The organism is Thalassospira profundimaris, from assembly GCF_003326675.1.
Lineage (GTDB): Bacteria > Pseudomonadota > Alphaproteobacteria > Rhodospirillales > Thalassospiraceae > Thalassospira > Thalassospira aquimaris.
This window is the reverse complement of the sequence record NZ_JPWF01000009.1, coordinates 115,344-223,906: the sequence shown is the minus strand read 5'-3', so window position 1 is coordinate 223,906 and position 108,563 is coordinate 115,344. Positions and strand designations below refer to the sequence as shown.

Below are 108,563 nucleotides of genomic sequence, written 5' to 3'. Positions count from 1 at the left end.
CCAGCAGCATCAGTCACATCAAGCGTCGGCGCATCCGCCACACCCTCGACATCGACTTTAATTTCTTCCATCACGACGGCGGTATCATCGCCGTCGGTGGTCGATACCATTACCGTGAGGTCGATTTCGCCGCTGAAATCTGCGGCTGGGGTAATCGTCAGGCCTTCGAGTTGTTCCGGATTGAGGGTCCAGGTGCCGTCGCCATTATCGGTACCAGCAGAAAGCGTCGCACCGTCCGGCACGCCAGTGATAGTAACCGAGATGCTTTCGCTGCCATCAAGAAGTTCGGTATCGATATCAAGCGCAATTGCACTGTCCTCACGCCCCGAAGCATCGGCAACGTCAAGGGTTGCACCATCGGTCACCCCGGTCACCTCGACCGTGAAGCTGGATGATGTCGTGCTGGTACTGCCATTGGCTTCGCGACTGGTCGCCGTTACCGAAAGGCTGAACGAACCGCTATAATTTTCCGGCGGGGTAACAGTTAATCCCGCCAACTGACCGGGCGATACGGTCCAGGTTCCGTTGCCATTATTGATCCCGGCAGATAGAACCGCCCCTTCGGGCACACCTGAAATCACGACCGAGAGAGTTTCATTGCCTCCATCAAGGTCATTGAGTGCTGCCGAAACATTCAGAGAAATCGCCCCGTCTTCGGCACCAGTCACATTGCCGACACGTAGGTCCGGAGCATCGGCAACCTTGGCAACTTCCTCAATTTCTGGAATTTCGTCAACATCATCGGTGACGTCATCAGTGGGTGCTTCTTCTTCCACTGCCCCCAGTTCAAGAGCATCCTGAACGGCATCGGAAGTTTGGTCCTGATCGGGGACAAAGTCGGGCGCACGGTCGTTGCGATTATTCCCGCCAATGTCTTCGCGATCGCCGCGCAGATCATTGGTATCACTGGTCGATATCGGGATTTCAGGCAGATCCGCCGTGTTGGCATCCGATTGCAGCGAAACATCATCTGCGCCACTGCTGCCGATATTGCTGTCGGTGATATTCGCACCGGTATCAAGATTATTGCTGATCTCGTTATTTTCAGTCTGGGCAATAGTTTGTTTTTCGGTGGCCTCTTCGGCTTCTACCCGTTCCTGACGCTGGGCAGATGCATTCTGGCGGCGGAAGGCCTGTTGAGCTTCGGTCTGCGGATTGTTGATCTGGTTGCCGTAATGAACAGAACCGATTTCCTGTTCCGGCGGCGTGCCGGTTTCATTCTGGCCGCCCTGGGTTTCAACCAGCTCGTTACCTTCGCCGTCCTGTTCGTCCACGCGCATCATTTCATCGGGCACAGCTTCCTGATTGAAGCCATCACCGGTGCCATTGCCGCCTGAATTTTCGATGTCGCGAGGATCGTCCGCCATTAAAACCCGTTCTCCGTGATCGGTGAGACGGGCGTATCCCGGCTCACACGTCTATACAATAGTATAGATTCTCTGTTTGGTTCCAGAGAATTGTGCGGCCAGGCAGTAGAAATGATCACATCATTTCCAGCGGGACCAAAATTCAACCTATCTTTCCTTAAACGCCTGATCGAGCGAGACATAAACAGGTTTCAGCAGATACTGAAGCAATGTCCGCTCCCCGGTTTGAATGTCGGCCTGAACCGTCATGCCCGGAATGATCTTTTGCGCTGCTGCGCCTTCGCCAACTGTATCGGCATCCAGTGCAACCTTGCCTTTATAATACGGTTGGCCATCTTCATCAACAAAAGTAGAGGCCGAAATCGATACCAATTCGCCGGTGATCCCCCCATATCGTATAAAGTCGAATGCGCTAACTTTAACAGTCACCGGCTGTCCCAAATGGACATGGCCGATATCCTCGGTCGATATCCGCGTTTCGGCGATCAGGACATCATCAACCGGCACCAGTTCCATCACGATCTGCGCCGGGGCAATTACCCCGCCGATTGTTGTGAATTGCAGGCCCTTGATATAGCCACGCGTCGGCGCAACGATTTCCAGACGGGCAACACGATCACGCAATTTGCGCAAGGCTTCGCGAGTCTGGGCAATTTCGCCGCCAAGCCGGCCAAGCTCGGTAATTGCTTCTTCGCGCTGGCTTTTTTCAAGTTCATTCAGCCGCAAATTGGCTTCGGCGATGGTTTCACGAGCGCGCGCCTGTTCGGCGACAACACCGGAAAGATTGCCCTGCGCCTCGTTCAGTTCGCGCTGGATGTTCAGGAACAGAACCTTGGAATTGAGCCCCTGCTCATAGAGCGAGCGGCGCATGGTGACTTCCTGACTTAGAAGATCAACCGATTTGCGCAGGGTTGCTTCCTGCTCACTGAGCTGTGCCAGTTCGGCATTGCGTTCCTTGATCTGAACCTGAAGGATTTCCGACTGGTTGTTATCAAGTTCGGTCTGAATGTTATAGATTTCCTGCTGGTTGCGGGCCAGTTCAGGATATTGCGCAATCAGGCTTGCGAAATCCGGCGCACGTCCTTCGCCCAGCGCACGATAACGTTCGGCTTCGAGCTGCAAATTGCCAAGCTTGGTTTCGGTTTGCGAAAGTTCGGCCTGCGCGCCATCCGCCTTAAGACGGATCAGAACCTGTCCCTTTTCGACAAGATCCCCGTCACGCACCATGATCTGTTCGATGATCCCGCCTTCAAGATGCTGGATTTTGTTCACAGCACTGGTCGGCATCACCTGACCAAAGGTAATTGCGGTTTCCTTGATCTGGGTGGTGGCGGCCCAGGCTACCAGCGCCAGAAAACCAACTGAAAGCAACACCATCGCCGAGCGGACAAAGATCGAAATACCGCCTTCTTCAAGCAAGACCGCATGCGAAAGATACCGCGCCATGCGCCGGGACCGGCGGAACCGTTCAATCGCCGTGTTCTGCGTTACTGCATTGCTCATAGGTAGCCTCCGTCTATCACCTGTTGCTTGATCCGGGCGGGCGGTGCATCGCCGCGCAACTGGCCGGCCTCAAGCACAAGTATGCGGTCGGCCAGATCAAGGTGACTGGGCCGATGGGTAATCAAAAAGATGGTCGAACCACCGCGCAGGCGGTTGATGGTATGCTGGAACGCACGATCCGCGCGCTGATCCAGGCCGTTGGTCGGTTCGTCAAACAGAATAATCGGCGCTTCGCGAACAAAGGCACGTGCAAGTGCAAGCCGCTGCAGGAAACTTGCCGAGAAACGCGATGAATGCTGATCCCCGACACGGGTATCAAACCCGTCCGGCAAGGCTTCGACTTCCTGCAAGATACCCGCCGACATACAGGCCATGCGAAGATCATCTGCCGATGCCACCGGATTGGCCAGACGCAGGTTCTGCGCAATTGAACCCCGGAAGAATTCAATATCCTGGGGCACATAGGAAATTGCCTGGCGCAGGGTTTGGGGATCCATCTGGCGGATATCAGCACCATCAATCAGAACTGCCCCCGCCTGGGGTTGATACATCCCGGCGACCAGCTTGATCAGGGATGATTTCCCTGCCCCATTCGCCCCAACCACGGCAACAACCTGCCCCGGCTTGATATCAAAATTCACCCCGACCAGTGCAGGATCAGAATCCGATGTATAGCGGAAGCTGACACGCGAGAAGCTGATCGCCCCTTCAAATCGGCGCTGTTCAACCGAACGCGGCACAAGATCACCTTCGGGCTGCAAATTCATCAAACGGTTGATCTGGCGTACACTACCGCGCAACTGCGCAAGGCGCGGCAAACCAAGAAACGCCTGATTGATCGGACCAAGAATACGCCAGGCCAGCATCATGGATGCGACAAGTGCACCAACACTCATTTGCGCATTCATCACCCGATCCGCCCCGAACGCCAAAACCAGCGCCCCGGCGCTGATCATCAAGATCTGGGCCGATGTATTGATCACGTTATTGATCATCGACACCCGGAAACCGGCATGGGCCGTATCGGCCGAAATTTCGCGGAACCGTGACAACCAGCGCTTTTCCGACGCGGTATATTTCAGAACCGACATCTTGCCGACGGTTTCAACCAGAAACTCCTGACGGTTTGCGCCATGACGGCCCAGTTCGGCGACACGACGCGTCACCACAGGAAACGTCACAAGCCCGATCAGCAAAAAGACCCCGATCAATGCCACCGGAATGATTGCCAGCCAGCCGCCAAGATAGAACATCACCATCAGGAAGATCGGCACAAAAGGCATTTCCAGCATCACAAGCGCCATCGGCCCGGTAAAGAATTCGCGGACACTTTCGAAATCGCGGATACGCGAAATCTGCACACCAACCGGCGCGCGCTCGGTAAAGGCAGGCGGCAGGGATAATAACCGCTCGAAGATCGCACCGCTGACCAGCGTATCAAGGCGGGCGCCAAAGTGACTGACGATCTGACTGCGCAAGGCACGTAAAATCCAGCTCAGGATCAGAATAATGCCAATCCCGATTGAAAACTGGATCAGCATCGGGATTGATCGCGTTCCAATCACCCGGTCATAGATACCCATCACAAAGATCGGGGTCGCAAGCGCCATGACGTTCAACATCAAAGTCATCAGCAACAACTGATAGCCAAGCGACGAGAAACGTTCGGCAATACCGCCAAACCAGCCACGCTTGTCATCTTCGAAATAACGGGCGCGGCGATCGGCCATTGTAAACTGATAAAGCTTGCCGGTTATGCCCGATGACCGCAGGACCATTTCGCGGTCGGTCCCGCCATCAAAGACACGAATGCCTTTGTCTTCCGGACGGATCACAATCAAAGCCGTACCGTGATCGGGCACAAACAGACAAGGCATCATGCGATCATCGATCTGATCAAAGGTCGTATCGATTTCGCGAGACTGATAATTCAGATGCGCCATCACGTTCCGGAAATCGGTCAGATCAAGGGCCTTATCCATATGTGGCAAGGCCTCGGCCACCTGACGCGGAAGCCCACGCCAGCCAAGTGCCTGAAGCAGCGGCCACAAACATGCATCAAAATCCGACTGGGCTTCGGTGCTGGCCAAGCCCATCCGATACCCAAGTGCATAATTCATGTTTTCAAGGTGCTGCATCATTCCGCCCCCGTTTCAACAGGTACGCTGAAGGCGGACGCGGCACGGGTAACACGCGTATTGCTGCGCTTTAACACCGGGACAAGATGATGATCGACAATCCGGTATTGCTTGTTGGCCAGCGCAATCAGGGACGGACGATGCGATACCATGACAAGGGTGCAGTGTTTTTTCAGTTCCAGCATCAGACTGGCCATGATGTTGTCCCCCGCCATATCAAGCGAGCTGTTGGCTTCGTCAAACAGGACAATCCGGGGATAGTCGATCAGGGCACGTGCAACAGCAATACGTTGCTTAACCCCGCGCGGCAACGTTTCGGACGCCTGCCCACCCACTTCGGTGTCATAACCCTCGGGCATGCGCATGACGATATCATCAAGCCCCAGACGACGGGAAATCTCGACCACCCGTTCGATCCCGATTTCCTTGCGAAAACCGGTAATATTTTCAAGGATTGATCCCTTGAACATCACACCATGTTGCGGCAGATAGGCGATCTGTCGACGGGTGGATTCTGCGCTGTAATCCCGAGGATTTTTCCCATCAAGCAAGATTTGCCCGTGATCAGGGCGCAACGCCCCCATCAGCAACCAAAGCAGCGTGGTTTTGCCCGTACCGTTATCCCCGGTGATCGCAACGGACTCACCGGGTTCAATCACCAGATCAAGACGATCAAAAATCTTTTTGCCATCGGCATGGGAAAAACCAAGATCGCGCAACTCGATCTTGCCATCCAGCAATGGCATATCTGCCGCGCCCGGTTTGTCCTCGGGCTGAATTTCAAACAATTCATTCACGCGTTGACGGGCCACGCGGATGTTCTGGAACTGTGTCCACAGGCTCATGGCGCGCTGCAATGGCTGGATCGAACGGCCCGACAACATGGTGCAGGCCGCAAGCCCACCCACGGTCAGGTTCCCCTGGATCACCAGCACACTGCCAACCGCCGCCACCAGGATCATGGTCAGCATCGAAAAGGTTGCACTGGCATTGACCGCCGCATGGGCAGAACGCGCGGCAATCTGGTCATCGCCGGAACATTGTTCCTGAAGCTGCTCATGACGCCGCACCATCAGGTTTTCCATCGCCATTGATTTGATGGTGTGGATACCGGTCAGGGTTTCGATGATGAAATTGTAACGGCGTTCATCGGACTGGCTGCGTTTGTCCAGTGCCTTGCGCAACTGCCCGCCCAGGACCATTGCCGTGACTAAAAAGGCGACAAGGATGCCAACCGGCACCACGACCAGAACACCGCCAATAATCCCAATCAGCGCCAAGAACAGTACGATAAACGGCAGATCGACAATCGCACCGATTGCCTGCCCGGAATAGAAATCACGAAGCAGGTTCAGACTGTTAAGACGCTGCAGATGCAGCCCCGGCGCGGTTTTGTCATAATCGATCAAACTTGCCGACAGCAAATGCCCAACGGCCTTTTGCGAACTTTCATGTTCGAATTTGGCCGCAGAAAGCGACGACACATAGGCGCGCCCAAGACGCAAAACCGCTTCGATCAACAATGCGCAAAGAACGCCAAGGATCAAAAGCGTCAAGGTCGGGATGGAGCTGTGCGGCAATACCCGGTCATAGACCTGAAGAAGGGTAATAGGCAACGCAAGCGACAGCAGGTTGATCACAAGTGCTGCAATCAACAGGGCAAAGCGGCCTGTGCGCAAATGCGACAATGTCCCGATATTCAAGCCCGGCCGACGTGTCATTAAACGGAGATGCTCCAGATTATACAGAAAACACCATCCCAAAGGAGGTGTATTATACCATCAGATAGGATCAATAACGGATCATTAATCCCGGCGCAAGAAATTCGTGCGCTATTTACAACCTGATGATTGTTGTTTTCTGCCATCCTGGCTTTTGGTCTTGCTGATCAGGAAATATCAGAAGGACCTTAACAAACCCTATCCCAGTTCCCCGTCGCCACGCAAACGGTCAAGTGCTCTGCGCTCGGCCTTGGTCGGACGTCCGGCACCGGCATCGCGTTCGGCAACCGGTGCCGTTCGGATATCGGATGCAACTTCCTTTTTCGGAATCCTCGGCGGTGAATGGTCAACATAAAGGGCCTGGGCTTCCGGTGCCGGGCCGCGACGCTCACCCAGGGCGACAACTTCGACAACGCGCAGATGCGACCCCAGAAAGAACTGAAGCCGATCACCGGCCACAACCGTCACACTGGCCTTGGAAACCGACTGACCATTCAGAACAATATGCCCGGACTGGCAGGCCTTGCTGGCAAGCGATCTGGTCTTATAGAACCGCGCATGCCACAGCCATTTATCAATCCTGAGCTTTTCCGATTGTTCCTTCACCAGAGTCCGATCCTGTAATGAATTGATTTATATACAGATGGAACGCAGAACGGCGACCCGCAAGGATCGCCGTTCATTTGCAGATATTCGAAACAATCAGCCCTTGGCTGCAAGCATTTCCTTAAGCTTGGCAAACGGCGAATCTTCGTTGATCTGGTTGTTCTTTTCAGGTGCATTGCCGCGACCGCCCGGCTTGCCGCCACGGCCACCCTTGCCACCATTGTTCGGCCGGTTACCGCCCTTGCCTTTGGGGCCACCTTTGCCACGGGCTTCCTGACGCGGACCGCCCGGCTTGCCACGACCAGCACCACCGCGCTTGCGACGATCAACACGGACGAAGAATTTGACTTCGACCAGTTCATCACCATCGGCATCGGTTTCGGTTGCTTCGCCTTCGGCCTGTGCGGCAACAGCTTCGGCTTCGACAGCCGGCGCTTCTGCTGCGGCATCGGTGCTTTCGGCAACCGATGCTTCCTCGGACGCGACTGCTGCATCAGCAGCCTCACCCTTGGCGGGTTCTTCAACCTTTTTCTCGGCTTCCTTGGCAAGAAGTTCGGACTTCTTGACCTTGGTTACCTCGGCACGCCAGCCAAGTGCGGTAAACACGCCTTCGGCCTGCTCGACCGTGCAGCCAAGAAGCGACAGCAGATCGGGATCAGGACGCACCTTGCCATCGTTTTCACGGGCCTTCTGACGCAGAAGGGCTGCAAAACGTTCAAGCATATCCACACGTGCGGCAAGCGGACCAACCGGCATGTAACCGGCCGCAAGGTAGAAGCCCTTGGAATTTGCACGATCATTCGGAACCGACGTACGGCCTGCCGGCGGCAATTCCGGAAGCGCATCAAGTTCGCGGGCAACCGCCCACAGAATGCCGCGCAGCTCAACCGGATCGGGTTTCAGCGCATCAAGCACGTGGACAGTTTCAACACCAAGACGCACACCAAGTTTGGCAAGTGCCTTGCGATCTTCGTCAGACAGGTCTTTGACCAGGCTTTCAAGTTCCGAACGCGGAACACAGCCCAGACCTTCGTTCAACTGGAACAGAAGACCGCGAATCGGACCGGACAACTGACAATCGCGCAGGCGGGTCAGCATCTTGAGGCGCGCTTCGATATGGGCGTTGACGAAATTCTGAAGGCGGGTACGAACGCGTTCACGCGTCGGTCCGTCAAAGAACTCGCTGTCGATCACCTGAACTTCAGGGGACAACACCGTGTCACCTTTTTTCAGCACGCCAACCTGCGCACCGTTCCAAAGGACATCAAGCTGCCCGTTCACCGCGAATTTATCGTCTTCGTCGGTTTCAAGTTGTTTGACGCGCTGGGCGATTTCGCCGGTCAACGCACGACGTGCGGCACTGGCAATTGCCTTGCCTTCGAAAGCAGCATCGGTTTCATCAGGGATGAAACGGAATCCATCAAGACGGCCGACAAATTCACCTTCGACCTGTACTTCACCATTCGCAGTGATGGTAGACATGAGTTCAGACTTGTCCTTGAGACTTTTCAATAAAACCGAGGTCCGTCTGTCAACGAACCTTTGGGTCAGGCGTTCATGTAGCACATCTGAGAGCTTATCCTCAATGACCCGCGTACGTTCCTGCCAATGATTAGCATCATCTAGCCAATGATGCTTGTGCGATACATATGTCCAGACGCGAATACCCGCCAAACGTGATGACAACTGGTCGATATCACCATCATAACGATCCAGACGCAAGACTTGTTCGCCTAACCAGTCGACGGGCAGTTTGCTTCCGGGTTTCGCAAGATAGCGATAGATAGATGTTAGCAGCCTTGGATGGGCATCGGTATGGATATTTCTGAAGTCGGGAATCTGGCAGATTTCCCACAATAACTGCACCCGATCCGGGGCTGATGCGATCCGTGCGACATCTTCGTTATGTGACAGATGGTCAAGCATGATTTCATCAACCGGCTCGCGCGCCAGCATAAGCGTCGGATCATCAGATCGACGACGCAAGGATTTCTGCAACGCATCCACCGACCGGAAGTCCAGCCGCGCATTGCGCCAGAATACTTTGGCAAGCGGTTCGAACTCGTGTGCTTCGATCTGTTCGATGATATCGGGATCAATCCCCGACAGGTTGCCTGTAACCCCGAATGTCCCGTCATTCATGTGACGACCGGCACGACCGGCGATCTGCGCGGTTTCAGCCGCCGTCAAACCACGATTGAACTTGCCGTCAAACTTGGTCATCGCGGCAAAGGCCACATGGTTAAGATCAAGGTTAAGCCCCATGCCGATGGCATCGGTCGCAATCAGATGTTCGACCTCGCCATTCTGGAACATTTCGACCTGGGCATTACGGGTGCGCGGGCTTAGCGCGCCAAGAACCACCGCAGCCCCGCCTTTTTGACGGCGCACCAGTTCGGCCACCGCATAGACTTCCTGCGCGGAAAACGTCACCACCGCCGACTGGGCCGGAAGACGCTGGATTTTCTTTGATCCGTTATAGGTCAGGGTCGAAAACCGTTCGCGCCGGTCAAATTCAACATTATCGACCAGCTTGCAGATCACCGGACGGATGGTTTCCGCCCCCATGAACATGGTTTCGGACCGTCCGCGCGCATGCAGCAGCCGGTCAGTAAAGACATGACCACGTTCCGGGTCCGCACACATCTGGATTTCGTCAATCGCCAGAAAATCAACCTGTTTGGCAACAGGCATGGCTTCGACCGTACACAGGAAATAGCGCGCCGTTTTCGGAAGAATACGTTCTTCGCCGGTGATCAGTGCCACCGCCCCCTTGCCGACCTTGGCAACCGCACGGTCATAGTTTTCACGTGCGAGCAAACGCAACGGGAACCCGATCATTCCGGTCGTATGTGCCAACATCCGTTCCATCGCCAGATGGGTCTTGCCGGTGTTGGTGGGCCCCAATATGGCAAGGATACGGGGACCGGTTCGGGTTGAAATCTGCATCAAACTTTTCCAATCGACAGCCCAATGATCCGGGCCATCGCAATCTGTGGGCCTTTCAACACGCGAACCGGCGGAATGTCAAGCATTCTGCCATATCGAAGCACGCCTCGAGTTCACAAACATCATCCTCATCCGTCATTACAGACAAGATGCTGTCACAATAGCAGGCATTCCAATGACCGATAATGACGATACGCAATCCGGGGATGGTTATGTCGGAGCCTGGCCCTCGGCTGAACCGAAGATCATTTCACGCATGCCTCCCGGGGATTGGGAGCCGACCAAAACAGTTGAGGAGATTGACCCGGAGAACCCCGACATACCGCCGGAACTGCCGGAACCCTCACCTGAATGGGAGTTTGAATGGCAAAGAACCCTCAAGCCTCCATCACAGCAGCACAAACCCGGCCTTCCAAACATTGGTTTGGGTCCATTTGATAAACCCTTGGAACATTGGCGTCTCTATCGTCGCCCATTCCAATAATGCTCATCCGGAGGCCGCTAAGTGATTATTTTTTCGAAAAGCAGTGAAAAGATACAACCTGTACTCCCGGCGCCTGAAACGGCTGCATGGTTTAACAAGTGGCGTTTTGGCATTGATATTGAAGACGATCGAAATTTTGGCTTCAAAGATGAAAACGTATTCACTTGCCCGACATGTAAACGCGTTGTTCCAACCGCCTTTGCCCAAGCCGATCACATTTTCCCTCAGAAGGCACTCAACATCGTTTTGGGGGATGTGACCTATGCCGGATTCAAAAAGTTCTCTGATCTGGCATTTGATGCAAATCTCAACACCGAGATTTACGATCAACAAGCAAAAAAGAAGCGGATGCTGAATTTCACATCGCTTCGCCTGCCGATCTATTCTTCAGTTACAGTTCTCGACTGCAACAACTGGAACGGCGGCTATGCAGAGATAAAAGCCATTGCCAAGGACTCCAATATCGTCAAAAACGCCCTTACCCTCGACATCAAAGACATACGGTATCAGGACGAAGATGACGATGCTGTCGATGCCTATGGAAACGGCAACTACTTATACTATCTTGAACTTGCAAAATATGATGCCACGAACCTTGTTTTCCTTTGCTCCCTCTGTAATGAAGCAAAATCAGAACGGTTATTCCCTGCTCACAAGAACTTTGTAAAAACCATTAATCAGCAACGCATCATCGGACGTATACCGAGGTACAAATTTCTGGATGACAATATAGGTCCCACCTATTGCGAACAACGTGACATGACGTAGTGCGTACAGCGCACCCTCAATTGCTCAATTGGGTGTTTTTGCCAGGTTCCTATTCGTGTTCCAGCTCCAGCAAGCGCGCTCCGGGTCCATCACCGGAAAGTTCATCGGCCGGGTTACGAAGTGGACAGTCGGAAATCGACAGACATCCACAACCAATACATTGCCCCAGTTGATCACGGAGCCGCGTCAGTTGCTCGATGCGTTCATTAAGATCATCACGCCAGCGCGATGACAGTTTTTCCCAATCCCCGGCGGTCGGAATTGTGTTGGGCGGCAGCTTGTCAAACGCATCACCGATCTCGGACAGGGGAATGCCGGTTTTCTGTGCGACCTTGATGATGGCAAGTTTGCGCAACACTCCGCGATGGAATCGGCGTTGATTGCCATCCGTACGGATCGAACTGATCAGTCCCTTGCGTTCATAAAAATGAACGGCCGAAACGGTAATTCCACTGCGGCTGGCGACTTCGCCGACACTCAGATAACGCTGCAAGACGCCGCATCCGGCCATTTCCCACTCCCTGATCGACCCATCCAAAGGCGATGAAATTCATCCTTGACCTTAACATTGGTTAAGGTTTTAGAACCTTACGCATTGAAGCGAAATTATCAAGGGGTCAAATCCATGAAAGAGACATTCAATGTCGCCATCATCTATGGCAGCGCCCGCCAGGGCCGGTTCTGTGACACCGTCACCAGCTGGGTCGTTGAAACCCTGAAAACCGATCGGGACATTTCACTTGATACGATTGATCCGGCAGCTCTGAACTTGCCCGCTTACAATGTCGGAGCAGAACATCCCGGCGTAAAGGAACTGCATACGGCCCTGTCCGACGCCGATGCGTTTATCGTCGTCACCCCCGAATATAATCACAGCTTTACCGGCGAGCTCAAACTGTTGATTGATGCCGCAAAACAGCAATGGCGTCGCAAGCCGGTTGCCTTTGTATCCTATGGCGGCATGTCGGGTGGCCTGCGCGCAGTTGAACAATTGCGACTGGTCTTTGCCGAGCTACAAGCCGTCAGCATGCGCGACGTCGTAAGTTTTGCCAACGCATGGGATCGTTTTGACGACACCGGCAAGCCGGTCGACCTTGAAGGCACGAACGGCGCACTGCACCGCATGACTGCGGATTTGAAATGGTGGGCAAGTGCCCTGCGCGAAGCCCGCTATCCACAAAGCAAACATCAGTTGCTGGAAGCCATCGCATCATGACCGGAACCTTTGCATCCGATGATGAAATCATCACCCTAAGCCATGTAACGCCCAAAACCGGGCAAAAAGACCGCTTCGTTGAAATCCAGACACAATTTCAGCAAAGCGTCGCACCTGAAATCGAAGGCCTGACTGGCGGGCGGTTTTACGCCGCCGAGAACGGCAAATCTTTTGTCATCATGTCGCGCTTCCGGTCCCGCAAGGATCTTGAAAACTGGACCGGCTCCGAACGCTTTGCCGCGCATATGGCGCGCGTTCGCCCCCTTCTTGAAGCGGCCAAACCGGACCGCTTCACCGTGTTGTATCAGTCCGGAATTGTTTGAGCTCCCTACCCCGCCCCCGATGACGATCCGGGCTGATACTTCCCTTGGATGCGCATTTGCGCCACCGATGCAAAAGTGCGTTCCAAACGCAAAACGGGGCGACCATCCAGTCGCCCCGCCTGCCCTTTAAGACCTGGCTGCAATCCTAGTGATTGCGCATCTTGTCGGCATAGTCCTTAAGCTGCCGACGCGCGGCCTGGAAACTGTTTTTAAGCGCGATATAGACGTCTTCATGTGCATGGTCTGCACTGTCCCGCTTCACCATGATTTCCTTGCCCGGCACATTAATCCCGAAATGAACGGCAAAGCGGTTTCCATGGTTATGAGAAGCATGGGGTCGTTCCACAACGACATGACAACTGGTCATGCGATCGAAGGTTTCTTCAAGTTTTTGCACCTTGAAACGAATACGCTCGTCAAGCGCATCAGACTGGTCAACATCACGGTAGGTGATTTGAACGGGAACCTTCATGATACGGCCTCCTGTTTAAAGCCTTGGACGCAAAGCAGGGCGTTGCACCCTGCCGTTTAAGCCCGTCGCACTTGCGGCTTCGGGACAATCAGGAACGCTTTTTGTCTGGTTTACGCGCCCCTGTAATAAAACCGTCTATAACTATACTTAGGATACAAGACTTGCGCTGCAAGGTGCGTTGACGCATATCAAGCACGGTTTTTATCATAAACCGTTGAGATGTCCGTGCTTCTGCCGCATTCGGGGAAGCCCGGCAGTGTTTTGAAATACAGGAGAAAAAGAGGTCATGACGGAAGAAAAAATGCGGTTCGAGGCCGAGGTTAGCCGACTGCTCGATATCGTTGTCCATTCGCTTTATTCCAACAAGGACATCTTCCTGCGCGAGCTGATCTCCAATGCTTCTGATGCGTGCGACAAGCTGCGCTATGAAGCCATTGCCAAACCGGAACTGCTCGCAGGCGACGCTGAATTCAAGGTCCGCCTTCTGACAGATAATGTCCGCAATGTTTTGACGATTGCCGATAACGGGATCGGGATGAACAAGGCCGACCTGATTGACAACCTTGGCACCATTGCCAATTCCGGCACTGCCAAGTTCCTTGATGCTGTTTCCAAATCCGACAATGCCAAGGATGTCGACCTGATTGGTCAGTTTGGCGTCGGTTTCTATTCCGCCTTCATGGTGGCAAGCCAGGTTGATGTTCTGAGTAAAAAGGCCGGCGAAGATCAGGCCTGGAAATGGTCATCGGACGGCAAGGGCGAATACACCGTCGCCGAAGCCGAGATGGAAGGCCACGGCACGCAGATCACCCTGCATCTGACCGACGAGTTCAAGGAATTCACCGAAGAATACCGTCTGCGCCACATCGTCAAAACCTATTCCGATCACATCGGTATTCCGGTCGTTCTGATGAAGGCCGATGGCGATGAAACGCTGAACGAGGCATCCGCCCTTTGGACCCGTCCGAAATCGGAAGTCACCGACGAGCAATACAAGGAATTCTATAAACACAATTCCCATGCCTTCGATGATCCCTGGAAAACCATCCACTATCAGGCCGAAGGCGCGATTGAATATACCGGCCTTCTGTACCTTCCGACCATGCGTCCGTTCGATCTTTATGACCCGCAGCGCAAAGGTCATCTGAAACTTTATGTCCGCAAGGTCTTTATTACCGAGGGCGCGGATGAACTGCTTCCGCCATGGTTGCGCTTTGTTTCAGGTGTCGTCGACAGCCAGGACCTGCCGCTGAACGTCTCGCGCGAGATGTTGCAGCACAATCCGGTCCTGACCAAAATCAAGAACGGCCTGACCAAAAAGGTCCTGTCCGAACTTGAAACTGCGGCCAAAAAGGACGGCGAAGGGTTCGACAAATTCTGGGAAACCTTCGGCTCTGTGGTCAAGGAAGGTCTTTATGAAGACCAGTCAAATCGTGACCGTATCCTCAAGATCGCCAAGTTCCGTTCGACCAAGGGCGATGGCTGGACCACGCTTGCGGAATATGTCGAACGCATGAAAGAAGGCCAGAAGGCCATCTATTACATCAGCGGCGAAGATATCGACGCCCTTAAACGCAGCCCGCAGCTTGAAGGCTTTGCCGCCAAGGGCATCGAAGTTCTGCTTCTGACCGATCCGGTTGATGAATTCTGGATGCCATCGGTTGGCCAGTTCGAAGAAAAAGACTTCAAATCGGTCACCCGTGGCGGTGCCGACCTCAATGACGTCAAATCCGACGACAACGAAGACAGCAAGGACGAGAAAAAGGACGATACGGCAAGTGATGCATCGCTTGATGCATTGATTGCGTCGATCAAGATCGCCCTTGGAACCGGCGTTAAGGACGTTCGGGAATCTGATCGTCTGACCAGTTCGGCCTGCTGTCTGATTGCCGATGAAATGGGCATGGATCTGCGAATGGAACGCCTGATGAAACAGCACAATCGTGTTGATGAAATCAGCCCGCGTATTCTTGAAATCAACCCGAAACACAGCCTGATCAAAAAGCTGTCCGATGTTGCAATCAAGGATGCCAAGGCCCCGATCCTTCATGATGCCGCCCTGCTGCTGCTTGATCAGGCCCGCATTCTCGAAGGTGAAGCCCTTCCCGATCCGGTCAGCTTTGCACGCCGCCTTGATCTGATCATGGAAAAGGGTCTGGGTGCATAAGCCCGATACACCAACCGATATTGAGAACGGCGCGTCACAAGATGCGCCGTTTTCTTTTGGAAATCTGCGAAATTTAAAATGCTTATTTACCAACAACGGGCATAAAGGCCCCACATGTGAAAGAAGCTCGGAACCGACGGGAAGGCCCAAAACACCATGACTGCGATGATGAACTGGCAAAAACTGCTATCACCCGCACGGCTTGGCACCCGTCATTCAAGCGTCGGCGCCTTTGGTCGATCCGATTTTCACAAGGACTATGACCGGATCATTTTTTCCGCGGCGTTCCGACGTCTGCAACGGAAAACCCAGGTTCATCCGCTGCCGGAAAATGACAATGTCCATACCCGCCTGACCCACAGCCTTGAAGTATCCTGTATCGGTCGATCACTTGGTTTGATGGTCGGGCATAAATTGCATGAAAAGGGCAGTTTGCCCGACGCCATCGAACCCGATCATATGGCGGCCATCGTGCAGGCCGCAGCCCTTTGTCATGACATTGGCAATCCGCCCTTTGGCCATGCCGGGGAATATGCCGTCCGCCAATGGTTCATCGATGCCGATCCGATATTCACCGAAAAACTGGGCAAGGAACAGTTTGCAGACCTGACCACCTATGAAGGCAATGCGCAGGGTTTCCGTCTTTTGACCAACAAGCGCACCGGCCTTTATGACGGCGGGATGCGGTTGACCTATGCCACCTTGGCAAGCTTCCTGAAATATCCATGGTCGGCGGCCGGAAGTCCGTTTCCACAGAAAAAGAAGTTCGGTGCATTCCAAAAGGAATTCGCCCTGCTCGAAGAGGTTGCCGATGCCACCGGCCTGATCCGAACCGGGGATCAGGCATTTTGCCGTCATCCGCTGGTCTATCTGGTCGAGGCGGCCGATGATGTGTGCTACGCCCTGATTGATATCGAGGACGGGGTCGAACTTGAACTGGTGGAATTTGAAACCCTGGAGAACATGCTCCGCCCCTGTATCGAAGGCGACCTGCCCGCCGAATATCACCGCGAACAAAATATCAGCCGCAAGATATCCTTCCTGCGTGGCAAGATCATGTCGGGCCTTCTTGATGCACTTGTAGATGCCTTTGTCCGTAACGAGGAAGAACTTCTGGCAGGCGTCTGGAAGGGTGATCTTCTGGCCTGTGCCGACGGCCCCTATAACGAGCTGATCGCCAACGCAAAGTCATTCTCCGAAAAGCAGATCATCCTGAACCGCCGCAAGGTACAGATCGAAGTCGGGGCATTTGCCCATCTTGAAACCCTGCTTGATACCTTCTGTAAAACCGCGCTTGAAGTTCATCAGGCAACGACAGAGGCCGATGTCTCGTACCGTGCAGGGCGCGTTCGTGAACTGATCGGCAATGATGCCATGCCAATTGGCGCGCCGCTTTATGACCTGTATCTGGTCATCCTCGATTACGTTTCGGGCATGACCGATGACTTCGCCGCCCGCCTTGCGCGTGACATTGGCGGCGGACAGCACTGATCAATGTGGATGCTTGGCCCCTTTATCGCCCGCTATCGACGTCGTACGGCGTTCTTTGCCGCAACCGCGATGGCCGCCATTGTTTATGGTCTGGTGGAACAAAGCACACGCCCGGAGGTCGAGGCATGGTATTGGCCTGCGGTTCTGGGGGCTGTGACCTTTACGCTGACGCGGTTTGTGGTTTCCCGCCTGATCGGACGGTTTGTCGGCGGCGTGCGCCGTCATTTGCGCTAACGCATATTGGCTTAACACAGCCAAAACGAACAAGGGCAGGTCCAAAGACCCGCCCTTGATATCCGGATATAGCATCTGGCTGCAAACAGCACAGATACGATCAGTTAGTCCTGACCACCACCCATGGCGTTGCTGATTTTCTTGTCAGTATTGTACTGACTAAGCGAATAGACAGCCCAGATCGCAGCCGGAACCCAACCAACCAGAGTAATCTGCAAGATCAGGCAGATGACACCTGCAATCGGACGACCGATGGTAAAGAACAACAACCACGGAAGAAGAAGTGCGATCAAAAGACGCATGGATGAAATCCCCTTGTTAGTGTGACGCGCTTACATGCTGTCTTTGAAGGTGACAACAACGACACGGTTGCCCTGTTCGGCAACACCGTCATCGGTTGCAACCGGAACATTGGCTTCACCGCTGATGCTGATGGCAAGCTTGCTTGCCGGTACACCGCCGGCACGAAGTGCCTTCACAACTTCATCAACACGCGATTTTGCGAGAATGTCGTTATACATCGCATCGCCAGCACGGTCGGCATAGGCAACCAGACTTACGCTTGCCGGGGAATATTTGCCGTATGCTTCGACGATACCGTTGATCACCGACATGCCTTTGCCGTCGATTGCGGCACTGTCAAAACCGAAATAGACATTCATCGGAACCGGCATCGGCATTGCAGCAGCCATCGGCGCAGCAGCAGGTTCGAGTTCAGCCTGAACGATTGCCAGTGCCTGATAGAATGCCGAGCGGCAATTATCGATATCTTCCTGCTGAATGTTTTCTTCGAGTTCCTGCAACCAGCAATCGAAGCTGGACTGTGCACGTGCGGCAGCCGAAGCAGCCTTGTCGCGGCCACCGGCATCAAGTGCAGCCATCAGGTCGCTACGAGCAACTTCAACCTCGGCAACGCTGCCTTCCGGAAGCGAACGCTCGGAAATCATCTGCGGGCCGGTATCCTGGCTCATCGCAGCCATTTTCGAACGGCTGGTGAAGTAACGTGCGTCGCTCCAATCGGCTTCATCATATTCAGCCTGGGCGAGATCGGCGTAATTCTGGTGGAGAGCTGCGTCAAATGCCGACCCTTCGTCAGCCATATCACGCACCCCAGGAATATTCATATTTGCGCACGCGCTCAGAAAGGCTGCGGCGGAAACAACGGCGAGCAGTTTAGCTTTCATCGGTGTTACTCCTTGTCTGACCGACATTCCTTGTCCCAATCCCAAAAGATACTTTGGTGCTGATGCCGACATCGTTGGCCGATGTCTTGCAACAACCACCTTGCAGGTCATTTTCGCCTGCTATTTTTCCATATCATTCTTGCAGTCGATCAGATCCCTCGGACCCGACCCCGAATTTTGAACCGTAAAATCATTTACGATCCAGTGGCCCCAAGACAACATGGACGGGGATATAATTACCCCTATCCAAGGATATATAGAAGTCAATTTCATGAAAAAAAGCAGTGGGATAGAGAAAATTCATATTCCTTCTGATTCAGTTCTCCGACCAGGTGCCCGATAGACAACCATTTTGTCACAAAGTGACAACGATGCAGGTGAACCGTTTTTTCCCGGCCGGATCAAAAAAAGGCCCGACCGGAAAGGTCATCCGGTCAGGCCATTAAATTTCGATATTTGCAGTGTTAAGGTTTAGGCTAATCAGTCAGAAGACCCGCCAAACAATCCCTTAACCGCGCCGCCAAGTGCATCGGCACCATCCTTGATGGTGGTTCCACCGGTGCTTGCCGCACCGCCAATGGCCCCGACAACACCCTTGCCAAGATCACCCACGCCCTGCAACAGGCCATCGACATTCAGGCTGGATACTGCCTGGAACACGGATGCGTTAATTGCGGTCAGAATTTCGCCAGCAACCTGTGCCGGGGTTGCGCCGTTTTCTTCCTTGCCAACATCTTTCAGATGAATTTCAGGCAGGCTTGCCGACAGCTTCTTGCCCTGAAGCAGGGCGGCAGAAACACCAACATTTCCGTTCCGGACATAAACGTTATCAATAATGATTTTTGTGCTTGAACCGGCATCGTCACCCGCAGCATCACCGTCAGCACCACCTGCCCCGGCCGGGCCGGAAACGCGCTGAACAAAGCTTTCAACGTTGCGCTGGATCGTTGCGATGTTCGAGCTGCCATTGCCAAGCTCATAGGTAACACTTGGCGCATCAACGACCACTTCGATGATCCGAATGGTGTCACTGGTCAATGTCGATCCATCAAGACGAACTGAAATATTGCCCAGCGAGAAGGCGTAATCGGTTTTGAAACCATCCGGGTTTCCAACAACCAGCCCATTGATCGCCGCGGTATTCTGCGTTGCCTCGATTGCCACACCTTCAACTGTGACTTCGGCCAAAGTGACGCGTGTACCGGCCTTTTCAATCGTCGTTTTAACGATATCGTCAAGGTTCACATAGACATACACAAGTCCACCGACGACTAAAAAGATGATCGCGGCCAAACCAATCAGTATCTTTTTCATTGCTCGTATCCTGCTTAATTTGCCACCGAAACAGTGCGACATTGAGCACATGGGCACCGGATCAGTTTCATTCAAGCAAAAGAGTCGCCCCGTTTGGCCTGACAATCAAGTTATTTCACATGACAAAACAGCGGACTAGGTTACCCCGGCCCGCTGTTTTCAGGTCATCAAACTTGATTGTCTTACAGATTGAATTCCACAACCACCGGTGCATGATCCGACGGTTTTTCCCAATCCCGAGCCAGATCATAGACCGAAGCAGTGCGGACCGTACCGGCCATATTTGGCGTCATCCACACATGATCCAGTCGGCGACCCTTGTTGCTGCCGCGCCAGTCGCGCGACCGGTAGCTCCACCAGCTGAACAGTTTTTCCGGCTCGGGCACAACTTCACGGACCGAGTCAATGAAATCGCCCGACTGACGGAATTTCTCAAGAATCTCGACTTCAATCGGGGTGTGACTGACAACCTTGAGAAGCTGTTTGTGTGACCAGACATCGTTTTCAGACGGTGCAATGTTAAAGTCACCAACCAGAACGGCCTTGCGGTTCGGGTCTGCAGCACGGCGTTCGCCCCACCAGCTGGTCATTTCATCAATGAAAGACAGCTTGTGGGCAAACTTCTCGTTAATCGCCGGATCGGGTTCATCCCCGCCTGCCGGAATATAGAAGTTATGAAGTTCCACACCGTTTTCGAATTTCGCCATGCAATGACGGCGATCTTCCTTGCCACAGAAATGCTTGATGTCGGTTTCGACAAACGGAAGACGCGAGATAATCGCAACCCCGTTATAGCTTTTCATACCGTGGTTATGACGGTGCACATATCCTGCCGCCTCAAATGCGTCATGCGGGAAATGCTCGTCCGGGCATTTGAGTTCCTGAAGACACAATGCATCGGGCTGCTGGTCTTCAAGAAACTTGATGACCTGTTCGATGCGCAGGCGAACGGAATTGATATTCCAGCTTACAATCTTCAAAACGGGCTCCGTTTTCATTTTATTCGGGATGGGCTCCTGACCCGCTATCCCGTGTTATTTCAACGTTACCGACAGTTCTGCGACATCAGCGATCACAAGATCCATACGATCACCGCGCACCACCTGACCAACGCCTTCGGGCGTACCTGTGAACAACAGATCGCCCGGTTTAAGTTCAATCAGGGTCGAAAGATGAACCAGCGCATCAACCACCGGCCAGATCATTTTGGCTGTGGTGTCGTTCTGGCGCACATCGCCATTGACCGAAAGTTTCAGGTTGGTGGCATGCGGGTTTCCGGCCTCGGCCTTTGGCTTGATGGCTGATATTGCGGCACAGCCATCAAATGACTTTGCCATGTCCCACGGCAAACGGCGTTCTTTAAGTCCCGCCTGCACGTCACGGCGCGTCATATCAAGACCGGCGGCATAGCCAAAAATTGCATCTTCAACAGCGGCACGATCAAGGTCCTTGCCGCCTTTGGAAAGTGCGACAACCAGCTCGCCCTCGTAATGCAGGTCTTCGGTCGCGGACGGATAAGGCAAATCGCCATCGCCAACGACCAGACATCCGGTCGGCTTCATAAAGACACAAGGCGGTGTATCAGACGGATCCGACCCCATTTCGCGGACGTGATCGGCATAGTTTTTACCGATGCAGAAAATGCGGTTAACCGGGAAAAGGCCGTCGGAATCCTGAACCGGAATGGTCGTCGGTTCAGCTGCGTCGAAGATCAAAGTCATCATGACCCCTTTAAAATCATCCATGCTGTAGAACAGTCATACCCAAGCATCGGAAGAATTGAAATCTCCAATACGTCGAAATACCGTTCTACTGTCAGGAATTGTCAGGAGCCATTTTGCGCTTCGACACCCTTTGGACAAGGCAACATGCCTTATTGTGTCGTCAGTTTTTTCAGGTGGGCCTTGGCGGCAGCAACCTTTTCAGCTTCCAGAAAGGCAGGAACCGTTGCTGTAACGATTTTGGCCGTTCCTGGCGAGGTGACATGCAAGTGATAACGTTGCCCTTGCAGGATCGACACAAAGTTGTCCTCGAACGCGACATGTTCGCCATCGACTTCAAAAATATCGACCGCCCCGGACATTACAAAAACCAGTTCCTCGGCATACAGGTTCTGAACACCCGATACGACGCACGGACCTTTAAGCGACATTTCACGGAGCGTCACCGATGATACCGAACCGCAACCAAGCAGTGTTTCATTTCCATATGCCGCGGCGGTTGCATTTTCCAGATGTGTCACTTTCGGTCTCCTCTACAGGTGCGTTGGTCGGGCTTGCAGGGCGAAAATGACGGGGAACAGTTTTCCGCACCATCCGCATATGAGGATGCACAACAAAAAATGGCGGCGCACCGGGCACCGCCATTTCCATTAGAAGTTCAACGACCCTTATAACAGGCCCTCGATCACGCGGTCCGGCGGGGTATGGCCATCAACGAACGTCTTGATATTGATCAGGACTTTTTCGCCCATATCAACGCGACCTTCGATGGTTGCCGAGCCCATATGCGGCAACAGGACCGCATTTTGCAGCTCAAGCAACTTGGGGTTCACTGCCGGTTCGTGTTCAAACACGTCCAGTCCGGCACCGGCAATTTCGCCATCGGCCAGCATCCGGGTCAGGGCCGGTTCATCAACAATCTCGCCACGTGCGGTGTTGACCAGAATGGCATGCGGCTGCATCAGTTTCAGGCGACGGGCAGACAGCAAATGATAGGTTGCAGGTGTGTGCGGGCAATTGACCGATACCACATCAACATGAGCCAGCATCTGATCAAGGCTTTCCCAATAGGTGGCATCAAGTTCTTCTTCGATATCAGGATGGACGCGACGCCGGTTGTGGTAATGCACAGACAATCCGAACCCCTTGGCACGGCGGGCCAGAGCACGGCCAATGCGGCCCATGCCGACAATGCCCAGACGCTTGCCCCAAATGCGATGGCCCAACATCAAGGTCGGCCCCCAGCCTGCCCATTCGCCTTTGCGAATAAGACGCTCGCCCTCGGCAAGGCGACGCGAAACAGACAGGATCAGCGCCATGGTCATATCGGCGGTGTCTTCGGTCAGAACATCCGGGGTGTTGGTGACCGTAATCCCGCGTGATCGTGCAGTCTGCAGATCAACATGGTCCACACCGGTCCCGAAATTGGCAATCAGCCTAAGGTTCGGGCCCGCATGGGCCAATACGGCAGCGTCAATCTTATCCGTCACTGTCGGGACAAGAACATCGGCAACTTTGACAGCTTCGATAAGTTCCTGCTTGCTCATTGCGGCGTCATCAATATTGAGACGCGCATCGAACAGTTCCATCATACGGGTTTCGATCGCTTCCGGCAGTTTCCGGGTCACGACGACAAGCGGTTTTTTCTTGGTCATCTGCCGATCCTATGCAGTCTTTTAACTCTTTTTCTGACAAAATCTGGCATCACGCACTTTTGTGCTCTGCCGCATTGCAGTGATGCCATGCACAAAGGTACAAAAGCAAGGATTTTGACGCTGTTTTTGTAATTTTATTACGCAACGGCAATAGCTGGCAACCCGCTGCCAGAGAGAATAAACAAAGGAATACCAACACGATGCCGCGTATTTTGCGCAGTTTTCTGTCTCGCATGATGGCTTTGGCAATTCTGGGCAGCCTTGCCGCTCCGATTGTTGCCAGCGCGCAAGAATCCGGTTTGCCCATTCCGCGGTTTGTCGCATTGCGGTCAGACAAGGTGTTCCTGCGGTCCGGTCCCGGCCTGCGTTATCCCAAGGTCTGGATTTATCAGCGCCGCAACATGCCGATGGAAGTCGTGTCCGAATTTGATACCTGGCGCAAGGTCCGCGATTGGGAAGGCAGCGAAGGCTGGGTTCACCAAAGCCTTCTGGTCGGATCACGCCACGTCATCGTCACCGATGACACCATCACGCTTTATTCCGCAGCGGACGAGAATGCCCGCAAAATCGCACTGGTGTCGGCCAGCGTGATCGGTCGGATCGAAGACTGCCCGTCAAATATCAACTGGTGCCAGATAAAGTTTGGTGATTTTGAAGGATGGACGCCCCGTCACGGTTTCTGGGGTGTTTATGACGACGAAAACGTCGAAGGATAGGATCGCACCAGATCAATCTTGCGCACCCGGACGGTTCCGGCGTCCCTTCTGATCAACACGTCCAAAGCATCAATCAGGCGTCAACGGAAACGCGGGTTGTTTGGCGTTCGGCCCCGCTGTTGTTGTTTGACGCGATATTGCCGCCCTGATCATACCCGCCAAATCCTGTGGTCCTGAATGGCTGCGGCCGTGGCGCGCTGTCCGTCGACTGACCAGGGAACTCCGTCCCGTATGGCGTTCCATCTTCGGCATTCGGATCAAAGACCGGACGATCATTCTGTTCAAGGAACGGATCAGGTTGCGGTTCAGGCAGGCTAAACCCGCCAACGGTAACCGTCTGATTGGCAAGCTGGGTTGCAATATTCCCCAGATAGGCCTGCAAATTTTCTGATATCCGTGCCTTTACGTCATCGATTTCGGAGCCATCCGACGCGGCCAGTTGGGCCTGAAGAATGTTGTCTCCCGCCACCTGTGCAACACGGTTCTGATCCTGCGCCGTTGCAATACTGCCGCGGTCTGCCGCCAATGATATTTCGCGATCCCGCAATGACTGCTGGGCTTCGTCAATCAGGACGCGGGCATCCGAAACACCGGTATTGCTCGAAAGATCAATAGAAGACAGCCCCGTCGCCAGATCTTCGGACGCGGATGCATAAAGCTCGACATCAATCTGATTATCCGACGACGTACCTGAACCCGTCCGCACCGAAATCGTCTGATCCTGATCAAGAAGATTACGCCCGTCATACGAACTGCTGGCCGCGATATCATCGATCCGGGTCAGGTAATCTTCGATCTGCGCATTGAGCTGTGCACGTTGCTGCGCTGAAAGGTTCGGATTTTCCTCGGCAACTTCGATCAGGGATTCGATTTCATCAAGCGCATCACCAATGCGCGACAAATCATCCGCTGCCTGCGTCAAAAGGTCGCCAGCACTGCCAAGCGATCCGCGAAGCTTTTCCGCGGTGTAGCTGCTGCCGCGAACAAAGCTGTTTTGACGCTCGGTAGTACCCGATGGTGTCGAAGGCTGGTTGTCATCAGACGCAGTCAACCTGTTCTGCGGTGCGATTGCACGCGCAGTACTGGTATAGATCGTCAATTGACTGGCCAGTGCTTCCATCGGTTTTCCGCGCAAACAAGCCGGCAATGCAACTACGTGCTGCACGGGCAAAGGAATTGAAATCATTCAAAACCATGCCCGCCTGACCATCCTGGCGTCCGGCGGAAATATCAGCCGATAGTATAGATTATTCGCGATGAAACATTAAGCCCAAATACGCAACCAAGGCGCAACTTGGGAAAAAGTCACCCTATCTGGGCGCAACATGATGGACGCAATCATCCCTGCCCCTTCAAGGTCAGCAACGAATCGCAAAGGAATCAGGCCTGCTTGCGCCGTAAAACGGCAAACATTTCCAGATGCGATGACCACAGGAACTGGTCGACCGGGACGACTTTCTCGATCTCGTATCCACCGTTACGCAGGACGCGCATATCACGCGTAAAGGTTGCCGGGTTACAGGACACCGCCAATACCCATTCCGGTCCACCAACAGCAAGCTCTTCGCACTGTGCCAAGGCCCCGGCACGCGGCGGGTCGAAAACGACAAGATCGAACGCAGCCAATTCTGTCGCCGTCAACGGCTGACGGAACAGATCACGTTTAACAACCTTGATCGGACTTCCCGATTGTCCGACTGCATATTGCAAAAGCTCAACCGCCCGCGGATCGCTTTCCACCGCGGTTACCGAACGACGTTTACCAGAAAGGGCCAAGGCAAAGGTAAAGCTGCCCACCCCGCAAAACAGGTCGGCAACCTGTTTTGGCGCGATTTCATCAAGTGCCGATTTAACCGCGGAAACAAGGGCATGTTCCCCTTCACGGGTGGCTTGCAGGAACCCGCCCGGTGCAATCGGCACTTCGACATTTTCAAAGGCAACAAGCGGCGTATGGCGGGCGGCAACCGGCTCGTCCGGGCGCTCACCAACCTTCCAGCTCAGGCGTGCGATATTCTGGGTATCGGCAAAGGCCGCAAGATCCTGACGCATATCAAGATTGGGATCGGCACTGGCATGAACCAGAACATCCAGCCCGTTATCGGCCAGTGTGACAAAGACTTCCTTGATGTCTCGCGCATGATCGGGCGGACAGGATTTCAGGAAATCAACAAAGGCACTGCGAAACGCCATCAATTCCGGACGCAGCACGGCACAATCAGGAACATTCAGGACTGTGTGGCTGAACCGGCCATGGAAACCGACAAACACACCGGTTGCACCAACATGCACAGAAAACCCTGCACGACGGCGGCTTGCCGGCGGTGAAATTTCAACATCGGCAATCAGGTCATCGGCGTCTTCGGCATCAATCCCGGCGCGCAGCAACGCGGTGCGGGCCTTGTCATGTTTCCACCCGCGATAATCCTCGTCATTCATGTGCTGCAAGGCACAGCCACCGCATTCCTTGAAATGCGAACAGCGCGGCGGGTTGAAGGACGGACTTCTGGTGATTTCCTCGACAATCTCGGCACCGTAACCGTCGCCGCGTTTCTGACGCAAAGCAACACGGACTTCGTCCCCCGGCAGGACACAATCAACATACACCAGAACGGCTTTGCCATCGGGTGCCGCGACATGTGCGATGCCATCACCACGCGCACCAACCTGTTCGATGGTGACCGGCGCTTCAAAACCAATCAGCGGATCACGACGGGATGGTTGACGCTTTCGCCCCCCACGGGCACGGGGATTGCGGTGATGATGTTTCATAAACTCTCTCTCGGGGGTGACTTTTGCCACATATTTTCTGGCAATTTATCGCAGGTGCCAAATGCCCGCCTCAGATACACCAGTTGGCCCGCCACGAACAGGGGCGAACACAGATTTAATTTTCCAACCAGTGCTGTATCAGGTCAAACCCGACCCGGCATCCGGGGAAAGGCTGGAAAATTAATCCGCAAATGAGCGCGACCAACCCCTTAAAATCGTGTAAGAATAACACCATAAAACATACAAGAAACTGTTTATGTCCACGTGACAGATTGCCATTTGTCAGACATCATGGATTGATGCCAGATGCGATTGGCGCGATGACGACGTTATGTGCGCCTAAATACGGGTTGGGGAACCTGTATGGCGGGTCACGGATGGGGGAGTTATGGAAGAAGAAGAACACAAGCAACCGGACGAGAATTCAACCACACAAACGTCTCGTCTGAAAAAGCGGGCGCTTGCGGCTGGATTCCTGACCGCGGTCTTCTTTGCATCTGTGACGTTCTTTTTCTGGCAATCGTTTGAAAACAATCGCCGCACCATCCTTCTGTCGGCGGCCCAGATCACGGCAACTTCCATCGCCCAGCAGGTCAGTCAGATTGTCACAAGCAATTTGGCCGTTCTTGAAAACTTTGCCGACAACTGGCAGGAAGGCCCGCCCAAGGATGAACGCGCCTATCTGTCAATCGCCACCCCCTTGCAAAGCCGCTTCCCCGCGCTTCAGGCAATCAACTGGATTTCGCCGAACTACATCATTTTGTATGTCGCCCCGATCAAGGGAAATGTCCCGGCGATTGGTGCTGACCTGAAACGGCATCCGGTTGCAGGACCGGTTCTTGATATCGCCCTTGATCAGCGCCGCACCCAGATTACCCCGACCCTGGAACTGCTTCAGGGCGGACGCGGATTTGCCGCCTATAGCCCGGTTTTGGGCCGCGACGGCGAAATCCTTGGCGTCATTAACGGGGCGTTCCGCATCCGGTCCATGCTGGCATCGGTCATCAATTCCGAACAGGTCGAAGATTATACCGTGCGCGTGCGCGAAGGTGACACTGTCCTGTTTGAAGTCCGCGGCGAAGGCGATAACGAACAATTGCAGCGCACTGTCCCGGTCGAAATCGTCGGCCGTCAGTGGCTGGTCGATGTGATCGCCGATCCCAAGCTGGCAACACAGCACACCGCCAATCCCGAACTTGTCTTGCTGTTCGGGACGATTGGCACAGCCTTGTTTACCATCCTGATTTTCATGCTGACCAATCGGCAGAAAACCTCTTCACGGCGCACGATGCATCACATCAATGCCGGGGATGATATCAACGATCTGGCCCTGTCGATCACCAAGCTTGATGGTCATCTGAAATCAATGTCGGCCGAAACTGCCGAATTTTTCGATCTGCGCGAAGAAGATTACGGCTTCATCCGTTTTTACAATCTGGCGCCAGAATTCCAGTCCGATGGTTCTGCGTCCCGCCGGTCGCAGGAGAAAATGTTGCTTGCAATCAATCGCGGCGAGGAAGAACTCCGCCGCGAATGGATTGTTCGCAGTGCCGAAGGCGTTCACGTCGTTTGCAATCTGGCGATGAAGCCGTCGCTAAGCAATCCTGACTGTGTCGATATTACCCTGCATCACAATCCGGCCGCGAATGCATCGGTCAATCGCCTGCGCTATCTGGCGACCCATGATCCCCTGACCGGGCTTCCAAACCATGCCCTGTTTGAAGATCGCCTGAACCAGGCGGTTGCCCATGCCAAACGCTATGAAAAGCTGCTGTCGGTTCTGGTGGTGGATATCGATAACTTCCGCGCCATCAATGACCGGTTCGGTGCGGATGTCGGCGATGAAACGCTTCGCACCATTTCCGGGCGTCTGCGGGCAACTGTGCGGGAAAAAGATACCTGCGCACGGTTCTCGGGCGACATGTTTGCAATCATCGCGACCGACCTGTCCGAAGCCGAAGGTGCGGCACTTGTGGCCGAACGCGTGGTCGAAGCCATGTCGCAACCGATCCAGACGACAACCGGCGAAGAAATCCGCCTGCATGTCAGTGTCGGCGTTGCCCTGTATCCCAACGATGCGCGTGCGCCGTCACAATTGCTGGCCAATGCCGATGCCGCAATGTATCGCGCCCAGAAGTCGGCAGAATCGTCATATTGCTTCTTTGTCGAGACAATGAACAACGTGATGCATGCCCGTTTGTCGATGGAAACGCAGTTGCGTCGTGCTGTGGATGAAAAACGGTTCGTTCTCGAATATCAGCCGCGCTATCGCACATCGGATCGCAGCCTGACCGGGTTCGAAGCCCTGTTGCGCTGGATTGATGACAGCGGCAAACGCCGCCTGCCGCCCGATTTCATCGCCGTTGCCGATCGCACCGGGCTGTTATCGCCGCTGGGACAATGGATCATTGAAACCGTCTGCAAACAGCTTTCTGCATGGCGCGCAGAGGGTTATGTGCCGGTGCCAATTGCCCTTAACGTTTCAAGCCGCCAGTTCATCCAGGCCGATTTGATCAAGAACATCATTGATCTGACCGCCGAACATGAAATTGACGCCGCCATGATCGAGATCGAGGTTTCCGAGGATATCGCCATGCGCGAACCCGAACGCGCCCTTGGTCAGTTCTATCGCTTTGCCGAGGCAGGCATTGGCCTGACGCTCGATCACTTCGGAGCTGGCAACACGTCGCTTCGCTATCTGAAACGGTTCCCGGTTCAGCGCATCAAACTGTCGAAGTCGCTTTTCAGCCTTGCTCTTGATGAACAACCTGAAAACAGCATCCTGCAACCGGCAATCCGCCTGTGCAAAAGCCTGAACCGCAAAGTGGTTGCAGTTGGTGTCGAAACCGAAGAACAGCTTGCCGTCTTGCAGGCCGCGGACTGTGACGAGATGCAGGGCTTCCTGCTTTCAGCACCACTTGATGCCCGCGATACTGCCGAACTTCTGACACTGCAAAAGGGCCCTGCACGCAAAAAGGCCGCAGCCAAGCCCGCGCCGGATGAACCATCCCAGTAACGTGCGCAGCCCCGACTAGGTAGATCGACAATAAAAAAGCCCCGCGCATCTTTGCTGCGGGGCTTTTCTTTGCCGGTTTATCGGACCGACAACATAACTGTTAAAGCAGGAAGGCCGCGGCCAGTCCAAGGAATGCAAAGAAGCCGACAACGTCGGTAATCGTCGTCAGGAACACCGAGGATGATACTGCCGGGTCAATACCGGCCCGCTCCAGTCCAAGCGGAATAAGTGCGCCAAACAGCCCGGCAAACAGCAAATTGATGATCATTGCCGCACCAATCACAGCACCAAGCAACATGTCATCAAACCAAAGCCATGTGACAGCCCCCGACAAGATCGCAAATGCCAATCCGTTAAGGCCGCAGACGGCAACTTCCTTGCGAATAACACGCCACGCGTTGGTGCTGGTCAGTTCGCGCGTCGCAATTGCGCGCACGGCAACGGTCAGGGTCTGCGTGCCCGCATTCCCCCCCATCGAGGCCACAATCGGCATCAGAACCGCAAGGGCAACCAGTTGCTGGATCGTCCCTTCGAACATGCCGATCACAAGCGACGCCATGATCGCCGTGCCAAGATTGACCAGAAGCCAGGTAAAACGCGACCGCGTGGTATCAAGGATGGCACTTGAAAGGTCATCCTCCTCGCCAACACCGGCAAGACGCATCATGTCTTCTTCATATTCCTCGTCAATAACGTCAACGACGTCATCGACCGTGATCACACCGACAAGACGGCCATTGTCATCGACAACCGGCGCGGAAATCAGGTCGCGCTGACGGAACAGATGGGCGACGTTTTCCTGCTCCTCGGTCACAAGGACCGTTCGCATTTCATCATATTCCATCACATCACGCACCAGAACCGGACGGTTGGTACGGATCACCCGCGACAGCGGCACGATACCGACCGGGCTGTAACGCGGATCAACAACAATGATGTCATAGAAATCATCGGGCAGGCTTTTGGCCGAACGCAGGAAGTCAATCGTCTGGCCAACCGACCAGTAATCCGGGATCGCCACCAGCTCGCGCTGCATGATACGACCGGCGGTATATTCGGGATAAGACAGCGCCTCTTCAACGCGCGCACGTTCGATATCGGAAAGCGCACCCAGAAGTTCGCGTTGTTCTTCTTCGTCAAAATCCTCGATGACCTCGACGACGTCATCGGAATCAAGTTCGGTGATGGCCTCGGCCACCACATCGGTGCCAAGCAGATTGATGACTTCTTCGCGAAGTTCGTCATCAAGCTCGGTCAGGAATTCCGGGTCAAAATCGGGGCGGATCAGGTCGACAAGCTGTACACGCTGGTTCGAGCTTGCCCAGCCCAAAAGGTCGGCGATATCGGCAAAGTGCAATTCGCCAAGCAGTTCGGACGCGGTGTTACTGTCTTCGTCGCCAAGCGCGCCAAAGATTTCGCGTGCATATTCAGGTGTCAGATCGACATATTCGTCGCCGGTGGATGTTTCCGCCGGACGGTCGAGTTCATCAACTTGACCTGTCATCTGCCCCTCCCTGAATTATGTGCTGCTGTTTGCGTCCCGCACCAGATTGCAACTGTCTTATGAAAACGCCGTGCCGGGACATTGATGAACAAAATCCCGACACGGCTGTTTCTGCGCTATCACATGGCCCCGGTCAAGGGCCGCAATAGCAGATTATTTTCCAAACCCCGTCCCGACTTCCAGACAGGGTTCAGCAACCAGGTTACTGGCCTTCCTGACTGCGCGTGACGGCATCAACAACGGCAATTGCCGTCATATTGACGATACCGCGCACAGTGATGGACGGGCTGACCACGTGGGCCGATTTCGCCGCACCAACCAGAATCGGACCAACCGGCAAACCATCGCCGAGCATCTTCACAAGGTTGTAGGAGATGTTGGCTGCATCAAGGGTCGGCATGACCAGAAGGTTTGCCGCACCGTTCAGCATGGAATGCGGGAAGATACGATCACGGATCGGCTGCGAAATAGCTGCATCCGCATGCATTTCGCCTTCGACTTCAAGATCGGGCGCCTGCGTGCGGATCAGTTGCAACGCATCACGCATTTTGCAGGCAGACTTGTTTTCGTGGCTGCCAAAGTTGGAATGCGAAATCAACGCGGCCTTTGGCGTGATGCCAAACCGTTTGACCACATCCGCCGCCATGATGGTGGTTTCGGCCACATGTTCCGGGGTCGGATCGACCGAGACATATGTATCGGTCAGGAAGAACGTCCCCTGCTTCATGATCATCATATTGACGGTCGAGAAATCGGTTACGCCTTTGCGCAGGCCCACAAGGTTGCGGACATAGCGCAGATGACGCAGGAAACCGCCCTGACAGCCACACAACATCGCATCGACCTCGCCACGACGCAACATAAGGGCCGCGATCACGGTCGGACGGGTACGCACGATAGAACGGGCATATTCCGGGTTGATCCCGCGACGGCCCATGATGTTGTGGAAGTCCTGCCAATCCTGTTCGAAATGCGGATTGTCGTCCGGGTCATGGATTTCAATATGCTCATCCGGGATCAGACGCAGGCCAAGCTCCGCAATCCGTTCAAGGATCACTTCACGACGGCCAATCACCACCGGATGGCAGACACCGTCATCAACCAGAACCTGACAGGCCTGAAGCACACGGCGCGATTCGCCTTCGGGATAGACAACGCGTTTTTTGTGCGCGCGCGCCATATCAAAGACCGGCTTCATCACCAGACCGGACCGGAAGACAAAGCCTTCAAGCTGCTGACGGTAATGATCGAAATCCTCAATCGGGCGTTTGGCAACACCGCTATCCATCGCGGCCTTGGCAACACGCGGCGGAATTTCAAGCATCAGGCGCGGGTCAAACGGCTTGGGAATAAGGTATTCCGGGCCGAATTTAAGTTCCTCGCCGCCATAGGCGGTTGCCACCACATCCGATACTTCGGCAGTCGCAAGGTCTGCGATCGCCTCGACCGCGGCAATCTTCATTTCCTCGTTGATCTCGGTCGCACCGACATCAAGGGCACCGCGGAACAGGAACGGGAAACAAAGAACGTTGTTCACCTGGTTCGGATAATCGGTACGGCCGGTTGCCATCACGGCGTCCGGGCGGATTTCCTTGACCAGTTCGGGGGATACTTCCGGGGTCGGGTTGGCCAGCGCCATGATGATCGGGCGTTCACCCATCTTGCGCAGCTCGTCCTCGCCCATGACATTCGGTGCAGACAGACCAAGGAAGATATCGGCACCCTCGACCACGTCACTCAGGGTGCGGGCGTTGGTTTCAATGGCATATTCCGCTTTCCACGGATCCATTTCTTCCTGACGGCCCTTATAGACCACACCAAACCTGTCGGTGACCGTGATGTTTTCCTTGGGCAGGCCCATGGATACCAGAAGGTTCAAACACGCCAGTGCCGCAGCACCGGCACCCGATGCAACCAGACGGACCTTGTTGATGTCCTTGCCGGTAACACGCAGACCGTTCAGAACCGCCGCAGCAACACAGATCGCCGTGCCATGCTGATCATCATGGAAAATCGGAATATTGCAGCGTTCGCGCAACGCCTTCTCGATGATGAAGCATTCCGGTGCCTTAATGTCTTCAAGGTTAACGCCGCCGAAGGTCGGCTCGAGTGCGGCGACGATATCAATGAATTTCTGCGGGTCGGTTTCGGCAACCTCAAGGTCAAAGACATCGATATTGGCGAATTTCTTGAACAGAACCGCCTTGCCTTCCATCACCGGCTTGGATGCCAGCGGGCCAATCGGACCAAGGCCCAAAACCGCCGTACCGTTGGAAATCACCCCGACAAGGTTGGCGCGTGCGGTATATTCCGCCGCGGTATCGGGATTTTTGACGATTTCCTCGCAGGCGAACGCAACGCCCGGCGAATATGCCAGCGCAAGGTCACGCTGGTTGGCAAGGGTCGTCGTTGCCGTTACGGACAATTTCCCCGGGGTGGGATACCGGTGATAGTCCAAAGCTGCTTCACGCAGCTTGTCATTTCTATTTGCCATCATAATACCTTTTAATTTCAGGTATTTACATTAATTAACCACGAAATGGTTAAATCCTGATAATTCACTTTAGTGGGAAACACAGACTAAATGAGTTTCCCCGGCGTTTGAAGCACTCAGTGTATCGTCCTGCCAAAAGGCTGCATTGCATAATTTTCAACGCCGCACCGCACAACAAATCAACTGGTTATCTCGCAACTGCGTCCATCTATCGGATGCCCGTCAGTGCCCTCTGACTGGAACATTGTAGGGCATATATGGGGAAGGTCCAGAAACGAAAAAACCCGCCGTTTCTGGCGGGCTTATTTTCTCGGGAAACTACACTTGCCTGAACGGCAACCAGAACCCTGAAAACAAAAAAGCCCCCTCTTGAAAAGAGGAGGCGTTTTTGGTGCGGTCGAGAAGACTCGAACTTCCACGGGGGTTAGCCCACAGCGACCTCAACGCTGCGCGTCTACCAATTCCGCCACGACCGCATATTGTCTGCAGCAAAGCCCGTGAGGTTTCGAAGTGGGCTTGCCTTGGCGCGGAAAGGGAGATAGCAAATTGATTACCCCTGATCAAGGGCTCATTTCACTTAATTTCATTTATTTGTCAGGAAAAATGCAAAGTCACGCCCCAACCGCGCAAATCATCGAGTGGCGCACCACCTCCGAGTTGGTTTCCTACCCCGAAGCCCTTGCCGAAATGGAAGCCCGCGCCGAAGCGATCCATACCGGCGAAGCCAATGAACTCGTTTGGTTTCTTGAACATCCGCCACTTTATACGGCCGGCACCAGCGCCCATCAGGAAGATTTGGTCGATCCTGATCGATTTCCTGTCTATGACGCGGGCCGCGGCGGGCAATATACCTATCACGGGCCGGGTCAGCGGACGGTTTACCTGATGCTGGACCTTAAGAATCGGGGCAGAGACGTTCGAAAATACGTCCATAACCTCGAAGAATGGGTGATTCGCACGCTGGCTTTGCTTGGCATCACGGGGGAACGACGCGACGGCCGTGTCGGAATCTGGGTGGTGCGCGATGATGGCCGTGAAGACAAGATTTCCGCCATTGGCGTGCGGGTTCGCCGCTGGGTGACCTTCCATGGAATCGCCATCAATGTTGCACCGGACCTGTCGCATTTTGGCGGAATCGTGCCGTGTGGCATTTCCGACCATGGTGTTACAAGCCTTGCCGACCTCGGGGTCGATATTTCTATGGAAGAACTCGATCGCCTGTTAAAACAGACGTTTAGTGAAGTCTTTCCCGAGCCGACGGAATGAACGAGAAGTCGCAGACATCATCATCATCCCCCGCCAAATCCAAGGGCAGCAGTCAGGGTCATAAAATGCCTGAAAGTGTTGCTGATGGGGGGATGGCCGATGCTGAACGCGACATTCTGGCCGAACTTGAAAAGGCACTGGGCGAACATATCGCCCTGCTTTTGCGCTGGAATCGCAAACTTGTTCTTCCCGATTCTCCGAATCCGTCCGAGATCGATGATGACGAACATGATTGCGATTTTGGCGCCTGGTACACGCTTAATCGTCACAATCGCCTGATTGATCAACCCGCCATGCATGCCTTGGCCGCCACCCATCAGCAATTACACGATTCGGCAAAGCGGCTTTTGACCGCGCGCGAGATTGATGGCGAAGTCGATTCGGCCGAATTCGACATGATGGCCCTTCGCGCCGAATCGTTTTTTGCCCAGTTGCGTCGTCTTGAACGGGCATTCCGCACCGCACGATCCGATGTTGACCCGTTGACCGGCACCTATAACCGTCAAACCATGATGGGGGATTTGAATGCGGAACGCGAACGTGCGATTCGCACCGAAATCCCGACTGCAATTGCCCTTGTCGATCTTGATCACTTTAAATCGGTTAACGACACCTATGGCCATCAGGCTGGCGACCTCGTTCTGCAATCGGTTGCCGGTATCCTGCAATCGCATGTCAGACCGTTCGACAAGGTATACCGTTATGGCGGGGAAGAATTCCTGATCTGCCTGCCCAATGCCGATATGAAACAGTGCGCACGCGTCCTTGAACGTCTGCGCCGCGTGATCGAGGCATCCCCGGTCGCAATCAGCGATGATAAAATCCTGCCCGTCACGGCCTCCATCGGGGCCGCCCCGATGACCAAGGGCCGAACCGTCGAACAGATCATCGAAAAGGCCGACAAGGCACTTTACGCTGCCAAGGAAGGCGGTCGTAACCGCGTGCGGGTCTGGCGAAGCCCCGACACAAAAGCAGCCCCCAAATCCTCTTAGAACGCGTCAGCAACCCTCTGAAGGATGCACAGCACCTTCTGACCACCTCTTTACGATAGGGTGCTGTCGATCAGGCGATCACGCAATTGTGCGATTTTCTTCCTTAGCCGCGTCCGGGTGGAAAATTCCCATTCTGATCGGAAATTCAAATCCCTAGGCGATGAATGCGATCCAGTTCACGCAGAGGAACAAAAAATTCCACCCAGGCGCAATCTTGTCTTCACAAGTTCGAAACATATCTGCAAACTATAATAATAAGAAAGGCAGCAGGGCCTCGCCCGCAAAGCAAGCCCGACGACAGAGAAAAGCTGCCCGCTTGGGAGGGAATTCGGTTCTATTTGAACGGAGGCCCATCTATGTCCAGTTCTATGGATTTCGCGCCTGGCGATCCCGCCTTGATGCTGACAGTGCTACGCAGCGCCGAAGCAAATCTTGACCGCAGCATGTTGCTGCGTCGTGTCCTTTCCCTTTTCTGCACAGATGATGACGGCAATCAGGTTGCCATCGAAGACGGCCCGGATTTGCAGCGTCGCATTGATGCGGCGATTGCCAATTTGCAATTGGCCGGATTGATCCGCATGACTGCCGGTGACGAGCTTTCCATCACATCCCTCGGCAGCGCCATGATGATGGCCTACCCGCTGGGGATTGATGACGGTGTTCTTTGCTCCCTGCCTGCCTTCCGCAACCAGATTTATGAAACCTATGCCCCGGTGGTTCATGAACGCCACCTGCCCAATCCGGCCTATGGTTCCGGCTTTTCCGCCGGTCTGGATGCGCACCGTCTGACAGAAAATCCCTATCCGTCGGATTCCCGTGATCACGAGGATTGGCTGATGGGATGGGACGAGGCCCTTGATCAAAGCAAGCGCGAAGCAGAAACACTTTTGAACTGATTTCCGGTTTCGCCCGGCCCTCGGTTCCCGATTTGCGACCGGCACCAGTGTGATGATTGTCCGTTGGTGTTGTGATTTGAATCCCCGACAACACGTCGGCCCCTGCCGTGCATGTCCAATGTAACGGACCAAACCTGCCCGCGTGATCGCAGTGTTGGCATCAAGCCTTTGCCACTGCGTTTCCGACACGGGTGGCGCTAGACTGCCCCCTCCCCCAGCAAGCCAGCACACAGCATCGCCAGAAGGCGTTTTGCGCGCCGTTCCGGTATCGACATTTCAAAGCATGTTGCCCTAGATCTGATCCTCTTTGCCGGAGGCATCATTGTGTCTGGCGAGGAAAGGTTTGCAGAGCTTAGCGGGGCTACGGTCAAGAACCTTGACGCTGCGGGGCAAAACGATGTCCCGGCCCGAAGGGTCTGATTTTAGCGGCCTCTGACCGCGTTACGCCGCTTGAACGATGCACAGCATCGTCCTGTGCGCTGTGCCTTGCCAAATGACACGCCAAAAACAAGTAAAGTGAACCAAGTTTAAGGCAACATGCTTTAGGAACGGGAAGTGTTTGCCAAGCAGCAGTCAGGCCGGGTCATTACCGGGCTTTTTGTTGCCGAAGATCGATACAACATTCTCCGGCTCATCAGGGTGTGAAACCTCGGATTCCACCGCACCGGTTGATGCCGTATCCGCGCCGTTATTGTCGCCCGCTTCTTCCGATGATCGTTGATGACCATCAAGATGCTTTTCCGCTGCACGATTGCGCGCATCGGATAAATCGCGTTCATGACGGCTGCGACCATGCTGAATGCGGTTTTCGTCGGCCTTCTTGGCCTTTTGATCGCGTTGCTTGCGCTTGCGCGCCTGACGCAGATTGACGAGATCACCCATCATATTCTTCTTGGGTTGAGACGGCGTCAAACCGTCAAGATACTGCCGGACATTCCCGACCTTGAAAAAACAAACGGGTGCTTCGATTTCCCGAAGCACCCGTCATAGCCGTTCTTAAAATCCGTAAAATGTCCGACCGGACTTAGCGCACGAAGACATGCACCTCGTTGGCGGAAACAGATGCGCTGGTGGCATCCGATGCACGCACGCGCGAGCTCGGCATTCCCATATCGGTCAGGGAACGCAAAACCGACTGCGCATTACGCTTGGATTTGTTGGAATTCAGGGCAACCTGCGCCGGCGTACCGCGATTCGGGGTCACAGCAACCACGTCAAAGCTTGCCTGCGGGCGACGCTCGAGAACGCGGTTCACCGCGTTATAAAGCGCCTGCTCGTATTTCACGTTGGCACTGTCAAACCGAATGACCACCAGCGGGCGGTCACTGGTTGCGGCCATACGCTGGCTACCCGATGCCGGTGCTGCCTGTGACTGGAAAACACGCTTGGAAAGCGAATCCCCAAAGATTTCACCGTTCTTAACAGCAAGCGCCAGGGCATTCAGGTTCGCACGTTCGGTGCTGACATAGGATGTCTGACGCGACAGGCTTTCACTGATTTCATTAAGAAGACGGTCAATCAGCACCGTGGTGCGGTTGGTTTCGTCTTCAAGCAGGGCAAGCTGACGGTGATCTTCGTCCACCGCACCCGATACCTGATAGGCAGAACGAACGGATTCAAGCAGGAAGGTCGAAAGGGTGCTGTCCGCAGCAACCTTGTTCGCCAGCGAGTTCAGCGCGGCGATATCGTCATTCACGCGATCCAGTTCGGACTGGGCCGTGTTCCACTGCTGTACCAGAACCGGGTTGCCCGGCGTGGTACCAACCTGCAAACGGGCACTGATCGCAGCCACAGTACCATGATAGGCCTGCGAATGTGCGACAGTCTGTGCGCGAAGCTGTTGCAGTTCATTATTGTGTTGGTTCAGAGCACCCTTAAGACGGTTAAGCTCCTGCTGCATGTTCTCGACCTTGGAACCAACAAAGGTTCCGGTCTGAGACACACCGGTCAACGGCTGCGTGCTTGCCGCAACATCGTAACTGGTGGTGGCATTTGCACCAACCGGCTCGGATGCGACCATGTTTTCCTGGGTCGTATCTTCTTCGCCAGCAAGCGTCGGCCACAGGGCCTCAGAAGAAAAAGAACATCCCCCCAGCATAAGGGCGGTGCCGATTACGGCAAGGTAGGTTTTACGAACGGCCATTTCGATCTATTACCTAAGTAGAAATATGCGAATCTCCCTGGGCTTGCTTTTTTATGTGATGAAACAAGCCCCTGTTCCCCCGGGATTGAAAGCATCTTAGTCCACGACCACTTATGGAACAAGACGCATTTGCCCCTTTTTTGCCGAGTCTTGTCCATAAGTCCGACAAACCGGACAAAGCCGGGCAAAACAAGTGCGTAACAGTCCCGAAAACTGTGCCAGATGAAAAAATACCTTTTTTTGAAATTTACTGCTTGCAATGCCCTGCTCGTTTGCATAAGTTCCGCTCCGCCGACGGGGAGCACACCCAAGCAAACCGCCGGAAACTAAGGCAAAGCGCCCGTAGCTCAGCTGGATAGAGCATCTGACTACGAATCAGAAGGCCGGAGGTTCGAATCCTTCCGGGCGCGCCATTGAAAGGCTCGACGTCACCGCGTCGAGCCTTTACCATTTACGTAAGCTTTAAAAAGCGCCCGTAGCTCAGCTGGATAGAGCATCTGACTACGAATCAGAAGGCCGGAGGTTCGAATCCTTCCGGGCGCGCCAGTCAAAGGCCCGACGTTATCGCGTCGGGCCTTTGTTCTTTTCTGCTTTCCCTGCCAACCACACCTCAAGAATCCCGGTGCTGTGAACTGGGCCACAACACCCGCAATATCAAAGGCATAATTGCCATTCCTGCCGCCCCTGCCACTTGCGATCCAAATCCGTCAGGTCATATCCAGTGGACTGGAAAAGGAGAATTCGATGGATATTGGCAAACTTCTTGGCGGCGTTCTGGGTTCAGGTAGCAGCACAGGATCAGGTAGCAATGGCGATGTGCTCGGTAATATCGCCAGAAGTGCCGGACTTTCATCGCAAACCGCCTCCAAGGCCAAGGAAGGCATTGGCAATGCGATGGGGAATGGCGTTGGCGGCGGGCTGATTGGCGGTGCGATATCGGGTGGATTGATGTCCGCCCTGTTGGGTTCCAAGAAGGGCCGCAAGGTCGGCGGCAAGGTTTTGGCATATGGCGGAACCGCCTTGGTGGCCGGGCTTGCCTATAAGGCTTGGCGCGATTATCGCAACAACCAGCCGCCAACCGATCACAGCCAGGACCGGGACATCACACAGGTCCCCACTGACAGCGGCTTTGCCCCGGAACAGGAACGCGGCGCTGATAACAGTGATTTTCGCCTGTCTTTAATCCGCGCAATGATTGCGGCGGCCAAATCCGATGGTCACATTGATCAAAGTGAACATGCCCGGATTTCTGATCAGATCACCCGGTTTGACCTTGGTCCGGATGAAAAGGCCTTTTTGTTTGATGCCTTTTCCGCGCCGGCCAATCCGATTGAAATTGCGAAACTGGCAAAGACCGAAGAACAGTCCGCCGAAATTTATCTGGCATCATGTCTGGCGATTGATCCCGATGACCCGGCCGAGCAACACTATCTTGATCGTCTGAGTGACGGGTTGCGCATCTCTGATGATCTCAGAACCCATCTGGATTTTCAGGCCCGGAATGCGCGCAATGTCGACATCACTGCCAATTAAAGAACGTGTTTTCAATATATTGAAACCCGTCTGGCGACGATGGCACCAACTGTCATGATCAAAAGAAATGGGCAGCCTTGCCAACCGGTGATATCCTAGACCAAACAAAAGCCCCGCGGATTTTTGCCAGGAGTGCCAAGATGAAAGCCAACACCCGTATCACCATTTCATGCACCGACCGGGTCGGTCTTGTTTCCGATATTTCCGGGTTTCTTTTTGATATTGGCGCCAATCTTGGCCCGACATCCTTCGCCCTTGATGGCGACAGTGCGCGGTTTGAAACCAGTTGCGAGCTTCCCGAAGATTGCCCGCAATCGGAATGTGCTGCGGGCCTTAAGGAACTTGCACTGGAAAAGGCCGATATTCAGGTCGAAAGCATCGCCGCAGCACCGGAACTGACCACCGCACCGGGTGCAACCCATATGATTGAATGTTCCGGCATTGATCAGCCGGGCCTGATTGCCCGTCTTTCGGAAATTTTCATCGAATATAACGCCAATATCGTGCGCATGGCGGCATCGGCAACCGATGAAAAGGATGCGCGGATTTATACGACCCGCTTTGCCGTCGCCATTCCGGCCGAACGTGCGGCCAACTGCCTTGCGACACTTGCCAATACGGCGGGTTCGATGCGGTTGCTGTTCAAGTTTGACGAACTGTAAGCAACAAAAACAGGTGTAAGCTTACAGGACCACCCGGTTTCGACCGGCCTGTTTTGCTTCGTACAGTTTCTGGTCAGCACGTTTCAAAACACCCCACGGGTCGCTGGTATCGTCATCGCGTTCGGATATCCCGACCGAGATGGTGACCGACACGGCCTTGTTCTTTTCGGGCGGGGTGATCTTGTTATCGGCAATCCGCTTGCGCAATGCCTCAAGCGGTTCGCTGGCTTTTTCCGCACTGCGCCCGGCAAAGACAACGGTGAATTCTTCGCCGCCATACCGGAATGCCTTGCCGCCACCGCCAACACGGGCCAGTTCGCGGGCGACCTTTTTCAAAACAATGTCCCCAACATCATGACCATAGGTGTCGTTGAACTTTTTGAAGTGATCAACGTCCAGCATGGCAACCGCATATTGATTGCCAAGCTCCGCCATGGCATGGCCAAGCGCGCGCCGCCCCGGAAGGCCAGTCAAATCATCCACAAATGCCATCCGCCAGGCTTCCTGCGCCAACCCGGCAAGAACCACGCCGGTCGCGGCAAGATAGCCATACTGAATGATGCCGGTTCCCATCACGGTCGCAACATCAATGGCAATGATCGCCGCGGCAAAGCTGGTTTCAAGCGGCTTGTGGCGGATCAACAGCAACACGACCGCGACAAAGGACAGGATCATCGCCGGATGGGGCATCGCCCCCATGATCCCGTCACTGGCAAAGAAACGGGTATCAAGCAGATGATAAAGGGCGGACCCGACATCAGGCTGCCCCGCCAGCATCAGCATCACGAATATCTGCAATCCCAGTACCAGCATCCGGGCAATTCCGCGCGGGTTCAAAACCCCGCGTTCGGCAGTAAAGCCAAGGATAAGAAGGTTCACCGGGATCAGATAAAGCGTCGCGATGCGCAAAAAGGCCAATCCGTCCGGCGAAAAGCCCGCCCCGTTGCCAACCAGAAGCCAATAGCAAATCAGCAGCAACAGCATGACGAAAACCGCCCGCCCGCGGTTGAACCACCATCCGATTGCCCCGCCCAGCATCGCCAACAGGAACGGCCCGTAACGGACCAGCCCGGCAAGCTCGCCCGGCACCAGTCCCGGTGACACTGCCAGAACAAGGCAGGCCCCCATGATCAAAACTGGCGCCATACCGGCAGAAACAATGATGGAATAAGCGCGACGCATGGGTCGTAGTTACTACCTGCTGATGGGACGATCGGGGTCAAATGCTGCAAACCGACCCTGAATATCGGCGGTAATCTAACGGCACAGCCGTTAAGGGGCTATTGCTTTATCGGGCTTATCTCCAATTTTTCTTATTTAAGCCTGCAACTTTTCGCGCATCCGTCGAAAGCACAACAGGCGGCACGCTTTTTAAGCTTGCCAGCATTCGCATATGCACCATAAATTGAGGTCAGGCTTACCGCGACGCACAATGATCGCGGACCACATAACTGTCACGGCGGCCACGGTACGATCCCGAAAACGGGACGCAAAACACGCCAACAGCACTGACCGGCAAATCGTCGGCGATGCCTATTTGAAATGACAGGTTCTGGAGAGACGTTATCATGAGCTTCACCACACCGACCCCGGCCCCTGCGCGCCTGAACAGATCGGAACTTGCTGTGCCCGGCAGCCGGATCGAGCTGTTTGAAAAGGCTGCCAAATCCAAGGCCGATGCCATTTTCCTTGATCTGGAAGACGCGGTTGCGCCCAGCGACAAGGAACAGGCCCGCAAAAACATTATCCAGGCAATCAACGACATTGACTGGGGCGACAAGGTCCTGTCGGTCCGCATCAACGGCCTTGATACTCATTATATGTATCGTGATGTTGTCGATGTTCTCGAACAGGCCGGTGACCGGCTTGATCTGATCATGATCCCCAAGGTCGGCACGGCGGCCGATGTCTATGCGCTTGATATGCTGACGACCCAGATCGAAGCCGCCAAGGGCCGCAAGAAACGCATCGGTTTCGAACTGATTATTGAAACCGCCCTTGGTATGCAAAACATCCACGAAATTGCCGCCGCCTCCCCGCGCAATGAAAGCCTGCATTTTGGCGTGGCGGATTATGCGGCCTCTACCAAGGCGATGACGACCGGCATTGGCGGCCCGAACCCGCATTATGGTGTTCTGACCGATAAGGATGGCGATAATCCGCGTGACTATCACTGGGGTGATATGTGGCATTACGCCATTGCCCGCATGGTGGTGGCCGCACGCGCCAATGGTCTGCGCCCGATTGATGGTCCGTTTGGCGACTTTTCCGATCCCGACGGCTACCGCGCGCAAGGATCGCGCGCCATGGTCCTGGGCTGCGAAGGCAAATGGGCGATCCATCCAAGCCAGATCGGCCTTGCCAATGATGTTTATTCCCCGTCCGAGGCCGAAGTTACCAAGGCCAAACGTATTCTTGAAGCCATGGCAAAGGCACAGGCCGAAGGTGCCGGTGCCGTCGCCCTTGATGGACGCTTGATTGATATCGCATCGATCAAACAGGCCGAAGTCATGGTCAAACAGGCCGAGGCCATCGCCGCCCGCGACGCCGGTTAATTCCCGCCTGATCGAATGCAAAGGGGCGCAGATCATTGCGCCCCTTGTCTTTTAGACGATCACGACTGACTAGATCAGGCAATCCCGTCAAAGGTGATCTTGCCAATCGCCTTGCCGCTTTCCAAAAGCGCATGCGCCTTTTGCAGGTTTGCCGGGGTTAGCGGGCCGAAGCTTTCAGTGGCGGTATTGGCAATAACACCCTCGTCAACCAGTTGCGCCACCGTTGCCAGCAACTTGTGCTGTTCGATCATATCAGCCGTCTGGAACATCGAACGGGTGAACATGAACTCATAGGAGAAGCTGGCCGATTTGGCTTTCAGCAGATCGACATTGTGATTTTCCTTGGCCTCGGTGATCGTCACGATCCGGCCTTGCGGGGCAATCAGCTTTGCCATCACATCAAAATACTGATCGGTTTCAGATGTGCAGAAAATGTAATCGACATTGGCGACACCTTGGGCTGCAAGCTCCTCATCAAGCGGGTTACGATGGTTGATCACGCTATCCGCACCCAGCTTTTTGACCCATTCGATGGTTTCCGGGCGTGATGCCGTCGTGATGACCTTAAGCCCCGCAAGCTTTGCCAACTGAATGGCAATGGAACCCACGCCACCGGCACCGCCAATGATCAAAATGGTTTTCGATGCGTTGGCATCCACCGCCGCACGATCAATCAGCAAACGGTCAAACATCGCCTCCCACGCAGTAATCGTGGTCAATGGCAAGGCGGCGGCCGCCGCGAAATCAAGGGATTTGGGTTTCGGTGCAGCAATACGTTCATCCACCAGCTGCAACTCGGTGTTTGAGCCCGACCGGGTTACATCACCGGCATACCAGACCTCGTCACCCGGACGAAACAGGGTGACATCTTCGCCAACCGCCTCGACCACACCGGCGGCGTCCCAACCAAGAATCTTGAAGGCACCGTCATCCTGCTTGCCCTTGCGCACTTTGAAATCAACCGGGTTCACGGCAATGCCTTTTACCCGAACAAGAATATCGCGACCGGTCGCGACCGGGGCTTCGGTTTCGATTTGCTCAAACAGTCCCTCGGTTTCAACCGGGGCAGATTTGTAAACACCAATGGCTTTCATCTTGGGCATTCCTTCTGTTCAAAGGTTTGATTTGTGAATGCCCCAGAAGTAGAGCATAATCACAAATGTGATAAGTACGCACAATTTCTGCATATAGTGACATTTTGTATACTATTGCTGTTTTCTGCGGGATACCGCACCTTCGCCCCCATCGTCACACCAGTTTGGAGACATCAGATGAATGTTTGCCCGCCCAATCGCAGCCCCGGCTGCCCGGTCGAAGGGGCGCTTGATGTCATTGGCGGCAAGTGGAAAGGGGTTGTGATGTTCCATCTTTTGCATGGAACCAAGCGCTTCAACGAGTTGCGCCGCATGATGCCCGGCGTCACCCAGCGAATGTTGACCCGCCAATTGCGCGAACTGGAGGCAGATGGCCTTGTGCATCGTGAAGTGTATGCCGAAGTCCCGCCACGGGTGGAATATAGCCTGACGGCCAAGGGCGAAACGCTGCGCGATATTATCCTGGCCCTTAAGGCATGGGGTGAAACCCATGTGCCATATTACGCCCTTTCCAAACTCGGTGTTCCCGAAACAGAAACGGCTTAGGACACGGTAAGGTCGCGGGCCATTTTCCAGAACGTGGTGCGGTCATAGCCGTCATGAACACCTTCACCGGCAATTTCAAACCCGCGGGATCGGAAAAAGGCGATATTATCGACAAGCTCGACCCGGACATGCAGCCGGACCTTTTCCTTATCGCGTTTCCTTGCAAAATCGCATGCCGCCTCAACAAGGGATTTGCCAATCCCTGCCCCCTTGATCGCGGGGTCGACCGACAATTTATATAGATAGGCGTCCTTGCCGACATCTTCGATCCAGACCTGCCCGACCACCATGCCGTGATCATCTGTTGCCAGAAACAGGGTATCGCGGGCAAATCGCCACTGCAGTTCCGAAACTGTAACCGACTTTGCCGAACTTGGCGGATCGACAATGTCATCCTGAAAGGCAAACGCGGCCAACAGAATTTCAACAAGACGCTCAAACGGAACGTTTTCAGGTACTTGCGGGACTGTGATCTGGATACTGGACGTCATCGTAACCCATGTGCAAAATGTCACTGCTTATAGAGTGAACTTTACGCCATAATTCTTACGTAAACGGAAAATATGGATAGCTTATCGGTCAACTCTTGACGTAGCGGGTTGATCAACTATGTTCCGCCCCATTGTTTCCCAGTCGGATATGATGCCCTGATGCATAACTTCCTCGATTTTGAAAAACCGATCGCCGAACTTGAAGGCAAGATCGAAGAGCTCCGTCACCTGACGGGCAATGACGAAGTCAACATCGCAGACGAGGTTGCGCGCCTGCAGGACAAGCTGACCAAGTTGCTGCAAAGCACCTATGGCAAGCTGTCTCCGTGGCAGAAGACGCAGGTCGCCCGCCATCCGGATCGCCCGCACTTCACCGACTATATCGCCAACCTGTTTGACGGTTTCACCCCGCTTGCCGGCGACCGCCAGTTTGGCGAAGACGCGGCAATCATCGGTGGCCTCGCGCGTCTTCAGGGCCGTTCTGTAATGGTGATCGGTCATGAAAAGGGTCGCGATACCGAAACCCGCGTTAAGCACAATTTCGGTTCGGCACGTCCGGAAGGCTATCGCAAGGCAATCCGCCTGATGCGCATGGCTGAACGTTTCAACATTCCGGTTGTCACCCTTGTTGATACGGCTGGTGCCTTCCCGGGTGCCGACGCCGAAGCCCGCGGCCAGTCCGAAGCCATCGCCCGTTCGATCGAAGCCTGCCTTGATATCAAGGTTCCGTCGGTATCAGTCATTATCGGCGAAGGCGGTTCGGGTGGTGCGATTGCGCTTGCGGTTGCGAACACGGTTCTGATGCTTGAAAACTCGATCTACTCGGTGATTTCGCCAGAAGGTTGCGCATCGATTCTATGGCGTTCCGGCGACGAAGCCAAAACCGCGGCCGAGGCCCTTCGCCTCACCGCACAGGATCTTCATCAGCTTGGCGTGATCGATGACATCGTTCCCGAGCCGCTTGGTGGCGCACAGCGTAACGCCAAGGAAGCCTGCAAACGTGTTGGCGATGCCATCATCAAGGCACTCGAAGGCATGGATGATGTCGAAGGTGGCGTTCTCAAAGCACGCCGTCGTGACAAGTTCCTGGAAATGGGCCGCAAAGGCCTGAACTGATTTTCCATTCAGGGCGTGACACTTCCGTAACGTGATGTGTCGCGCCCTGTTGTTTTATCTCCGGCGCATTGTGACCGTCGGTGTCATCCGGCAAGCCCGCGCCCTTTTCCGACCCGGTCGGGAGGCATCATGGACATTCTTCGCCGGATCGTAGAATCCAGCCGTTTCAAAAATTTCATCACCGCCGTTATCGCGTTCAACGCGATATTGCTGGGTTTTGAAACCTCGCCCACAATCATGGCAAAGGCGGGAACCATCCTGCATGCCCTTGATCAGATTGCGGTTGCGATCTTTGTGGTCGAATTGCTGATGAAACTTGCCGTCTATCGGCTGTCCTTCTTCAAGCGGGCCTGGAACATCTTTGACTTCACAATTGTGGCAATCACCCTGCTTCCGGCCGGTCAGGGCATTTCGGTGCTGCGTGCGCTGCGAATCCTGCGTGCATTCCGTCTGATTTCAAGTGTCCCGTCCATGCGCAAGGTGGTCGAAGCCCTGATGCGGGCCATTCCGGGCATGGTTTCGGTTCTGACCTTGTTGTCGCTGGTGTTTTACGTCTCCGCCGTCATGGCCACCAAGCTGTTTGGCCAAGGTTTCCCGGACTGGTTTGGCACTATTGGCGCGTCGCTTTATTCCCTGTTCCAGATCATGACCCTTGAAAGCTGGTCAATGGGGATCGTCCGCCCGGTGATGGAGTCTTATCCGCTTGCCTGGTTGTTCTTTGTCCCGTTCATTCTGGTCACGACCTTTGCCGTCCTGAACCTTTTCATCGCAATCGTGGTTGATGCAATGTCGAGCCATGTCGATGTCGAGGAAAACAAAACCCGCGACGAGATCGAATATGACCATCAGGAAATCATGCAGGAACTCCGCGCCTTGCGTCAGGAAATGAGCAAACTTTCCGCCGCCCGGACACCGGAAAACGATCCGTCTGAATCCGAAAAAACCAGCGCCTGATTCCCAAAAAGACAGACGGTCAGAGACAACCTGAATGTAAAAATTCAAGTGATGCTCATAAAAGGGGGTGGTTAAACGCCCCGTACCTCGTCTAATCTTTCGACCAAATGTCGGGAGAATGGGGAATGAAGCTTACGTTTGCGGGGACAGGCTCGGCTTTTTGCATGGCCGCCGATAATTTTCAGAGCAACATGGTTCTGGAAACAACCCCGTCAGGTGATGAACAGTCGCAGCGTCTGTTGATTGACTGTGGTTCAGATGCGCGCCATTCGCTGCGCAATCTGGGCTATATGCCAAATGACTTTGATGCGGTTTATGTCAGCCATTTGCACTCGGACCATATTGGTGGTCTCGAATGGATGGCGCTTGCCAATTATTTCGTATTTGACGGCCATCGCACCAAGCTGTTTGCCGCCCACGAGTTGCTTGACCCACTTTGGGAACATTGCCTGCGCGGCGGTCTTGAAACCAGTGACCATGGCAACAGTCAGCTGTCATCTTATTTCGATGTGGTGCCACTGTTTGCCGAAAACGGTTTTGACTGGAAGGGACTGCATATGGATGTCGTCCCGGTTGCCCATATCGTGACCGATGAAAACACGATGTTTTCCTATGGTCTGTTCGGGCATGGAAAAAAGCAGTCCTTTTTCCTGACAACAGATGCGATTTTCAATCCTGACGCCCATATGCCCCTGTATCGTAAAGCAGATGTCATTTTTCAGGATTGTGAATTGGGTCCACGACATTCCGGCGTTCATGCCCATTATAACGAGCTGGTCACACTGCCTGACGAGATAAAGGCCAAGATGTGGCTTTATCATTATCAGGCATATGACAAACCCGATGCCGTGGCCGATGGATTTTGCGGATTTATTCAGCCTGGACAAAGTTTCGATCTTGGTTGATCGGCACACCTGCGCGTAATCTGCACCAGACCCAATAAAAACGAGCGACAGGAACGAAAAGTTCCAATGCAACAGACGGGACGTGCGAATGCCAAAATCGGTCTTTGCCTATATCTGGCGTCATAGTCGCCTTCAGCAAATCATCCTTACGATGGTGACGTTGCTGTCTTTTCCATTCCTGTATTATTCGCTCGACCTGCCCAAGCAGATTGTCAACGAAGCTATCGGCGGGGCCGGTGCGCCTTATGACATTCTGGGCGTGCCCCTTGATCAGATCGAATATCTGTTTGCCCTGTCGGGGATTTTCCTGTCGCTGGTTTTCGTCAATGGCGGGTTCAAATATTTCATCAACGTCTATCAGGGCGTCATGGCCGAGCGGATGTTGCGCCGCTTGCGTTATCAGCTGTTTGACCGCGTTCTGCGTTTTCCCCTGCCGCATTTCCGCAAAACCAGCCAGGGTGAAATCGTATCCATGATCACCGCCGAAGCCGAACCGCTGGGCGGCTTCTTTGGCGAGGCATTTTCATTACCGCTGTATCAGGGTGGCATTCTGATCACGATTTCGGCCTTTATCTTTATTCAGGATCCGTTGATGGGGATCGCGGCCGTCGCGTTCTATCCGTTGCAGGGTTACCTGATCCCGAAATTGCAGCGCCGGGTCAATATGCTGGGCAAGCAGCGCGTACAAAACGTGCGCCGCATGTCCGAACATATTGGCGAAACCGTTGGCGGCGCGACCGATATTCGCGCCAACGAAACCCAGGGCTTTGAACTGACGCATTTCACCCAGCGTCTGGGCCGGATTTTTGAAATCCGCAAGGAAATCTATTACCGCAAATTCTTTATCAAGTTTCTCAATAACTTCATCGCCCAGATCACGCCTTTCTTCTTCTATTCGATTGGTGGTTATCTGGTGATCATGGGTGATCTGAGCTTCGGGGCGCTGGTCGCAGCCCTTGCCGCCTATAAGGATATGTCGGCACCGTGGAAAGAACTTCTGGCCTATTATCAGCGCCTTGCCGATGCCAACATCAAATACGAACAGCTTCATGAACAGTTCGAACTGCCTGACCTTGGCCCGGAACATCAACTCAGCGCACCACTGTCGCCGGCACTTGCTGGCCCGCTTGATGTCAGCGCTCTGTCCTGGATCGATGATGACGGCACCCGTGTCGTCGAAAATGTGTCGTTTAACATGGCGCTTCCGGGCAACGCGCTTTTGACCGGCGCATCCGATAGCGGCAAGTCACAACTCGCCCGTTTGCTGGCACGTATTCTTGATCCGACAACTGGCCGCATTCAGTTCAATGACCTTGATGCAACCACCCTGCCCTCGGCGGTGATCGGTCAACGACTGGCCTATGTCGGGGCCGATGCGTATCTGTTTAATGGCTCGATTGCCGATAACCTGTTTTACGGTCTGAAGCACCGCCCGGTGATCATTGATCAAAAGGACGACAAGCAATCCGCGACCAAAACAGCGCAAGATAGCGAGATCAAACACCCGCTTCCCAAATTGTACGAGGCTGTCGAACTGTCAGACCCGGCTGAACTGCCCTGGAAACTGACACGCGAGATGTATGACGAGATCAAGATGTCGGGCAACATCCCGTATGATCCGTCGGCCGAGTGGATTGATTATGTCGGGCCGGGATACCAGTCGATTGACGAATTGCATCGTGAATTGCTGCGTCTTCTCGAAGTGGTTGGCCTTGATCGCGACATCTATCGCATCGGCCTGCTGCGCCGGATCAATGCCGAAGAACGCCCGGAGCTGGTGGAGGCGATCCTTGAAGTGCGCCCGCGCCTTAAGGAAATTCTGGCCGAACGGCAATTGTCCGATCTTGTCGAACCCTATGACATTGAAAAATACAACGACAACGCGCCGGTTGGCGTGAACCTGATGTTCGGTTCGGCATCGCGGACCGACTTTGAACGGTTCGAATTCCTGTCCCACCCCTTCATTCAAAACAGCCTTCGCGAAAACGGCCTCTATGACAAGATGGTCGGTATGGGGCGCGAAACACTTGATCTGATGATCGAACTGTTTACCGGTCTTCCCCCGGGACATGAATTCTTTGATCGATACAGCTTTGTCTCGGCTGATGAAATTGCGGATGTGAAAAACATCCTTAAGCGGACCGATGGTGTTGCCATCGACAAAATCCGCGACGAAGACCGTTTGCGGTTGCTTGACGTTGCCATGCAACTGACACCCGCACGTCACCGTTTGCGGGTCATTGATGATGATTTCCGCGATCTGGTCCTTAAGGCACGCCCGAAAATCCGCGCCAACCTGCCCGAAGAACTGGCAAAGCATATCGACTTCTTCGAAGCCGACGGCTATGCCCCCGCGGCACCGATCATTGATAACCTTCTGTTTGGTCGCTTTGCCTATGGCCGTGCCCATTCCGAAGAACGCGTTGGCGAAGTTCTGTTTGAAATTGCCCATGACGGACAACTTTATGAAGGTCTGGTCGCACTGGGTCTTGAAAGCCAGGTCGGGGTTGGCGGCAGTCGCATGTCCCAAACCCTGCGCCAGAAAATCGCCCTTGTCCGTGCCCTGATCAAAAACCCTGATCTTCTGGTCGTGGACGAAGGCCTGTCGGCACTTGATCGCGAAACCCGCGAAAGCGTCATCAATTACCTGACCGGCGAAGATGAAAATACCAGTCTGGTCTGGGTTGACGGTGACGATCAGGACAATGAAAAGTTCGACACATTCCTGCATATGTCGAATGGCAAACTCGTCAAACGCCGCAGCCACAGCGATGATGGCACCAGTGAAAGCACCGAGGCCGAAGAAGAAAGCCAGGCACTTGTCGATGGCAATATCGATCAGGAAGTCCGGCTGCTGCGCACCATTCCGCTATTTGCCGGTCTTGATCCGAGCGTCGTCAAGCTGCTGGCCTTTACCAGCCCGCGCCTGACCTTCAAACATGGCGAGGTCCTGGTCAAACAGGGTGATCCGGGCGATGCCGCCTTTATCGTGATTTCCGGTCGCGGTGAAATCTGGCTGACCACCGAAGAACTGCAAACCCTTAAACTGCGTGACGTTCATCCCAAGGAAGTCATTGGTGAAATCGCCCTTCTGGTCGATGCACCACGTTCGGCAACCATCCGTGCGGTCGAAGACATGACGGTTCTGAAACTTGATAAGACCGAATTCCTTGGCCTTGTCCGACAGGACCAGGCGGTTGCCGTGCAGTTGATCCGTGTTCTGGCTGAACGACTTGATCAAACCACCAAACAACTCAGCAGCCGCAACAACGATTGATCCTTATTGAACGCCCCACTGACTTGAACTGCACTGCCCTGATATGAATAAAATCGCGTCCATTCTGCTTGCTGCCATCCTGGCCATTGTCCTGCTTGGCGGGTTCATTGCCATCCTTGGCGGCAGTATTGTGGGCGCGATTTTGTTTCTGGTCGGCATTCCGTTTGCCTTTCCGATGTCGACCAGCATCGTGGTCCTGTTCTTTGCGGTTATCATTGTTCGGACCATTGCCGAAAAGCGCCGTCAGCAACGTGAAATGCAGAAATATCTGACACCGTCAAAGGACTGATTTCCTGCGATATTTTTATCAACGCAGAAAAAACATTCCGATTTTCCCCTTCCGGGCCGAAAAAAACGCATCAATTGGGATCGAGTTCGGAAACCTCCTCTGAGAAACTGCTGATAGCTTCCTTGCAGTTCAATCAACAGGCCAGCCCATAGCGCGGCCCGTTTTCAGGGAGGTCAAAATGACGGCACAATCAAAGGAACAGCGTTGCGTGTCGTTAAGCCAGCTTGCCGATCTGCGGCTGCTGCGCGAACACGCCTATATTGATGGTCGCTGGTGTTCCGCCGACAATCTTCAGGTCATCGAGGTAACCAACCCCTTTGACGGAAGTTTCATCGGAACTGTGCCGAACCTGGGCATCTTTGAAACCCGCAAGGCAATTGCCGCCGCACGGTCTGCCTTTCCGGCCTGGGCCGGATTGCTGCCCCACGAACGGGCAAATGCATTGCGCCGCTGGCATGATCTTCTGATTGAAAACAAGGAAGATCTGGCTTTGTTGATGACCCTTGAACAAGGCAAACCGATCAACGAAGCCCGCGGCGAGATCGACTATGCCGCAAGCTTTATCGAATTTTACGCCGAAGAAGCCAAACGGGTGAATGTTGAAAATGTCACCTCTCACCTTCCCGGACGGAACATGACCGTCAAGCGTGAACCGATTGGCGTGACAGCCGCCGTCACACCGTGGAACTTCCCCTGTGCGATGATCACGCGCAAGGCCGCGGCCGCACTGGCGGCGGGCTGCACCATGATTGTCCGTCCGGCAACCGAAACCCCGTTTTCGGCCACCGCCCTTGCCGAACTGGCCGAACGCGCAGGCATCCCGGCAGGTGTGTTTAACGTCATCACCGGCGATCCCAACCCCGTGGTCGGCGAGCTGTGCGGCAATCCGCTGGTGCGCGCATTGTCCTTTACCGGCTCGACCGAGGTTGGTCGTCTCCTGCTGTCGCAAGGGGCACAAACCATCAAGAAAATGTCGATGGAACTGGGGGGACATGCGCCGTTCATCGTCTTTGATGATGTCGATATTGACGAAGCCGTCGCCCATGCAATCAATGCGAAATTTGCCACCAGTGGGCAAGACTGCCTTGCGGCGAACCGCATCTTTGTTCAACGCGGCATTTATGATGCGTTTCTTGATAAATATGCCAAGGCAATCGCCGAATTGCGGGTTGGCAACGGTATCGACGAACATGTCGAAATCGGGCCGCTGATGCATGACCGTGCTGTGGCAAAATGCGACGAACATGTTGCCGATGCCCGGGCCAAAGGCGCACGCATTCTGACCGGTGGTAAAAAAATGGGCGGGCTGTTTTATGCACCAACCCTTCTTGCCGATGTCACCAGTGATATGCAAATCTATCGCGAAGAAACATTTGGCCCGGTTGCCCCGGTCATGGCGTTTGACCATGAAGATGATGTGATCGCAAAAGCCAATGACAGCGAATACGGGTTGGCCGCCTATCTGCTGACCAACGATTATGACCGTGCCGCCCGCGTTTCCAATGCCCTTGAATACGGCATGGTCGCGCTGAATTGCGTAAAGATCACTGGCGCACCGATCCCGTTTGGCGGCGTCAAACAATCCGGCCTTGGACGCGAAGGGTCGCGTCACGGTCTCGAAGAATTTACCGAACTCAAATATGTCTGTGCGGCTTACAAAGCGTAATGCGCGCATCCATGACAACCGCATTCACATGGGAGAAGCAAAATGAATGTGATTAAAAACACCACGGCCGACCTGCAGGAAATGGATCGGGCACATTTCATGCATCCATCCACCCATATGCGCCAGCACGCCGCCGGTGAAACCCCGAACCGCATCATCAATGGCGGCAAGGGCATCTATATTCACGACACCGAAGGCCGCGAAACCCTTGATGCCTTTGCCGGTCTGTATTGCGTCAATATCGGCTATGGCCGTACCGAAGTCGCCGATGCGATCTATGCCCAGGCCAAGGAACTTGCCTATTACCATACCTATGTCGGGCACAGTAACGAGCCGATCATTCGTCTGTCGGACCGCATTATCAAAAGCGCGCCCGAAGGCATGCAGCGCGTCTATTACGGCATGTCGGGTTCGGATGCGAACGAAACCAACATCAAGCTGATCTGGTACTACAACAACATCCGTGGCCTGCCACAGAAGAAAAAAATCATCTCGCGCTGGCGCGGCTATCATGGTTCCGGGATCATGACCGGCAGCCTGACCGGCCTTGCCGCATTCCACAATGCATTTGATCTTCCGCGCGCCCCTGTTCTGCACACCACCTGCCCGCACCATTACTGGAACGCAGAGGCCGGTGAATCAGAGGCCGAATTTGCCAAACGCTGTGCCGATGATCTTGAAAAAATGATCCTGCGCGAAGGTCCGGAAACCGTTGCAGCCTTCATTGGCGAACCGGTCATGGGCACAGGCGGCATCATCACCCCGCCAGAAGGCTACTGGGCTGCTATCCAGGCGGTTCTGAACAAATATGACGTTCTTCTGGTTGCCGACGAAGTTGTCACCGCCTTTGGTCGTACCGGGTCCTATTTCGGGTCCCAGCATTACGGCATGAAACCCGACCTGATCACGATTGCCAAGGGTGTGTCATCGGGCTACCTGCCGCTTTCGGGTGTGATCATTGGCGAACGCGTCTGGAAGGTGCTTGAACAGGGCTCGGATCAGATGGGCCCGATTGGCCATGGCTGGACCTATTCCGCGCATCCGGTTTGTGCCGCTGCTGCCAATGCCAACCTTGATATTGTTGATGGTGAAAACCTGACCGGTAATGCCGCCGAGACCGGTGGCTATTTCCAGCATCTGCTGCGCGCAACCTTCAAGGATCATCCGCTGGTGGGCGAAGCCCGGGGCGTTGGTCTGATGGCGGCACTGGAATTTGTTGCCGACAAGACCAAAAAAGAACGCTTTGACCCGAATGCAAAAATCGGCCCGCGTGTGTCGGCTGCCTGCCTTGAACGCGGCATGATTGCACGCGCAATGCCGCACGGTGATATCCTTGGCTTTGCGCCGCCGCTTTGCATCACCAAAGCGGAAATCGACAAGGTCATCGACATTGCCAAACAGGCCGTTGACGCGGTTGCCGATGAAGTTGCCGCAGGCAAATAACATCACCTGAACAACACATCCATCGCGTCAGACCTTCTTCCCGATGCGGTGTATCAACAGGGGCCGGGCCCATGACCGGCCCCTGTTTTCATAAATATCGACCGCTGGAAACTAGCAATCGGTGTCGTAGGTCGTGCCGGTTTTGGTCGAAGTGACCTCGCAGTTGGCCTTCACGCTGCCATGCTGGCGAACTTCGATTTCAAGTTCGTTGCCACCTGCTGAATCCGACCAGAATGACATCACCGTAAGGGTATAGCCGTTCACCCCCTTCACACCGGAAACGATCATCGGGTTTGCCGAATTGGTCAGGGCGTCGCGCACCGTGACATTCTTGCCATCGGTTGATGTCTGCTTCCATTCCGCCGAACTCAGCAAAACACCATTCGGGGAATAGACATCGGCATTTGCCGAAAATGACGGAACACCCAGAAAAACCCCGGCCAGAACAAAGGCCGACGCAACCATCCCGAACATCCCGTTACGAAGATTAAAACACGTCACAGTCTTTTCCTTTCACGTCAGTTAAACCCATGATTGCATAAGACCGCACCTGCAATCCACAAATGCCGATTTACGATGCAATCGGGCCCTTCTTGACGGGGCAGGATGGCGTGATGTGACTATTGCGGATTGGTCGCGACACCCGCACACAAGGTCAATCGATGAAACCCAGTGCCGTAACCGCATGATCAATGCGCTGGTGCATGTCGTAATCGTCAAGAACAGCATCCCCCAGACAGAAATAGGAGAGCTGCAAACTGCTGGTCAGCATGTTCAGAAAACACTCGGCCAGATGTCGGGACGGTATGGCCTTAAGGTGGTCTGGCAATTCAAGTGACGATATCAGGCGCGACGCTGCGCCATATGTGCGCTTGGGCCCGGCTTCCCAGAAAATTTCGCCCAGTTCGGGGTGGGTGGATGCGCGCGCTACCACATAACGGTGCAAGTCCATCACATTGCGGTTCAAAACCCCGCTGGCAAAGGCCTGACCGATTGCCATCATGGTGACACGGGCATTGTCCCGGTCTGCAATGATATCTTCAAGCGGATCACGCGCACGTTCGCAAAGCCAGGCCACCATCGCCCGTTCCAGCCCGACCTTGTCCCCGAAATAACGATAGATCGTCGCCTTTGACGTTCCCGAACGCTGCGCAATACGGTCAACCGCCGTACTGTCATCACGCATATCAAGCAATTCTTGTGCGGCCGCATCCAGAATGCGGTTGAAGCGTTCCTGCTGTTTCGGGGTCGTCGGCGCGCGCACTATATTTAGACCTTCTTTAATTCTAATAAATGCCTTCCCACATGCACAGCCGGGAGAACTGGGCAATCCGCCTTGGCGGGAAAACACGAAACCGGGCGGTTTCGAAATTTGATTTTCTCTTTTAGGACCAAGGTCGGGTTTCCCACAACTTATCATTTGCCAAAAATGAAACTAAACGGTACAGTTTCATTTTTACAGCACAAAACTAACATTGTTGGGGACCATCGTCATGAATAATCTGCCGCGTATTTGCTGGACCAGTGCCGCCTTCATTGCCCTTGGGGGAATGCTTTGGGGACTGCATATGGCCATCAGTGGCGATCACAGTAACCTTGCCGCACATGCCCACCTGAACCTTCTGGGATGGGTCAGCCTTGCACTTTATGGCACCTACTATCAGCTTGCGGGCATTACCCGCCTGACGCTTGCCAGATTACAAGTCCTGTTCGCCATTCCCGGTTCAGTCATCATGGGCATCGGAATTGCCATCGCCCATCAAACCGGGGCCGAGGAAATGGCAAAGATCGGCTCGCTTCTGGTGATCATTTCCGCACTTTTGTTTGCTGTCATTACCGTGATGCGGCCCTTGCGCATCAATAATGCGGGTTGATATCTCCCGCCTTTCCCGCACGACAAAACCCCCGCAAGATACCTTGCGGGGGTTTTGCAATTAAGCCCGGAACAGGAAGATCTTCCTTACATTCCTGTGCCGAATTCCTTGCGAAGCGAGTCGAGAACTTCCTTGGTGTCACCACCAACTTCTTCGACCAGGCTTGCGCCAATGCCTTTGGATGCGTCTTTGAATGCGGCACGCTGAGCATCATCAAGACGGATAACTTCGATACCCGGCTTGGCTTTCTTGATGCGATCAAGGGCGGCGTCATTGGCTTCTTTCTGGGCTTCATAGATGAAGTCATCCAGTTCGGCCTTAACATCTGCCAGCATGGCTTTGCGCTCGTCCGAAAGACCGGCATAGAAGTCGGCATTCGATACCACGGTGGTGGTGTATTGCTGCTGACCGGCATAGATCAGATAGTCGGTCACTTCATAGAATTTCGCGCTTTCGATGAAGAAGATCGGGTTGACCTGCGCGTCGATCACGCTGGTCTGAAGGCCCGAATAAACTTCGCCCCACGGCAGCGCAACCGGATCGGAACCAAACGATTTATAGGTCTCGATCAGGATCGGCGAGGTCATCACACGGAATTTGACACCATCGAAATCAGCCGGTTTCTTGACTTCTTTCTTGGTGGTCCAGACCATTTCACCTTCCGGATACATGGTATAAAGCTTAAGCCCCTTGGACTCGAAATCCTTGGAAAGACCGTCATAAATGGTCGGGCTGCTCGACAGGACTTTCTTGTTCACGTCATTGTCCTGCGACAACAGATACGGAACACCAAAGACCTGAATTTCCGGAACAAACGTACCAAGGTGACCCGGCGACGCGTTCGAGAACTGCACAGCACCGGCCGCGGTCAGTTCGGTAATGTCGTTTTCGGTACCAAGCTGGCCATAGGTGTAGATCGTAACCGTCACATCGCCATTGGTTTTCTCTTCGACAAGGCGCTTGAACTCCTTGGCATATAGATCCTGAACATCACCCGGGCTTTCCTCGTGGGCGAATTTCCATTCCTCGGCATGGACAGCGGTCCCGGCTACTGCGAACAAGGCGGCAGCAGACAGGGTTGCTTTGAAGAGTTTGTTCAAACTCATATCGAAGTCTCCCTTATTGTTACGCGCAACGACCGAGTGGAAACCCGGAATCAGGGGCGTTTGATTGGCACATCAATGTCATGAACGCGCAAAGTGTTGAAATGTTCCTGCATCAGGTCAATGCTAGTTTTGTTTCATGACAAAATAACATTGACGTCTACACATTAACCCGCAGCTCATGTTAGGGTTCGCCAAACAACAAGGGTGGAAAACGAACCATGTGGTTGCCAGACATCAATATCAGCGGCGAAACAGGCCCCAAATACAAGGCACTGGTCGAAGCGATCATTACCGATATCGAATCGGGTCGGTTGCGACATGACGTCCGAATGCCAACTCATCGTGAACTGGCCTATCGTCTTAAAGTCAGTGTCCAGACTGTCAGCGCCGCCTATAAGGAAGTCGAAAGACAGGGATATTTAAGGTCCGAACGCCGTCGCGGCACCTTTGTGCAGGCCCGCCTGACCGACCGGGCATCGACCTTCATCCTTGATAGTCGCCAGCCTGATCTGATTGACCTTTCCATCGTGCGTGCGGCCTATACCGATTTCCATAATGATCTGTCACGCCAGATCCATACGCGCTTGGCCGAAGAACCCCACCATGGCTGGATGGAAAGCTGCCGCCCGGTTGCAGGCTTTGAATATCATCGCGAAATTGGCCGCACCTGGCTTGCCGGTTACGGGGTAGATGTGGCCATTCCCAACCTTCTGGTCACCAATGGCGCCGCACAGGGCGTTTTCACAGCCCTTGCCACCGTGGTTCAACCCGATGACGTTGTTCTGACCGAAAGTCTGACCGATCATGGCGTCATTGGAACTGCCAGTATCCTGCGCTTCAAGCTGGGTGCCCTTCCCACCGATGACGAGGGCATCCTGCCCGATGCCTTTGAACGCGAATGCCGCCAACGACAGGTCCGCGCCCTTGTCATCACGCCGGTTTACACCAACCCGACCAACTGTCTGATGGGGCTGGAACGGCGTAAAAAGATTGCCGAAATCGCCGAACATTACGGCGTTTATGTCATTGAAGATGATGTTTATCGCCCGCTTCTCGAACAGAATTTGCCACCCGTGACAAGCTTCCTGCCCAAGCTTGGCTTCCATGTTTCCAGCCTGACCAAGATCGTCATGCCGGGTCTGCGCACGGGCTTTTTGACCGTCCCGCAGCACCTGTCGATTCGCGCCAGCAGCGTCTTGCGGGTCACCGGATGGATGGGGACTCCGTTAATGGCAGAGATCGGCGCACGCTGGATTGCCGACGGAACGGTCGAACAGGCCGTCACCGTTCAACGTGCTCTGATGCGCGAACGACAGGCCCTTGTTGCCGAGGTTCTTGGCAGTGCGGTTGTTCGCCATCACCCGACATCGCTAAGTGCCTGGGTCCGCATTCCCGCCCATTGGCAAGAAGAATGGTTTGCCTCGGAACTGCGGAAAAACGGCATCGCAGTGACGATTTCCGATCCCTTTATGACCGTCAAGGTGCCGCGCCCCAATGCCATTCGCATCTGTCTTGGCGGCGCGCCCGACACCCCGACATTGCATCACGGATTGATGCAAATCCGCCATACCATGGAACAGATGCCCGGTGTTCATGCCTTCGACGTTATGTATTGATTTTTGTGTCATGACAAAAATCTGATTGAACCGTCACAAACCGTTTTTATTCTGACCAAACCGGCGCGAAGCGAACGACAATACGTGTGGGAGGGAACCATTCACCGCACATCACGTTCTGCAACAATGTCTCGCACGCGCATCAAGGAGGTCGTATGTCAGGTTCAAACGGGGAAACCCCCGCCCCTCGTGGTGGGGTGTTGGGCATTTTGAAACGTCTCGATGACGGGTTGTCCGTGATCGAGCGACAGCTTCTGGGATGGAGCATCGTGATCATGGCGGTCAACACCGTCGCCAACGTGATCATGCGCCTTGTGTTCAGTTCGAGCATCTTCTTTTCCGAAGAACTCAATCAGTTTTTGATTATTCTTGTGACTTTCGTCGGCATCAGCGAGGCCGCCCGCATGGGGCGCCATATCCGCATGTCGGCCTTTACCGATATGCTTGGCCCGACGGCCAGTAAAATCATGATGATCATTATCACCACCGGCACCGCCTGCCTGTTGTTCCTGCTGGCCTGGTATTCGGTTGATTACGTGATGTCGCTGATCAAATCGAACCGCCTGACCCCGGCCCTGCGCATTCCCTATTACTTCACCGTCCTCTGGGTCCCGTTTGGTCTGACCGTTACGGGCATTCAGTTCCTGTTCGCTGCTGCGACGAACATCTTCAAACCCGGTACGCATTTGTCCTATCGGGTCGAAGACACGTTCGAAGCCGAAGATCATCACCTGTAAGGAGGACGGAAAAATGGATTTAGGAACCTCGATCCTTCTGGTGATGCTGGTCCTTCTGGTCCTTGGCTTCCCCATGATGGTGCCACTGGCAACCGCCAGTGTTGTGGCATTCACCTTTTACATGCCGATCCCCGAACGCATCCTGATTCAGCAAATGGTCACCGGCATTTCCCCGGTCGCGCTGATTGCGGTGCCGATGTTTATCTTTGCCGCCGATATCGTCACCAAGGGCCATACAGCCAACCGGCTGATTGACCTTGCCATGACCTTTGTCGGTCATGTCCGTGGCGGACTGGCCGTTACCACCGCCCTTGGCTGCACCTTGTTTGGTGCGGTTTCGGGCTCGACGCAGGCAACCGTGGTTGCCATGGGTGGCCCGCTGCGTCCCAAGATGCTGAAAGCCGGTTACGAAGACAAATTTGCCATCGCGCTGATCATCAATGCCAGTGACATCGCCTTTTTGATCCCGCCATCAATTGGCATGATTGTCTTTGGCGTTGTCGGCAAGGTTTCGATTGGCGAGCTGTTCCTGGCGGGCATTGGTCCGGGCATTCTGATCCTGATCATGTTCTCGCTTTACTGCATGTATTACGCAAAAAAACACAATATCCCGACCATTCCGCGCATGAGCTGGGCGGAACGCGGACGGGCCGTGGTCAATGCCGGTCCGGCAATCATGTTCCCGGTTCTGATTGTGGGCGGTATCTATCTTGGCTGGGTCAGCCCGACCGAGGTCGCAGCCGTCGCCGTGGTTTACGCGATCATTCTCGAAGTTCTGATCTTCAAGTCGGTCAAATGGTCTGAACTGCTTGATATTGCGCGGTCTACCGGCCTGATTACAGCCGTTGTGTTCATTCTGGTTGGCGCGGGCACGACATTCTCGTTCGTGATTTCCTTTGCCCAGATTCCGCAACATGTGATCGGCGCCCTCGGCCTTGAAGGTGCTGACCCCTATGTCATTCTGGCTGCGATCTGCATCGCCTTCTTTGTCGGCTGCATGTTCGTTGACCCGATTGTCGTCATTCTGGTTCTGACTCCGATCTTCATGCCGCTGGTCAATCAGGCCGGTCTTGATCCGGTACTGGTCGGCACATTGGTCACCTTGCAGGTCGCCATCGGGTCGGCAACACCGCCCTTCGGGTGCGATATCTTTACAGCGATTGCGATCTTCAGGCGTCCCTATGCCGAGGTCATTCGCGGAACGCCACCGTTCATTTTCATGCTGCTGCTTGCCGCTGTGATTCTGATTTTCATTCCGCAAATCGCATTGTTCCTGCCTGAACTTGCTTTCCACTGATCACAAGCAAGTCGGCAGGACCGGGCCCGCCCGGAAACATGTTCGATAACATATGAAACCCCGGGGCGGTCCCGAACAACAATACCCGACCGCCCCATTCCTGGAGTTCAGGATGATGTCCGTATCCCCAGCGGTCACGCCAGAGCCGGTAGACCTGCCCTATTTTCCTGATCCGGTTGGACCGGCGGGCAAGATCGGGCTGATCACACTGGCGACTGACTTCAATAGCGAGGATGACCTGCGCGGCATTCTTCCGGCTGACGTGCGGCTGTTCACCACGCGCATTGAAAATGCCAATCCGATCACGGTTGAAAACCTGCGTGCCATGGCCGCGGACCTTCCGCGTGCGGCCAAAACCCTGATGCCGGGATTTGGTGTGGATGTGGTGATTTTCGGCTGCACATCGGGCACCGCTGTCACCGGATCGGACAAGATTGCAGACCTGATCAATCAGGGCATGCCCGGCGTGCGCGTCACCAACCCGCTGCTGGCAAGCGAACTTGCCCTTCGTGCGGTCGGGGCCCGGAAAATTGCCATCGTCACCCCCTATCTTGCCGAAGTAACCCGATCGGTTGCCGACGGGTTTATCGCCAAGGGCTTTGACGCCACACGCTTGATGGGGTTCGGCCTTGATAGCGATCTTGACATGACAGCCCTGCCGCCAAGCGCGCTGCTTGAAGCCGCCCTGAAGGTCGATACACCCGATGCCGATGCCGTGTTCATTTCCTGTACCGCCATCCGGTCTGCCGAAATTGCCGCCGAGGCAGAAAAAAAGTTGGGCAAACCTGTAATCACCAGCAATCAGGCCCTGATCTGGCATGCATTACATCTGCTTGGCTATGACAAACCGGTCAAGGGGTTCGGAACCCTGTTTGACCACGCCCCACAACCCAAAGAATAAGTCGAGGTCGCCATGAAAGACCCCATCACATTTGCTGATGTTCTTTCTGCCCGCAAGACCATTGCGGGTCATGTGATCCATACGCCATTGCGTCCTTCCACCGCCCTGTCCGAGCGGGTCGGAAGCCCCGTCTGGCTGAAATGCGAACACCAGCAATATACCGGAAGCTTCAAGCTGCGCGGTGCGGCCAATGCGGTTTTACGTCTAGACGATGCGCAAAAAGCCAAAGGCGTGGTTGGCGTATCGACCGGAAATTATGGCCGTGCCCTTGCCTATGCCGCACGCAATGCCGGGGTCCGGTCCGTAATCTGCATGTCCGAACTTGTGCCAAAAAACAAAGTCGACGGCATTCGCGCCCAAGGGGCCGAGGTCCGCATCACCGGACAATCCCAGGACGAAGCCCAGCTTGAAGTCGACCGTCTGGTCAAGGAAGAGGGCATGACCATGCTGCCGCCCTTTGACCATGCCGACATCATTGCCGGTCAGGGAACCTCGGCCCTTGAAGTCATCGAAGCCCTTCCCGATGTCGATACCCTTTTGGTGCCCTTGTCTGGCGGCGGTCTGTTGGCGGGCGTCGCACTTGTCGCAAAATCGGTCAATCCTTCTATCCGGGTGGTCGGCATTTCGATGGAACGCGGTTGCGCCATGATCACAAGCCTTCAGGAAGGCAAGCCAACCGCAGTCCGGGAATTGCCGACACTGGCTGATAGCCTCGGCGGCGGTATTGGCGAAAACAACCAGTACACCTTTGATATGTGCGGCGATCTCACCGATGACTTTGTGCTGGTGAACGAAGCCCAGATCGCAGACGGCATTCGGGCGGCCTACCACGATGATCAACAGGTGATCGAGGGATCGGGTGCCGTTGGCATCGCCGCCCTGCGTGCAGGTCTGGTCGACAATCCCGGACGGACGGTTGTTCTGACCACGGGCTGCAACATCGACATGAATTTGCATAAACGCGTTATTGGCGGCGAAGACGTCGACCTGATGGCGGAGTAACCGATATGCCCAAAATCAGAATTCTGACCGAAAGCGACCTTCGCAACGTCATCGATCTTGATAGGGATGCCATCACCTGCATCGAGGACGCCTTTCACGCGCTGGCCACCAAAGACGTGCGAATGCCGCCGATCCTGCGCCTTGATATCGACGACCATAATGGCGAGGTCGATGTCAAAACTGCCTATGTGCCGGGGCTTGATGGCTTTGCCATCAAAATAAGTCCGGGCTTCTTTGACAATCCCAAACTAGGTCTGCCATCGGTTAACGGCATGATGAACCTGTTTTCATCCCGAACCGGGATGCTCGAGGCTGTCCTTCTTGATAACGGTTATCTGACCGATGTGCGGACGGCAGCAGCAGGCGGCGTTGCGGCAAAACACCTTGCCCGAAACGATGCCAGACACGCCGCCATCTTCGGGGCGGGTGTTCAGGCCCGTTTGCAGCTTAAGGCGCTGACACTGGTGCGTGACATAACATCTGCCACCATCTGGGCGCGCGACATCGCCAAGGCCCAAGCCTGTGCCAAGCTGGCATCGTCCGAGCTGGGAATTCCGGTGACCGCCACAAGCGACGGCAAGGATGCCGCATCCGGTGCCGACATCATCGTCACCACCACCCCGGCCCGGCAGCCGGTCCTGATGGCCGACTGGGTTGCACCGGGCACCCATGTCACCGCCATGGGATCGGATGCCGAACACAAAAACGAAATCGACCCTGCCCTGATTTGCAAAGCAGGCCTTTATGTCTGCGACAGTCAGGCGCAAACCCGCATCCTTGGTGAACTTCACCATGCCATTGATGCCGGAATTGTCGACACAAACGACACATTCCCCGAACTTGGACAGGTCATTGCCAAATCGGCACCCGGCAGAACATCTGCCGCGCAAATTACGGTCTGTGACCTGACCGGAACCGGTGTCCAGGACACTGCAATCGCCACCCTCGCCCGTCAACGCTGCGATGCAGCCGGTGCCGGTGTAGAGATCACGTCGTAACAACAAAAGGAACATGGGTCAGGAAGCTGAAACCCCGCCTTTATCTGGAGGCCTGCGATGAGCCAGGTTGAATTGAATTTCACGCGCGAGGAATATGCCGAGCGTCTGGAGAAAACCAAAAACGCCATGGTGGAAAAGGGGCTCGATCTTCTGATCGTGACCGATCCGTCAAACATGGCCTGGCTGACCGGCTATGACGGCTGGTCCTTTTATGTCCATCAATGTGTGCTTGTTCCCATCGAAGATGATCCGATCTGGTTCGGTCGATCCCAGGATGCAAACGGGGCAAAGCGCACGGTCTATATGACCCATGATCGCATCATTCCCTATGCGGATTATTATGTTCAATCCACCACCCATCACCCGATGGATTACCTTGCCGAGGTAATTGAACATCGCGCGTGGGGAACCCGCAGAATTGGCGTAGAAATGGATAACTACTATTTCTCGGCCAAGGCTTTCCTTCAACTCCAGACGCATTTGCCCAATGCCCGGTTCAGTGACGCCACCGCACTGGTAAACTGGCAGCGTGCCGTAAAATCCGAGACCGAGATTTTCTATATGCGTCAGGCCGCCCGAATTGTCGAAAACATGCATGAACGCATTTTCGAAGTCGTTGAACCGGGTATGCGCAAAAACGAACTGGTTGCGGAAATCTTCCGCACCGGCATTGCCGGGATCGACGGCATTGGCGGCGACTATCCGGCAATTGTGCCGCTTCTGCCATCTGGCGCGGATGCAGGCGCCCCGCATCTGACCTGGGATGAAAAACCCATTCCGGGCAATGCCGGCACGTTCTTTGAAATTGCGGGCTGCTACAAACGCTATCACGCGCCGCTGTCGCGCACGATTTTTCTCGGCGATCCCGATCAGCGTTTCCTTGATGCGGAAAGCGCCCTGATCGAAGGCCTTCAGGCCGGCCTTGAAGCCGCCAAACCGGGCAATGTCTGCGAAGATATCGCACTTGCCTTCTTCGGGGTGCTTCAGAAATTCGGCATCGAAAAAGACAGTCGCTGCGGCTATCCGATCGGTCTTTCCTATCCGCCGGACTGGGGCGAACGCACCATGAGCCTGCGCCCCGGCGACCGCACGGTTCTTGAACCGGGCATGACATTCCACTTCATGCCCGGCCTCTGGTTTGATGACTGGGGCATCGAGATCACCGAAAGCATGATGATCACGGAAACCGGCAGCAAGACCCTGACCAGCTATCCGCGACAGTTGTTTGTAAAGAACTAAGCCCAAAGCCGCACCGGGCCTGTATCAATAAGGATGCCGGCCCGGTGCCCGATACCACAGCCCGCCGACGACGGTCGCGTATGCGGGCTTTTGCAAGGATACGGCCATGACAAAACCATCCCCCATCAGCCCGACCATCCCGCTTGACCAGGACGGCGTGCATCACGGTTTTCTGAAACTGCCCTATTCCCGCGATGATTCCGCGTGGGGGGCTGTGATGATCCCGATTACCGTTATCCAGAACGGCACCGGCCCCACCGCCCTTTTGACCGGCGGCAATCATGGTGACGAATACGAAGGGCTGGTTTCCCTGTTCAAACTGGCAGGGTCGCTTAAGGCATCCGACGTGACCGGTCGCGTGATCATTCTGCCCGCCATGAATTATCCGGCGTTTCGCAATGCATCGCGCACATCCCCGATTGACGCCGGAAATATGAACCGGTCCTATCCGGGCAAGCCCGATGGCACCGTGACCCAGAAAATCGCCGATTATGTTTTCCGCTATCTGGTGCCGATGGCCGATATCGTTCTTGATATTCATTCCGGCGGCAAGACGCTTGATTTCATCCCGTTCGCAGCCGCGCATGTCCTGCCCGACAAGGAACAGGAAGCCCGCTGTGTTGCCGCGATGCAGGCCTTTGGCGCGCCTTATGCCATGATGATGCTTGAACTTGATGCGGTTGGCATGTTTGACACCGTGGTCGAGGAAGCTGGCAAAACCTTTGTCACCACCGAACTTGGCGGCGGGGGTTCCACCACCGCAGAACGGGTTGCAATTGCTGATCGCGGGGTACGTAACGTTCTGATCCATGCGGGCATTCTGACGGGCGTTATCGAACCGGCCCCGGATGGCACCACCATGCTTGATATGCCCGATGATCGTTGCTTTGTCGCATCCGAGGCCACCGGCCTGTTTGAACCCTGTGTCGATCTTGGGGCCGTGGTCAAACAGGGTGATCTGATTGCGCGCATCTATGATGTTGAACGTACCGGCACGGCCCCGCGCGAATATCATGCCTCGCGGGACGGGATCGTTTCATGCCGTCACTTCCCCGGACTGATCAAGACAGGCGACTGTCTGGCCGTGATTGCCGAGGTACTCTGATCATGATCAGGCTTGATGAGCTGGATCTGAAAATCCTGAAAACCCTGCAACGCGAAGGGCGCATCACCAAGGTCAAACTGGCCGAGGCGGTAAACCTTTCACCAAGCCCGTGCTGGGAACGCCTGAAACGCCTCGAAGATCTTGGCGTTATTTCGGGATATCACGCCCATCTCAATCTTGAAAAGCTGGTCAAACCGACCTTGGTGATGACCGAAGTTACCCTGCGTCATCATCAGCACGCCGATTTCGAAACCTTTGAAAAGGCCGTGCACGACATCCCTGAAATCATCGAATGCTATGCGTTGGGTGGCGGGGTTGATTACATGCTCAAGGTTCTCTGTCATGACGTTGATGCCTATCAACGCCTGATCGACCGGTTGCTGGTGTCTGATATCGGCATTGATCGCTACTTCACCTATATCGTCACCAAAAAGGTCAAAATGACCGCCATCATTCCGGTCGAAAATCTCGTTGCTCCGCCGGAACGCAAATGATGTTTCCCGCAGGGTGATCAGGGACGTTTGAAACGTCTTAACACTCGCCTGTTATGATCCGGGCGGGCAATCGGTTGCAAGATTGTCCGCCCAGTTCCTTTTTTGGCGGGGATATCGTGATGAAAGACCTGATCGACAGTTGGCAACTCTGTGCCGGGCTTGCCGCCTGCTTTGCCGCCCTGACCGCGATCTTTGCCAAGGTCGGAGTGGCCAATATCAATTCCGATTTCGCGACCTTTATCCGCACCATCATTATCCTGATCATGGTCTGGGTCATCATGCTGACCAAAGGGGCGTGGGAAAATCCGGCAACCATTCCGGCAAAGACCTGGTATTTCCTGATCCTGTCAGGACTGGCAACCGGCGCATCCTGGCTATGTTATTTCCGCGCCCTTAAAATTGGCGAGGCCGCCAAAGTTGCGCCGATTGATAAACTCAGCGTCGTTCTTGTTGCCGTCTTCGGCACGCTTTTCCTTGGCGAAAAGCTGACCATGATCAGTTGGGTCGGCGTTGCCATGATCGGCAGTGGTGCCGCCCTGATTGCCTGGAAAGGCTGACAAGCCACATACAAAAAAGAGGCAGGAACGCATTCCTGCCTCGTCAGTCTGCTTGCATCTTTCGGGTTTCCCCGACAGATCAGTGCTTGTCTTCCTTGTGCCCCATCGCCACGTGCCAGATATCCCAGCCGGCCAAGGCAACACAAATCGCGACCATAATTCCCAAATCCCAGCGCGGCACATAGGCAACCAGAATGCCGACAAACCCGGCAAGAATGACAAACGCCAACAGCGCCATCACGCGGTTCATAAGAGTATTTTCCATCACGCGTCCCCCTGATCATTGAGGAATGTTTTCAACCAGTTTGCCGTGCGCATCAAACGCGCATCGTCACCAACCCGCCCGACAAGCTGAACCCCCATCGGCATGCCGTTTTGCGACCACAAAAGCGGTATGGTCACAGCAGGCGTCCCGCAAAAAGTCCAAAGCCCGTTAAAGATCGGGTTTCCGGTTGTCTTAAGATTATCCGGTGCCGGTCCGGTTGCGGCCGGTGTGATGATGGCATCACACCGCTTGAACACTTCTTCCAGTCCGGCATTCAGAACCTTGCGCCAGTCAAGGGCGGCAAGATAATCACGGGCCTTGATGTCGTTGCCTTTATCAATTGCCTCAAGAATTTCTGGCGACAACTGATCGCGACCGCGTTTTTCATAGCCATAATAGTCTTTGGCCATTTCGGCGAAATTGATCTGCGCCCGCAGGGCATTGGCATCATCAAAGGCCTTGGGCAATGGCGTTTCAAAGCACTGATCACCGAGCATCCCCGTAATTTCACCAAAGGCCATCACGGTTTCCTCGTCGGCCACCTCGTCAAACTCCGGCGGCCGAACAAAGGCAAACATCGGCGAAACCAAAGGACTGCTTTGCGCAATTTCCAGAAGCCTCGGTGTCGGAGACGGCGTTGTTGCAAGATCTTTGGCATCATAACCAAACAGGCTTTCTGCAACCATCGCCGCCCCATTGATCGAATTGGCAAAGACGCCAATTGTATCAAGGGTCGGACTTTGGCTAAGCACCCCGGTTCGGGCAATTGCGCCAAATGTCGGTTTAAAACCGACCACGCCGCAAAATGATGCCGGACGGATTACCGATCCGCCAGTTTGCGTCCCAACCGCCAACGGCACCATCGCCGCGGCCACCGCCGCCGCCGATCCGGCGGATGAACCGCCGGGCGTATGATCCGGGTTATGCGGGTTGCGGGTTTTTGACGGATGCATAAAGGCAAGTTCGGTCGAAACCGTTTTGCCCATAATGATCGCCCCGGCAGCCTTGAGACGCGACACCAAAACCGCATCGTCTTCGGGCACCCGTCCGTCATCAAGGACAGTACCATTTGACGTTGGGATTTTTGCCGTATCAATGACGTCTTTCAACCCAACCGGAAGACCATGCAACGGCCCGATAGGTGCCCCGGACTGACGACGCATATCAAGGGCACGCGCCTGTGCCAGCGCATGATCCCCGTCAAGCCAGGCCCAAGCCTGAACCTGGGGTTCGACCTCGGCAATCCGGGCCAGACATGCTTCGACATATTCGACTGCACGGACCGCCCCGCTGGCAAGACGGTCCCGCAATTCCACAACATCAAGCGTCAGTAACGGATTAATGTTACTCATCAAATCATCCCCTTACCGTGCACCATAGAACAGATCAGGCAGATGGAACACGATTTGCGGGAACGCATACATCAACACCATGCTGACAATAACCATGAACAGGAACGGCATGATCCCTTTAAAGATATCGGTCAGCAGCAACCCGCTTGGCGCCACACCTTTCAGGTAATAGGCCGACATGGCCATTGGCGGTGTCAGGAACGATGTCTGCAGGTTCAGGGCAACAAGAATACCAAAGAACAGCGGATCAATATCAAACAGCGGCAACAGCGGCAGGAAGATCGGCACGAAGATGATGATGATCTCTGACCATTCCAGCGGCCAGCCCAGCAGGAAGATGATCAGTTGGGCCAGCAACAGGAACTGAAGCGGTGTCAGATCAAGCCCGCCGACAAACTCGGCAATGACATGTTCCCCGCCAAGATAGGAGAATACCGACGAGAAAGTATAAGAACCGACAAACAGCCAGCACACCATAGCCGATGTCCGCACCGTCAGATAAACCGACTCACGCAGGCGATCAAATGTCAGCGCACGGTATGCAGCGGCAAGGATCATGCCGCCAAGTGCGCCGATGGATGCGGCTTCGGTCGGGGTCGCAAGACCAAACAGGATCGAGCCCAGAACCGCCAGAATAAGAAACGCCAGCGGGAAGAACGATGTTGCCAGCATCCACAAAACCTGTGGCAACGGAACTTCGGGGATTTCATCGCTGGTCGGACGCGGTGCGGCTTTGGGCTGCAACATTGCACGACCCATCACATACAGCAGATACAAACCAACAAGGGTAAGACCCGGCAACAACGCACCGGCATAAAGGCGGACAATCGAAACACCCGATGCCGCAGCATAAACGATCAGCATGATCGAAGGCGGGATCAGAATGCCAAGCGTCCCACCGGCACAGATAATGCCCGCAGCAAAGCTTTTGTCATAGCGCGCCTTAAGCATGGCAGGCAGCGCCAGCATCCCCATCAGGGTCACAACCGCACCGACGATCCCGGTTGCCGTTGCAAACAATGCACAGGTAACAAGTGCGGCAACACCAAGCGAACCAGGAATATTACGTGCGGCAATATTAAGGGTCGAGAACAACCGGTTGACGATATTGGCGCGTTCAACGATGTAGCCCATGAACAGGAACAGCGGTACCGCGGTCAGCACCTCGTTGGACATCACCGTGTATGTCTGGTTGATAAATAAATCGAATATTCGGTTGTTAAACGCCCCTTCAACCCACGTTATCGCGGATGTAAGGGTGTCACTGTCTTCGGCCAGCCGGTTAAAGGCCCGCCACATACGACCGGCATCAAAATAGGCGTAGTACCCGAACCCGATACCGAGTGCCATCAGGGTAAAGGCAACCGGGAAGCCCAGAAATACCAGGATAATAAAGATGCCCAACATCATAAGGGCGACATGTGCGTCAATCACTTTGGAAGCTCCGTTCGGGGGCGTATCGTGCGCGTGGAGGACAAAGACTGATCATCAGTCTTCTTGGGCCACGCGCTGTTTGATCAGCAGTTCTTCGGTTTCTTCAACGTCATCATCTGCATTGCGCCAGTACCCTTCACGGATACAAAGAATGCAGCGCATCACCTGTGCGATGCCCTGGATGAAAAGAAGAATACCGGCTGCGACCATCACCGCCTTGAATTGGAAAATCGGAACACCCGCCGGGCTGTTCACACTTACTTCGCCGTACCCCCACGACCGGATGGCATATTTGCTGCCAACCAGGATCAGGGCCGTTACACCCGGGAAGAAGAAAAAGATATAAAGGATCAGGTCGACCGTGGCCTGCGTCTTGGGTTTCCACAATCGATAAAGGAAATCGCCGCGAACATGTCCGCCGCGTGACAGGGTATAAGCCCCACCCATCATAAAGAGCGTACCATACATGATGAATGAAACATCAAGCGACCACGTTGTGGGGGCATTGAAGAGGTATCGCGCAGCTACCTCATAGCTCATGCCCAGTGTCATCAGAATGATCAGCCAGCCAAAAGCCTTGCCAAACCATCCCGAGAGCTTGTCCGCGAATTCAATAAAACCAATCATGAAACCCTGTCCATTAGCATATTAACCGCCCCGCCTGCCGCAAATGCACCAGACGGGGCAGTCAGATTCATCGCAACTTTGAACTACCCAAAAGGCAGATCAGAGTTTCAGCTTGCCCGGGAAATAGTGATCGTAAGCAAGCTGATAATCAGGCGAGTTCATGAGTTCGTAATAGGTCACGCGCTCAACCCAGGCACGCTGGCTATCAAGAACCTTTTTCATGAACGGGTCTTCTTCAAGCGTCGGGATCAGTTTGTCCCACGCATCAAGCTGCGCACCGAGGATTTCCTTGGAGGTACGATGTACTTCTACACCTTCTCCCTGCAATTTCTGCAAGTCGGCAGAATAGTTGTCCATCGCCAGTGCCGTGTTAGAGGTCGAAGCCGCTTCAACCGCATGGCGCAGGATCGCTTGCAGATCCGGCTCAAGGTCTTCCATCAACGATTTGTTGAACAGGAATTCAAAGCTTTCCGATGCCTGGTGGTACGAAGACAGATAGTAGTTCTTCGCAACATCCTGTGCGCCGAAACGCATATCCGAAGACGGGTTGTTGAATTCGAACGCATCAATAACGCCACGTTCCATCGCCGGGACGATCTCGCCGCCCGGAAGCTGGGCAACAGACATGCCCATCGACTGCAACAGGTCAGCAGCAAGACCAACCGTGCGGTACTTGAAGCCCTGAATATCGGCAACAGAATTTACCTGACCCTTGAACCAGCCGAACGGCTGTGCTGGCATCGGGAAGCCAAGAAGGCCGACAATATCAAGGCCCATCACGTCCTGAATAAGCTCGCGATAGAATTCTTCACCGCCACCGGCATAGAACCAGCTCAGCATGGTGGTTGCAGAACCACCAAAGACCGGACCGGTACCAAACAGCGAAGCAGCCTTGTTCTTGCCATACCAGTAAACCGGCACGGAATGGGCGATATCGATGACGCCATCATTCACGCCATCCAGAACCTGGAAGGCTGCAACAACCGCACCAGCCGGCAGAAGGTCGATCTTAAGACGACCACCGGACATGGCTTCTACGCGGTCAACATATTGCTGGGCGAATGTCATCCAGATATCGGACGACGGCCAGGAAGTCTGCATTTTCAGTACCAGCGGTGCGGGCTGTGCATGAACAGCCGGGGCTGCAAACAGCCCGGATGCTGCTGCACCACCTGCAACCACCCCGGTCGCACCTTTGGTAAGGAACGAACGGCGGGATACTTGTTTGGACTTCACGTCTTCAGACTTGGTCTTCATATCCATTATTTCCTCCCAGATTTACCGTCTTTTGCCGACAACCATTGCCGGGAAACGATCGATAAATGTCAGCCTTCAAAAGCCCCTGACTTCAGTATTGAAGATCGTAGATCATGCGCTTGCCCCGTCTCGGGACCATAAAAACGGCACGCATTTTGTTATTATTGGAATTACGAACTAACTGAATTCCGACGGTTTTCCCGCCTTGTTAAGCCACCCGGTCGCCCGGTTCCCGGCCTGAAAAATATGCGTCAAGATTATCAAGTGCGCGATATCCCATGGCATCGCGTGTTTCTTCGGTGGCTGATCCGATATGCGGCAACATGAACACGTTTCTCAACGCGCTGATCCGCTGATTGCCGCCGGGTTCATTGCGAAACACATCCAGCCCGGCTGCGAACAGCTTACCACTTTCAAGTGCATCTACCAACGCGTCCTCATCCACCAGATTTCCACGTGCGGTATTCACAAGTATCGCCCGGTCCGGCAACAACCCGATTGTCTTGGCATTGATAATGCCGATGGTTTCGGGCGTTGACGGACAGTGCAATGACAACACATCGGAATTGGCGAACAAACCTTCAATCGTGTCGTGGAAAATTGCCCCCTTGGCCAGATGATCTGCGACCGGCTTGCGGTTATGATAATGAACAGTCATTCCAAAACCGCGCGCACGTTCCGCTGCCACCTGCCCGACACGCCCCATCCCGAGCACGCCGAAACGCTTTCCGGTCACTTGCCGCCCGACCATAAAGGCCGGCGACCAGAAATCCCATTTCCCGGCCCGCACCATCGCATCGCCTTCGGCGCCGCGCCGTGCAGCACCCAGCATACACAGCATGGCAATCTCGGCCGTGGCATCCGACAGGACATCGGGCGTGTTGGTGACAACAATACCCGCACTCTTTGCCGCCGCCAGATCGACGTGATCAACACCGACCGAATGGTTGGCGATGATTTTCAAACGATCCGGAAGTGCAGCAATCACATCGGCAGAAAAATGTTCGGAATGGCATGGCAAAACAGCGTCGACCTGCTGACATTTTTCAATCAGCTCGTCACGCGTAAAGACACGGTCTTCGGCATTGATCAGCACCTGATAGTCGCGCGCCGCACGTGCCTGAACGGCATCGCGAAGACGACGGGTAATCAGAAGCCTTGGTTTCTCGGGCATGCGAACGCTCCCGGTTTTTCCCTGAAGGTAGATTTATTTATTATCTTTCAAGCAAACACCTATACGAAAAAACCATCAATAGGCGATCAACCAAACGGTAGCTCTTTTTCACTTCGTGGAAAACCAGAGGCTGAGTGAACAAGATAACATGCACGCCAAACGCTTATTAAGTGATTGATTTTAATTATAAAACAAGCGTTCCAATATGGTTATTCGGACCTGATCCACATCGGCTCAAAACCAGCACCCCGCACCATCCAGAAGTATAAAACTCATACCCTCACAAACGAGAATCGCTGTTTAATGAACAGTGGTCGCTTTTGATATCGCCAAATGATTCGCCGGAACTCAAAACTTTGCAATCAGGCGCAAATTCTCTTTTCCAGACACATTTTTTCTGCCCAAATACATGTAACAGGGGTCTGCATCAGGGGGTATTCATGCAGGGTCAACACATCTTCCGGACCATTTCCCGGCAAGTTACAGCACTTCCGATGATCGGGATTTTGATGCTGACCGGCTGTCAAACCACCGATCTCACCCAACTTGGATCGGACCTGTTTTCCGGGTCGGAGCCAAGTAGCAGCACCACCACCACAAAGACGACCCCACCGGCAAGCACAAGCACCAAAAAACCGACCGCAACACTCGCCGCATCGAAATTGCGCTGGGGTGTTGTGTCGTTCCGGGTTGATGCAAATGGCCCGACGCCGGACTACTGGCACATCTTTTTCACCGGATCGACGGATAACCGGAATTTCAAACCGTTCAGCGGCACGATGTTATCGCCCGGCCAGCGTCAAATCGCCCAATTGTGGCCTGGCACCTACACCATCCGCATCGAACATGATGGCGTTGTGATGTTTGATGGCCCGATTGTCGTCGAAGCCGGGACGATGGTGCTGATTGACGGCAAATACGGGTATTTCAAAAACACAATCGAACAAAGCAGTCAGACCATTTACACCGAAATGCTGCCACCTGCGAACAAGACGGCAACGCTTGGTACTCTGTATGCTCCCATCGTTTTGCAACGGGGTAACGGTTGGCAATTCGAATATCGCGGCGAACAATCGCGTGGCGAAATCCGCACCGATGGCAAAGGCATTGTCGGCATCCGCAAAGAGGGCGAGGAGATTGTCAAAATCACCAAGGCCGACATCCAGCCAACCGAAATTTCCGGCACTTTCATCCTGCCGGATGGCGGCGAAACCGAAGGCCGGATAAATCGCGAAACGGTCGAATTCACGCCAAACGGCAAAACCACATGGATCACCGGCAAAACCTTTGAAGGTGAATACGAAGCCGGTGTTCCAACCTCGGGCACATTGAACATGCCCAATGGCACGCAATGGCAAGGCTGGCTGGATAAAAGCGAACCGAACGGCAAAGGGCGCCTGACCCAGAAGGATGGCCGTTGGCAGGATATTGAGAACTATGACGAGCTGGCATCGCTGACCGGAACCATTCCCTGCGGCTCGGGTTCCGGTACGGCGACAACCTGCTCGTATTTTCATGGCAAGGAAGTCGCCTCGGCCAGCGAACTGAACAAGCTGATCACCGAGGAAAAGCGCCTTGCCGAAATTGAACGCCAGCGCCTTGAAGATAAAAGACTGGAAGAACGCGCCGCCAGGGCCGCACTGGAAGAAGCCCGCAACATTGCCGCGGCCGAGCAAGCCGCCCGCGAAGCAGCCGCCCCCAAGAAAGTCGATGACTGCACAACAGCGACCGGCAAATTCACCGCCGATGGTGATTTGACGACCTACACCATGAATGGACAAGGAAGCGGCAGCGGGCATTTCCGCCAATATACCTATGGCGGTTCAGCACAATATCAGTTCGACATTGATTTCCGGTTCTCCACCACCGCCAACAGCATCAGTTTCCAGTACGATCAGGGCATCTATCGGGATGCGTCAAGCGGTGCGGTTCTGCAACGCACCTCGATCCCCGGCGGCAGTGCCAATTGCCGCTTTGATGGCCGCATCCTGACCATTGATGGCAAGGACTTCCTGCGAAACTGACCGATAAAAAAGCCGCTGCCCTTAAAGAGCAGCGGCAACGACGCCGACGCGAAGTCGGTCGGGAAGAACTCGTATCTTTGATCAATCGCGCTATCGGCAATCCCCAGATTTACCGATACCGCAAAACGATCACATCTTGACCCACACGGCCCCGTCCCGCCCGGACCGCACAACGGCCTCGACAAATTTCATCCCCTTAAGACCTTCAACCACACCGGGCACAAGAAGCGCCCCGGCATCGGGCGTGGTGCCGCTGATATGGGCCGTCAGTTGATCGGCAAAGTCGGTGTAAAGGTTGGCAAAGCCCTCAAGATAGCCTTCCGGGTGTCCCGGCGGAACACGCACACCACGAAGCCCCTCCGCACCGATCCCCGCACCACCGCGCGTCATCAATTCCGGGCGCCCTTCAAGTGGCCGGAAATGAAGCTGGTTGGGATGTTCCTGTGCCCATTCGATCCCGCCCTTGTCCCCGTAAACACGAAGACGCAGGCCGTTTTCATGGCCGACCGCCACCTGACTGGCCCACAGCATCCCGCGCGCGCCATTGGCATAGCGCAAAAGAATTTGCACATTGTCATCAAGCTTGCGCCCCGGCACCAGCGCATCGACATCGGCGCAAAGCTCGCTGATCTCAAGCCCGGTCACGAACTCGGCAAGGTTATGGGCATGGGTTCCGATATCGCCGAGCGCACCGCCCATTCCGGCCTTGGCCGGATCGGCACGCCAATGGGCCTGTTTGTTGTCGGTATCTTCAACCCGGGTCGCCATCCAGCCTTGCGGATATTCGACCTGCACCAGACGGATATCGCCAATCTTGCCATCCGCCACGATCTTGCGCGCCTCGCGGACCATCGGATAGGCGGTGTAATTATGGGTCAGGGCAAACAAAAGCCCGGTTTCCTTAACCTTGGCCGCAATCTTTTCGGCCTCCTCGACGCTAAGGCATAACGGCTTGTCACAAATCACGTGAATTCCGGCATCAAGCATCGCCATGGTGGCCGGAAAATGCAGATGGTTGGGCGTAACAATGGCGCACACATCCATGCCGTCTTCGCGCGCGGCTTCGGCCTTTGCCATGGTTTCAAAGCTGTCATAGCTGCGATCAGGGGCGATGAACAATTCGGCCGCCGATGCCGCCGCAACATCTGGCTTCGATGACAGCGCACCGGCAACCAGTTCATAACGGTCGTCCAGACGGGCCGCGATCCGGTGTACGGCACCAATAAACGCCCCCTGACCACCGCCAACCATGCCAAGGCGAATGCGACGACCGGGGTTGGATGAATTGCTCATAACTGTCTCCAGATATCTTTTGACGATGTTCGAACCGCAAAGCCTGTTCTGACGATCCCGATCAAAGGCCGAGGATACGGCGATTTGCCGCTTCGTCGGTGCCGCCATCGGCAAAATCGTCAAACGCCTTTTCGGTTACGCGAATGATATGGTTTTTAATGAACTCGGCCCCCTCGCGGGCACCGTCTTCGGGATGTTTCAACGCACATTCCCATTCCAGCACGGCCCAGCCATCAAAATCAATGGCCGCAAGTTTCGAGAAAATCGCACCGAAATCGACCTGCCCGTCGCCAAGCGACCTGAACCGGCCTGCCCGCCCGACCCAGCTTTGATACCCGGAATAAACGCCCTGGCGTCCAGTCGGATTAAACTCGGCATCCTTGACGTGGAACATGCGGATACGATCCGCGTAAATATCGATAAAATCAAGATAATCAAGCTGCTGCAAAACAAAGTGGCTGGGATCATAAAGGATATTGGCACGCGGGTGGTTTTTCACCCGTTCAAGAAACATCTCGAACGTTGCACCATCAAACAGATCCTCGCCCGGATGGATTTCATAGCAAATATCAACACCCGCATCCTCGGCAGCATCAAGGATCGGGGTCCAGCGTTTGGCAAGTTCATCAAACGCGGTTTCGATCAATCCGGCAGGACGTTGCGGCCACGGATAAACATAGGGCCAGGCAAGCGCGCCCGAGAATGTCGCATGGGCATTGATGCCCATATGATGTGATGCCTTGATCGCGGCCTTGACCTGATTGACCGCCCATTCCTGCCGGGCCTTTGGATTGCCACGGACTTCGGGTGCGGCAAAACCGTCAAACATCTCGTCATAGGCCGGATGAACGGCAACAAGCTGTCCCTGCAAATGGGTCGAAAGTTCGGTTACCTGCACGCCATGCTGCGCAAGTGTTCCGGTGATTTCGTCGCAGTAATCCTTGCTGGATGCGGCCTTTTCAACATCAAAAAGGCGCTTGTCCCAACTGGGGATTTGAACCCCCTTATATCCAAGCGACGCAGCCCAGCGACCAATGGAATCAAGGTTGTCGAACGGGGCTTCATCGCCTGCAAACTGTGCAAGAAAGATTGCCGGTCCCTTAAGTGTTTTCATCGCGGGCCTCTTTAACTGCGTCCTGACGGGATATCGGGGAAAGATGGATGTGCCGGGCGGACAGCCGCCCGACACACAGGTTTGCTCGTCTCAACCAAACCCGGTTAGAACGGGCTGTCCGGGAAATAGAAGTTCTCGGCATTGTCCTGGGTGACAACCGTTGCACCAAGGATGTAACGACCTTCGACCGGCGCGTTCGAGGTAAACTTCATCACCGTGATATCAATCGCGGTTGCGATCATTGCCGGCGGATACAGCACATCAATCGGCGTCAGCTTGTCGCCATCCATCACACGTTTGATGATGTCTTTCATACCGGCACCACCAACGATGAACATTTCATCGGTGCGGTCGGCCTGCTTGACGGCTTCGATCACACCAAGGGCAATGTCATCATCCTGCGCCCAGACCGCATCGATTTTCGGGAAGCGCGACAGGAAGTCCTGCATCACTTCATAACCGTCATCGCGGTTCCAGTTGGCGTGCTTCATATCAAGGATTTCGATCTTGGAACCGTCAAGCGTATCAACAAATGCATCTACGCGTTCGGTATCAACCGTGGTCGGAATGCCACGCAGGACAACGATCTTGCCCTGATCGCTCAGACGTTCACGGATATACTCACCCGATACACGACCCAGTTCCGGGTTGTTACCCGCAACATAGACATCCTCGATCCCCGGAAGCGAAAGACCACGGTCAACCACCGTGACAAACTTGCCAGCCTGTTTGACCTGCTGGACCGGAACGGTCAGCGGATCGGATTCAAATGGCAGAACCACCAATGCGTCGATGTTCTGAACCGATACCAGATCTTCAAGATCGTTGGCCTGCTCGGATGCACCATTTGCACTGACCACAATGACATCGATATTCGGATAGGTTGCCTCGATCCGTTTTTCCGCCTGTGCGGCATGCCAGTTCAGACCACCGGCCCAGCCATGCGTCGCCGCAGGAATGGATACCCCGATCTTGATTTTATCAGCCGCGAATGCAGTCGTGGATGCAAGGCCAAGACCCAGCACGCAGGCTGCCCCCAGATATTTTGTAAACGTTTTCATTAACGTTTCCTCCTGATCAAAAAATGATGCGTTTTCACATTCTTCCCGGACGTTGATCGCCGGTTATTTGCTCTTTTTGCGTCGCCAGTCCCCGCGTTGCAGGAACACAGCCACGATAATGATCAGCCCCTGAACCGCTCCGTTCAGATAATTACTGATCGCATCCGTCAAATTCAGGATATTGCCAATAGTGGTCAGCATGATCGCGCCAACAACCGTGCCCCAGATGCGGCCATAGCCACCCTTAAGCATCGTGCCACCAATGATCACGGCGGCAATTGCTTCAAGTTCCCAAAGAACACCCGTTGAACTTGATGCCGATCCAAGGCGCGGCACATAGATGATGGTCGCAATCGACACACAAAGCCCCTGGATCACATAGGTAAGGGTTTTGACGCGGTCGACATGGATCGCGGAATAACGTGCCACCTGTTCATTTGATCCGATGGCAAAGCATTTCCGGCCAAACGGCGTCATGTTAAGCAACACATAACCGGCAACCGCGACCGCAAAGAACACAATCACCGGCACCGGAATGCCCAGAACATCACCGTAATAGACCGGGCGATAAACACCGCGCATTTCAAAATCAAGCGACAGGGTCCCCCCATCGGCCATATAGGTCACAAGCGACCGGTAAATGCCCATGGTGCCAAGGGTCACGATGAATGCCTCGATCTTGCCCCGCGTGCTAACCAACCCGTTGATCGCACCGGCCCCGACACCCAGAACAATACTCAGCAACACGCCAATCAGGACCGTTTCAATCCCCGCGCCAAGGGTCGCGACCAGTGTGTTCATCACAACGATCATCGCACCCGATATAAAGGCCGCCATCGACCCGACCGAAAGATCAATACCGCCTGCGGTAATCACAAAGGTCGCGCCAACCGCGATAATCCCGATAAAGGCAGCGCGGGTGAAAATGTTGGCAAGATTGCCACCACTCAGGAACGCCTCGTTGATTGCCGTTCCCAGAACGAACAAGGCAACAAGGGCCAGAAACGGTCCCAATGCCTTAAAATCAATGCTGAACCCGCCCGATGCGGTTCTTTCGGTTCGTTCAAGGCTATTCATGAACAGACACTCCCTGCTTGCCTGAAATTCCTGTCGCGTGCCGCATGATTTCGTGTTCATTGCGGTCGTTACCTTCAAGAATGCCGGTGATGCATCCGGCTGCCATCACCGCAATACGGTCAGACAGTCCAAGCATCTCGGGCATTTCAGACGACAGGAGGATGACGGATTTCCCACGATTGGTCAGATCGCCGATGAAATGATAAATCTGGCTTTTGGTGCCGATATCGATGCCGCGTGTCGGCTCGTCGATGATCACGATATCCGGGTCGGTTTCCATGACCTTGGCCAGCAACAGTTTTTGCTGATTACCGCCGGAAAAATCACCGACCTTCGATTTCCGATCCGCCGCCCGAATGTCAAAGGCCTCGATGGCGGCTTCAAGGGCGGCTTCCTCGGCCTTGCGATCAATGATCACACGTCCGAATTTTTCCAGCGCCAAAAGTGTAAGGTTCGGGCGCATATCCATATTCAACAGCAACCCGCTGCCCTTGCGATCCTTGGTCAAATAGGCAATGCCGCACGTCTTGGCATCCTGAAGACTGTTGATCACAACCCGATTGCCGTTGCGTTCAATTTGACCGGAACTGCGTTCACGAAGCCCGATGATGGCTTCCATAAGGGCGGTACGCCCGGCACCGACGATCCCGGCAAAACCAAGAACCTCGCCCCGTCTAAGATCAAAGCTGGCATCACGGACCTGCCCGTCGACCGACAGATTGCGGACCGAAAGGGCAATATCCCCGGCATGGCCCGGCGTGCGATCCGGGAACATCTGTTTGATGTCACGGCCCACCATCAGGCGCGCCATATCATCCTTTTCAAGGCCCGCGACCGGTTCGGTCGTGATATGGCGACCATCACGCAGAACCGTTACCCGGTCGGCGATGGCTTTGATTTCATCAAGCTTGTGGGAAATATACAGGATCGCGACACCCTGATCGCGCAGACGCCTGATCTGGTCAAACAGGATGTCAACCTCGCGCCCGGTCAGAACCGCCGTCGGTTCATCCAAAATCAGAATATCGGCCTTTTTCGATAGTGCCTTGGCGATTTCGACCATCTGGCGATCCGAAACCGAAAGATCACGGATACGGGTTCTGGGATCAACATCACATTGCAGCTGATCCAGAAGCTTTGCGGCTTCCTGTCGCATCGTGGCTTTGTCAAGGAACCAGCCACGCTTGATCTCGCGGCCAAGGAAGATGTTTTCTTCAACGGTCAATTGTTCGGCAAGGTTCAATTCCTGATGGATCAGGATCACACCATGATTTTCGCCTACTTCGCTGCCTTCGAATGCAACCGGGGCATCATCAAGGATCAACGCACCACTGGTCGGCTGGTGATAGCCTGACAGGATTTTCACAAGTGTCGATTTGCCCGCACCGTTTTCCCCCAACAGCGCATGGACCTCGCCCGCCTTCAGATCGATGGACACATCGAAAAGAACCTGCGCAGACCCGAATGACTTGCAAATCTGCCGACCGGACAGGCGTGTTCGCGCCTGTTGATCGGGATTAACGGCGTAAACGGCCGCATCCGTCATGAATTTATCCTCCCTGGCGTCGCATTTTTTGCGATCAGCTCTTGATTAACTCCTGTGTAAACGTTTTCATTTTTAATGTAAACCTTTACATTTTGATGATAGTGACCAAAATCACCGGCTGAAATGCCCCGTCGAATGCTGCTAGACAGCATCACCGGGCCGGAGTAGGAAGAAGCATGAGTGAAAAAATCGCGACGATTGAAGATGTTGCCCGCCATGCAGGGGTGTCTATCGCCACTGTCAGCCGGGCCTTGCACAAACCCAATGTGGTTTCCGAAACCACACGGGAAAAAGTGCAAGCTGCCATCGCCGCGACCGGTTACACCGCCAATGTCATGGCCCGAAACCTGCGTCTGAACCGTTCGGGCATGATCCTTTTGCTGGTGCCAGACATTGGAAACCCTTTCTTTTCGGCGATTCTGTCCGGGATCGAAAAAGGTGCCAGCCAGGCGGGCTATAACGTTCTGATCGGCGATACGCAAAACGATCCCGAACGCGAAGCAACCTATGCCGCCTATCTGCGCAGCAATCAGGCCGACGCAATGATCCTGCTGAACGGGCGTCTTCCCGCCCCGCTTGCCAATACACCGGCCAATGCCGCCCCGCCGGTTGTCGTCGCCTGCGAACGCATTCCGGGCTGCGCCCTGCCAACCGTGATCATTGATAATGACGAGGCATCCTTTATCGCCAACCGCCACCTGATCGAGCTTGGCCATACCCGCATCGCCCATGTCAGCGGCCCGCCGACCAACATCCTGACCACCGACCGCGTTGCCGGTTATCGCCGCGCCCTCGAAGCCGCCGGGATCACCTATGACCCGGCCCTGCTTTATCGCGGGGATTTCTCGATTGATTCAGGGATTGCTGCGGGCCGTGCCCTGCTGGCCGATCCGAAAACCCGGCCAACTGCCGTATCCTGTGCCAGTGATGGTATGGCAATCGGTGTGATCGTCGCGGCCAAGGAATATGGATTGCGCATTCCCCATGATGTTTCGGTCGTCGGGTTTGACGATATCCCCCATGCCGCGGCCTATGATCCGCCAATCACCACAATGCGACAGCCACGACGTCGTCTGGGGGAACAGGCGATTACCTTGCTTCTGGATCGTCTGGGATCAAAGGGGGCCCCCGATCATCGTGAAACCGGCCCGGTCATCATCCCGACCGAACTGATTGTCCGTCAAAGCAGCGGCCCCTGCCCCAAACCCTGACAGCCGATCATCAATCACATATATATCTGACCACCAACCCGCAGATCAGGCCTTGGCGATCTTTTGCCATTCCCCGACAACGCTGCGCGCAGTGTCTTCATGATCCTGCCCGGACTTGGCGGTTTCAGACGCAAATATCTCGAACCGGATACCGTTCGGATCACGGATAAACAGGCGGCGCGAATGACCGTCATCCTCGTTGTGATAAACAACCTTGTGCTGAAACAGGTGATTTTGCCAGCCAATGACATCACGCGGGGCCGCACAGCGCAAACCGATATGAAACACATCATCGGGCATGTGCGGATCATCGGGATATGGTCCGGTATCGGCCGGCCAGTCATAAAAAGACAGCCGCGTGCCATCGGGCAAGGCATAGGTAATCAGCAAATAGTCGCATTTCCAGGACGGACTATACCCGCTTTCGGCATGAACAAGTTTGGCCGCCATGACCTTGGAATAAAAATGATCGGTTGCTTCCAGATCGCGGGTCGGGAATGCAAGATGATCGACAGTGACTGCTGCTGGTGACATTTGCCCCTCCGTCTCGGTTTGTGCTTATTCCCCCAACGCCTGCCCGCGCATTTTGATCCGTTGCGAACACCCGCGTGCTGCCTGACATTCAAGATCGGCAGTCCAACTGCAACGATTGCGCTGCTTTCGACGTTGCTTCCGGGGCATTTTATTGCCCGGACGCCCGCATTTTTCCATGCGTTCGCCCATAAGGATCAGATGGGGAAATGAGCCACCGAAATCAATGCAGTGGGCATTTGAACAAACCGTCATGAAACGACAACATGCACGACATGACGAATTCGCATTAGATTGCAGTATTGACCGCCCTGCCCCCCGCTGCTATTGGGTCGCGGCAGATACGCAGAAACACGCGCAGCCATTTGCTATTCATTGGCTGTCTTTGGCAACAACCTAGAAGATGGAGACGAAGTGATGAATGAACACAGTTTATCTGTCTCTGTCTATTGGATCACGCATCGTCTTGCTGATCACTAGTTGATCTGTTGATTTCCACCATATTGGTGACTGCCCGAAACCCGGAATTTGGCGTAACCCGCCATGTATCGAGTTTCCTCCGTATTTTTCCAGTGACATCGTTGTAGAGAGCCGCCCATGACCGCGACGCCCTATTACCTCATTGATAAGTCCAAGCTGCTAAGCAACATGGAAAAGATCGCCTATGTGCGCGAACATTCCGGTGCAAAGGCGCTTTTGGCACTTAAATGCTTTGCGACCTGGTCGGTCTTTGACTTCATGTCCGAATATATGGATGGCACGACATCGTCTTCCCTGCACGAAGTCAAACTTGGCCGCCAGAAATTCGGCAAGGAAACCCACGCCTATAGCGTGGCCTATTCCGACAGCGAAATCGCCGAAGTCATCGAAAATGCCGACAAGATCATTTTCAATTCGATCAGCCAGCTGACCCGGTTCAGCGCACAGGCATCGGGCATTGTCCGTGGCCTTCGCCTGAACCCGCAGGTGTCGACATCAAGCTTTGACCTGGCCGATCCGGCACGCCCGTTCTCGCGTCTGGGTGAATGGGATGTCACCAAGGTCGAAGCGGTGATGGATCAGATTTCCGGCTTTATGATTCACAATAACTGTGAAAATGCCGACTTTGATCTGTTTGACCGGATGCTTGCCAATATCGAGGAAAAATTCGGCTCCCTTCTGTCGCGTGTTGAATGGGTCAGTCTCGGTGGCGGCATTCACTTCACCGGCGAAAATTACCCGCTCGATAAATTCTGCGCGCGCCTTAAGGCCTTCTCCGAAAAGTTCGGCGTGCAGGTCTATCTGGAGCCGGGCGAAGCATCGATCACCAAAAGCACAACCCTCGAGGTCACCGTGCTCGACACCCTGTTTAACGGCAAGAACCTTGCCATCGTTGATAGCTCGATCGAAGCACACATGCTTGATCTTCTGATCTATCGCGAAAATGCCAAGGTGCTGCCGAACAAGGGCGATCATCACTATATGATCTGCGGCAAGTCATGCCTTGCCGGTGACGTATTTGGTGAATTTGATTTCGAGAACGAGATCAAGGTTGGCGACCGTATCTCCATTCAGGATGCGGCCGGTTACACCATGGTCAAGAAGAACTGGTTTAACGGTGTCGGCATGCCGTCCATCGTGATCCGGGAACTGGACGGAACTGAGCGCGTTATTCGCGAGTTCACTTTTGATGACTACGTATCGAGCCTTTCGTAAATCGAAAGCGCACTTTTCATAGCGAACCGGGGCACGGGTGCCCCACCTCTCAAAACAAGGGAGTTTTTGGCCCGACATGAAAAAGAATGTTCTGATTATCGGCGCAGGTGGCGTCGCACAGGTAGTGGCACATAAATGTGCGCAGCATAATGACGTGCTTGGCGATCTTCATATCGCTTCGCGTACCGCTGCAAAGTGCCAGGCAATCATCGACAGTATCCATGAAAAGAAAAACCTGAAGAACCCCGGCGTTCTTGAAGGTCATGCACTTGATGCAACGGATGTTGATGCAACCGCCGCCCTGATCGAAAAAACCGGCTGCCAGATCGTCATCAATGTCGGGTCTGCCTTCATCAACATGCCGGTCATGTCGGCCTGCATCAAAACCGGTGTCGCCTATCTCGATACCGCCATCCATGAAGAGCAGGACAAAATCTGCGAAACCCCGCCATGGTATGCCAACTATGAATGGAAACGCCGCGCTGAATGCGAAGCCGCTGGCGTGACCGCAATTCTTGGCATTGGTTTCGATCCGGGCGTTGTGAATGCCTATGCCAAACTGGCCGTCGAAGACTATTTCGACAAAATTGACTCGATTGACATCATCGACATCAATGCCGGCAGCCACGGCAAATACTTTGCCACCAATTTCGACCCGGAAATCAATTTCCGCGAATTTACCGGCACCGTCTATTCCTGGCAGGACAGCAAGTGGCAGTCCAACAAGATGTTCGAAGTCAAAAAGATCTGGGACATGCCGGTTGTCGGCGAAAGCCAGACCTTCATGACCGGCCATGACGAGGTCCATTCCCTGTCGCAGAATCTTGACGTTCCGAATGTCCGCTTCTGGATGGGCTTTGGCGATCACTATGTCAATGTGTTCACGGTTCTGAAAAATATCGGTCTTCTGTCCGAACAGCCGGTAACCACCGCCGAGGGCCTCGAAGTTGTGCCACTCAAGGTCGTCAAGGCCTGCCTGCCGGACCCAAGCTCGCTGGCACCTGATTATACCGGCAAGACCTGCATCGGTGATCTGGTCAAGGGCACCAAGGACGGCAAGGAAACCGAAGTTCTGATTTATAACGTTGCGGACCACAAGGACGCATACGAAGAAGTCGGAAGCCAGGGCATTTCCTATACCGCCGGCGTTCCGCCGGTTGCCGCTGCGATGTTGATCGCAACGGGCGAATGGGATGTGAAGAAAATGGCCAATGTCGAAGAACTTCCGGCCAAGCCGTTCCTGAACCTGCTCAATGGCATGGGTCTTCCGACCCGTATCAAGGATGCCGATGGCGACCGGGCACTGGACTTTTCCGCCGCCTGATCACTTTCCCGGTGAGGGACGAGGATTAAATCCTCATACAATTATATTTGCAGTAAAATGGCGGGCTTCGGGTCCGCCATTTTTTTTGGATCTGATTAACAGGAAAAATTTAATAATCGATTTGATTATTAGATAGGCTCTAACAATCAGATCAGACAGACGGATGTCATTCTGCCCGGTATAAAATCGCTATTTCAGAGATCCAAGCACCGCCAGACTTTCATAACGCTTGATATAGGGTTCATGAAACACCCGGTCGACAAAGGCGCTGTATTCTTCCATGTCACCGACCTGAACGCGCAAAACAAAGTCATGGGCACCCGTAACATGATGACATTGCTGTACTTCCGGCATTTTGGCGAATGCTTCGCGCATCAGCATGTAACGATCCGGGCGGTCGCGCTCCATCGTCAAAAGCACGATCACGGTCATGCGTTTGCCAAACACCTTGGGCGATACCACCGCGACATCGCGTTCAATAACGCCGGTTTCACGCAGACGCTGAACACGGCGCAGGCATGCGGCTGACGACAGACCGACCTTCTCGGCCAACTCGGTCCCCGTCAGACGGCTGTTATCCTGCAACAGCTCAAGCAGCCGATAATCGAACTTATCAAGTTCCGCCACGATTCCAATTCCCGCTTCGCGATGGTGTAACATACTGCAATCAAACATGACCTAAGCCGCAAACGAAAGAAAATCGTTTTTGCAGAATTTTTGCGAAAATCTCGCACGAATTTGCGAAGTTTGCGCGCCAATTAACATAGCGCAGGCGTAGATTGCTTCTGGGTTAGACAAAACATCCGACCCCTTATTAGCAAACGAACTAGCGAGCCAGCATCATGCCAGCACAAATCACAAATGACTCCCTCGTCGCCACCACCAATGTTGCGCCGGTTTCGGGCGCATCTATCTGGCGTTGGCTCGCCCTTTTGCCGCGAAAATGGGCCAAAGCCGCCAAGGTCGCCCGCGACACCGAAATGCTTCGTCATGCCCCGCGTGAACTTCTTGACGATATCGGTATTGCGCGCAGCGACATCGCATTCATCTGCGAACATGGTCGCGCCCCGCGGTAAATCACAGAATCGCCCCCGATGATGGCAGACCGGTGCCCCACACAGTCTGACCAACCAAAAAAGCCTGTCAGTGCATAGTGCATCGACAGGCTTTTTTGATTCTGAAACCGGCTTTTCTAAACAGCGGTCATGCAATCCCGGCCCGGCGGAAGGCATCAATATCCTTGGCACCGGCAAAGACCAGATTGCTTTGCATCTCGTCGATTATCATCGTCAGGATATCTTGCGCACCCTGTTCCCCACCCGCGGCAAGACCATAAAGCGGCAACCGCCCGATCATTACCGCATCCGCGCCAAGCGCCAGATATTTAAGGGCGTCACTGCCGCGACGAATCCCGCTATCAGCCATGACGATCATCTGATCGCCAACCGCCTTAACAATGTCGGGCAGGACATCTGCCGGGGCCTCTGCCACATCAAAGTTCCGCCCGCCATGGGCCGAGACAACGATACCATCAATTCCCAACGCGCGGGCCTTGATCGCGTCATCGACGGACAAGACGCCCTTGATAATGATCCGACCGGTCCAGCGTTTCTGGATTTCCGCAATATCGTCCCAACTGATCGCGCTTTCGATTTTGACATCTTCGGCGATGGCGGCACGGGTGATTGCGGTTTTGAATTCTGCCGGATAGTGGGCATAGGTCGGCATGCCCGTGGTCATCAGATACCGCAACATCACCGAACACAGCCAACCGGGCCGGGACGCAATATCGCAAATCCCGCGCACAGACGGTACGAACGGAACAGAGAATCCGTTGCGCTGATTATAATCACGCTTGGGCGAAAGCGGTGTATCGGCCGTAATTACCAGCGTCGAAACACCACTGTTCCTGGCACGGTCAAGCAACCCCCATGTCAGGTCACGATTACGCCAGACATATAGTTGCAGCCACAATTCGGCATCGGGCGCCCCTTTGCGGATGTCGTCAATCGCCGTAACCGATTGGGTTGAGACACAAAACGGTATCCCGAGCCGCCCGGCAATACGGGCCAGCTTGGTTTCCCCGTCATGGGATACCAATCCCGCCAATGCGGTCGGGGCAATAATTAATGGTGCAGGATATGTGCGATCAAACAGCGAAACCGTCATGTCACTGCTGGAATGCCCGGTCAGGACCGAGGGACGAAACTTGATCGCGTCAAGCGAACGGCGGATATCATCCATCGCCAGTTCGGCCTCGGTGCCGCGATCAATATATTCGAACAACCCTTTTGGCAGACGCCGCTTGGCCGCTACCCGGTAGTCACTGCTATTAAGCAACGCCATCAGATCAGCTCGTCAAAACCCACAGCACAACGGCTTCTTCCGGGCCTTTGCGCGTCCAGACATGTTCGGCACTCGCATCGTAATACATCGAGTCCCCTTCATGCAGTTCAAGCGGTTCATAGATTTTGCTGTGAACAACAACAGTCCCGCTGAGGATCGTCATGAAAATCTCGGCGTCGGTTTTCGGCCAGACGTCATATTCTTCAACGTCACGGGCAACCACGCGGGTCTTTATCGGCGTCATCCGCTTGTTTTTAAGCTCTGCGCACAGAAGCTTGTTGTCGCAATTGCCCGACAAATGCGGCTTTCCTTCGCTGGCACGCGTCACACTGCGACGCCCCAAAAGGGTCGGCTGCGCATCCGGATCAGACAACAGACTGACCACATCCATATCGAACCCGCGCGCGATGCGCTGAATGGTCGAGATGGTCGGGGACAGTTCACCGCGTTCAATCTTTGAAAAGGCCGATGCGGAAATACCCGATGCCTTGCTGGCATCCTGCAAGGTCCAGCCGCGCCCCTTGCGCAGGTGGTGCAATCGCGGTCCGATCTCGTCAGACTGGTCGCTTGCGACACTTACCTGTCGTCGGTTGGCCTGAAAGTCTTCCAGATCGACATTCATCCTTGCTCATTCCCTTTTGCAAACATCTTACTTTTATTTCCGGCACTTAGCTGTCTGACAACCATAAATTGCGTGTGCCGCAATTCTTTTTCTGTATCAGCACAATATACCATCCTGCGCAATATGCCACATTTGACAAAAAATATACTATAGGAAATTTTTTGTCATATTGTGTTGACTTGCATCATATCGGATATATTTTGGATTTACCGGATGCGATCGGATTCCTTGATGTCCTTCTCGCCCAACCATCATTGCACAACCGTTCGGTCTGCATCCGGTAACAAAGCTGACGCCAGTGATCGGGCACAAAATAAAGCCCCACACCGCCGTCCTAACCTTATCAGGGGAAAACCAGGCAACCTTCGAAGCGCCACTGCTTTGTGCGTCGCCCGGCAAAGGAGTAAAAATGACGATCCTTCGTAAAATTCGGCATGTCACCCTCGCCGCCACCATCGGCCTGAGCACCGTTCTTTCCGTATCCGCCCACGCACAAACCATTGTCAAATTCGCCCACGTAGATGGCGAAGGCAATCTTCTGGACAACCCGTACTGGACCTTTACCGAGGTCTTTGACAACGTTCTCCAGAACCAGTCCGGCGGCCGTTACAAGCTTGAAGTTTTCCCGAACGGGCAGCTTGGCGATCTTGAATCCCTTGCAGAACAGAATTCCATCGGCCTTGTCGACATGGTTGGCGGCCTGAATGCCGGCCACCTTGCGGCTTACTATCCGCCGGCACAGATTCTTGAAATGCCCTATACCTTCCCGACCACCGAAGTCGCGCGCAAGGTTCTCAATGACGGTCCGTTTGGCAAAAAACTGTCTGACATGATCGCCGAAGGCAGCGGTGTACGTATCCTCAGCTACCTGACCGGTGCGTTCCGCAACTTCTCGAACTCGGTCCGTCCGATCCGCACGCCCGAAGACATGAAGGGCCTGAAAATCCGTACCCAGACCGTTCCGCTGCATATGGAAATGGTCAAGGCACTTGGCGCATCCCCGACCCCGATTGCATGGGCCGAGCTTTACAGCGCCCTTCAGACCGGTGTTGTTGATGGTCAGGAAAACGCCCCTTACACCATGCTTCTGACCAACCTTCAGGAAGTCCAGAAGTACTACACACTTGACCACCACCTGATCAACATGCCGCTGATCACCATCAACGACAAATTCTATCAGGATCTGAGTGCTGAAGATAAAGTGATCTTCGACAATGCCACCAGCGAAGCAACCTTTGCTATGCTGGGTATTATCGCCGCCAAGGAATCGCAGGACCTTAAGGTCATCCGTAATGCCGGCGTCGAGATCTATCAGCCGACCCCGGAAGAATTCCAGAAATTCGTTGATGCAACCAAGGAACCGATCCGTGCCTTCATGGCAGACAAGGTTGGTATCGACTTGATCAACGAACTTGAAGCAGCCGTCAAAGCGGCACAGGAATAAAATCTACGGGCCCGGGCAGCATTGTCCGGGCCCGCGTGCTTCCCGCTTTATTTGCGAATTGTACTCGGTCCATTCGCACGCCGTTCTGTGATTGATGTTTCACCAGCCCGAAACACAATCCGAGAGAGGACCTTCATGCTTCAGACCCTCGATAAACTTTCATTGGCCGTTGCCTATGGCACATCAGTCGTTGCGCGACTGATGCTGGCATCCGTCGCCGTCGTCCTGTTCATGCAGGTCGTTTTGCGATTTGGTTTCGGTTTTTCCCTGCCCTGGCCAGAAGAAGCATCGCGCTTCCTGATGGTATGGGTAGTGATGCTTGGTGGCAGTCTGCTTGTCCGCGACGAACAGCTTGTCTGCGTTGATTTCTTTGACAAGTTCTGGCCGCGCAAATGGCTTGGCTATCGCAATGCCCTGTTCCGCCTGCTTCTGGCCTTCCTGCTGACTGTTCTGCTGATCAAGGGCATCGATTCCGCAATCTTTGGAATGCGTCGCACGTCGGCGGCACTCAATCTGTCGTGGTTCTGGATCTATCTCTCTGTTCCGGTCGGAGCAGCCCTGATGTTGTTCCACATGGTTATCCTGGCCATTCGTGACCTGATCAAAGGTCCCGATCTTGAGCAGGAAGCATCTCTTCTTCGCGCCGAGCTCTGAGGGCCATTATGGATTACGCACTTATCACCATGATCGGGTTGTTGCTGTTGCTGATGTTCCTCGGCAGCCCGGTAATCTTTGCGATCGGTTTCGCCGGTCTTTCCTATTTCTTCGTCAAGCCCGGCATGACCGACATGCTGCACATGTATTCCCATAAATTCTTTACCGGGATGGATGTGTTTATCTGGCTTTCGATCCCGCTGTTTATCATTGCCGGTGAAATCATGACATCGGTGGGAATGACAGAACGGCTTGTTCAGTTTTCCCGCCTGCTGGTCGGTCGCTGGCGCGGCGGTCTGGCCTATGTCAACGTTGTCGGTTCGATGATGTTTTCCGGCGTTTCCGGTTCCGCCCTTGCCGATATTTCGGCCCTTGGTCCTGTCGAAATCGACATGATGAAAAAGGACGGTTACCGCGCAGACTTTGCCGCGGCCGTCACGGTCAGTTCCGCCATTCAGGGACCGATCATTCCGCCGTCCATTCCGCTGATCATTTTCTCGAGCCTGACCAACACGTCGGTTGCGGCCCTGTTCCTTGGCGGTGCGGTGCCCGGTGCGTTGATGGGGATCGCGCAGATCATCGTGATCTATTTCATCGCCCGCAAAAACAACTTCCCGGCCAACCCGATCAAGGCCCTGACCCTTGGTCTTGCCTTCCGCATTTTCTATAATGCGTTCTGGGCTTTGTTCATGCCGCTGATCATCATTGGCGGGATCATTTCGGGCATCTTTACCGCAACCGAGGCCGCATCGATTGCCGTTGCCTATGCCATTGTTGTTGGTATCTGCGCTTACCGCACCCTGTCGCTTAAACAGATCTGGGACATCCTTGATCGTGCTGTGCGGACATCTGCATCGGTTTATCTGATTGTCGGCTTTGCCAGCGTGATCAGCTGGATCCTTGCTACCGAGCGCGTACCGTCCGAGCTGACCGACCTGATTGCAAACCTTGATATGCAGCCCTGGATGCTGCTGCTGTGCCTGAACATCTTCTTCCTGATCAATGGTCTTTGGATCGGCGATTCTGTTCAGCTGCTGCTGTTTGCACCGCTTTTCACCCCGATCGTTGCCGCAATGGGTGTCGATCCGGTGCAGTTCGGTGTGATCATGGTTGTTAACGTCATGATCGGGTTGATGACACCACCTTATGGATTGGGACTTTATCTGGGATCGGCAATCAGCGGACAACCGCTTGCCGCCATTGTCCGCAAAAGTTTCCCGTTCCTTCTTTCGAATATCGTTGTGTTGCTGATCGTGACTTATGTCCCGGCTGTTTCACTGACATTGCCGCGTTTGCTCGGCTTCCTCGACTAATCGCCACCACCCAAAAGATATGAGACTAAAATGACGCTCACCAAAAACGATATCAGTGGCCTTTATACCGCCATTGTCACGCCCTTCGCCGCAGACAAATCTGTTGATCACAATGCCCTTGCAGCGCTGGTCACCCGTCAGCTTGCCGCTGGTGCAACCGGTATCGTCCCGATCGGTGGCACCGGTGAATATCCGGCCCTGTCGCGTCAGGAACGCAAGGACATCGTGAAAACCTGTGTTGAAGCCGCTGGCGACGCCCCGGTCATTCCGGGTGTCCTTTCGACCGGCTTCCTTGATGCTGTCGAAGCAGGCAAGGATTTCGAAGCCGTCGGTGCGGCCGGCGTCATGACCGTGACCCCGTATTATGCCGCTGGCACCCAGGAAGGCATGCGCGAATATTTCGCCAACTATCGTAACGATGTCGGTGTTCCGGTTCTTCTTTATGAAATTCCGCGTCGTACCACCGTTGCAACCAAGGCCGAAACCATTCAGGCAATGGCAGAAGACGGTTCGATCATCGGCATGAAATGTTCGAACTACGACATGCCGGAATTCATCAAGACCATGAAATTTGCCGGTGAGAAAATGGCGATCCTCAGTGGTGAAGAACCGTTATTCGCAACCCATGTAACCATGGGTGCCAAGGGCGGCGTTCTGGCATCAGCCAACATCTATCCGGAAATCTGGATCGAGATTTTCAATCTTGCCCGTGAGGGCAAACTGAACGAAGCACTGAAACTTCAGACCAAGCTTGATTGCGCGATTGATGCGATCTATCGCGAAACCAATCCGGGCCCGCTGAAGAAATACATGGAAATGGCAGGTCAGCCGGTCGGTGACGTCCGCCTTCCGCTGCAAAGCCCGTCCCAGGACACGATGGCAGCCCTTAAATCTGCTTTCGATGTTACCTCAGTTGCCAACGTCGCCTGATTTATCTTTTCCAAGGACCAGCCATGATTGATCGTCTCCTCCAAATTCTCGGCGATAAAGGTTTGATCACCGATCCTCAAGAAATGCGCCCCTTCTTGACCGATTGGCGTGATCGCAGGCAAGGCAAGGCGGTTTGCGTTGCGCTTCCAGCCAGCGTCGAGGAGGTCTCCCTGACGATGAAGGTGGCTGCCGAGGAAGGGCAGCCGGTATTTCCCCTCGGGGGAAATACCGGTCTTTGCTATGGCGGTGTGCCCGAAAGCCCGTCGCCCGAAGACAAGCCTGGTATCGTCATCAGCCTGCAACGCATGAAGCAAATCCGCGACATTGATGTTGCGGCCAATATTGCCACTGTCGATGCCGGTGTGATCCTTGCCGAGCTGCATGAAAAGGCCAAAGCCCACAAACGCCAGTTCCCGCTGTATCTTGGCAGTGAAGGCAGTGCGCAGATTGGCGGCCTGATTTCGACCAATGCCGGTGGCACCGGCGTTGTGAAATATGGCCCGATGCGTGATCTGGTTTGTGGCATCGAAGTCGTTCTGGCCGATGGCCGCATTCTAAGCGACCTTGAAGGCCTTAAGAAAAACAATACCGGCTATGACCTTAAACACCTGTTCATCGGGGCCGAAGGCACGCTTGGCATCGTAACCGGCGCAGCCCTTCGCCTGCATCCGGAAAACACCAATGATGCCCATGCGTGGGTCTCTGTTGATTCCCCGGAATCTGCGGTGCGTCTGTTTACAGAATTCCAGGAAAAATGCGGTTCCTATGTCGAGGCATTCGAACTTCTGTCCGGCACCGAAATTGATGCCGTCGTCCGTCATATCGACCGTGTGCATGTGCCCTTTGACAGCGTGCCGGAATGGTCATTGATGATCGAACTGACATCGAATGACAGCACGGTTGATCTGAATGCCGCGTTCGAGGAAATCCTTGGTGAAAGCCTTGAAAACGGATCGGTTCTTGATGCGTTCATCGCGACCAATTCCCAACAGGCCGAACAAATCTGGCATGTCCGTCATTCGGTGACCGAGGCCAACAAGCTTGAAGGCATGGGCATGGTCCATGACGTTGCCGTGCGCGTGTCCAAAGTCCCGGCATTTATCGCCAAGGCCAAGGAAGTTACCGCCGAGAAATTTCCGATGGCGACCCCGCTTCTGGTCAATCATCTGGGGGATGGCAATGTGCATTACATCCTGATGTTCCCGCATGATTACTGGAAAAGCCTGCCCGATCCCGAAGCGGTGACCCACGAAGTTCAGACCTGCGTGCATGATATCGCCGCAAGTTTCGGCGGAACGTTCAGTGCCGAACATGGCGTTGGCCGCAAACTGACGGACGAGCTTAAACGTCTTGCGGACCCGCTGCGCTATGAGCTGATGAAAAACGTCAAACAGGTCTTTGACCCGGAAAACCGGATGAACCCGGGTGTGCTGTTTGAATAGCCACATCTGAACACAGCAATGTTCGGCATGCTTTTTCTCCCAAGCAAAGCATGACCGGCATGAACGGGCGCAATTCATTTTGCGCCCGTTTTCTTTTGCCTGCCCCCTTACCTTCAAACCCGTTCATCGCTTTCCTACATATGCATGGCGACCAGCCGATCTGATGGCTTGGAATGCCGGGTCATCACTTCTGCACCCAACTGATCATGGGCCAAACGGACGTTTACCGCTTGGTTACCTGCCCCTACGCGATGATCAGGCATAACAAGCCAAGAGAGAGATGAGGCGGTCATGCAATATCAGCTTAAAATCAATGGCGAGACCCGCACCGTTGATGCCGAACCCGGCACACCGTTGCTTTGGATTTTGCGCGATGAACTTCAACTGACCGGGACCAAATTTGGTTGCGGCGTTGCCTATTGCGGTGCCTGCACCGTGCATGTGGACGGTTACCCGACCCGTTCCTGCCAGACCTTTGTCGAAGACGCAGTGGATAGCGAAATCACCACCATCGAAGGCGCAACCGACAAGGTTGCCCAAGCCGTCCTGGAAGCATGGCGTGAAAAAGACGTCGTGCAGTGTGGCTGGTGTCAGTCCGGTCAGATCATGTCGGCCATCGGTCTTTTGACCGAAAACCCGAAACCGACCGATGAGGACATCAAGGATTACATGAATGGCAATGCGTGTCGTTGCGTAACCTATGTCCGCATCAACGAAGCCATCAAGCTCGCATCCCAAAAGCTGGAGGCCTAAGTCATGACAATCAACGTTTCACGTCGCGGCTTCCTTAAGGCAAGTGCTGCTGGTACCACGGCCCTTCTGGTCGGGATCAACGCCAAGGGCGTTCTGGCGGCCGGTTCAACGGCGGCGGCGGCAACCGATCTGAACCCGTTTGTTAAAATTGATGCCGATGGCACTGTTACCGTCATCATCAAGCATTTCGAAATGGGCCAGGGCACGACAACCGGCCTGACCACACTGGTCGCCGAAGAACTTGATGCTGACTGGGATGCGGTGCGTACCGATTTCGCGCCTGCCGATGTTGATCGCTACAAAAACCTGTTCTTTGGCGCACAAGGAACCGGTGGTTCCACATCAATCGCCAACTCCTTCATGCAGTATCGCGAAGCCGGTGCTGCGGCGCGTGATCTTTTGGTCCGTGCTGCTGCGGACAGCTGGGGTGTGGATACCGCCACCATCACCGTTGAAAGTGGCGTGATCAAATCAGGTTCCAAATCCGGTCATTTCGGTGAATTTGTTGCCGCCGCTTCGACGATGGAAGCCATCGAAAAACCGGCTGTCAAAACCCCTGATCAGTTCAAGCTGATCGGCAGTGACAAACTGCACCGCAAGGACAATACCGGCAAAACCAATGGCACCGCGATGTTTGCCATGGATGTCAATTTGCCCGGCATGATCTATGCCGCGATCATGCGCAGCCCGAAATTCGGGGGCACGGTGGTGTCATTTGATGACAGTGCGGCCAAGGATGTCGGCGGCTTTATCGCCGCACAGGTTCTGCCCAACAAGGCCGGTGTGGTTGCCTTTGGCAAAAACACATGGGCCGCGTTCCAGGCCCGTGATGCCTTGTCGGTCGAATGGGATTTCAGTGCCGCGGAAACGCGTAGCACCGATGCCATGGTTGCCGATCATCTGGCATTGCTTGATGCCCCGCAATTTGATGCCAATCACGAAGTACCGCTGGCATCGGTTGCGCCAATTCTGGCCGATGCTGCCAAAACGATTAATGCACAGTTCACCTTCCCGTTCCTTGCCCATGCACCGTTGGAGCCGGAAAACTGCACCATCGAACCGGTTGGGGATGGTGTGCGTGTTCATGACGGTTGCCAGTTCCCGACCCTGACCCGTCCGATGGTCGCGGCAACCCTTGGCCTTGATCCGGCCAAGGTCGAGATCAGAACGCTTTATGCCGGCGGATCATTTGGCCGTCGTGCCAACGCGGCATCGGATTACAATGTCGAAGCCGCCATGGCCTTTGCCGTTTCCGGGCGCAAGGTGCCGGTCAAACTGGTCTGGAGCCGCGAAGACGATATCAAGGGCGGCTATTATCGCCCGATGTCGGCCCATCGTGCCAAAATCGGCCTTGATGCCGATGGCAAGATTGTTGGCTGGGATCATCGTCTGGCGACCAAATCGATTGCCAAGGGCGGTCCGTTCGACGGAATGGTTCAGAATGGCATTGACCCGACCTCGGTCGAAGGTGTTGCCGAAAGTCTTTATACCCTTCCCAATATGGGCATCGGTCTCAGTGACTTTACCACCGCAGTTCCGATCAACTGGTGGCGCTCGGTCGGTCATACCCATACCGGCTTTGTGATGGAAAGTCTGATGGATATGGTCGCGACCGAAACCGGTCAGGACCCGATTGAAATGCGTCTTGCCATGCTTGATCCGGCCGGTGCCAATCAGGCCCGCATGATCGAGGCCATCAAACTGGTCCGCGAGATTTCCGGTTGGGAAAAAGGCGACAAGCGCGGCTTTGCGGCCCACTTCTCGTTCAGTACCTGTGTGGCGGTCGTGGCCGATGTCACGGTCGAAGACACAAGCGTTCATGTCAACAAGCTGTTCATGGCGGTCGAATGCGGGGTTGCTGTGAACCCCGATGTGATCCGTGCGCAGATGGAAGGCGGGGCCGGTTACGCCCTTTCGGCCATCTTCCGCAACGAAGTCACCCTGACCGACGGCGAAGTCGATCAGTACAACTTTCCGGACTATGAATTGCTGCGCAACCCGGAAATGCCAGAGATCGAGGTCGCAATTGTGTCTTCGAACAATGCGCCGACCGGGGTTGGCGAACCGGGTGTTCCGCCGACCGGCCCGGCTGTTGCCAATGCCATCTTTGCCAAGACCGGCAAACGCATCATGGATCTTCCCATGACCAAAGCCGGTTTTGACTTCGTCTAGGGTATCGCTGGCAATGCCGGCATAGCTGCCCGGGGAACCCAACTTCCCCCTCCCCGGCTCTCCGGGCAGTTCCCCTTTTTGGAAGGGCGCATGTGATGAATAACCAACTTTCCGCAATGCTTTCGGCATGGCAGGAAAACCGCGACAGCACCGAATGGGTTCTGGGTACGGTTTACCGCACCGAAGGATCGGCCTATCGCAAGGCCGGGGCGATGATGCTGATCAACGGGCACGGACAACAGTTCGGCCTGCTGAGTGGTGGCTGTCTTGAAGCTGACATTATCCGCAATGCCCGCAAGGCGATGCTGACCGGGCGCCCGGTCATGCTGACCTATGACGGCAATGATGAAGACGATCTTTCCTTCAAGCTTGGTGTTGGTTGTGGCGGCACGGTCTATATCATGCTGCAACCGATCAGTGCTGAAAATGACCTTGGCCTTTCGGATTTGCACAGCGCCCTGACCCGACGCGAAAGCGGCCTTTATTTTCAGAAGATCAACGCGGTCGAAGGCTATTTCCAGACCGGCGATCTGTATGCCAATCCCCCTGCCCATATCGAAAACCGCACGGATGGGGACTGGCTGGTCACGCCGATTTCCCCGGAACCCCATATCCTTGTGGTGGGGGGTGGTATTGATGCCCGCCCGGTGATCGGGATTGCCCATAGCATGGGCTGGAAAACCACACTGGTCGATCCGCGGCCCGCCAATGCGCGACCCGAACATTTTCCGCAAGCCGATACGATCCTGCGCAAAATTGACCAGGACCTTGCGGCCTATGTCCGCGATCAGCGGGTCGATGCCGTGATCCTGATGGCGCACAGTGTGGGTATTGATGCCAATGCACTTGGCGTTTTGTGCAATTCACCGATCAAGCATCTTTCGGCCCTTGGTCCGCGCCACCGTTTTGCCGATGTGCTTGAACGGGCAGGCCTGACCCGCAATGATCTGGCCTTTGATATTTCAAGCCCGGCGGGCCTTGATATTGGCGGCCAACTGCCAGAAAGCATCGCCCTTTCGATGTTGTCAGGCATCCATCATGCCCTGTTCAAACAGCGCGCCGCCCCTGCCATGGCGCAGGCCGCGGAATAAGATTGATGCGGTCATGACATTGCACGCCCCCCGAACCATACCCAAACTTGCCGCCCTTTTACTGGCGGCCGGGGAAAGTGCGCGTTTTGGCGGGCGCAAGCAGCTTGCCGATATCAAAGGCAGGCCAATGATCGGCCATACACTTGATCGCCTGACGGCAGTGCCCGAACTTGAATGCTTTGTCGTGCTTGGGGCATTTGGCGATGAGATTGCACCTTTGGTCGGCCCCGCTGCCCATATTGTCCATAATCCCGATTGGGCATCGGGAATGGGAAGCTCGATCGCATCGGGGATCGATGCCGTGTGCGCACAAGGCGCCTTTGACGGGGTTCTGATTACGCTGTGTGATCAAGTTGCGCTTACCAGCATGGATTATGATCAACTGATCGCCCGCTTTGACGGCAGCCAGATCATCGCAACCCGCCACAAAAACGGGTTTGGCGTCCCGGCCCTGTTCCCCGGCAATCTGTTTGACAGCCTTAAGGGGCTTACCGGCCCATCCGGGGCACGCAATATCCTGAATGGTTCGCGCCATGACGTGGTCGGGATTGATTTGCCCAATGCCCGGTTTGATATCGACACCCAAGATGATCTTCGAACCGTTTTGAAACAACCTGCCTGAACAGGCGCGCCAACGGGCTGGCTGTTTATGGCTGACCGACTGGCGGATTTACGGCATGGTAGCCATGCTGCTGACAACGAGACGACGTGAATGAAAGCAACCGCCAACATCATGGTCCTTCTGGTCGAGGACAATATGGATATCGCCGCAACCGTCAGTGACTATCTGACGATTGAAGGGGTTGAATGCGACCATGCCTATGATGGCGAAACCGCCTATCAGATGGCCCTGACCGGGGAATATGACGTTATCTTGCTTGATCTGATGTTGCCATTCCGCGATGGCATCAGCATTTGCAAGGCACTGCGCGATGAAGGGGTCGATACCCCGGTTCTGATGCTGACCGCGCGCGATACCCTTGATGACAAGATCGAAGGTTTTCACGCAGGGGCCGATGACTATCTGGTCAAGCCGTTCGCACTTGAAGAACTTTTGCTTCGGACCCGCGTGCTGTCACGCCGGCGCAGCGGTGAAGTCAAACGCTTTGCGCTTGGTGATCTCAGCATTGATTTCGAAAACCGTTCTGTCATTCGGGCCGGGAAAAATATCAATGTATCGCCAACGGGTTGGACGATTTTGGAAGTCCTTGCGCAAAACAGTCCGCGCGTTGTCACCCGGTCCCGTCTTTCGATGGCCCTATGGCAGGGGGACCCGCCCGATACCAATGCGCTGAAAACGCATCTTTACAAATTGCGCCATCGGATCGACAAACCGTTCGAACAAAATCTTATCCACACCATTCCGGGCCAGGGCGTGGCCCTGCGCGAGTAACTGTTATGCCGTCACCCTGTTGTGCCCCAAAGACCCGCTCCTTTTCGCGCTTTGTGCGCAATTACGTGTTGCTGGGTCTGGTGATCACGCTGGTTCTTTATACCGCTGTGCTTAATTTCTACATGCTGTATGGCAAGTGGATGGTCGCAGCCTTTCAGTTACAACTGATTGCCGAACAATATGACGATCAGCTTACCCGCGATCCGAACGCCCCGTTGCCCAAGGGGTTCAATATTGAATCCTTTGACAGCTTTGATCAGCTCCCGTCCGAACTCCGTGCGCATGTCACGCCCGACGATCTTGAAACCGGCGAACTTTTCTACATCAATACCGACCAGTATACCGACCAGAAAAACCCGGATAACCCGATCTTTCTGGTCTTTCCCCATCACCTTGCTGATGGTCGCAACATCCTGATTTTGCAGACCTATCACGTTGGAGATGGTGACAGCGTCTTCTTTGAACGCCTGCATAATCTGGCATGGCTTTCCGTGCCCTTTGCCCTGATCGTGATCGGCATTTTTGCCTGGTTCCTGTGGATCATCGGCAAACGCCTGACCAAACCATCCGAAGATTTGCAAAGCTGGGCCAATAACCTGACGGCGGATAATCTGGGGGCGCCAATCCCCGATTTCGGGTTCGAGGAACTGAATGATGTCGCCCACGAACTGCATCGGTCCGTTGACCAGATCGACAAATTCGTTGCCCGCGAACGTGAATTCCTGCGTCAGGCCAGCCACGAATTGCGCACCCCTGTCACCATCGTTTCGGGCAATGTCGAATTACTGGAAAAAAGCCCGCTGAACGCCACCCAGTCACGTGTGATGGCACGCATCAAACGCGCAAACCGCAATATGCAGCAATTGCTTGAAACGCTGCTGTGGCTGGGTCGGGAAAATGCGCCGCTGGGCGAAACCGAACATATCCATCTTGCAAGCTTCATCGAACAGGAAATCAGCGACCTTTCCTATTTGACCGAGGGCAAACACGTCACCTGTCACTTTGCCCCTGACAGCCGGGAAACCGAAATCGCCACGTCGCGTGCGGCCCTGATGATTGTGGTATCCAACCTGATCCGCAATGCGTTTCAGCACACCCCAAAGGGCCAGGTCACCATCACCCTGACCGGCACCGAACTGACCGTTGAAAACACCATTTCGACCTGCAATGGCCAATGCACCACCCCGCAGGGCGAAGGCATCGGCTTGCAGCTTGTCCGGCGCATTTGCGAACGGCTTGACTGGCGCTGCACGCCGACACATCTGCCCAATGGCGGCATGTCGGTAAGCTTCGACCCCGGTGCCAGAACACTGGTCAAACCGACCCCCGAACTGGTGGAAAGCTAAGTCCATCTGCATTCCTTGTTGCGGTATCGAAAAAACCGCGACAAGGCGACTGCCATCGCCTATCGTGATGGCATCATGGCATTTACCATTCGACAGCTTCAATATTTCGTCGCCGTTGCCGAGCAGGGAACTGTATCGGGGGCAGCCCATATTCTGTCGATTTCGCAATCGGCCGTGACCGAGGCGATCAAGGAACTTGAAGCCGACCTTGGCGTCACGCTGTTTGATCGCCATTCGCGTGGCCTGAACATTACCCATAACGGGCACCAGTTCCTGCGCCATGCCACCACGATCCTTGCCAATGTCTCGGACGCCAAACAGGCATTTGAAGACACCGCCAAGTCCGAACAGGGCGAATTGCATCTGGGTGTGACGTCGCTTGTCGCCGGTTATGTTCTGTCTGACATTCTTGCCCGTTATCGTCGCGCCTATCCGCAGGTCACGGTCAGTGCGATTGAAGATAACGGCGATTATCTGGAACATCTTTTGATCGGCGGGGAAATTGATGCTGCGGTCATGGTGATTTCCAACCTGCGCGACCGGCTTGCCCTGCAATCGGAAATTCTTGAAGTCTCCCCCTATCGCCTGTGGCTGCCACTTGGTCATCGGCTTGCGACCGCACAAAGCATCACCCTTGATGATGTGACATCCGAACCCCTGATCATGCTGACCGTTGATGAAATCGAAGAAGCCACCGGCAAGCTTCTTGGTGCGCTTGGCACCCGTCCGCGTGTGGCATTTCGCACAAGATCGGTCGAAGCTGTGCGCAGTCTGGTTGCCACCGGGGCGGGTTTATCGTTGCTGCCCGATCTGGTTTATCGGCCCTGGTCGCTTGAAGGTGACCGTATTGAAAGCCGCGATGTATCGGGCACACTTCCGATGGTTCAGGTCGGCGTGGTCTGGCGCAAAGGATCACCGCTTTCACAAGCCGCACGCGACTTCATCGGACTTGCGCAGGCCCACCGCGCAACACGTTTACGTTAAAGCCCTCAATCGCTTTGCTACCATACGCTTCAGGATGATATCGGAAAAACCGATAACGTATTTCTGATAAATGAAATTGTGAATGCTCAGGATCAGCGTACCCTTTGCGGCGGGAAATAAAAGTCACACGAATTGACGCCCTGCAACTGGGAGACATCACAATGAAATCATTACTGAAATCGGGCACGTCCGTGATGGTCGTGCTTGCCTTGGCGGCAAGTCAGGCCGCCGCAGCCGACATGATGACCGCACTTGGAACCCCCGAAGGCAATGTAAATATCGTTGCATGGCCGGGCTATATCGAACGCGGCGAAACCGATGCCAATTTCGACTGGGTAACATCGTTTGAAAAAGAAACCGGATGTAAGGTGAATGTGAAAACCGCCAACACATCCGATGAAATGGTTGCCCTGATGAACGAGGGCGGCTTTGACCTTGTGACCGCATCGGGCGATGCATCACTGCGCATGATTGCCGGTAAACGCGTTCAGCCGATCAATACCGACCTTATTCCAAGCTGGAACACGGTTGATGACCGCCTTAAAAGTGCGCCTTGGCACACGGTTGGCGGCAATCATTACGGTACGCCCTATCAGTGGGGCCCGAACGTTTTGATGTATAATACCGAGGCCTTCAAGGAAGCGCCCAAAAGCTGGGATGTTGTTTTCAAGGAAATGACGCTGGCCGATGGCAAATCCAACAAGGGCCGCGTTCAGGCCTATGACGGTCCGATCCATATTGCCGATGCTGCGCAATATCTGATGGCGCATAATCCGGAACTGGGCATCAAAAGCCCGTATGAGCTCAATGCCGATCAATATGCCGCCGCCCTTGATCTTTTGCGCGGGCAGCGTGAACTGGTATCACGTTACTGGCATGATGCCTTCATCCAGATGGATGACTTCAAAAACGAAGGCGTTGTTGCATCGGGTTCCTGGCCGTTCCAGGTTAACCTTCTGAAATCCGAAGGTCTGCCGATTGCATCGACCATCCCCGAAGAAGGTGTGACCGGCTGGGCCGATACCACCATGCTTCATGCCGATGCTGAAAACCCGACCTGTGCCTATTTGTGGATGGAACATTCCCTGTCCCCGAAAGTTCAGGGCGACCTTGCCGCATGGTTTGGTTCCAACCCGGCAGTTCCGGCTGCTTGTAAGGGCAATGCCCTTTTGGGTGACGAAGGCTGTGCGACCAACGGATTTGATGATTTCGACCGTGTCAGCTTCTGGCAGACCCCGGTTTCGAAATGTGAAAGCCAGGGCGAATGCGTCCCCTATTACCGTTGGGTATCTGACTATATCGGCGTGATTGGCGGTCGCTAAGACCTCCTTGTGGCCGAACCGGCGTGATGTCAGGTGTTTCGTACACCCGGATGTCTTGCCTGTTGTGTTGCGCTTGCCCGGTTGAACCGGGGGGAACGGCCGGGCAATGCGCACCGGCAAAGGTCACTTATCACCCGATTGGGCGCCACCCGCCACCATCCCTTGCGACCCGAAGCCCGCCCGTGCGGGCGGGCTTCAAACAACTGGTTTACCAATGACGAATGCAGTTTCCTTTTCCAGTGTTTCACGTCATTTCGGCACGGTTCGCGCCGTTGATGATGTGGACCTGTCGATTGCCGAGGGTGAATTTTTCGCCATGCTCGGCCCGTCAGGATCGGGCAAAACCACGTGCCTGCGCCTGATTGCCGGCTTTGAGCAGCCCACAAGCGGCCATATCGAAATTTTCGGCACCAAGGTCGAAAACGTGCCGCCCTATCGGCGCAACGTGAATACCGTGTTTCAGGATTACGCCCTGTTCCCGCACATGAACATCATCGACAATGTGGCCTATGGCCTGATGATACAGGGGATGGGCAAGGCCGAACGTCACAAGGCCGCCAACGAGGCCCTCGAACTTGTCGCCCTGCCGGGCTATGGCGACCGCCGCCCAGGGCAGCTTTCCGGTGGACAGCGCCAGCGCGTTGCGCTTGCCCGTGCCTTGGTCAACAAACCCAGGGTCCTTCTGCTGGATGAACCGTTGGGCGCGCTTGATCTGAAATTGCGTGAACAGATGCAGGAAGAACTTAAAACCCTGCAACGCAAACTTGGCATCACCTTTGTTTTTGTCACCCACGATCAGGGCGAGGCCCTGTCGATGGCCGACCGGGTTGCGGTGTTCAATAACGGCAAAATCCAGCAGGTCGGAAGCCCGCAGGATATCTATCAACGTCCGCAAAGCCGCTTTGTCGCCGATTTCGTCGGATCATCAAACGTACTTGAACCGGCCTTTGTCAAACAACTGACCGGCAAGGACGCCTGTGCAAGCCTGCGCCCCGAAGCCATCCGCTTTGTTCAGTCCGATGGCCATCTGGCAACCGTGACCGGAAGCAGCTATTTGGGGGGCACCACCCGGGTTGGTCTGGCACTTGGCGATATGCGGATCAATGCCCTGATCCCGGCCGATCAGGCGGTGCCTGAAAATGGCAGTTTGGTTCATATCAGTTGGCAGGAAAACGAACTGCATTTGATGGAGGATGCCCAATGACGGCCGCCTCCCCCGTCACAGAAACGGCGCAAGGTACGGCCATCCTGCCCGGTCAGGGCGGATGGACCGGATCGCTGTCTGACACGTTCTGGCGCAATCCCAAACTGCTTTTGATCCTGATGCTGACCCCGCCGGTTCTGTGGCTTGGCATCATCTATCTTGGGTCGCTGTTTGCGTTGCTGGCGCAAAGCTTCTTTTCCATCGATGAATTTTCGGGGATGGTTCAGTACGAACTGACGCTTAAAACCTATGGCGAACTGTTCCGTCCGGCCAATCTTGATATCATCATCCGCACCGTTTCCATGGCAGCCATCGTTACGGTTGCCGCGGCCTGTGTGGCATTTCCGATTGCCTATTTCGCCGCGCGTTATGCACGCGGTAAATGGAAGGCAGTATTTTACATCGGCGTGATGCTGCCGCTTTGGTCGAGCTATCTGGTCAAAGTTTATGCCTGGAAACTGATCCTTGCCAAGGAAGGCATACTGACATGGATTTTTGCCAAGCTGCATCTGACCTGGCTTCTTGAAGCATGGCTGGCGATCCCGATCATTGGCGGATATTCCCTGTCGGTCAGCTATACCGGGACTTTCCTTGTGTTCCTGTATGTCTGGTTGCCCTTCATGGTTCTGCCGGTTCAGGCCGCACTTGAACGTGTACCGGGAAGCTATATCGAGGCATCCGGTGATCTTGGTGCGACGCCCGGTCAGACATTCCGCCATGTGATTTTCCCGCTGGCCTTGCCCGGCATTGTCGCGGGGTCGATCTTTACCTTTTCGCTGACCCTTGGTGATTACATCATTCCGCAAATTGTCGGGTCATCGCGCCTGTTTATCGGTCAGGCCGTCTATGCCCAGCAAGGCACGGCAGGCAACATTCCGCTGGCCGCGGCCTTTACGGTCGTGCCGATTGTCATCATGGGCTTCTATCTTTGGGGCGCAAAACGTATGGGGGCCTTCGATGCGATCTGATGGAAAGCACCGCGCACCCTTTGCGCTTAAGGCAGCAGCCGGGCTTGGTCTTGCCTTCATGCATTTGCCCATTGCCCTGATCTTTGTCTATGCCTTCACGACAGAGGATAAATCCTATCAGTGGCCGCCGCCCGGTTTCACCCTGAAGTGGCTGGAAGTTACCTGGAACCGCCCGGACGTCTGGGAAGCCCTTAAACTGTCGCTTCAGGTCGCAACCATTTCGACCGTGATTGCCATGGTTTTGGGAACACTTTGTGCCGCAGCGGTATCACGGACCAAATTCTTTGGCCGGGAAACCATATCGCTTCTGGTGATCCTGCCGATTGCCTTGCCCGGCATTATCACGGGTATTGCCCTGCGATCAGCCTTCAGCATTGCTGAAATTCCGTTCTCGTTCTGGACGATCATTCTGGGTCACGCGACGTTCTGTGTTGTCGTTGTCTACAACAATGCCGTCGCGCGGTTCAGAAGGACATCGGGGTCGCTTGTCGAAGCATCGATGGATTTGGGGGCCAACAGTTTCCAGACATTCCGCCATGTCATTTTGCCCAATATCGGCACTGCCCTTTTGGCCGGGGGGATGCTGGCCTTTGCCCTGTCCTTTGACGAGGTGATTGTCACGACCTTTACCGCCGGTCAGCAATCAACATTGCCGATCTGGATGCTTGAAGAACTTGTCCGACCGCGCCAGCGACCTGTCACCAATGTGGTGGCGATGGTTGTGGTTCTGGTCACGGTCCTGCCGATCCTTGCGGCCTATTACCTGACCCGTGATGGCGATCAGGTGGCCGGATCCGGGAAGTAACAACGTAATAACGATACAAACGGGAGAGCTTATTATGGATACCAAGATGCTGATCGGCAGCAGCCTTGAAACGGGCGTCGAAGCCGAAGAAAACATCATCAATCCGAAAACCGGCGAAACCATCATGATGCTGCCCGAAGCATCGATGGAACAGATCGACCGTGCGGTCAATGCCGCCGAACATGCGTTCAAGTCATGGTCGCGCACCACACCGGCCGAACGG

The 108,563-nt window shown here is 54.6% G+C and carries 98 protein-coding genes and 3 tRNA genes (1 of these 101 only partly in view); 58 read left to right on the top strand and 43 right to left on the bottom strand.

The window, feature by feature from the left end:
* From TH19_RS14810 to TH19_RS14785, 6 genes are all read right to left on the bottom strand, one after another.
* The coding region (locus TH19_RS14810) for an Ig-like domain-containing protein (RefSeq protein ID WP_147250775.1) at positions 1-1,367 on the bottom strand (1,367 nt) is incomplete at its 3' end.
* Between the two features lie 147 nt (positions 1,368-1,514).
* On the bottom strand, positions 1,515-2,870 hold the full coding sequence (locus tag TH19_RS14805) for an HlyD family type I secretion periplasmic adaptor subunit (RefSeq protein ID WP_114103118.1): 1,356 nt from the start codon (positions 2,868-2,870) through the stop codon (positions 1,515-1,517).
* Entirely contained in the window at positions 2,867-5,011 is a 2,145-nt protein-coding gene (locus TH19_RS14800) for a peptidase domain-containing ABC transporter (protein ID WP_114103117.1), read from the bottom strand. The genes TH19_RS14805 and TH19_RS14800 overlap by 4 nt, the downstream gene beginning before the upstream one ends.
* Positions 5,008-6,729 (bottom strand): peptidase domain-containing ABC transporter, encoded by a 1,722-nt coding sequence (locus tag TH19_RS14795; protein WP_114103116.1) that lies wholly within the window; start codon positions 6,727-6,729, stop codon positions 5,008-5,010. Before TH19_RS14795 ends, TH19_RS14800 begins: the two co-directional genes overlap by 4 nt.
* A gap of 198 nt (positions 6,730-6,927) precedes the next feature.
* Positions 6,928-7,335 (bottom strand): RNA-binding S4 domain-containing protein, encoded by a 408-nt coding sequence (locus TH19_RS14790; RefSeq protein ID WP_114103115.1) that lies wholly within the window; start codon positions 7,333-7,335, stop codon positions 6,928-6,930.
* Positions 7,336-7,431: 96 nt separating this feature from the next.
* Positions 7,432-10,284, bottom strand: coding sequence for a helicase-related protein (locus TH19_RS14785; protein WP_114103114.1), 2,853 nt, complete (start codon positions 10,282-10,284; stop codon positions 7,432-7,434).
* Positions 10,285-10,459: 175 nt separating this feature from the next.
* On the opposite strand from TH19_RS14785, the gene TH19_RS14780 reads away from it, so the two are divergent.
* Both TH19_RS14780 and TH19_RS14775 read left to right on the top strand, forming a co-directional pair.
* Positions 10,460-10,768: a hypothetical protein gene (locus TH19_RS14780; RefSeq protein ID WP_181846433.1), complete on the top strand. Its 309-nt coding sequence runs from the start codon at positions 10,460-10,462 to the stop codon at positions 10,766-10,768.
* Between the two features lie 21 nt (positions 10,769-10,789).
* On the top strand, positions 10,790-11,536 hold the full coding sequence (locus tag TH19_RS14775) for a hypothetical protein (RefSeq protein ID WP_114103113.1): 747 nt from the start codon (positions 10,790-10,792) through the stop codon (positions 11,534-11,536).
* Positions 11,537-11,585: 49 nt separating this feature from the next.
* Here the strand turns inward: TH19_RS14775 and soxR are convergent, their stop codons facing one another.
* Positions 11,586-12,047: a redox-sensitive transcriptional activator SoxR gene (soxR, locus tag TH19_RS14770; RefSeq protein ID WP_114103112.1), complete on the bottom strand. Its 462-nt coding sequence runs from the start codon at positions 12,045-12,047 to the stop codon at positions 11,586-11,588.
* 114 nt (positions 12,048-12,161) lie between these two features.
* On the opposite strand from soxR, the gene TH19_RS14765 reads away from it, so the two are divergent.
* On the top strand, positions 12,162-12,752 hold the full coding sequence (locus tag TH19_RS14765; protein ID WP_114103111.1) for an NADPH-dependent FMN reductase: 591 nt from the start codon (positions 12,162-12,164) through the stop codon (positions 12,750-12,752).
* Positions 12,749-13,075, top strand: a complete 327-nt coding sequence (locus TH19_RS14760) for a putative quinol monooxygenase (RefSeq protein WP_181846432.1) — start codon at positions 12,749-12,751, stop codon at positions 13,073-13,075. The genes TH19_RS14765 and TH19_RS14760 overlap by 4 nt, the downstream gene beginning before the upstream one ends.
* A gap of 145 nt (positions 13,076-13,220) precedes the next feature.
* Here TH19_RS14760 and TH19_RS14755 read toward each other — a convergent pair whose 3' ends face one another.
* On the bottom strand, positions 13,221-13,547 hold the full coding sequence (locus TH19_RS14755) for an HPF/RaiA family ribosome-associated protein (RefSeq protein WP_114103109.1): 327 nt from the start codon (positions 13,545-13,547) through the stop codon (positions 13,221-13,223).
* A 286-nt stretch (positions 13,548-13,833) separates the two neighbouring features.
* Between TH19_RS14755 and htpG the strand changes: the two genes are divergently transcribed.
* The 3 genes from htpG to TH19_RS14740 all read left to right on the top strand — a co-directional run bounded on the left by htpG (position 13,834) and on the right by TH19_RS14740 (position 17,439).
* A complete protein-coding gene (htpG, locus tag TH19_RS14750) occupies positions 13,834-15,714 on the top strand; it encodes a molecular chaperone HtpG (RefSeq protein WP_114103108.1) in 1,881 nt (626 codons plus the stop codon).
* Positions 15,715-15,870: 156 nt separating this feature from the next.
* The gene (locus tag TH19_RS14745; protein WP_258547974.1) at positions 15,871-17,205 is read left to right on the top strand and encodes a deoxyguanosinetriphosphate triphosphohydrolase; all 1,335 of its coding nucleotides are present in this window, start codon (positions 15,871-15,873) and stop codon (positions 17,203-17,205) included.
* 3 nt (positions 17,206-17,208) lie between these two features.
* A complete protein-coding gene (locus TH19_RS14740; RefSeq protein ID WP_114103107.1) occupies positions 17,209-17,439 on the top strand; it encodes a hypothetical protein in 231 nt (76 codons plus the stop codon).
* A 104-nt stretch (positions 17,440-17,543) separates the two neighbouring features.
* On the opposite strand, the gene TH19_RS14735 is transcribed toward TH19_RS14740, so the two are convergent.
* From TH19_RS14735 to TH19_RS14705, 7 genes are all read right to left on the bottom strand, one after another.
* Entirely contained in the window at positions 17,544-17,741 is a 198-nt protein-coding gene (locus TH19_RS14735) for a YqaE/Pmp3 family membrane protein (RefSeq protein WP_114103106.1), read from the bottom strand.
* Positions 17,742-17,771: 30 nt separating this feature from the next.
* Positions 17,772-18,623: an OmpA family protein gene (locus TH19_RS14730; protein ID WP_114103105.1), complete on the bottom strand. Its 852-nt coding sequence runs from the start codon at positions 18,621-18,623 to the stop codon at positions 17,772-17,774.
* Positions 18,624-19,103: 480 nt separating this feature from the next.
* Complete coding sequence (locus tag TH19_RS14725; protein WP_114103104.1) at positions 19,104-19,937, bottom strand: AsmA family protein; 834 nt, start codon at positions 19,935-19,937, stop codon at positions 19,104-19,106.
* Positions 19,938-20,119: 182 nt separating this feature from the next.
* The gene (xth, locus tag TH19_RS14720; RefSeq protein ID WP_114103139.1) at positions 20,120-20,917 is read right to left on the bottom strand and encodes an exodeoxyribonuclease III; all 798 of its coding nucleotides are present in this window, start codon (positions 20,915-20,917) and stop codon (positions 20,120-20,122) included.
* 54 nt (positions 20,918-20,971) lie between these two features.
* Entirely contained in the window at positions 20,972-21,658 is a 687-nt protein-coding gene (locus TH19_RS14715; protein ID WP_114103138.1) for a fumarylacetoacetate hydrolase family protein, read from the bottom strand.
* 152 nt (positions 21,659-21,810) lie between these two features.
* Positions 21,811-22,179: a cupin domain-containing protein gene (locus TH19_RS14710; protein WP_114103103.1), complete on the bottom strand. Its 369-nt coding sequence runs from the start codon at positions 22,177-22,179 to the stop codon at positions 21,811-21,813.
* A 147-nt stretch (positions 22,180-22,326) separates the two neighbouring features.
* Positions 22,327-23,313, bottom strand: a complete 987-nt coding sequence (locus TH19_RS14705; protein ID WP_114103102.1) for a 2-hydroxyacid dehydrogenase — start codon at positions 23,311-23,313, stop codon at positions 22,327-22,329.
* 200 nt (positions 23,314-23,513) lie between these two features.
* Between TH19_RS14705 and TH19_RS14700 the strand changes: the two genes are divergently transcribed.
* Positions 23,514-24,029 (top strand): SH3 domain-containing protein, encoded by a 516-nt coding sequence (locus tag TH19_RS14700; RefSeq protein ID WP_114103101.1) that lies wholly within the window; start codon positions 23,514-23,516, stop codon positions 24,027-24,029.
* Between the two features lie 73 nt (positions 24,030-24,102).
* On the opposite strand, the gene TH19_RS14695 is transcribed toward TH19_RS14700, so the two are convergent.
* Entirely contained in the window at positions 24,103-25,149 is a 1,047-nt protein-coding gene (locus tag TH19_RS14695; RefSeq protein WP_181846431.1) for a flagellin N-terminal helical domain-containing protein, read from the bottom strand.
* Positions 25,150-25,409: 260 nt separating this feature from the next.
* A complete protein-coding gene (locus TH19_RS14690) occupies positions 25,410-26,798 on the bottom strand; it encodes a class I SAM-dependent RNA methyltransferase (protein ID WP_114103099.1) in 1,389 nt (462 codons plus the stop codon).
* Positions 26,799-27,186: 388 nt separating this feature from the next.
* On the opposite strand from TH19_RS14690, the gene TH19_RS14685 reads away from it, so the two are divergent.
* Positions 27,187-29,814 carry a bifunctional diguanylate cyclase/phosphodiesterase gene (locus TH19_RS14685; RefSeq protein WP_114103098.1) on the top strand — a complete coding sequence of 876 codons (2,628 nt, stop codon included), beginning with the start codon at positions 27,187-27,189 and terminating at the stop codon, positions 29,812-29,814.
* Between the two features lie 100 nt (positions 29,815-29,914).
* On the opposite strand, the gene mgtE is transcribed toward TH19_RS14685, so the two are convergent.
* The 3 genes from mgtE to TH19_RS14670 all read right to left on the bottom strand — a co-directional run bounded on the left by mgtE (position 29,915) and on the right by TH19_RS14670 (position 34,288).
* Positions 29,915-31,318, bottom strand: coding sequence for a magnesium transporter (mgtE, locus tag TH19_RS14680; RefSeq protein WP_114103097.1), 1,404 nt, complete (start codon positions 31,316-31,318; stop codon positions 29,915-29,917).
* A 202-nt stretch (positions 31,319-31,520) separates the two neighbouring features.
* Positions 31,521-33,812 carry an NADP-dependent malic enzyme gene (locus tag TH19_RS14675; RefSeq protein WP_114103137.1) on the bottom strand — a complete coding sequence of 764 codons (2,292 nt, stop codon included), beginning with the start codon at positions 33,810-33,812 and terminating at the stop codon, positions 31,521-31,523.
* 389 nt (positions 33,813-34,201) lie between these two features.
* Positions 34,202-34,288 (bottom strand) — tRNA-Leu (locus TH19_RS14670).
* A 127-nt stretch (positions 34,289-34,415) separates the two neighbouring features.
* Between TH19_RS14670 and lipB the strand changes: the two genes are divergently transcribed.
* The 3 genes from lipB to TH19_RS14655 all read left to right on the top strand — a co-directional run bounded on the left by lipB (position 34,416) and on the right by TH19_RS14655 (position 36,966).
* Positions 34,416-35,078: a lipoyl(octanoyl) transferase LipB gene (gene lipB / locus TH19_RS14665; RefSeq protein ID WP_114103096.1), complete on the top strand. Its 663-nt coding sequence runs from the start codon at positions 34,416-34,418 to the stop codon at positions 35,076-35,078.
* Positions 35,075-36,070, top strand: coding sequence for a diguanylate cyclase (locus TH19_RS14660; protein WP_258547973.1), 996 nt, complete (start codon positions 35,075-35,077; stop codon positions 36,068-36,070). The genes lipB and TH19_RS14660 overlap by 4 nt, the downstream gene beginning before the upstream one ends.
* Before the next feature lie 356 nt (positions 36,071-36,426).
* Positions 36,427-36,966 carry a hypothetical protein gene (locus tag TH19_RS14655; protein WP_258547972.1) on the top strand — a complete coding sequence of 180 codons (540 nt, stop codon included), beginning with the start codon at positions 36,427-36,429 and terminating at the stop codon, positions 36,964-36,966.
* A gap of 573 nt (positions 36,967-37,539) precedes the next feature.
* On the opposite strand, the gene TH19_RS14650 is transcribed toward TH19_RS14655, so the two are convergent.
* Together TH19_RS14650 and TH19_RS14645 are read right to left on the bottom strand one after the other, a co-directional pair.
* Complete coding sequence (locus TH19_RS14650) at positions 37,540-37,848, bottom strand: DUF4169 family protein (protein ID WP_114103135.1); 309 nt, start codon at positions 37,846-37,848, stop codon at positions 37,540-37,542.
* Positions 37,849-37,990: 142 nt separating this feature from the next.
* Positions 37,991-39,109 (bottom strand): hypothetical protein, encoded by a 1,119-nt coding sequence (locus TH19_RS14645; protein WP_114103094.1) that lies wholly within the window; start codon positions 39,107-39,109, stop codon positions 37,991-37,993.
* Positions 39,110-39,445: 336 nt separating this feature from the next.
* Here TH19_RS14645 and TH19_RS14640 point away from each other — a divergent pair.
* The 4 genes from TH19_RS14640 (at position 39,446) to TH19_RS14625 (ending at position 41,304) form a co-directional block, all read left to right on the top strand.
* A tRNA-Arg gene (locus TH19_RS14640) sits at positions 39,446-39,522 on the top strand.
* Positions 39,523-39,578: 56 nt separating this feature from the next.
* Positions 39,579-39,655: transfer RNA gene (locus TH19_RS14635), tRNA-Arg, on the top strand.
* 198 nt (positions 39,656-39,853) lie between these two features.
* Positions 39,854-40,642 carry a tellurite resistance TerB family protein gene (locus TH19_RS14630; RefSeq protein WP_114103134.1) on the top strand — a complete coding sequence of 263 codons (789 nt, stop codon included), beginning with the start codon at positions 39,854-39,856 and terminating at the stop codon, positions 40,640-40,642.
* Between the two features lie 140 nt (positions 40,643-40,782).
* Complete coding sequence (locus TH19_RS14625; protein ID WP_114103093.1) at positions 40,783-41,304, top strand: glycine cleavage system transcriptional repressor; 522 nt, start codon at positions 40,783-40,785, stop codon at positions 41,302-41,304.
* Between the two features lie 21 nt (positions 41,305-41,325).
* Here the strand turns inward: TH19_RS14625 and TH19_RS14620 are convergent, their stop codons facing one another.
* Positions 41,326-42,486 (bottom strand): GGDEF domain-containing protein, encoded by a 1,161-nt coding sequence (locus tag TH19_RS14620; RefSeq protein ID WP_114103092.1) that lies wholly within the window; start codon positions 42,484-42,486, stop codon positions 41,326-41,328.
* 386 nt (positions 42,487-42,872) lie between these two features.
* Here TH19_RS14620 and TH19_RS14615 point away from each other — a divergent pair, with 386 nt between their 5' ends.
* Positions 42,873-43,859, top strand: a complete 987-nt coding sequence (locus tag TH19_RS14615) for an HpcH/HpaI aldolase/citrate lyase family protein (protein ID WP_114103091.1) — start codon at positions 42,873-42,875, stop codon at positions 43,857-43,859.
* Positions 43,860-43,933: 74 nt separating this feature from the next.
* On the opposite strand, the gene TH19_RS14610 is transcribed toward TH19_RS14615, so the two are convergent.
* Complete coding sequence (locus TH19_RS14610; RefSeq protein ID WP_114103133.1) at positions 43,934-44,953, bottom strand: zinc-binding alcohol dehydrogenase family protein; 1,020 nt, start codon at positions 44,951-44,953, stop codon at positions 43,934-43,936.
* Positions 44,954-45,130: 177 nt separating this feature from the next.
* Here TH19_RS14610 and TH19_RS14605 point away from each other — a divergent pair, with 177 nt between their 5' ends.
* On the top strand, positions 45,131-45,499 hold the full coding sequence (locus tag TH19_RS14605; RefSeq protein WP_114103090.1) for a winged helix-turn-helix transcriptional regulator: 369 nt from the start codon (positions 45,131-45,133) through the stop codon (positions 45,497-45,499).
* Here the strand turns inward: TH19_RS14605 and TH19_RS14600 are convergent.
* Positions 45,496-45,990: a GNAT family N-acetyltransferase gene (locus tag TH19_RS14600; RefSeq protein WP_114103089.1), complete on the bottom strand. Its 495-nt coding sequence runs from the start codon at positions 45,988-45,990 to the stop codon at positions 45,496-45,498. The genes TH19_RS14605 and TH19_RS14600 overlap by 4 nt on opposite strands.
* Before the next feature lie 159 nt (positions 45,991-46,149).
* On the opposite strand from TH19_RS14600, the gene TH19_RS14595 reads away from it, so the two are divergent.
* The 7 genes from TH19_RS14595 to TH19_RS14565 all read left to right on the top strand — a co-directional run bounded on the left by TH19_RS14595 (position 46,150) and on the right by TH19_RS14565 (position 55,640).
* Entirely contained in the window at positions 46,150-47,106 is a 957-nt protein-coding gene (locus TH19_RS14595) for an acetyl-CoA carboxylase carboxyltransferase subunit alpha (protein ID WP_114103088.1), read from the top strand.
* A 129-nt stretch (positions 47,107-47,235) separates the two neighbouring features.
* On the top strand, positions 47,236-48,060 hold the full coding sequence (locus tag TH19_RS14590; RefSeq protein ID WP_114103087.1) for an ion transporter: 825 nt from the start codon (positions 47,236-47,238) through the stop codon (positions 48,058-48,060).
* 125 nt (positions 48,061-48,185) lie between these two features.
* Complete coding sequence (locus TH19_RS14585; RefSeq protein WP_258547971.1) at positions 48,186-48,965, top strand: MBL fold metallo-hydrolase; 780 nt, start codon at positions 48,186-48,188, stop codon at positions 48,963-48,965.
* Positions 48,966-49,053: 88 nt separating this feature from the next.
* On the top strand, positions 49,054-52,242 hold the full coding sequence (locus tag TH19_RS14580) for an ABC transporter transmembrane domain-containing protein (protein WP_114103085.1): 3,189 nt from the start codon (positions 49,054-49,056) through the stop codon (positions 52,240-52,242).
* Between the two features lie 43 nt (positions 52,243-52,285).
* Entirely contained in the window at positions 52,286-52,531 is a 246-nt protein-coding gene (locus TH19_RS14575) for a hypothetical protein (RefSeq protein WP_114103084.1), read from the top strand.
* A 178-nt stretch (positions 52,532-52,709) separates the two neighbouring features.
* A complete protein-coding gene (locus TH19_RS14570; RefSeq protein WP_114103083.1) occupies positions 52,710-54,197 on the top strand; it encodes an NAD-dependent succinate-semialdehyde dehydrogenase in 1,488 nt (495 codons plus the stop codon).
* Between the two features lie 42 nt (positions 54,198-54,239).
* Entirely contained in the window at positions 54,240-55,640 is a 1,401-nt protein-coding gene (locus tag TH19_RS14565; RefSeq protein WP_114103082.1) for an aspartate aminotransferase family protein, read from the top strand.
* A gap of 111 nt (positions 55,641-55,751) precedes the next feature.
* Here TH19_RS14565 and TH19_RS14560 read toward each other — a convergent pair whose 3' ends face one another.
* Complete coding sequence (locus tag TH19_RS14560; protein WP_147250774.1) at positions 55,752-56,141, bottom strand: hypothetical protein; 390 nt, start codon at positions 56,139-56,141, stop codon at positions 55,752-55,754.
* A gap of 154 nt (positions 56,142-56,295) precedes the next feature.
* Positions 56,296-56,904: a TetR/AcrR family transcriptional regulator gene (locus TH19_RS14555; RefSeq protein WP_181846430.1), complete on the bottom strand. Its 609-nt coding sequence runs from the start codon at positions 56,902-56,904 to the stop codon at positions 56,296-56,298.
* Positions 56,905-57,133: 229 nt separating this feature from the next.
* Between TH19_RS14555 and TH19_RS14550 the strand changes: the two genes are divergently transcribed.
* Positions 57,134-57,514 carry a hypothetical protein gene (locus TH19_RS14550; protein WP_114103079.1) on the top strand — a complete coding sequence of 127 codons (381 nt, stop codon included), beginning with the start codon at positions 57,134-57,136 and terminating at the stop codon, positions 57,512-57,514.
* Positions 57,515-57,600: 86 nt separating this feature from the next.
* Here the strand turns inward: TH19_RS14550 and TH19_RS14545 are convergent, their stop codons facing one another.
* Positions 57,601-58,620 carry a TRAP transporter substrate-binding protein gene (locus TH19_RS14545; RefSeq protein WP_114103078.1) on the bottom strand — a complete coding sequence of 340 codons (1,020 nt, stop codon included), beginning with the start codon at positions 58,618-58,620 and terminating at the stop codon, positions 57,601-57,603.
* 218 nt (positions 58,621-58,838) lie between these two features.
* Here TH19_RS14545 and ehuR point away from each other — a divergent pair, with 218 nt between their 5' ends.
* From ehuR to TH19_RS14495, 10 genes are all read left to right on the top strand, one after another.
* Positions 58,839-60,236, top strand: coding sequence for a MocR-like ectoine utilization transcription factor EhuR (gene ehuR / locus TH19_RS14540; protein ID WP_114103077.1), 1,398 nt, complete (start codon positions 58,839-58,841; stop codon positions 60,234-60,236).
* Positions 60,237-60,391: 155 nt separating this feature from the next.
* Positions 60,392-60,973 carry a TRAP transporter small permease gene (locus tag TH19_RS14535; RefSeq protein WP_258547970.1) on the top strand — a complete coding sequence of 194 codons (582 nt, stop codon included), beginning with the start codon at positions 60,392-60,394 and terminating at the stop codon, positions 60,971-60,973.
* Between the two features lie 13 nt (positions 60,974-60,986).
* Positions 60,987-62,270, top strand: a complete 1,284-nt coding sequence (locus tag TH19_RS14530; protein ID WP_114103076.1) for a TRAP transporter large permease — start codon at positions 60,987-60,989, stop codon at positions 62,268-62,270.
* A gap of 112 nt (positions 62,271-62,382) precedes the next feature.
* Positions 62,383-63,171 (top strand): maleate cis-trans isomerase family protein, encoded by a 789-nt coding sequence (locus TH19_RS14525; RefSeq protein ID WP_114103075.1) that lies wholly within the window; start codon positions 62,383-62,385, stop codon positions 63,169-63,171.
* A gap of 12 nt (positions 63,172-63,183) precedes the next feature.
* The gene (gene eutB, locus TH19_RS14520) at positions 63,184-64,173 is read left to right on the top strand and encodes a hydroxyectoine utilization dehydratase EutB (RefSeq protein WP_114103074.1); all 990 of its coding nucleotides are present in this window, start codon (positions 63,184-63,186) and stop codon (positions 64,171-64,173) included.
* A gap of 5 nt (positions 64,174-64,178) precedes the next feature.
* Positions 64,179-65,171 carry an ectoine utilization protein EutC gene (eutC, locus tag TH19_RS14515; protein WP_114103073.1) on the top strand — a complete coding sequence of 331 codons (993 nt, stop codon included), beginning with the start codon at positions 64,179-64,181 and terminating at the stop codon, positions 65,169-65,171.
* Between the two features lie 57 nt (positions 65,172-65,228).
* Complete coding sequence (gene doeA / locus TH19_RS14510) at positions 65,229-66,410, top strand: ectoine hydrolase DoeA (RefSeq protein ID WP_114103072.1); 1,182 nt, start codon at positions 65,229-65,231, stop codon at positions 66,408-66,410.
* 106 nt (positions 66,411-66,516) lie between these two features.
* Positions 66,517-67,515 (top strand): N(2)-acetyl-L-2,4-diaminobutanoate deacetylase DoeB, encoded by a 999-nt coding sequence (gene doeB / locus TH19_RS14505; RefSeq protein ID WP_114103071.1) that lies wholly within the window; start codon positions 66,517-66,519, stop codon positions 67,513-67,515.
* A gap of 2 nt (positions 67,516-67,517) precedes the next feature.
* Positions 67,518-68,009 carry an Lrp/AsnC family transcriptional regulator gene (locus tag TH19_RS14500; RefSeq protein WP_114103070.1) on the top strand — a complete coding sequence of 164 codons (492 nt, stop codon included), beginning with the start codon at positions 67,518-67,520 and terminating at the stop codon, positions 68,007-68,009.
* Between the two features lie 119 nt (positions 68,010-68,128).
* The gene (locus TH19_RS14495; protein ID WP_114103131.1) at positions 68,129-68,566 is read left to right on the top strand and encodes an EamA family transporter; all 438 of its coding nucleotides are present in this window, start codon (positions 68,129-68,131) and stop codon (positions 68,564-68,566) included.
* Between the two features lie 79 nt (positions 68,567-68,645).
* On the opposite strand, the gene TH19_RS14490 is transcribed toward TH19_RS14495, so the two are convergent.
* The 6 genes from TH19_RS14490 to TH19_RS14465 form a co-directional block, all read right to left on the bottom strand.
* Positions 68,646-68,831 (bottom strand): hypothetical protein, encoded by a 186-nt coding sequence (locus tag TH19_RS14490; RefSeq protein WP_114103069.1) that lies wholly within the window; start codon positions 68,829-68,831, stop codon positions 68,646-68,648.
* Positions 68,831-70,183: an amidase gene (locus TH19_RS14485; RefSeq protein ID WP_114103068.1), complete on the bottom strand. Its 1,353-nt coding sequence runs from the start codon at positions 70,181-70,183 to the stop codon at positions 68,831-68,833. The genes TH19_RS14490 and TH19_RS14485 overlap by 1 nt, the downstream gene beginning before the upstream one ends.
* Before the next feature lie 12 nt (positions 70,184-70,195).
* Complete coding sequence (locus tag TH19_RS14480; protein ID WP_114103067.1) at positions 70,196-71,617, bottom strand: TRAP transporter large permease; 1,422 nt, start codon at positions 71,615-71,617, stop codon at positions 70,196-70,198.
* A 54-nt stretch (positions 71,618-71,671) separates the two neighbouring features.
* Positions 71,672-72,244: a TRAP transporter small permease subunit gene (locus TH19_RS14475; protein WP_114103066.1), complete on the bottom strand. Its 573-nt coding sequence runs from the start codon at positions 72,242-72,244 to the stop codon at positions 71,672-71,674.
* A 99-nt stretch (positions 72,245-72,343) separates the two neighbouring features.
* Positions 72,344-73,501 carry a TRAP transporter substrate-binding protein gene (locus tag TH19_RS14470; protein WP_114103130.1) on the bottom strand — a complete coding sequence of 386 codons (1,158 nt, stop codon included), beginning with the start codon at positions 73,499-73,501 and terminating at the stop codon, positions 72,344-72,346.
* 208 nt (positions 73,502-73,709) lie between these two features.
* Positions 73,710-74,675 (bottom strand): 2-hydroxyacid dehydrogenase, encoded by a 966-nt coding sequence (locus TH19_RS14465; RefSeq protein WP_114103065.1) that lies wholly within the window; start codon positions 74,673-74,675, stop codon positions 73,710-73,712.
* Between the two features lie 440 nt (positions 74,676-75,115).
* Here TH19_RS14465 and TH19_RS14460 point away from each other — a divergent pair, with 440 nt between their 5' ends.
* The gene (locus TH19_RS14460) at positions 75,116-76,699 is read left to right on the top strand and encodes an MORN repeat-containing protein (RefSeq protein WP_147250773.1); all 1,584 of its coding nucleotides are present in this window, start codon (positions 75,116-75,118) and stop codon (positions 76,697-76,699) included.
* 129 nt (positions 76,700-76,828) lie between these two features.
* On the opposite strand, the gene TH19_RS14455 is transcribed toward TH19_RS14460, so the two are convergent.
* The 5 genes from TH19_RS14455 to TH19_RS14435 form a co-directional block, all read right to left on the bottom strand.
* A complete protein-coding gene (locus TH19_RS14455) occupies positions 76,829-77,992 on the bottom strand; it encodes a Gfo/Idh/MocA family protein (protein ID WP_114103129.1) in 1,164 nt (387 codons plus the stop codon).
* Positions 77,993-78,053: 61 nt separating this feature from the next.
* Entirely contained in the window at positions 78,054-79,106 is a 1,053-nt protein-coding gene (locus TH19_RS14450; protein ID WP_114103063.1) for a sugar phosphate isomerase/epimerase family protein, read from the bottom strand.
* A gap of 104 nt (positions 79,107-79,210) precedes the next feature.
* A complete protein-coding gene (locus tag TH19_RS14445) occupies positions 79,211-80,167 on the bottom strand; it encodes an ABC transporter substrate-binding protein (protein WP_114103062.1) in 957 nt (318 codons plus the stop codon).
* A 63-nt stretch (positions 80,168-80,230) separates the two neighbouring features.
* On the bottom strand, positions 80,231-81,244 hold the full coding sequence (locus TH19_RS14440; protein WP_114103061.1) for an ABC transporter permease: 1,014 nt from the start codon (positions 81,242-81,244) through the stop codon (positions 80,231-80,233).
* Positions 81,237-82,790, bottom strand: coding sequence for a sugar ABC transporter ATP-binding protein (locus tag TH19_RS14435; protein ID WP_114103060.1), 1,554 nt, complete (start codon positions 82,788-82,790; stop codon positions 81,237-81,239). The genes TH19_RS14440 and TH19_RS14435 overlap by 8 nt, the downstream gene beginning before the upstream one ends.
* A 176-nt stretch (positions 82,791-82,966) precedes the next feature.
* Between TH19_RS14435 and TH19_RS14430 the strand changes: the two genes are divergently transcribed.
* On the top strand, positions 82,967-84,001 hold the full coding sequence (locus TH19_RS14430; protein WP_114103059.1) for a LacI family DNA-binding transcriptional regulator: 1,035 nt from the start codon (positions 82,967-82,969) through the stop codon (positions 83,999-84,001).
* Between the two features lie 45 nt (positions 84,002-84,046).
* Here the strand turns inward: TH19_RS14430 and TH19_RS14425 are convergent, their stop codons facing one another.
* Positions 84,047-84,535, bottom strand: a complete 489-nt coding sequence (locus TH19_RS14425; protein ID WP_114103058.1) for a VOC family protein — start codon at positions 84,533-84,535, stop codon at positions 84,047-84,049.
* 594 nt (positions 84,536-85,129) lie between these two features.
* Between TH19_RS14425 and TH19_RS14415 the strand changes: the two genes are divergently transcribed.
* Both TH19_RS14415 and TH19_RS14410 read left to right on the top strand, forming a co-directional pair.
* Positions 85,130-86,227: a carboxynorspermidine decarboxylase gene (locus TH19_RS14415; protein ID WP_114103056.1), complete on the top strand. Its 1,098-nt coding sequence runs from the start codon at positions 85,130-85,132 to the stop codon at positions 86,225-86,227.
* Positions 86,228-86,303: 76 nt separating this feature from the next.
* Positions 86,304-87,551 carry a saccharopine dehydrogenase family protein gene (locus TH19_RS14410; RefSeq protein ID WP_114103055.1) on the top strand — a complete coding sequence of 416 codons (1,248 nt, stop codon included), beginning with the start codon at positions 86,304-86,306 and terminating at the stop codon, positions 87,549-87,551.
* A 189-nt stretch (positions 87,552-87,740) separates the two neighbouring features.
* Here TH19_RS14410 and TH19_RS14405 read toward each other — a convergent pair whose 3' ends face one another.
* Entirely contained in the window at positions 87,741-88,178 is a 438-nt protein-coding gene (locus TH19_RS14405) for an Lrp/AsnC family transcriptional regulator (RefSeq protein ID WP_181846429.1), read from the bottom strand.
* Between the two features lie 215 nt (positions 88,179-88,393).
* Here TH19_RS14405 and TH19_RS14400 point away from each other — a divergent pair, with 215 nt between their 5' ends.
* Positions 88,394-88,627 (top strand): hypothetical protein, encoded by a 234-nt coding sequence (locus tag TH19_RS14400; protein ID WP_114103054.1) that lies wholly within the window; start codon positions 88,394-88,396, stop codon positions 88,625-88,627.
* A 127-nt stretch (positions 88,628-88,754) separates the two neighbouring features.
* Here TH19_RS14400 and TH19_RS14395 read toward each other — a convergent pair whose 3' ends face one another.
* Both TH19_RS14395 and TH19_RS14390 read right to left on the bottom strand, forming a co-directional pair.
* On the bottom strand, positions 88,755-89,897 hold the full coding sequence (locus tag TH19_RS14395; RefSeq protein WP_181846428.1) for an alpha-hydroxy acid oxidase: 1,143 nt from the start codon (positions 89,895-89,897) through the stop codon (positions 88,755-88,757).
* Between the two features lie 4 nt (positions 89,898-89,901).
* Positions 89,902-90,519, bottom strand: a complete 618-nt coding sequence (locus TH19_RS14390; RefSeq protein WP_114103052.1) for a helix-turn-helix domain-containing protein — start codon at positions 90,517-90,519, stop codon at positions 89,902-89,904.
* A 409-nt stretch (positions 90,520-90,928) separates the two neighbouring features.
* Here TH19_RS14390 and TH19_RS14385 point away from each other — a divergent pair, with 409 nt between their 5' ends.
* The 17 genes from TH19_RS14385 to TH19_RS14305 all read left to right on the top strand — a co-directional run.
* Positions 90,929-91,963, top strand: a complete 1,035-nt coding sequence (locus tag TH19_RS14385; protein WP_114103051.1) for a TRAP transporter substrate-binding protein — start codon at positions 90,929-90,931, stop codon at positions 91,961-91,963.
* A gap of 135 nt (positions 91,964-92,098) precedes the next feature.
* Positions 92,099-92,617, top strand: coding sequence for a TRAP transporter small permease (locus tag TH19_RS14380; protein ID WP_101247103.1), 519 nt, complete (start codon positions 92,099-92,101; stop codon positions 92,615-92,617).
* A gap of 8 nt (positions 92,618-92,625) precedes the next feature.
* Positions 92,626-93,930: a TRAP transporter large permease gene (locus TH19_RS14375; RefSeq protein ID WP_114103050.1), complete on the top strand. Its 1,305-nt coding sequence runs from the start codon at positions 92,626-92,628 to the stop codon at positions 93,928-93,930.
* A 30-nt stretch (positions 93,931-93,960) separates the two neighbouring features.
* Positions 93,961-94,860: a 4-hydroxy-tetrahydrodipicolinate synthase gene (gene dapA / locus TH19_RS14370; protein WP_114103049.1), complete on the top strand. Its 900-nt coding sequence runs from the start codon at positions 93,961-93,963 to the stop codon at positions 94,858-94,860.
* 23 nt (positions 94,861-94,883) lie between these two features.
* Positions 94,884-96,302: an FAD-binding oxidoreductase gene (locus TH19_RS14365; protein ID WP_114103048.1), complete on the top strand. Its 1,419-nt coding sequence runs from the start codon at positions 94,884-94,886 to the stop codon at positions 96,300-96,302.
* A 291-nt stretch (positions 96,303-96,593) separates the two neighbouring features.
* Positions 96,594-97,055 (top strand): (2Fe-2S)-binding protein, encoded by a 462-nt coding sequence (locus TH19_RS14360; RefSeq protein WP_114103047.1) that lies wholly within the window; start codon positions 96,594-96,596, stop codon positions 97,053-97,055.
* Positions 97,056-97,058: 3 nt separating this feature from the next.
* The gene (locus TH19_RS14355) at positions 97,059-99,227 is read left to right on the top strand and encodes a xanthine dehydrogenase family protein molybdopterin-binding subunit (RefSeq protein ID WP_114103046.1); all 2,169 of its coding nucleotides are present in this window, start codon (positions 97,059-97,061) and stop codon (positions 99,225-99,227) included.
* A 95-nt stretch (positions 99,228-99,322) separates the two neighbouring features.
* Entirely contained in the window at positions 99,323-100,318 is a 996-nt protein-coding gene (locus TH19_RS14350; RefSeq protein ID WP_114103045.1) for an XdhC family protein, read from the top strand.
* A 13-nt stretch (positions 100,319-100,331) separates the two neighbouring features.
* Positions 100,332-100,940 (top strand): nucleotidyltransferase family protein, encoded by a 609-nt coding sequence (locus tag TH19_RS14345; protein ID WP_114103044.1) that lies wholly within the window; start codon positions 100,332-100,334, stop codon positions 100,938-100,940.
* 90 nt (positions 100,941-101,030) lie between these two features.
* Positions 101,031-101,711 carry a response regulator transcription factor gene (locus TH19_RS14340; RefSeq protein ID WP_114103043.1) on the top strand — a complete coding sequence of 227 codons (681 nt, stop codon included), beginning with the start codon at positions 101,031-101,033 and terminating at the stop codon, positions 101,709-101,711.
* Between the two features lie 5 nt (positions 101,712-101,716).
* Entirely contained in the window at positions 101,717-103,057 is a 1,341-nt protein-coding gene (locus TH19_RS14335; protein WP_114103042.1) for a sensor histidine kinase, read from the top strand.
* A gap of 18 nt (positions 103,058-103,075) precedes the next feature.
* Positions 103,076-104,041: a LysR family transcriptional regulator gene (locus TH19_RS14330; RefSeq protein ID WP_258547969.1), complete on the top strand. Its 966-nt coding sequence runs from the start codon at positions 103,076-103,078 to the stop codon at positions 104,039-104,041.
* 161 nt (positions 104,042-104,202) lie between these two features.
* Entirely contained in the window at positions 104,203-105,363 is a 1,161-nt protein-coding gene (locus TH19_RS14325; protein WP_114103041.1) for an ABC transporter substrate-binding protein, read from the top strand.
* 214 nt (positions 105,364-105,577) lie between these two features.
* Complete coding sequence (locus tag TH19_RS14320) at positions 105,578-106,567, top strand: ABC transporter ATP-binding protein (RefSeq protein WP_114103040.1); 990 nt, start codon at positions 105,578-105,580, stop codon at positions 106,565-106,567.
* The gene (locus tag TH19_RS14315; RefSeq protein ID WP_114103039.1) at positions 106,564-107,535 is read left to right on the top strand and encodes an ABC transporter permease; all 972 of its coding nucleotides are present in this window, start codon (positions 106,564-106,566) and stop codon (positions 107,533-107,535) included. The genes TH19_RS14320 and TH19_RS14315 overlap by 4 nt, the downstream gene beginning before the upstream one ends.
* Positions 107,525-108,340 (top strand): ABC transporter permease, encoded by an 816-nt coding sequence (locus TH19_RS14310; RefSeq protein WP_114103038.1) that lies wholly within the window; start codon positions 107,525-107,527, stop codon positions 108,338-108,340. The genes TH19_RS14315 and TH19_RS14310 overlap by 11 nt, the downstream gene beginning before the upstream one ends.
* A 34-nt stretch (positions 108,341-108,374) precedes the next feature.
* Positions 108,375-108,563: the beginning of a gamma-aminobutyraldehyde dehydrogenase gene (locus tag TH19_RS14305; protein WP_114103037.1), read on the top strand. It continues 1,239 nt past the right edge of the window; the window shows 189 of its 1,428 coding nt (coding positions 1-189); it begins with the start codon at positions 108,375-108,377; its stop codon lies off the right edge, out of view.

Excerpts from the sequence above, each read along its gene's own strand:
- TH19_RS14805 (WP_114103118.1), bottom strand. The coding sequence starts at position 2,870 with ATGAGCAATGCAGTAACGCAGAACACGGCGATTGAACGGTTCCGCCGG.
- TH19_RS14800 (WP_114103117.1), bottom strand. The coding sequence starts at position 5,011 with ATGATGCAGCACCTTGAAAACATGAATTATGCACTTGGGTATCGGATG.
- TH19_RS14795 (WP_114103116.1), bottom strand. The coding sequence starts at position 6,729 with ATGACACGTCGGCCGGGCTTGAATATCGGGACATTGTCGCATTTGCGC.
- TH19_RS14785 (WP_114103114.1), bottom strand. The coding sequence starts at position 10,284 with ATGCAGATTTCAACCCGAACCGGTCCCCGTATCCTTGCCATATTGGGG.
- TH19_RS14780 (WP_181846433.1), top strand. The coding sequence starts at position 10,460 with ATGACCGATAATGACGATACGCAATCCGGGGATGGTTATGTCGGAGCC.
- soxR (WP_114103112.1), bottom strand. The coding sequence starts at position 12,047 with ATGGCCGGATGCGGCGTCTTGCAGCGTTATCTGAGTGTCGGCGAAGTC.
- TH19_RS14765 (WP_114103111.1), top strand. The coding sequence starts at position 12,162 with ATGAAAGAGACATTCAATGTCGCCATCATCTATGGCAGCGCCCGCCAG.
- TH19_RS14760 (WP_181846432.1), top strand. The coding sequence starts at position 12,749 with ATGACCGGAACCTTTGCATCCGATGATGAAATCATCACCCTAAGCCAT.
- TH19_RS14755 (WP_114103109.1), bottom strand. The coding sequence starts at position 13,547 with ATGAAGGTTCCCGTTCAAATCACCTACCGTGATGTTGACCAGTCTGAT.
- htpG (WP_114103108.1), top strand. The coding sequence starts at position 13,834 with ATGACGGAAGAAAAAATGCGGTTCGAGGCCGAGGTTAGCCGACTGCTC.
- TH19_RS14745 (WP_258547974.1), top strand. The coding sequence starts at position 15,871 with ATGACTGCGATGATGAACTGGCAAAAACTGCTATCACCCGCACGGCTT.
- TH19_RS14740 (WP_114103107.1), top strand. The coding sequence starts at position 17,209 with ATGTGGATGCTTGGCCCCTTTATCGCCCGCTATCGACGTCGTACGGCG.
- TH19_RS14735 (WP_114103106.1), bottom strand. The coding sequence starts at position 17,741 with ATGCGTCTTTTGATCGCACTTCTTCTTCCGTGGTTGTTGTTCTTTACC.
- TH19_RS14730 (WP_114103105.1), bottom strand. The coding sequence starts at position 18,623 with ATGAAAGCTAAACTGCTCGCCGTTGTTTCCGCCGCAGCCTTTCTGAGC.
- TH19_RS14725 (WP_114103104.1), bottom strand. The coding sequence starts at position 19,937 with ATGAAAAAGATACTGATTGGTTTGGCCGCGATCATCTTTTTAGTCGTC.
- TH19_RS14715 (WP_114103138.1), bottom strand. The coding sequence starts at position 21,658 with ATGACTTTGATCTTCGACGCAGCTGAACCGACGACCATTCCGGTTCAG.
- TH19_RS14705 (WP_114103102.1), bottom strand. The coding sequence starts at position 23,313 with ATGACCAAGAAAAAACCGCTTGTCGTCGTGACCCGGAAACTGCCGGAA.
- TH19_RS14700 (WP_114103101.1), top strand. The coding sequence starts at position 23,514 with ATGCCGCGTATTTTGCGCAGTTTTCTGTCTCGCATGATGGCTTTGGCA.
- TH19_RS14695 (WP_181846431.1), bottom strand. The coding sequence starts at position 25,149 with ATGGAAGCACTGGCCAGTCAATTGACGATCTATACCAGTACTGCGCGT.
- TH19_RS14690 (WP_114103099.1), bottom strand. The coding sequence starts at position 26,798 with ATGAAACATCATCACCGCAATCCCCGTGCCCGTGGGGGGCGAAAGCGT.
- TH19_RS14685 (WP_114103098.1), top strand. The coding sequence starts at position 27,187 with ATGGAAGAAGAAGAACACAAGCAACCGGACGAGAATTCAACCACACAA.
- mgtE (WP_114103097.1), bottom strand. The coding sequence starts at position 31,318 with ATGACAGGTCAAGTTGATGAACTCGACCGTCCGGCGGAAACATCCACC.
- TH19_RS14675 (WP_114103137.1), bottom strand. The coding sequence starts at position 33,812 with ATGGCAAATAGAAATGACAAGCTGCGTGAAGCAGCTTTGGACTATCAC.
- lipB (WP_114103096.1), top strand. The coding sequence starts at position 34,416 with ATGCAAAGTCACGCCCCAACCGCGCAAATCATCGAGTGGCGCACCACC.
- TH19_RS14660 (WP_258547973.1), top strand. The coding sequence starts at position 35,075 with ATGAACGAGAAGTCGCAGACATCATCATCATCCCCCGCCAAATCCAAG.
- TH19_RS14655 (WP_258547972.1), top strand. The coding sequence starts at position 36,427 with ATGTCCAGTTCTATGGATTTCGCGCCTGGCGATCCCGCCTTGATGCTG.
- TH19_RS14650 (WP_114103135.1), bottom strand. The coding sequence starts at position 37,848 with ATGGGTGATCTCGTCAATCTGCGTCAGGCGCGCAAGCGCAAGCAACGC.
- TH19_RS14645 (WP_114103094.1), bottom strand. The coding sequence starts at position 39,109 with ATGGCCGTTCGTAAAACCTACCTTGCCGTAATCGGCACCGCCCTTATG.
- TH19_RS14630 (WP_114103134.1), top strand. The coding sequence starts at position 39,854 with ATGGATATTGGCAAACTTCTTGGCGGCGTTCTGGGTTCAGGTAGCAGC.
- TH19_RS14625 (WP_114103093.1), top strand. The coding sequence starts at position 40,783 with ATGAAAGCCAACACCCGTATCACCATTTCATGCACCGACCGGGTCGGT.
- TH19_RS14620 (WP_114103092.1), bottom strand. The coding sequence starts at position 42,486 with ATGCGTCGCGCTTATTCCATCATTGTTTCTGCCGGTATGGCGCCAGTT.
- TH19_RS14615 (WP_114103091.1), top strand. The coding sequence starts at position 42,873 with ATGAGCTTCACCACACCGACCCCGGCCCCTGCGCGCCTGAACAGATCG.
- TH19_RS14610 (WP_114103133.1), bottom strand. The coding sequence starts at position 44,953 with ATGAAAGCCATTGGTGTTTACAAATCTGCCCCGGTTGAAACCGAGGGA.
- TH19_RS14605 (WP_114103090.1), top strand. The coding sequence starts at position 45,131 with ATGAATGTTTGCCCGCCCAATCGCAGCCCCGGCTGCCCGGTCGAAGGG.
- TH19_RS14600 (WP_114103089.1), bottom strand. The coding sequence starts at position 45,990 with ATGACGTCCAGTATCCAGATCACAGTCCCGCAAGTACCTGAAAACGTT.
- TH19_RS14595 (WP_114103088.1), top strand. The coding sequence starts at position 46,150 with ATGCATAACTTCCTCGATTTTGAAAAACCGATCGCCGAACTTGAAGGC.
- TH19_RS14590 (WP_114103087.1), top strand. The coding sequence starts at position 47,236 with ATGGACATTCTTCGCCGGATCGTAGAATCCAGCCGTTTCAAAAATTTC.
- TH19_RS14585 (WP_258547971.1), top strand. The coding sequence starts at position 48,186 with ATGAAGCTTACGTTTGCGGGGACAGGCTCGGCTTTTTGCATGGCCGCC.
- TH19_RS14580 (WP_114103085.1), top strand. The coding sequence starts at position 49,054 with ATGCCAAAATCGGTCTTTGCCTATATCTGGCGTCATAGTCGCCTTCAG.
- TH19_RS14575 (WP_114103084.1), top strand. The coding sequence starts at position 52,286 with ATGAATAAAATCGCGTCCATTCTGCTTGCTGCCATCCTGGCCATTGTC.
- TH19_RS14570 (WP_114103083.1), top strand. The coding sequence starts at position 52,710 with ATGACGGCACAATCAAAGGAACAGCGTTGCGTGTCGTTAAGCCAGCTT.
- TH19_RS14565 (WP_114103082.1), top strand. The coding sequence starts at position 54,240 with ATGAATGTGATTAAAAACACCACGGCCGACCTGCAGGAAATGGATCGG.
- TH19_RS14550 (WP_114103079.1), top strand. The coding sequence starts at position 57,134 with ATGAATAATCTGCCGCGTATTTGCTGGACCAGTGCCGCCTTCATTGCC.
- TH19_RS14545 (WP_114103078.1), bottom strand. The coding sequence starts at position 58,620 with ATGAGTTTGAACAAACTCTTCAAAGCAACCCTGTCTGCTGCCGCCTTG.
- ehuR (WP_114103077.1), top strand. The coding sequence starts at position 58,839 with ATGTGGTTGCCAGACATCAATATCAGCGGCGAAACAGGCCCCAAATAC.
- TH19_RS14535 (WP_258547970.1), top strand. The coding sequence starts at position 60,392 with ATGTCAGGTTCAAACGGGGAAACCCCCGCCCCTCGTGGTGGGGTGTTG.
- TH19_RS14530 (WP_114103076.1), top strand. The coding sequence starts at position 60,987 with ATGGATTTAGGAACCTCGATCCTTCTGGTGATGCTGGTCCTTCTGGTC.
- TH19_RS14525 (WP_114103075.1), top strand. The coding sequence starts at position 62,383 with ATGATGTCCGTATCCCCAGCGGTCACGCCAGAGCCGGTAGACCTGCCC.
- eutB (WP_114103074.1), top strand. The coding sequence starts at position 63,184 with ATGAAAGACCCCATCACATTTGCTGATGTTCTTTCTGCCCGCAAGACC.
- eutC (WP_114103073.1), top strand. The coding sequence starts at position 64,179 with ATGCCCAAAATCAGAATTCTGACCGAAAGCGACCTTCGCAACGTCATC.
- doeA (WP_114103072.1), top strand. The coding sequence starts at position 65,229 with ATGAGCCAGGTTGAATTGAATTTCACGCGCGAGGAATATGCCGAGCGT.
- doeB (WP_114103071.1), top strand. The coding sequence starts at position 66,517 with ATGACAAAACCATCCCCCATCAGCCCGACCATCCCGCTTGACCAGGAC.
- TH19_RS14500 (WP_114103070.1), top strand. The coding sequence starts at position 67,518 with ATGATCAGGCTTGATGAGCTGGATCTGAAAATCCTGAAAACCCTGCAA.
- TH19_RS14495 (WP_114103131.1), top strand. The coding sequence starts at position 68,129 with ATGAAAGACCTGATCGACAGTTGGCAACTCTGTGCCGGGCTTGCCGCC.
- TH19_RS14490 (WP_114103069.1), bottom strand. The coding sequence starts at position 68,831 with ATGGAAAATACTCTTATGAACCGCGTGATGGCGCTGTTGGCGTTTGTC.
- TH19_RS14485 (WP_114103068.1), bottom strand. The coding sequence starts at position 70,183 with ATGAGTAACATTAATCCGTTACTGACGCTTGATGTTGTGGAATTGCGG.
- TH19_RS14475 (WP_114103066.1), bottom strand. The coding sequence starts at position 72,244 with ATGATTGGTTTTATTGAATTCGCGGACAAGCTCTCGGGATGGTTTGGC.
- TH19_RS14470 (WP_114103130.1), bottom strand. The coding sequence starts at position 73,501 with ATGAAGACCAAGTCTGAAGACGTGAAGTCCAAACAAGTATCCCGCCGT.
- TH19_RS14465 (WP_114103065.1), bottom strand. The coding sequence starts at position 74,675 with ATGCCCGAGAAACCAAGGCTTCTGATTACCCGTCGTCTTCGCGATGCC.
- TH19_RS14460 (WP_147250773.1), top strand. The coding sequence starts at position 75,116 with ATGCAGGGTCAACACATCTTCCGGACCATTTCCCGGCAAGTTACAGCA.
- TH19_RS14455 (WP_114103129.1), bottom strand. The coding sequence starts at position 77,992 with ATGAGCAATTCATCCAACCCCGGTCGTCGCATTCGCCTTGGCATGGTT.
- TH19_RS14450 (WP_114103063.1), bottom strand. The coding sequence starts at position 79,106 with ATGAAAACACTTAAGGGACCGGCAATCTTTCTTGCACAGTTTGCAGGC.
- TH19_RS14445 (WP_114103062.1), bottom strand. The coding sequence starts at position 80,167 with ATGAAAACGTTTACAAAATATCTGGGGGCAGCCTGCGTGCTGGGTCTT.
- TH19_RS14440 (WP_114103061.1), bottom strand. The coding sequence starts at position 81,244 with ATGAATAGCCTTGAACGAACCGAAAGAACCGCATCGGGCGGGTTCAGC.
- TH19_RS14435 (WP_114103060.1), bottom strand. The coding sequence starts at position 82,790 with ATGACGGATGCGGCCGTTTACGCCGTTAATCCCGATCAACAGGCGCGA.
- TH19_RS14430 (WP_114103059.1), top strand. The coding sequence starts at position 82,967 with ATGAGTGAAAAAATCGCGACGATTGAAGATGTTGCCCGCCATGCAGGG.
- TH19_RS14425 (WP_114103058.1), bottom strand. The coding sequence starts at position 84,535 with ATGTCACCAGCAGCAGTCACTGTCGATCATCTTGCATTCCCGACCCGC.
- TH19_RS14415 (WP_114103056.1), top strand. The coding sequence starts at position 85,130 with ATGACCGCGACGCCCTATTACCTCATTGATAAGTCCAAGCTGCTAAGC.
- TH19_RS14410 (WP_114103055.1), top strand. The coding sequence starts at position 86,304 with ATGAAAAAGAATGTTCTGATTATCGGCGCAGGTGGCGTCGCACAGGTA.
- TH19_RS14400 (WP_114103054.1), top strand. The coding sequence starts at position 88,394 with ATGCCAGCACAAATCACAAATGACTCCCTCGTCGCCACCACCAATGTT.
- TH19_RS14395 (WP_181846428.1), bottom strand. The coding sequence starts at position 89,897 with ATGGCGTTGCTTAATAGCAGTGACTACCGGGTAGCGGCCAAGCGGCGT.
- TH19_RS14390 (WP_114103052.1), bottom strand. The coding sequence starts at position 90,519 with ATGAATGTCGATCTGGAAGACTTTCAGGCCAACCGACGACAGGTAAGT.
- TH19_RS14385 (WP_114103051.1), top strand. The coding sequence starts at position 90,929 with ATGACGATCCTTCGTAAAATTCGGCATGTCACCCTCGCCGCCACCATC.
- TH19_RS14380 (WP_101247103.1), top strand. The coding sequence starts at position 92,099 with ATGCTTCAGACCCTCGATAAACTTTCATTGGCCGTTGCCTATGGCACA.
- TH19_RS14375 (WP_114103050.1), top strand. The coding sequence starts at position 92,626 with ATGGATTACGCACTTATCACCATGATCGGGTTGTTGCTGTTGCTGATG.
- dapA (WP_114103049.1), top strand. The coding sequence starts at position 93,961 with ATGACGCTCACCAAAAACGATATCAGTGGCCTTTATACCGCCATTGTC.
- TH19_RS14365 (WP_114103048.1), top strand. The coding sequence starts at position 94,884 with ATGATTGATCGTCTCCTCCAAATTCTCGGCGATAAAGGTTTGATCACC.
- TH19_RS14360 (WP_114103047.1), top strand. The coding sequence starts at position 96,594 with ATGCAATATCAGCTTAAAATCAATGGCGAGACCCGCACCGTTGATGCC.
- TH19_RS14355 (WP_114103046.1), top strand. The coding sequence starts at position 97,059 with ATGACAATCAACGTTTCACGTCGCGGCTTCCTTAAGGCAAGTGCTGCT.
- TH19_RS14350 (WP_114103045.1), top strand. The coding sequence starts at position 99,323 with ATGAATAACCAACTTTCCGCAATGCTTTCGGCATGGCAGGAAAACCGC.
- TH19_RS14345 (WP_114103044.1), top strand. The coding sequence starts at position 100,332 with ATGACATTGCACGCCCCCCGAACCATACCCAAACTTGCCGCCCTTTTA.
- TH19_RS14340 (WP_114103043.1), top strand. The coding sequence starts at position 101,031 with ATGAAAGCAACCGCCAACATCATGGTCCTTCTGGTCGAGGACAATATG.
- TH19_RS14335 (WP_114103042.1), top strand. The coding sequence starts at position 101,717 with ATGCCGTCACCCTGTTGTGCCCCAAAGACCCGCTCCTTTTCGCGCTTT.
- TH19_RS14325 (WP_114103041.1), top strand. The coding sequence starts at position 104,203 with ATGAAATCATTACTGAAATCGGGCACGTCCGTGATGGTCGTGCTTGCC.
- TH19_RS14320 (WP_114103040.1), top strand. The coding sequence starts at position 105,578 with ATGACGAATGCAGTTTCCTTTTCCAGTGTTTCACGTCATTTCGGCACG.
- TH19_RS14315 (WP_114103039.1), top strand. The coding sequence starts at position 106,564 with ATGACGGCCGCCTCCCCCGTCACAGAAACGGCGCAAGGTACGGCCATC.
- TH19_RS14310 (WP_114103038.1), top strand. The coding sequence starts at position 107,525 with ATGCGATCTGATGGAAAGCACCGCGCACCCTTTGCGCTTAAGGCAGCA.